The sequence below is a fragment of the Nostoc sp. UIC 10890 genome, from assembly GCF_054786515.1.
In genome coordinates this window covers 6,356,044-6,471,386 of sequence record NZ_JBSGKF010000001.1, presented here as the reverse complement: position 1 = coordinate 6,471,386, position 115,343 = coordinate 6,356,044, and the positions used below count along the sequence as shown (strand labels likewise).

Annotated in this window: 93 protein-coding genes, 2 pseudogenes and 1 CRISPR repeat array (2 of these 96 only partly in view); of the genes and pseudogenes, 53 read left to right on the top strand and 42 right to left on the bottom strand. The window is 41.0% G+C overall.

Annotated features, from left to right (window positions below; genetic code table 11):
- Nucleotides 1–1,106 carry the 5' portion of a hypothetical protein gene (locus tag ACWATR_RS26695; protein ID WP_460338942.1) on the bottom strand. The gene continues 664 nt to the left of window position 1, outside the view, so 1,106 of the gene's 1,770 nt are visible here — the first part of the coding sequence; it begins with the start codon at nt 1,104–1,106; its stop codon lies beyond the left edge, outside the window.
- A gap of 814 nt (nt 1,107–1,920) precedes the next feature.
- Here ACWATR_RS26695 and ACWATR_RS26690 point away from each other — a divergent pair.
- The 3 genes from ACWATR_RS26690 to ACWATR_RS26680 all read left to right on the top strand — a co-directional run bounded on the left by ACWATR_RS26690 (nt 1,921) and on the right by ACWATR_RS26680 (nt 4,694).
- The gene (locus ACWATR_RS26690) at nt 1,921–3,147 is read left to right on the top strand and encodes an ATP-grasp domain-containing protein (protein ID WP_460338940.1); all 1,227 of its coding nucleotides are present in this window, start codon (nt 1,921–1,923) and stop codon (nt 3,145–3,147) included.
- Nucleotides 3,148–3,445: 298 nt separating this feature from the next.
- Entirely contained in the window at nt 3,446–4,327 is an 882-nt protein-coding gene (locus ACWATR_RS26685; protein ID WP_460338938.1) for a succinate--CoA ligase subunit alpha, read from the top strand.
- A 244-nt stretch (nt 4,328–4,571) separates the two neighbouring features.
- Complete coding sequence (locus ACWATR_RS26680) at nt 4,572–4,694, top strand: hypothetical protein (protein WP_460338936.1); 123 nt, start codon at nt 4,572–4,574, stop codon at nt 4,692–4,694.
- A gap of 5 nt (nt 4,695–4,699) precedes the next feature.
- On the opposite strand, the gene ACWATR_RS26675 is transcribed toward ACWATR_RS26680, so the two are convergent.
- The 4 genes from ACWATR_RS26675 to ACWATR_RS26660 form a co-directional block, all read right to left on the bottom strand.
- Complete coding sequence (locus ACWATR_RS26675; protein ID WP_460338934.1) at nt 4,700–5,788, bottom strand: sensor histidine kinase; 1,089 nt, start codon at nt 5,786–5,788, stop codon at nt 4,700–4,702.
- Between the two features lie 5 nt (nt 5,789–5,793).
- The gene (locus ACWATR_RS26670; RefSeq protein WP_460338932.1) at nt 5,794–6,504 is read right to left on the bottom strand and encodes a response regulator; all 711 of its coding nucleotides are present in this window, start codon (nt 6,502–6,504) and stop codon (nt 5,794–5,796) included.
- 95 nt (nt 6,505–6,599) lie between these two features.
- A complete protein-coding gene (locus ACWATR_RS26665) occupies nt 6,600–7,295 on the bottom strand; it encodes a LabA-like NYN domain-containing protein (protein ID WP_460338930.1) in 696 nt (231 codons plus the stop codon).
- A 556-nt stretch (nt 7,296–7,851) separates the two neighbouring features.
- Nucleotides 7,852–8,931 (bottom strand): fatty acid desaturase, encoded by a 1,080-nt coding sequence (locus tag ACWATR_RS26660; protein ID WP_460338928.1) that lies wholly within the window; start codon nt 8,929–8,931, stop codon nt 7,852–7,854.
- On the opposite strand from ACWATR_RS26660, the gene ACWATR_RS26655 reads away from it, so the two are divergent.
- Complete coding sequence (locus tag ACWATR_RS26655; protein ID WP_257798020.1) at nt 8,925–9,053, top strand: hypothetical protein; 129 nt, start codon at nt 8,925–8,927, stop codon at nt 9,051–9,053. The two genes, ACWATR_RS26660 and ACWATR_RS26655, sit on opposite strands and share 7 nt — an antisense overlap.
- Before the next feature lie 96 nt (nt 9,054–9,149).
- Here the strand turns inward: ACWATR_RS26655 and ACWATR_RS26650 are convergent, their stop codons facing one another.
- Together ACWATR_RS26650 and ACWATR_RS26645 are read right to left on the bottom strand one after the other, a co-directional pair.
- Nucleotides 9,150–10,202, bottom strand: a complete 1,053-nt coding sequence (locus tag ACWATR_RS26650) for a fatty acid desaturase (protein ID WP_460338925.1) — start codon at nt 10,200–10,202, stop codon at nt 9,150–9,152.
- Nucleotides 10,203–10,493: 291 nt separating this feature from the next.
- Nucleotides 10,494–11,315: an acyl-CoA desaturase gene (locus ACWATR_RS26645; RefSeq protein ID WP_460338923.1), complete on the bottom strand. Its 822-nt coding sequence runs from the start codon at nt 11,313–11,315 to the stop codon at nt 10,494–10,496.
- A 90-nt stretch (nt 11,316–11,405) separates the two neighbouring features.
- On the opposite strand from ACWATR_RS26645, the gene ACWATR_RS26640 reads away from it, so the two are divergent.
- Nucleotides 11,406–12,659 carry a methionine gamma-lyase family protein gene (locus ACWATR_RS26640; RefSeq protein WP_460338921.1) on the top strand — a complete coding sequence of 418 codons (1,254 nt, stop codon included), beginning with the start codon at nt 11,406–11,408 and terminating at the stop codon, nt 12,657–12,659.
- Nucleotides 12,656–13,507: an alpha/beta fold hydrolase gene (locus ACWATR_RS26635; protein ID WP_460338919.1), complete on the top strand. Its 852-nt coding sequence runs from the start codon at nt 12,656–12,658 to the stop codon at nt 13,505–13,507. Before ACWATR_RS26640 ends, ACWATR_RS26635 begins: the two co-directional genes overlap by 4 nt.
- 315 nt (nt 13,508–13,822) lie before the next feature.
- On the opposite strand, the gene ACWATR_RS26630 is transcribed toward ACWATR_RS26635, so the two are convergent.
- The 5 genes from ACWATR_RS26630 to carA all read right to left on the bottom strand — a co-directional run bounded on the left by ACWATR_RS26630 (nt 13,823) and on the right by carA (nt 18,206).
- Complete coding sequence (locus ACWATR_RS26630) at nt 13,823–14,125, bottom strand: DUF1816 domain-containing protein (RefSeq protein ID WP_460338917.1); 303 nt, start codon at nt 14,123–14,125, stop codon at nt 13,823–13,825.
- A gap of 87 nt (nt 14,126–14,212) precedes the next feature.
- Nucleotides 14,213–15,340: a 23S rRNA (guanosine(2251)-2'-O)-methyltransferase RlmB gene (gene rlmB, locus ACWATR_RS26625; RefSeq protein ID WP_460338915.1), complete on the bottom strand. Its 1,128-nt coding sequence runs from the start codon at nt 15,338–15,340 to the stop codon at nt 14,213–14,215.
- 92 nt (nt 15,341–15,432) lie between these two features.
- Nucleotides 15,433–15,912 (bottom strand): Mini-ribonuclease 3, encoded by a 480-nt coding sequence (locus ACWATR_RS26620; protein ID WP_069071246.1) that lies wholly within the window; start codon nt 15,910–15,912, stop codon nt 15,433–15,435.
- A 579-nt stretch (nt 15,913–16,491) separates the two neighbouring features.
- Nucleotides 16,492–16,857, bottom strand: a complete 366-nt coding sequence (locus ACWATR_RS26615) for an STAS domain-containing protein (protein WP_084227153.1) — start codon at nt 16,855–16,857, stop codon at nt 16,492–16,494.
- A 185-nt stretch (nt 16,858–17,042) separates the two neighbouring features.
- Nucleotides 17,043–18,206, bottom strand: coding sequence for a glutamine-hydrolyzing carbamoyl-phosphate synthase small subunit (gene carA / locus ACWATR_RS26610; protein WP_460338913.1), 1,164 nt, complete (start codon nt 18,204–18,206; stop codon nt 17,043–17,045).
- A 311-nt stretch (nt 18,207–18,517) separates the two neighbouring features.
- On the opposite strand from carA, the gene ACWATR_RS26605 reads away from it, so the two are divergent.
- Nucleotides 18,518–19,564: a retropepsin-like aspartic protease family protein gene (locus ACWATR_RS26605; RefSeq protein WP_460338911.1), complete on the top strand. Its 1,047-nt coding sequence runs from the start codon at nt 18,518–18,520 to the stop codon at nt 19,562–19,564.
- On the opposite strand, the gene trpD is transcribed toward ACWATR_RS26605, so the two are convergent.
- The 3 genes from trpD to ACWATR_RS26590 form a co-directional block, all read right to left on the bottom strand.
- Nucleotides 19,494–20,609, bottom strand: a complete 1,116-nt coding sequence (gene trpD, locus ACWATR_RS26600) for an anthranilate phosphoribosyltransferase (protein WP_460338909.1) — start codon at nt 20,607–20,609, stop codon at nt 19,494–19,496. The two genes, ACWATR_RS26605 and trpD, sit on opposite strands and share 71 nt — an antisense overlap.
- Nucleotides 20,610–20,712: 103 nt before the next feature.
- Entirely contained in the window at nt 20,713–21,576 is an 864-nt protein-coding gene (locus ACWATR_RS26595; protein WP_460338906.1) for a DNA adenine methylase, read from the bottom strand.
- A 49-nt stretch (nt 21,577–21,625) separates the two neighbouring features.
- Nucleotides 21,626–21,907, bottom strand: coding sequence for a hypothetical protein (locus ACWATR_RS26590; protein ID WP_460338904.1), 282 nt, complete (start codon nt 21,905–21,907; stop codon nt 21,626–21,628).
- A gap of 238 nt (nt 21,908–22,145) precedes the next feature.
- On the opposite strand from ACWATR_RS26590, the gene ACWATR_RS26585 reads away from it, so the two are divergent.
- Nucleotides 22,146–22,874, top strand: coding sequence for a cytochrome b/b6 domain-containing protein (locus ACWATR_RS26585; protein ID WP_460338902.1), 729 nt, complete (start codon nt 22,146–22,148; stop codon nt 22,872–22,874).
- A gap of 296 nt (nt 22,875–23,170) precedes the next feature.
- Nucleotides 23,171–23,350, top strand: a complete 180-nt coding sequence (locus ACWATR_RS26580; protein ID WP_069071239.1) for a high light inducible protein — start codon at nt 23,171–23,173, stop codon at nt 23,348–23,350.
- 102 nt (nt 23,351–23,452) lie between these two features.
- Here ACWATR_RS26580 and ACWATR_RS26575 read toward each other — a convergent pair whose 3' ends face one another.
- The 5 genes from ACWATR_RS26575 to ACWATR_RS26555 form a co-directional block, all read right to left on the bottom strand.
- Nucleotides 23,453–24,544, bottom strand: coding sequence for a hypothetical protein (locus ACWATR_RS26575; protein ID WP_460338900.1), 1,092 nt, complete (start codon nt 24,542–24,544; stop codon nt 23,453–23,455).
- 155 nt (nt 24,545–24,699) lie between these two features.
- Nucleotides 24,700–27,675 carry a molecular chaperone gene (locus ACWATR_RS26570; RefSeq protein WP_460338898.1) on the bottom strand — a complete coding sequence of 992 codons (2,976 nt, stop codon included), beginning with the start codon at nt 27,673–27,675 and terminating at the stop codon, nt 24,700–24,702.
- Nucleotides 27,676–27,967: 292 nt separating this feature from the next.
- Nucleotides 27,968–28,099, bottom strand: a complete 132-nt coding sequence (locus ACWATR_RS26565; RefSeq protein ID WP_460338896.1) for a hypothetical protein — start codon at nt 28,097–28,099, stop codon at nt 27,968–27,970.
- Nucleotides 28,100–28,155: 56 nt separating this feature from the next.
- Entirely contained in the window at nt 28,156–28,980 is an 825-nt protein-coding gene (locus tag ACWATR_RS26560) for an Rpn family recombination-promoting nuclease/putative transposase (protein ID WP_460338894.1), read from the bottom strand.
- Nucleotides 28,981–29,033: 53 nt separating this feature from the next.
- Complete coding sequence (locus tag ACWATR_RS26555; RefSeq protein ID WP_460338892.1) at nt 29,034–31,577, bottom strand: proteasome protein; 2,544 nt, start codon at nt 31,575–31,577, stop codon at nt 29,034–29,036.
- Nucleotides 31,578–32,640: 1,063 nt separating this feature from the next.
- Here ACWATR_RS26555 and ACWATR_RS26550 point away from each other — a divergent pair.
- From ACWATR_RS26550 to thiS, 5 genes are all read left to right on the top strand, one after another.
- Nucleotides 32,641–35,958 (top strand): PAS domain S-box protein, encoded by a 3,318-nt coding sequence (locus tag ACWATR_RS26550; RefSeq protein ID WP_460338890.1) that lies wholly within the window; start codon nt 32,641–32,643, stop codon nt 35,956–35,958.
- Nucleotides 35,959–36,346: 388 nt separating this feature from the next.
- Nucleotides 36,347–37,069: a cyclase family protein gene (locus ACWATR_RS26545; protein ID WP_460338888.1), complete on the top strand. Its 723-nt coding sequence runs from the start codon at nt 36,347–36,349 to the stop codon at nt 37,067–37,069.
- A 113-nt stretch (nt 37,070–37,182) separates the two neighbouring features.
- The gene (locus ACWATR_RS26540) at nt 37,183–38,679 is read left to right on the top strand and encodes an aldehyde dehydrogenase family protein (protein WP_460338886.1); all 1,497 of its coding nucleotides are present in this window, start codon (nt 37,183–37,185) and stop codon (nt 38,677–38,679) included.
- A gap of 426 nt (nt 38,680–39,105) precedes the next feature.
- Entirely contained in the window at nt 39,106–40,221 is a 1,116-nt protein-coding gene (locus tag ACWATR_RS26535) for a thiamine phosphate synthase (protein WP_460338884.1), read from the top strand.
- An 87-nt stretch (nt 40,222–40,308) separates the two neighbouring features.
- Nucleotides 40,309–40,521 carry a sulfur carrier protein ThiS gene (thiS, locus tag ACWATR_RS26530; protein ID WP_435026698.1) on the top strand — a complete coding sequence of 71 codons (213 nt, stop codon included), beginning with the start codon at nt 40,309–40,311 and terminating at the stop codon, nt 40,519–40,521.
- Here thiS and blaOXA read toward each other — a convergent pair.
- The 6 genes and pseudogenes from blaOXA to ACWATR_RS26500 form a co-directional block, all read right to left on the bottom strand.
- Nucleotides 40,518–41,426, bottom strand: coding sequence for a class D beta-lactamase (gene blaOXA, locus ACWATR_RS26525; protein WP_460338882.1), 909 nt, complete (start codon nt 41,424–41,426; stop codon nt 40,518–40,520). The two genes, thiS and blaOXA, sit on opposite strands and share 4 nt — an antisense overlap.
- 96 nt (nt 41,427–41,522) lie before the next feature.
- The gene (locus ACWATR_RS26520) at nt 41,523–42,755 is read right to left on the bottom strand and encodes a glycosyltransferase family 4 protein (protein ID WP_460338880.1); all 1,233 of its coding nucleotides are present in this window, start codon (nt 42,753–42,755) and stop codon (nt 41,523–41,525) included.
- 493 nt (nt 42,756–43,248) lie between these two features.
- Complete coding sequence (locus ACWATR_RS26515) at nt 43,249–43,428, bottom strand: allophanate hydrolase-related protein (RefSeq protein WP_460340696.1); 180 nt, start codon at nt 43,426–43,428, stop codon at nt 43,249–43,251.
- 23 nt (nt 43,429–43,451) lie between these two features.
- Nucleotides 43,452–43,829 carry an amidase family protein gene (locus ACWATR_RS26510; RefSeq protein WP_460338878.1) on the bottom strand — a complete coding sequence of 126 codons (378 nt, stop codon included), beginning with the start codon at nt 43,827–43,829 and terminating at the stop codon, nt 43,452–43,454.
- Between the two features lie 184 nt (nt 43,830–44,013).
- A pseudogene (locus ACWATR_RS26505) lies at nt 44,014–44,229 on the bottom strand (IS4 family transposase); the annotation flags it as partial.
- A 41-nt stretch (nt 44,230–44,270) separates the two neighbouring features.
- A complete protein-coding gene (locus ACWATR_RS26500) occupies nt 44,271–44,858 on the bottom strand; it encodes a PEP-CTERM sorting domain-containing protein (RefSeq protein WP_460338876.1) in 588 nt (195 codons plus the stop codon).
- An 89-nt stretch (nt 44,859–44,947) separates the two neighbouring features.
- On the opposite strand from ACWATR_RS26500, the gene ACWATR_RS26495 reads away from it, so the two are divergent.
- Complete coding sequence (locus tag ACWATR_RS26495; RefSeq protein WP_460338874.1) at nt 44,948–45,130, top strand: hypothetical protein; 183 nt, start codon at nt 44,948–44,950, stop codon at nt 45,128–45,130.
- Nucleotides 45,131–45,250: 120 nt separating this feature from the next.
- On the opposite strand, the gene ACWATR_RS26490 is transcribed toward ACWATR_RS26495, so the two are convergent.
- Nucleotides 45,251–49,168, bottom strand: a complete 3,918-nt coding sequence (locus tag ACWATR_RS26490; RefSeq protein ID WP_460338872.1) for a beta strand repeat-containing protein — start codon at nt 49,166–49,168, stop codon at nt 45,251–45,253.
- Between the two features lie 855 nt (nt 49,169–50,023).
- On the bottom strand, nt 50,024–50,281 hold the full coding sequence (locus tag ACWATR_RS26485; RefSeq protein WP_460338870.1) for an SWIM zinc finger family protein: 258 nt from the start codon (nt 50,279–50,281) through the stop codon (nt 50,024–50,026).
- A 345-nt stretch (nt 50,282–50,626) separates the two neighbouring features.
- Between ACWATR_RS26485 and ACWATR_RS26480 the strand changes: the two are divergent.
- The 3 genes and pseudogenes from ACWATR_RS26480 to ACWATR_RS26470 form a co-directional block, all read left to right on the top strand.
- Nucleotides 50,627–50,731, top strand: a pseudogene (locus ACWATR_RS26480) (transposase); the annotation flags it as partial.
- Nucleotides 50,732–50,876: 145 nt separating this feature from the next.
- Nucleotides 50,877–51,599: a carbonic anhydrase gene (locus ACWATR_RS26475; protein WP_460338868.1), complete on the top strand. Its 723-nt coding sequence runs from the start codon at nt 50,877–50,879 to the stop codon at nt 51,597–51,599.
- 673 nt (nt 51,600–52,272) lie between these two features.
- The gene (locus tag ACWATR_RS26470) at nt 52,273–53,781 is read left to right on the top strand and encodes a UbiD family decarboxylase (RefSeq protein WP_460338866.1); all 1,509 of its coding nucleotides are present in this window, start codon (nt 52,273–52,275) and stop codon (nt 53,779–53,781) included.
- Nucleotides 53,782–53,869: 88 nt separating this feature from the next.
- On the opposite strand, the gene ACWATR_RS26465 is transcribed toward ACWATR_RS26470, so the two are convergent.
- On the bottom strand, nt 53,870–54,751 hold the full coding sequence (locus ACWATR_RS26465) for a TauD/TfdA family dioxygenase (RefSeq protein ID WP_460338864.1): 882 nt from the start codon (nt 54,749–54,751) through the stop codon (nt 53,870–53,872).
- Nucleotides 54,752–55,018: 267 nt separating this feature from the next.
- Here ACWATR_RS26465 and ACWATR_RS26460 point away from each other — a divergent pair, with 267 nt between their 5' ends.
- Nucleotides 55,019–55,558, top strand: coding sequence for an SH3 domain-containing protein (locus tag ACWATR_RS26460; RefSeq protein ID WP_460338862.1), 540 nt, complete (start codon nt 55,019–55,021; stop codon nt 55,556–55,558).
- A 69-nt stretch (nt 55,559–55,627) separates the two neighbouring features.
- Here ACWATR_RS26460 and ACWATR_RS26455 read toward each other — a convergent pair whose 3' ends face one another.
- Complete coding sequence (locus ACWATR_RS26455; RefSeq protein WP_460338860.1) at nt 55,628–57,205, bottom strand: aminotransferase-like domain-containing protein; 1,578 nt, start codon at nt 57,203–57,205, stop codon at nt 55,628–55,630.
- 153 nt (nt 57,206–57,358) lie between these two features.
- Between ACWATR_RS26455 and ACWATR_RS26450 the strand changes: the two genes are divergently transcribed.
- A complete protein-coding gene (locus tag ACWATR_RS26450; protein WP_460338858.1) occupies nt 57,359–57,574 on the top strand; it encodes a hypothetical protein in 216 nt (71 codons plus the stop codon).
- 383 nt (nt 57,575–57,957) lie between these two features.
- Here the strand turns inward: ACWATR_RS26450 and ACWATR_RS26445 are convergent, their stop codons facing one another.
- The gene (locus tag ACWATR_RS26445; protein ID WP_460338856.1) at nt 57,958–58,305 is read right to left on the bottom strand and encodes a hypothetical protein; all 348 of its coding nucleotides are present in this window, start codon (nt 58,303–58,305) and stop codon (nt 57,958–57,960) included.
- 80 nt (nt 58,306–58,385) lie between these two features.
- A complete protein-coding gene (locus ACWATR_RS26440) occupies nt 58,386–59,873 on the bottom strand; it encodes a CIA30 family protein (protein ID WP_460338854.1) in 1,488 nt (495 codons plus the stop codon).
- Nucleotides 59,874–60,186: 313 nt separating this feature from the next.
- On the opposite strand from ACWATR_RS26440, the gene ACWATR_RS26435 reads away from it, so the two are divergent.
- The 4 genes from ACWATR_RS26435 to ACWATR_RS26420 all read left to right on the top strand — a co-directional run bounded on the left by ACWATR_RS26435 (nt 60,187) and on the right by ACWATR_RS26420 (nt 64,739).
- Complete coding sequence (locus tag ACWATR_RS26435; protein WP_460338852.1) at nt 60,187–60,783, top strand: peroxiredoxin-like family protein; 597 nt, start codon at nt 60,187–60,189, stop codon at nt 60,781–60,783.
- Nucleotides 60,784–61,100: 317 nt separating this feature from the next.
- The gene (msrA, locus tag ACWATR_RS26430) at nt 61,101–61,592 is read left to right on the top strand and encodes a peptide-methionine (S)-S-oxide reductase MsrA (RefSeq protein WP_460338850.1); all 492 of its coding nucleotides are present in this window, start codon (nt 61,101–61,103) and stop codon (nt 61,590–61,592) included.
- Nucleotides 61,593–62,313: 721 nt separating this feature from the next.
- On the top strand, nt 62,314–63,114 hold the full coding sequence (locus tag ACWATR_RS26425; RefSeq protein ID WP_460338848.1) for an RMD1 family protein: 801 nt from the start codon (nt 62,314–62,316) through the stop codon (nt 63,112–63,114).
- Nucleotides 63,115–63,617: 503 nt separating this feature from the next.
- Nucleotides 63,618–64,739 (top strand): IS630 family transposase, encoded by a 1,122-nt coding sequence (locus ACWATR_RS26420; protein WP_460329681.1) that lies wholly within the window; start codon nt 63,618–63,620, stop codon nt 64,737–64,739.
- A 10-nt stretch (nt 64,740–64,749) separates the two neighbouring features.
- Nucleotides 64,750–65,073: direct repeats of the CRISPR family, unit length 36 nt; unit sequence GTTTACATCCCCGTTAGGGGAAGTGGTTATGTAAAG.
- Between the two features lie 492 nt (nt 65,074–65,565).
- Here the strand turns inward: ACWATR_RS26420 and tmk are convergent.
- From tmk to ACWATR_RS26395, 5 genes are all read right to left on the bottom strand, one after another.
- Nucleotides 65,566–66,216 (bottom strand): dTMP kinase, encoded by a 651-nt coding sequence (gene tmk, locus ACWATR_RS26415; RefSeq protein WP_460338846.1) that lies wholly within the window; start codon nt 66,214–66,216, stop codon nt 65,566–65,568.
- Nucleotides 66,217–66,597: 381 nt separating this feature from the next.
- Complete coding sequence (locus ACWATR_RS26410; protein WP_460338844.1) at nt 66,598–67,866, bottom strand: lactate racemase domain-containing protein; 1,269 nt, start codon at nt 67,864–67,866, stop codon at nt 66,598–66,600.
- Between the two features lie 2 nt (nt 67,867–67,868).
- Nucleotides 67,869–68,696, bottom strand: coding sequence for an SDR family oxidoreductase (locus tag ACWATR_RS26405; RefSeq protein ID WP_460338842.1), 828 nt, complete (start codon nt 68,694–68,696; stop codon nt 67,869–67,871).
- A gap of 77 nt (nt 68,697–68,773) precedes the next feature.
- Complete coding sequence (gene uxaC / locus ACWATR_RS26400) at nt 68,774–70,201, bottom strand: glucuronate isomerase (RefSeq protein ID WP_460338840.1); 1,428 nt, start codon at nt 70,199–70,201, stop codon at nt 68,774–68,776.
- 43 nt (nt 70,202–70,244) lie between these two features.
- Complete coding sequence (locus tag ACWATR_RS26395) at nt 70,245–71,276, bottom strand: LacI family DNA-binding transcriptional regulator (protein WP_460338838.1); 1,032 nt, start codon at nt 71,274–71,276, stop codon at nt 70,245–70,247.
- 210 nt (nt 71,277–71,486) lie between these two features.
- Here ACWATR_RS26395 and ACWATR_RS26390 point away from each other — a divergent pair, with 210 nt between their 5' ends.
- From ACWATR_RS26390 to ACWATR_RS26345, 10 genes are all read left to right on the top strand, one after another.
- Nucleotides 71,487–71,972 (top strand): gluconokinase, encoded by a 486-nt coding sequence (locus tag ACWATR_RS26390; RefSeq protein ID WP_460340693.1) that lies wholly within the window; start codon nt 71,487–71,489, stop codon nt 71,970–71,972.
- 139 nt (nt 71,973–72,111) lie between these two features.
- Complete coding sequence (locus ACWATR_RS26385; RefSeq protein WP_069069321.1) at nt 72,112–72,435, top strand: DUF1815 family protein; 324 nt, start codon at nt 72,112–72,114, stop codon at nt 72,433–72,435.
- A gap of 323 nt (nt 72,436–72,758) precedes the next feature.
- Nucleotides 72,759–73,655, top strand: coding sequence for an inositol oxygenase family protein (locus tag ACWATR_RS26380; RefSeq protein ID WP_460338835.1), 897 nt, complete (start codon nt 72,759–72,761; stop codon nt 73,653–73,655).
- An 836-nt stretch (nt 73,656–74,491) separates the two neighbouring features.
- Complete coding sequence (locus ACWATR_RS26375; RefSeq protein ID WP_460338833.1) at nt 74,492–75,493, top strand: ABC transporter substrate-binding protein; 1,002 nt, start codon at nt 74,492–74,494, stop codon at nt 75,491–75,493.
- Nucleotides 75,494–75,638: 145 nt separating this feature from the next.
- On the top strand, nt 75,639–76,694 hold the full coding sequence (locus tag ACWATR_RS26370) for an ABC transporter substrate-binding protein (RefSeq protein WP_460338830.1): 1,056 nt from the start codon (nt 75,639–75,641) through the stop codon (nt 76,692–76,694).
- A gap of 419 nt (nt 76,695–77,113) precedes the next feature.
- Complete coding sequence (locus ACWATR_RS26365) at nt 77,114–78,670, top strand: sugar ABC transporter ATP-binding protein (protein WP_460338828.1); 1,557 nt, start codon at nt 77,114–77,116, stop codon at nt 78,668–78,670.
- Nucleotides 78,667–79,665: an ABC transporter permease subunit gene (locus ACWATR_RS26360; RefSeq protein WP_460338826.1), complete on the top strand. Its 999-nt coding sequence runs from the start codon at nt 78,667–78,669 to the stop codon at nt 79,663–79,665. Before ACWATR_RS26365 ends, ACWATR_RS26360 begins: the two co-directional genes overlap by 4 nt.
- 135 nt (nt 79,666–79,800) lie before the next feature.
- Nucleotides 79,801–81,201, top strand: coding sequence for a sugar porter family MFS transporter (locus tag ACWATR_RS26355; RefSeq protein ID WP_460338824.1), 1,401 nt, complete (start codon nt 79,801–79,803; stop codon nt 81,199–81,201).
- Between the two features lie 155 nt (nt 81,202–81,356).
- Nucleotides 81,357–82,403 carry a Gfo/Idh/MocA family oxidoreductase gene (locus ACWATR_RS26350; protein ID WP_460338822.1) on the top strand — a complete coding sequence of 349 codons (1,047 nt, stop codon included), beginning with the start codon at nt 81,357–81,359 and terminating at the stop codon, nt 82,401–82,403.
- A 127-nt stretch (nt 82,404–82,530) separates the two neighbouring features.
- On the top strand, nt 82,531–84,129 hold the full coding sequence (locus ACWATR_RS26345; protein ID WP_460338820.1) for an iron uptake porin: 1,599 nt from the start codon (nt 82,531–82,533) through the stop codon (nt 84,127–84,129).
- Between the two features lie 81 nt (nt 84,130–84,210).
- On the opposite strand, the gene ACWATR_RS26340 is transcribed toward ACWATR_RS26345, so the two are convergent.
- Complete coding sequence (locus ACWATR_RS26340; RefSeq protein WP_460338818.1) at nt 84,211–87,705, bottom strand: HEAT repeat domain-containing protein; 3,495 nt, start codon at nt 87,703–87,705, stop codon at nt 84,211–84,213.
- Nucleotides 87,706–88,081: 376 nt separating this feature from the next.
- Nucleotides 88,082–88,657 carry a TIGR04376 family protein gene (locus tag ACWATR_RS26335; RefSeq protein ID WP_460338816.1) on the bottom strand — a complete coding sequence of 192 codons (576 nt, stop codon included), beginning with the start codon at nt 88,655–88,657 and terminating at the stop codon, nt 88,082–88,084.
- A 149-nt stretch (nt 88,658–88,806) separates the two neighbouring features.
- Between ACWATR_RS26335 and ACWATR_RS26330 the strand changes: the two genes are divergently transcribed.
- Nucleotides 88,807–90,300, top strand: coding sequence for a DUF3131 domain-containing protein (locus ACWATR_RS26330; RefSeq protein ID WP_460338814.1), 1,494 nt, complete (start codon nt 88,807–88,809; stop codon nt 90,298–90,300).
- A gap of 261 nt (nt 90,301–90,561) precedes the next feature.
- Here ACWATR_RS26330 and ACWATR_RS26325 read toward each other — a convergent pair whose 3' ends face one another.
- From ACWATR_RS26325 to ACWATR_RS26315, 3 genes are all read right to left on the bottom strand, one after another.
- Nucleotides 90,562–91,200, bottom strand: a complete 639-nt coding sequence (locus ACWATR_RS26325) for a peroxiredoxin (RefSeq protein WP_069069333.1) — start codon at nt 91,198–91,200, stop codon at nt 90,562–90,564.
- 207 nt (nt 91,201–91,407) lie between these two features.
- Nucleotides 91,408–93,531 (bottom strand): ATP-binding protein, encoded by a 2,124-nt coding sequence (locus tag ACWATR_RS26320; RefSeq protein WP_460338811.1) that lies wholly within the window; start codon nt 93,529–93,531, stop codon nt 91,408–91,410.
- A gap of 188 nt (nt 93,532–93,719) precedes the next feature.
- The gene (locus ACWATR_RS26315) at nt 93,720–96,065 is read right to left on the bottom strand and encodes an eCIS core domain-containing protein (RefSeq protein ID WP_460338809.1); all 2,346 of its coding nucleotides are present in this window, start codon (nt 96,063–96,065) and stop codon (nt 93,720–93,722) included.
- A 411-nt stretch (nt 96,066–96,476) separates the two neighbouring features.
- Between ACWATR_RS26315 and ACWATR_RS26310 the strand changes: the two genes are divergently transcribed.
- The 18 genes from ACWATR_RS26310 to ACWATR_RS26225 form a co-directional block, all read left to right on the top strand.
- Nucleotides 96,477–97,061 (top strand): Pvc16 family protein, encoded by a 585-nt coding sequence (locus ACWATR_RS26310; protein WP_460338807.1) that lies wholly within the window; start codon nt 96,477–96,479, stop codon nt 97,059–97,061.
- Between the two features lie 14 nt (nt 97,062–97,075).
- Entirely contained in the window at nt 97,076–97,714 is a 639-nt protein-coding gene (locus ACWATR_RS26305; protein WP_460338805.1) for a carboxypeptidase regulatory-like domain-containing protein, read from the top strand.
- A gap of 155 nt (nt 97,715–97,869) precedes the next feature.
- Nucleotides 97,870–99,318, top strand: coding sequence for a phage tail sheath family protein (locus ACWATR_RS26300; RefSeq protein WP_460338803.1), 1,449 nt, complete (start codon nt 97,870–97,872; stop codon nt 99,316–99,318).
- Nucleotides 99,319–99,530: 212 nt separating this feature from the next.
- A complete protein-coding gene (locus tag ACWATR_RS26295; protein ID WP_460338801.1) occupies nt 99,531–100,637 on the top strand; it encodes a phage tail sheath family protein in 1,107 nt (368 codons plus the stop codon).
- A gap of 460 nt (nt 100,638–101,097) precedes the next feature.
- The gene (locus tag ACWATR_RS26290) at nt 101,098–101,538 is read left to right on the top strand and encodes a phage tail protein (RefSeq protein ID WP_069069339.1); all 441 of its coding nucleotides are present in this window, start codon (nt 101,098–101,100) and stop codon (nt 101,536–101,538) included.
- Between the two features lie 20 nt (nt 101,539–101,558).
- On the top strand, nt 101,559–101,921 hold the full coding sequence (locus ACWATR_RS26285; RefSeq protein WP_460338798.1) for a phage tail assembly protein: 363 nt from the start codon (nt 101,559–101,561) through the stop codon (nt 101,919–101,921).
- Entirely contained in the window at nt 101,921–102,073 is a 153-nt protein-coding gene (locus ACWATR_RS26280; RefSeq protein ID WP_460340690.1) for a DUF6760 family protein, read from the top strand. The genes ACWATR_RS26285 and ACWATR_RS26280 overlap by 1 nt, the downstream gene beginning before the upstream one ends.
- A gap of 11 nt (nt 102,074–102,084) precedes the next feature.
- A complete protein-coding gene (locus ACWATR_RS26275) occupies nt 102,085–102,567 on the top strand; it encodes a phage tail protein (RefSeq protein ID WP_460338796.1) in 483 nt (160 codons plus the stop codon).
- A gap of 106 nt (nt 102,568–102,673) precedes the next feature.
- Nucleotides 102,674–104,068, top strand: a complete 1,395-nt coding sequence (locus tag ACWATR_RS26270) for a hypothetical protein (RefSeq protein WP_460338794.1) — start codon at nt 102,674–102,676, stop codon at nt 104,066–104,068.
- A complete protein-coding gene (locus ACWATR_RS26265) occupies nt 104,059–104,721 on the top strand; it encodes a CIS tube protein (RefSeq protein ID WP_435024716.1) in 663 nt (220 codons plus the stop codon). The genes ACWATR_RS26270 and ACWATR_RS26265 overlap by 10 nt, the downstream gene beginning before the upstream one ends.
- 3 nt (nt 104,722–104,724) lie before the next feature.
- Nucleotides 104,725–105,789 carry a phage late control D family protein gene (locus ACWATR_RS26260; RefSeq protein WP_460338792.1) on the top strand — a complete coding sequence of 355 codons (1,065 nt, stop codon included), beginning with the start codon at nt 104,725–104,727 and terminating at the stop codon, nt 105,787–105,789.
- Complete coding sequence (locus ACWATR_RS26255) at nt 105,786–106,493, top strand: phage baseplate assembly protein V (RefSeq protein WP_460338790.1); 708 nt, start codon at nt 105,786–105,788, stop codon at nt 106,491–106,493. Before ACWATR_RS26260 ends, ACWATR_RS26255 begins: the two co-directional genes overlap by 4 nt.
- The gene (locus tag ACWATR_RS26250; RefSeq protein ID WP_460338788.1) at nt 106,493–106,879 is read left to right on the top strand and encodes a GPW/gp25 family protein; all 387 of its coding nucleotides are present in this window, start codon (nt 106,493–106,495) and stop codon (nt 106,877–106,879) included. Before ACWATR_RS26255 ends, ACWATR_RS26250 begins: the two co-directional genes overlap by 1 nt.
- Before the next feature lie 5 nt (nt 106,880–106,884).
- Nucleotides 106,885–110,562 (top strand): baseplate J/gp47 family protein, encoded by a 3,678-nt coding sequence (locus ACWATR_RS26245; RefSeq protein ID WP_460338786.1) that lies wholly within the window; start codon nt 106,885–106,887, stop codon nt 110,560–110,562.
- 52 nt (nt 110,563–110,614) lie between these two features.
- Nucleotides 110,615–110,977 (top strand): four helix bundle protein, encoded by a 363-nt coding sequence (locus tag ACWATR_RS26240; RefSeq protein ID WP_460338784.1) that lies wholly within the window; start codon nt 110,615–110,617, stop codon nt 110,975–110,977.
- Between the two features lie 63 nt (nt 110,978–111,040).
- Entirely contained in the window at nt 111,041–111,985 is a 945-nt protein-coding gene (locus ACWATR_RS26235) for a baseplate protein J (protein ID WP_460338782.1), read from the top strand.
- Nucleotides 111,966–113,549 (top strand): phage tail protein, encoded by a 1,584-nt coding sequence (locus ACWATR_RS26230; RefSeq protein ID WP_460338780.1) that lies wholly within the window; start codon nt 111,966–111,968, stop codon nt 113,547–113,549. Before ACWATR_RS26235 ends, ACWATR_RS26230 begins: the two co-directional genes overlap by 20 nt.
- A 14-nt stretch (nt 113,550–113,563) precedes the next feature.
- A protein-coding gene (locus ACWATR_RS26225) for a hypothetical protein (protein ID WP_460338778.1) crosses the window boundary here: on the top strand, nt 113,564–115,343 show its 5' portion. 182 nt of this gene lie beyond the right edge of the window; the window shows 1,780 of its 1,962 coding nt (coding positions 1–1,780); its start codon is at nt 113,564–113,566; the stop codon falls past the right edge of the window.

The following is a 115,343-nucleotide window of genomic DNA, read 5'->3' as shown; positions in this document are numbered from 1 at the left end:
TGCCAGTCATTCAAAGATTTAGCAGTAGCTTCCCGCTTTTCGGCTGCAACAGCAACAGCTTTTGCTGCTGTTATTTTTTTCAGCCATTTTTCCTCAGTAGCTATCTGCTGATTTACAGCGTGCAAACGGACACGATAATTAAGTAATTTACCTTGCACCAGTCCATAGAGTTCACTACTGGAACTTACAGCTTCTAGTGGGGCTATAGCCTGTCGCCATAAGTGTTGTCTAGCCTGTAATTCCTCTAGACTAGATGCAGGAGTTTGAACTTTTTGTATCGCCAAAGATGCTGTCTGCAAAGCCTTGACCACCTGGTTGATTTTTTCTGACCGCCCAGACAAACTTACTTTTAGTTCTTCTGACATCTGGTAACGAGGTGACCAACTAGGAATTACATTCAGGGCTGCACTGGCTGCTGCAAGTTTCTGTTGTACAGCAACTAATTCTTTTTCAGACTTGGCGCGGCGCATCAGTTGCGGAGATTTTGTTTTTAATTGTGCGGCATTTTGTATTTCTTGACACTCGGACATCACACAAGGGCGAGTCAAGAAGTAAGTACCACTACCTAAAACGACAATTCCCACCAACACTGCACCCAGCAGAATCGGTTTGACTTGGAATCCTGGCCTTGAAGCCGACAAATTCGGCACATCTGCAAACGGATCAAACAGTTCTTCTTCATCAGTCTCATCAATTGATGGAAAATATGTCAGAGCCGATGAGGATGAATAAGATATTGCTTCCTCATCTTCTCCTGCTCCCCCATCTCCCCATCTCCCCATCTCTCTATCCCCCCATTCCTCCGTCTGCTTCAGAGCCACAAAACATTTGGCATAAGGGAGTTGTTCACCAAAAACTCTGAGGAAACATTGCACTCGCTGTTCTTTGCGGGGTGCTAGAGACTGAAGTACTTCTTCAATGACTGCAAAAATTAGTTGAGCATCAACTATTACATCTGATGCGTGTTGCGTTAAAATCATTAACTCGTCTTTATTGACGGCACACTTAACCTCGAAGACTTCAGCCGTTGAGACTTCTGCAAGTAATTGTTCCTGCAAAGTTTTGGCTAAAAGCTGTAAATCTTCCTGCTGGACTGCTACTTTCATAGAGCTTTCCCGCTGAATTTCTATATTGTTTTGATTATTTTTAAGAGGATGAAACGAACTTTCTCGGTTTGTTGAATGCAAATGCACAGTTTAACCAACCACAGCCTGAAAATCTGAACGACCAACTTTCTAACACAAATTCTGACTTTTCACCAAAAATAAAAAAAGCAGTTATTGTTTGCGTCGCTACATTTTAATAGCGCTAGATGCAAAATTAAATAATCTGTCTTCAGATATAAATTACAAATAAAAAATGGGAATAATAGAATTTTTGAGTATTCTCACTGCATTATTTCGCGATAATAAAATTCACAGAAGCTACTGCTTTGCAAAATTCTAGTTGCAGAGCAGTTGTGACCAAATTATCCAGAGGTTAAGGAAATGATGCTATGTCATAGGGTTTTGACAGAAATGCTAGTTATCTTCTATGCTGGGAAACCTACTGAAGAGATTAATTAAGTGTTGTGGCTCTGGCACAAACAGGTTGGCTATCGAAATTAATGTACCTCATTTGCTGAATTCGATAAAGTTGATCCGTGAAAAATAAGTTTTTATAGCTGCCAAAAGCTTAATTATGTAATATAGCCATTTTTAATCCAGTGAGGTACAGGTATGCAAATAGACCTAACCCCCTAACCCCCAACTCGTCGCGGGAAGGGGGAACAATTCAAACTCTCTCTCCTTTTAGGAGAGAGGAATGGAAGTAAGGTCAAAATTGTACTTCCCGCTTGTCGAGAACCGCCATAAAGGTGCTGCAAAATATTAAGACAGCAATAACCAAAAGCTTGGAAAGTGTCAATACTAAGGTGTATCAATGGATTTATTAGAGTACCAAGTTAAAGAATGGTTTGGGAAGATAGGCATTCCGGTATTGCCTTCCCAACGAATTGACCATCCTACAGATTTGAAACGTTTAAAAATTCGCTTTCCAATTGTACTGAAATCTCAAGTACATGGCGCAGAACGGGCAAAAGCAGGTGGAGTTAGGTTTGCCCAAACGACTATCGATGCGATCGCAGCTGCTCAAAATATCTTTAGTTTACCAATATGGGGCGAATTGCCGGAAGTTGTGCTGGCAGAATCTAAATACGACGCCAACCAGGAATTTTATCTCGCAGTAGTTTTAGATACCGCTGTCTGCCGACCAGTACTTTTAGGTTGCAAAGAAGCAGACATCGATTGGGAATCCGCTGGGGAAAGAATGCACCATGTTGTCGTAGAACAAGAATTCTCGCCATTTTATGCCCGAAGATTGGCTTTAAAAATGGGTTTGCAAGGAACCCTGATGCAGTCGGTAAGCAGCGTTGTGGAGAAGATGTACCAGTTATTTATCCAAAAAGACCTGGATTTAGTCGAAATTAATCCCTTGGCAGTCAGCGCTACTAGTCAAGTTATGGCTCTTAATGGTAAAGTCAGGGTCAACGAACGGGCGATCAAGCGTCATCCCGATCTCGCCGAGATGGCGGCAAAAATTATCAGTCGTCATAGCAGTACTGAAATCAACAGTATTTTAGGCAACTGGAATGGTGTAAAGATGCACGGAAAAATCGGTATTTTAGGTAATGGTACTGGTTCAGTGATGGCAACTTTAGATTTAGTCGCTAATGCTGGTGGCAATCCAGGCGTTTGTTTGAATCTACGTCATGCTTTCCTTACAGATACTACACCAACTACCTTCCGCGATCGCTTAGAGACAAGTCTAAAAATCCTGGAGGCTGACAAGAGTATTCAAGTAATACTAATTAACTTTCTGGGTAGCATTCCTCAAATTGAGGAAGTGACTGAAGTTATAGCCAGATTTGTGCAGCAGGAAAATAGCGAACTTCAATCACAGGTTGTACATTCTAATGGCAGTAAAAATAGCCGAGAGCGAAATTTTACACCCTTGCTTGTCCGTCTTGCTGGTTCTGAATTTAAGGCTGCTAGAAAATACTTAGCAACACTAAAAACCCCCACTGATGCGCTCCTCGTGGTAGAAAATTTAGATGAGGCAGTAGCGGCAGCAGTTCTTCTTGCTAAACCAACGGTTAATAAGAAGTAGTGAATGTCATTTTTTTCCAATTCGAAAATCAAAAATTAATAATTTTGACCGCAGGGCATAAGTTTTTGAATTTGATGCTGAAACTAAGTACAGCTTTGCTTCCTGGGACTAAATTATATAGTACATTCAAACTGAATAATTCATAGCTAGAGGCGGATTTTACCACTTTTGGAATACTCAACCTCAAGAATGGTTTTTGGAATTTCAGTAAAAATTGAATCAATACGACACCGTAAAAGTGTCGTTTCTATGCCCAGTGCTTTTAGGCCCTGGGTTGCCAAACTTACGGTAATTTTTTATGAACCTAACGCCAGAAAGTAAAGTCTTAATTCAAGGCTTTTGTGAATTTATATCAAGCACTCATGTTGCTCAAATGAAAGCTTATGGCACAAATTTAGTAGCTGGTGTCAATCCTGGATGCGGCGGACAGGAATTGCATGGACTGCCAGTATTTGATTTAGTAGAGGAAGTAATAGAACAATTTGGGGCAATTGACACGACAATTATTTGTGTAGATCCTTACGATGTCTTAGATGCGGCATTAGAAGCGATCGCATCTAATATTCGCCAGATCATTATTATCACTGCTGGCGTGCCGCCTTTGGATATGGTGCAATTACTTCGCAAAGCCGAAGCCTGTGAAACTTTGGTAATCGGGCCAAATAGTCCGGGGATCATTGTACCGGGAAAAATTCTTTTAGGGACTCAACCTAGTGAATTTTATACCCCTGGTTCTGTGGGGATCGTGAGTCGTAGCAGTACTCTTACTTACGAAATCGCCTACGAATTAACAAAAGCAGGTTTAGGACAATCGATTAGTGTCAGTATTGGTAGTGATGCGATCGTTGGTTCCTCATTTCTGCAATGGCTGCAAATTCTCGATGAGGATGAAACCACACAAGCGATCGTTTTAGTCGGTCAACCTGGTGGTGGTAGTGAAGAAGCAGCAGCCCGATATATTACTGAAGCAATTGATAAACCAGTAATTGCCTACATTGCCGGCCGACAAGCACCACCAGGAAAAACTTGGCGTCAAACCGGGACTTTAGCAACGGTTATCGGACGCGATTCTAACTTTGGCACAGCCCAAAGTAAATTAGCTGCTTTAAAAGAAGCGGAAGTTCCGGTAGCTGAACGCCCTTCTCAAATTCCAGAATTATTGAGAAAGGAAATTAACTAATTACTAATACAACTCTTGGAGAGGCTGCGCCAACGGCGACGCTCAGTACAAGTTCGTAATTCAATTCTTAACTACGAATTACGAATTACGTTAGCGAAGCGGTAGCGACGCAGGAGCGTCATTACGAATTATTTTAATGAGCGATTTTGAGGGAACAGGTAGGCGATCGCAGCATAACCCGAAACACTGAGTAAACTAACCAAAAAAGCAGCCAGAACAAAAGTAGACATAATTATTACACTCTATGCACTTCCAAAATCTCGGCATTCATCAACAAACCAAGATTTTGGATAGTTTCAAATTAGCAATTGGGTATGACACAGCCATGACTACCTTATGTCAATCCCTTGTATCTCAAGGGTTTTAACTCACTCAAGCCAAAGGCAGAAAAAACCGAAACGTACTGCCAACTCCCAATTCGCTTTCTACCTGAATTTGACCGCCTTGTAGTTCAATTAAACGACGGGAAATAGTTAAACCAATACCAGTACCTCCCGAATGGCGATCGCGCGATTGGTCGGCTCGCCAGAAGCGTTCAAACACATGAGGCAAATTTTCTGGAGCAATACCAATGCCTGTATCCACAACCGCAATCCAGAGTTGAGATGCTTCAGTCCCAACACTAATGGTAATTGAACCTTCGTTAGTGTAACGCACTGCATTACCTAGCAAATTAACCAACACCTGTTCTGTACGGTCAACATCTGCCAATACGAAAGGTAGGATAGATGGACATTTTAAGAGCAGAACTGGCCCATCTTCTAGCAGTTGGTCGGTAAATTTCTCCACTAATGACTCTAACAACGGACGCAGATTTACCCGTTGGATATTAATTGGCAGATAACCCGCTTCTGCCTTAGATAGTTCTTGTAAATCGTTCACCAACCGCTCTAAACGTCTAGTTTCTTTAGCTAAACGCCGATAGATTTCAGGAGACGCTTCAATTTCCCCATCAGCTAGTTCTTCCAAGTAACCGCGCATTACAGTTAACGGTGTTCGTAGTTCATGGGTCATATCTCCAATCACTTCTCGCCGCCGCGCTTCAACCCCTTCTAAACTAGCTGCCATCCGGTTGAAACTAGCACTCAGTCCACTGAGTTCAGGAATGTCAGATACAGGTAGTCGTGCATCCATCTGACCAGCAGCAAATTTTTGGGTGATTTGTTCCATCTCGGTCAACCGCCGCATAATCCGTCTGGATACCCAGTAACTCAATCCTCCGGCGGCGGTGGTGCCGACTAAGACTGACCAAATAGTGCTTCGTTGCCAAGCAAATTCAAATCCTGTAACCAATTCAGTGCGGATATTGATTAAGTCGAACCCCCGGTTTTCTAATCGTTCCAAATGCAAGACAAACAAATGGGGGGAAGAGATTTTGCTGATGCTCACCAGACTTGCTACTCCCACGATCATTACTACTAAGTGGGAGAAAAATAGGCGTCCTCTCAGCCCCATCTTCATAAGATTTATGCTACCAGAGGATCTTCAAATTTGTAGCCCACCCCAACAACAGTTTTAATAAAAGTGGGATTTGCCGGATCAGGCTCAATCTTTTTTCGCAACCGAGCTACATGAGTATCCACCACTCGTTCATCGCCAAAAAAGTTATCTCCCCAAAGTTTATCAATTAGTTGGGTGCGATTCCAAACTCGACCAGGATTGCTGACAAAGGTAGTTAGCAAATTAAATTCTAGGGTAGTTAAGTCCAAAATTTCAACGTCCTGAGAATTCATCTGGCGACTGGCAGTGCGCTGGTCTACATCGACAATAAAATGTTGGGTACGATTGACTTGATGTTGTCCCCCTTGGCGGAGACTACGCCGTAATAGTGCTCGTACCCTAGCGACTAGTTCTCTGGGGCTAAAGGGTTTGACCATGTAATCATCAGCACCAGTAGACAAACCAATGACGCGATCGATTTCTTCACCCTTAGCCGTGAGCATCAAAATGTAAGGATCTTTTGCACCTGCTTTCTGGCGAATTCTGGCACAAACTTCCAACCCATCTAAACCCGGAATCATTAAATCTAGAATGATTAAATCAGGTGGTTGCTCCTGAAACATCTGCAAAGCATTCAGACCATCGCGGCTAGTGCGACAAAAAAATCCTTCTTTTTGTAAAGAGAGTTCGATTAAATGAGCAATTTCTGGTTCATCTTCAACTATTAAAATATCCATTTAAATTCAGGTTGAGCAAAATGGAAAGACTGAAGAAGACACAAAGACGCATCTTCTTTGACTGCGTCTTTGTATCACTACATCTTCTTTATTAATTAAAGGTTTGAATTTGACGCTGTTCGATAACTATAGCCAAGATTAGAATCTTTTTGAATGTGTGTTTTAATACTATCGAGGTCAATAAAGCAGTCGGCAACATCAATCAAACTTTCACTAGTCGTTGTTTGCAGACTCACCACTTCCACTCGAACACCCATTCTGCTGACAGCGTTTACAGCATAAGCTAAATCTCCATCCCCACTGACTAAAACCGCGGTATCATAATAAGGAGCTAAAGTTATCATATCTACAGCAATTTCTACATTCAGATTTGATTTTTTGAAATTCTCTGCTGCCAGGACAAGCTCTTTTGCCACTACACGATAGCCATTACGACGCATCCACAACAAAAAACCCTGTTGCTTTTCATTGCTGAGATCAACCCCAGTATAGAAAAAAGCACGCAACAGTCTTGAACCGTTGGTTAAATGACAAAGCAATTTAACATAGTCAATTTCTATGCCCAGTTGCAAAGCTGTATGAAACAGACTTAAGCCATCAATAAAAATAGCAACTCGACCACGATTTAAGCTATTAAAAATCGAACTATCAGGTGCAGGATCTCGCATCTTGGTATCTTTCCCTTTGACAGCATTATCGTTCAAATTCTGCCCTTGCCAATGGGGTTTAGCTTTGAGTACTTTAGATTCCTTAAATTCATTTCTTTGTTTGCTAAAATTAGTTATAATCATTGATACCTCTTATTTTAAAGCTAGAAAAATTTTTCGGTAAATTCTCTATAGTATAGTCTGTGCTGATTTACAAACCCAGCAGATAATGATCTTAAGTCACTACATGCAGATAAACTTAACTGACGCTCAATAAAATTCAAAGTAGACAGCCCAAGAGTTTGTCACTTTTCCCAGGGATAGTTTAACGAGATGTTGCCTCTGTCCACAAATATGTTAGTCTTTACCCACCAAGACAGCAAGAGTCTGGGGAGAAAATAAATTCTTTTTGTCAGGATAGGGGGAAAGCTCCGCAAACGTCATCTATCTATATTTTATTTTACCTCTGCATTTTAATAACCTTGGAGTCAGTAAGTTTAGATTTAACACAGGCTAAAGACGCTCAAATACTTACAAAGTTAGAAGCACTAATAATGCAATATGTGATGCCTACGGCGGGCTACGCCAACGCACCTCAAAAGTTAAGTTGTACCCAGGTATTTAAGTAATCTTTAATGTGATCAGCACTGACGAAAATACCAGAATCCCGACTTCTTTAAAGAAGTCGGGATTCTAAATCTTAGTCTTTAGCTAACTTGTTGTTAGATGTGTAGTAAACCTTACTACCAGTATCAGGTACAAAATGGCAGCTGACACATGAGTGCCATAATGACTTCCAAATGGGTTCTTCCGATTTGTGGAAATACTCACCCATTACTGGTTTTATTGCCTCAGTTGCCTTCAGCAAATTGTAGTGAGGGATGTTAAGGAATATGTGGTGAGCAACATGAGTACCAATATCGTGATGGATATGATTAACCAAACCATAATCACGGTCAATACTAGAAATCGCACCTTTCAAGAAAGTCCAATCTTCTCCACGATACCAGGGAAGCTCTGGCTCAGTGTGGTGCAAGAATGTCACCAAATCGAGCCAAATTATAAACACAAGGTAGGGTACAGCATAATATTTCAGCAACCACATCCAACCCCATTGGTAGGTGAGGAAACCGAGCAAACCTATCATGCCAATCAAAAGTACAGTACTAGTGAGGACATCCCATTTTTCCGATGGCTTGAAAAGAGAACTACTGGGCAAAAAGTGGGAGCCTTCTTTATTAGGAGAACGCTTAAACAAATACACAGGATAAGCCAATAGAAAAACATAATATCTGCCGATCTTTTGGGCTAAAGGCATCTCCTTATATTGTGATTCTGTCACAGGATACCAGCTTTCATCGTTATCGATGTTGCCAGTATTTTTGTGATGTGTTCTGTGGCTGATCCGCCAACCATGATAAGGAACAAGTATTGGTGTGTGAGAAAGATGTCCAATCAAATCATTGAGCCATTTCTGCTTAGAAAAAGATTGGTGTCCGCAGTCATGTCCGACTACAAACAAAGCCCAAAACATCGTTCCTTGCATTAGCCAGAAAATCGGGAAGAAAAGCCAAGAATCCAGGTAAGAAGCAACTGCATAAAGCAGACCAATAATCAGGATGTCACGAAAGAAGTAAAAAAGTGATTTTGTCACATTGGGCTGAAAGCATTCAGCAGGGATTGCAGCTTTTAAATCTTGAAGAGTAAAAGGCAATTTAGTCGCATCCTCAGACGTTTCACCGCCAGGAGGATTATTGAATGTGATGGTATCTAATGGCACTGGATTCTTTTGTTAGATATAAATCGGAACTTGATTTGAGACAAAATAATCTCACCTCTAGGATGCCCACGAAACTAGCGATCGCTAACACAAAAGAGGATAATTTCTGGCAATTTACCTAACAATTTTAGTCATTAAACAATTGCCAGATTCTATTTAAACACAGCATGATAAACGCTCTCGTTGCTTCAAGAGCGTGAGTGTAATCACAGCGCTATTTATTGCTCTGTATAATGCTCGTCAAAAGTCTTATAACCAACATCAGTTGTGTACAGTTGACACTGGTCTGTAATCTGCTTCATTAAAGGCCAAGAAAACTGACACTCATCATGGAGATAAGGCTCCCAATTCTCTTTGATGCTGCTGTAAGCTAACCGCAAATTATAAGAAGGAATAGCTGTGGAAATATGATGAGGGACATGAACATTGATATCGTGACACAAAACTTCTACCCAACGCGGATAATCGCAATGAATAGTGCCAGATAGTTGTGCTAGAGCCTCGTTCCACTTGTTCGCTGTCGCAAAAGGAACATCTGCGGCAGTATGGTGAACAATGGTAAAAGTACTCATCCAAAAATGGTAAATCATCCAGGGCACTAGCCAAAACTTGACAAATCCCCAGATACCAGTTGTGGCGATAAGAAGCGGGAAAGCGATCGCAGCAAACACAACTACTACAGCTACAGAAAGCTTGATACTCGATTGGTCTTTAGTTTTGAAGTTCCGCCAATCAAAATGCACCACAGCCCAATGTCCAATGGAACCTACCCACCAGAGGCGTTTACGCATGAACAACTTAAAAGCAGACTGCCGGGTTGTATCCCAGTTTTCAAACACTTCTGGTCTGATTGGATGCCAAGCATTGTCCTCATCCAGCTTGTTGGTATGAGTATGGTGATAATTATGCTTAATGCGCCAACTGTGAAAGGGGTAAATTAACGGCATCATGAAGAAGTGCCCCACCAAATCATTTACCCAACGACGTTTGGCAAAAGACCTGTGACCACAATCATGTCCAATTACAAAAAAGCCTGTTAAAGCAGTGCCCGTAAAAATCCAAGCTAGGGGCAAAAGAAACCAAGGAGTGATAATCAAGCTGTAATAACCCAAGGCAACTGCCAAGACACTGAGCAATGCTTGTGTCCACGCTTTGCGACGGCTCTGCTGAAAACATTCCCGTGGCAGGGTTTTGACAATATCTTTGAGCCGGAAGTCGGAATTACCAGGCTCGTCACTTAGTTTCTGGCTATTAATTATTGATGTAGTCATGAACACCTGAAAAACAACAAACTCCTACACCAAGTCACTAAAAAAGTGGCTCGCCGCAAAATTTCTTAATATTAGCGCTTCGGATTATAGCAACCTAACCGACACAAGCGCACCCGTAAATAAACTTTTGAAAAGTTAGGAGTTAGGAGTGATGAGTTAGGAGTTTAGATTCTTAACTCACGCCTGATGTGAACTAGAAACGCTCCTTGTCTCATAAAAATCGACGGCAACAAAACATTTCAACGTCTGATTCACACCCTCACGTAACTCCAAACTCCAAACTCCTAGCTCCTAACTAGTTTTTGTTGGGGCCAACTTCACATTAGTAGCTAAACCAACTGCTTGTAGCAATTGAACTGTCATCCAGGTTAAATCTATTTCCCACCATTCCAGCCCATGACGAGCTGAGTATTGAAAAGCATGATGGTTATTATGCCAGCCTTCACCGAAAACTAGTACGGCTACCCACCAGCAATTAGTCGATTTATCACCAGAATCATAGCTTTGATAGCCAAATTTATGAGTAGCGCTGTTCACCAACCAAGTGCAGTGGTAAACCCAAACAATGCGAACAAAAATTCCCCAAATAACAAACGGCCAGCCACCCAGAGCCAAAAGCAATACACCCAGAGCAACCTGGATCAAAATGAAATATTTTTCTAAAAACTGATAAACTGGGTCTTCGGCAATGTCTTTGGTGAAACGAGGAACATCAGCGTGAGCGGGACAATAATGAGTCAGCCAACCCATGTGGCTCCACCAGAAGCCTTTATTGGAATCATGGGGATCTGTGTCAGTATCAGAGTTTAAATGATGAATGCGATGTGTCCCTACCCACTCAATTGGGCCTCCTTGACACGAGAGTGTGCCGAAGAAAACCAGGAGATACTCTAGCCACTTGGGAGTTTGAAAACTGCGGTGGGTGACAAGGCGGTGAAATCCTAGAGTAACTCCTAAACCACCTGTTACCCAGTACAGCAATAAACCCACACCAACTGCCGTCCAGCTGAAGTTACCAGGAACAAAGGCAAATAAAGCGCCGATGTGCAGTCCAATGAAAAACAGGGTATTAACCCAGTTAATTTGAGGTTTGGTTGAAGTAGCAATTGTCATGCAGTAACCTGAATTTGAATTTTCCAGCCTAGTATGTGGGATCTTAAAATCCGCATATCTATAATTTAATTTTTTTTGAACGAGGAACTGATGAACAGCTTAGAACAGCTGCGGCAAGCAGAACAGGCACTATTAGAAATTTTTTCTGGAATTGACACTCAGGTCAAGCATAATCTAAAACGAGTGCTGGATGCTTTTCGTAATCACCGTGTAGGCGCACACCACTTTGCTGGTGTAAGTGGCTATGGTCACGATGATTTAGGACGAGAAACTTTAGATAAAGTTTTTGCCGAAGTTATGGGTGCTGAAGCTGCGGCGGTGCGAGTGCAGTTCGTTTCGGGAACTCATGCGATCGCTTGTGCTTTGTTTGGTGTTCTCCGTCCCGGAGATGAAATGTTAGCAGTGGTCGGTTCTCCCTACGATACGCTTGAAGAAGTCATTGGTTTACGGGGTCAAGGTCAAGGCTCCCTTATCGAGTTTGGCATAAATTACCGCCAATTGGAGCTAACCCCCGAAGGAACGATCGATTGGCAAGCAATAAGAACGAGTGTGGCTGAAAACACTCGTTTAGTCTTAATTCAGCGTTCTTGTGGCTATTCTTGGCGTCCTAGTTTATCAATTGCCGATATAGAAAAAATCGTTCACTTAGTCAAACAGCAAAACCCGAACACCGTTTGCTTTGTGGATAACTGCTACGGCGAATTTATTGAAACAAAGGAACCTACAGCCGTAGGTGCTGATTTAATGGCGGGGTCATTGATTAAAAATCCTGGTGGTACTATTGTCAGCGCTGGCGGTTATGTTGCCGGTCGCGCCGACTTAGTAGAAGCATCTGCCTGTCGCCTCACTGCTCCTGGTATCGGGAGTTATGGCGGTGCTACTTTTGACCAAAATCGCCTGTTGTTCCAAGGTTTATTTCTAGCGCCGCAAATGGTGGGAGAGGCGATGAAAGGGACTTATCTGACTGGTTATGTATTTGATCAACTCGGTTATCCAGTAAATCCCGCTCCCTTGGCTCCCCGTGGAGATGTAATTCAGGCAATTAAACTTGGTTCTGCTGAAAAGCTAATTGCTTTCTGTAAAGCAATACAACAGCATTCTCCCATCGGTTCCTACTTAGACCCTATTCCAGATGAAATGCCGGGTTATGAGAGCAAGGTAGTCATGGCTGGGGGGACATTTATTGAAGGGAGTACTTTGGAATTATCAGCCGATGGGCCTTTGCGTGAACCGTATGTGGTTTATTGCCAAGGGGGGACTCATTGGACTCATGTGGCGATCGCACTGGAGGCTGCGATCGATGCAGTTGGCAGTATTGATAGACAGGAGAATCGTAAGGAATGAGCGATCGCTATAATCGTACTACTGCTACACGCCTGAATGTCTACATCCAAGGTCAAGGATTTCCAATTTTGGGCTTACACGGTCATCCTGGTTCTGGTCGTAGTCTTTCTGTCTTTACCAATCATTTATCAAAACGCTACAAAACTTTTGCCCCTGATTTACGTGGATACGGCAAAAGTCGCTGCAATAGCAATTTTGAGATGAATGATCATTTGACTGATTTAGAAGCGCTGCTAGACCGCTTGGAGATTGAAAAGTGCCTAGTATTGGGATGGTCACTTGGTGGCATTCTAGCAATGGAGTTGGCATTACGTTTACCAGAGCGGATTACTGGGCTGATTTTGGTGGCGACAGCCGCAAAACCCCGTGGCAGTCATCCTCCTATAACTTGGCAGGATAATTTATATACTGGTGTTGCTGCCTTATTGAACTATATAAAACCGAGTTGGCAATGGAATATTGAAACTTTTGGTAAGCGATCGCTTTTCCGGTACTTAATCCAACAACATACATCTACTACTTACAACTACATCGCCAAGGAAGCAGTACCAGCTTATTTGCAAACCTCTCCTGCTGCTACTCGCGCTCTCTATAGTGCAATTCAATCGGGATACAACCGACTTTTAGATTTGCAGCAAATTCAATGTCCTAGTTTAGTACTTGCTGGTGAGCAAGACCGCCACATCACATCTGATTCCAGCTTACAAACTGCTCAACATCTCCAAAATTCTCAGTGGCAGTGCTATGCCAACACCGCCCATCTTTTCCCGTGGGAAGTTCCCCAACTGATGCTCAGGGACATTGACCATTGGCTGGAAGAACATCCGCAGGTAATTGGTAGTCAATAATAATTACTAATTCGTAATTCGTAATTACGCTCCTATGGACGCTCTTTCCTCTCTACGAGACGCTGCGCGAACGCTACCGCTAACGTAATTAAGTTTTGTAACGGGGATTTAGAAAGAGCCACAAAACTTGTAGATAAAAAAGCAGGGGAATTAAACCCCCAGAATTAGTTAAAAATTTTGACTATTGACGAAGAAGAAATGGAGAGGGAAGATGTGGTGACGCGGTGAGTTAAAAAGACTTGGTAACCCAGTCAAAGAATTATCTGTGTCTCCATGTCTTTACATCTTTGCGTCCTATTCATTCTCTGGCCTAAATTAAATTTGACCGCCAAAGGCAGGCTGTACTTTGCGGTCAAATCTTTCCCCCAAGTCTTCAGCGATGGTTAAGGTATTAGGTTTGCAGCGTTTGATATGCACAACAATTCCCTGTGCTCCTTCTATCTCCAAATCTTCTATATATCCAATGCTTGACAATTTGGCATCAGAAGAATTCAGAAATGGCCCGAAGTAGTACGTGCAGCGGGGATTCTGCGTCACAATCTCTACCCACCAAGCCAAGCCGATGTAGTCGAATGTGTTAATTAACACTTCCTTGAGGTTACGCCAAATGGTTTTCATGGTTTTTGCTGATTTATAAACGTGCTACAGGGTGTTAAACGATATGGTGCTTTATTATCTTTTACATTTCTTTATACTCTGTTACTGTTATTTTTTCAAAGAGATTTTTTGTAATCTATCTAAGTGCAGCGTATTTTGCGATCGCTGACGATAAATTTCATAAAGCGCCATACCCGCTGCTACCGAGGCATTGAGGCTGGGAGTCTTACCTTGTAGAGGAATCGATACTAAGAAATCACAAGAGCGTTGAGTCAACATACCCAGACCTTCGCCTTCTGAGCCGATTACCAAAACGATTGGGCCAGTAAAATTGACTGTATGCACGGGTTCGCTCCCACTTGCAGCGGTGCCGTAAATCCAAAAGCCAGCTTCTTTTAATTCTTCTAAGGCGCGGCTGAGGTTGACAACTCTAGCTACAGCAAAATTTTCTAAAGCACCTGCTGCCACTTTCATGACAGTAGAAGTGATCCCAGATGCCCTTCTTTGGGGAATCACCAATCCTTGAGCGCCTATTGCTTCGGCGGTACGAATAATTGCTCCCAAGTTGTGAGGATCAGTAATTCCATCAGCCACGACAATTACGGGATCGGTTACAGATTTGGCTTGTTCCAGTAGATCCGGTAATTCGATGTAGGCGTAGGGAGCAATTTGTGCCGCCACACCTTGGTGATTAGCGCCGTTGGTGAGATGGTCTAAACGCTTGGGTTCAACCTCATCAATCACTGTGCCATTTTCCTTTGCTTGCAAGAGAAAATGGTGAAAACTGGGATCGTAGCGCAGACGGGTAGTAATCCAGAGACGATTCAGATTGCGCTGATTTTGCAACGCACTCAATACTGGATGGCGACCGTAGATGAGATCGCTATCTTCTGTCGATTCTGTAGATACAGACGCCTGGGAGAAGTTGTTATTTCGTTGTCGGGAGTTGCCATAACTAGGGTTGCTATCTATTTTCCTAGGATTGCGACTCGGATTAACAACAGAGATGGTGTTGCCATCTACTTTCCGGGGATTGTGAGTCGGATTAGCAACAGAAATGGGTTTGCCATCTACTTTCCGGGGATTGTGAGTCGGATTAGCAACAGAGGTGGGTTTGCTATCTATTTTCCGAGGATTACGAGTGGGATTAGTAACAACACGCTTACCTTTAAGTTTTACGGGTTGTCCACGATTTGGCTCGCTAGAAGTATTAACTTTTCTTGGTTTATTCTGCATTTTAGTTATGGATATAGCGTATGGTCGACAATGTCGATTACCTCAATTTCTTGAACCTAATCTACTGCTGTAGCTACTGTGAAATTGAGTTTTCACTCTTTTTCTATATGAAGTATTTGCAACAGTTCGGTTAGACGCTGGTAATCGGTGAGATATAAGTAGCCAACTAAGGTTTCTAAACTAGTTGCCTGTTGATAAATTTCGGGATTAAGTCGCTTAGGGCGTCCTGTAGCGGCGTTTCTACCCCGTCGGACAATTTCTAATTCGGTATCCCTGAGATGAGGAATCAGCGATCGCAAATGTAGCGCTTGTGTTTCCGCTCTTACCTGCTCCACTACCAGACGATGGTAAATTCCTGACCGCTGCAATGGCAGCAGATAGAAAATTCTAACATACAACTCATAAATTGCATCCCCCAAATATGCTAAAGCACTAGGAGAAATTTGTTGCACTTGTGAGAGGGAAATCTGTTGGAATGGCGCTGTGGTTGCCAAGAGTGCTTGATTCCAAGATAAACTCTGTTTGGGAGTTTTATCTTGTCCATCTAATAGCTCTTCCTCCTGTGACTTCACAAATAAATCATTCCTTCACTGGCTCTATTTGGCAGGCATTCTTCGCAAAGACTGATTTTTCTGAAGTATGCCGTGATAGTATACTTAGCATAATCAATACTATCAAAATTACTTCCTAATTTCATCTTTTTGATTGAGAGTTGGCACTTTAAATCACCCTAATGTCAACACCTGTAAACCAAATTTCGCCTACTTATTGTGGTAATTGCTTAATATAGGGTAAAATTCTGACATCAAATTCACCCTTCTACTCAATGGCATTGCCATACTTACTTAGTAAGCGACAATTTCCCACTATACAGTATTAAGTCAAGTCTACCTATAGAAAAATCTGTTAGCTTTGTATTTCTTACAAATTTCTCACACTTGATTGCTTATCCAATATTCTAGCCAACGATTACATACCCAATAACTGGGTGTTTATATCTTTAGTTATTGCTTAACTTTAAACATAATAGCTCAACTGGCTTTCTCCCTCTCCCACAAGGAGAGAGGTTTTTTGCCAGAAGTTTTAAAAATTAAGCTATCCGATGTTGAATCTGGATAGCTAAATTGAACTCTCAGGTCGAGCAATCAAGACTACTTGACGTTTTCTAGAGCGTCTTCAACTGATTTTTGCAGGGAGAGAAACTTCTCTAGGCGAACAAGCTTGACCGTTTGAGTTACGCGGGCATTCGTGACAATTTGCAAAGTGCCATCAGCAGTTTGAGCTTGCTTGGCGAGCTGCACCAGAGCACCCAAGCCAGAGCTATCAACAAAGTCAATTTGTGAGAGATCCAAAATAATATGCTTAGGGCCCTCGTCAATCTTGCTGCCAAGTGTCTTGCGAAATGTCGGCTCAGAAAAAGCATCTAACAAACCTGTGAGGCGGAATAGCTGACAGTTATCCCGGACTTCACGAGTGCCTCTCAGGCTAACGGTTAGATTTAGTGGCTCAGCAATAATTCCCTCCTCATGAGTTAAAGTGAACGCTCAAGTATAGATGGTTTTTGAGCAAATTGTCTACAATCTGTTGGAATAGGGGATTGGGGATTGGGGATTGGGGATTGGGTACTGGGTACTGGGGATTGGAAAATAGTTTCTTATTCCCTATTCCCTATTCCCCATTCCCCATCCCCTATTCCCCATTTTTACCTCACCTCAGCCACAGCTTGACGTGCTGTTCGCATGGATTGAACAAATTGCTCAAATAAGTAATCAGCATCGTGGGGGCCAGGACTGGCTTCTGGGTGATACTGTACGGAGAATACAGGTAGAGATTTGTGACGTACCCCGGCAATGGTGCGATCGTTTAAGTTCAGGTGGCTGATTTCTACAACTGCCGTAGGTAAAGAATCTGGGTCAATAGCAAAACTATGGTTTTGGCTGGTAATTTCTACCCGTTGTTGTAAGCCTGCCGGCTGATTTAAACCACGATGACCAAATTTTAGTTTATAGGTTTCTGCCCCTAGTGCATGACCTAAAATTTGGTGTCCCATACAAATACCAAAGATAGGTTTTTGACTTAACAGAAGTGCTTTGGCAGTTGCAATCCCTTCGGTGACAGCAGCAGGGTCACCAGGCCCATTAGAAAGAAACACACCATCTGGATTGTATTTGAGAATTTCCTCTGGTGGTGTATCAGCAGGTACAACAATCACCCGACAACCGTAACTTACTAGGCGACGCAAAATATTACGTTTTACGCCAAAATCAAGGGCAACAACGGTAAAGGGTTCCCCAAGATTTTCCGCAGCCTCAGAGTTAAATTGCCAAGCTGGAATGGTGGGATCTGACCATTCATAAGCCGTCGGGGTGGTGACTTCACGAACCAGATTTAATCCTGCCATGTTGGGAGCCGCTAGTACCTGCTCTAGCAATTCCGCTTCATCAAGAATGGTTGTAGAAATGCCACCATTCATAGCTCCGAACATCCGAATTTTGCGGGTGAGGGCGCGGGTATCGATGCCGTAAATTCCTGGTATTTGGTTTTGTTTGAGGTAGTCAGGTAAAGATTGTGTCGATCGCCAGTTACTCGGTCGTTGACAAATGTTCCTAGCGATCGCACCCCGCACTTGGGGTTCATCTGATTCTTCATCTTCAGGATTGACACCTGTATTGCCTAATTCCGGATAGGTAAAAATGACTATTTGACCACAGTAACTAGGATCAGTCAGGACTTCTTGATAGCCGGTCATACCAGTGTTGAACACCACTTCTCCGATCGCGGTTCCCGTTGCACCGAAAGACCAACCGCGATAAGTGGTTCCATCTGCCAAGACTAGTAAAGCAGGTATTGCGTCAGACAGGGGCATAGTAAATTGGGGAGTGGGGAGTGGGGATCGGGGATTGGGTACTGGGGATTGGGTACTGGGGATTGGGGATTGGATGGAGAGGTACAGGGCGGGTAAAACTCTACTCCCTTGCTCCCTACTCCTTGCTTCTTCCCCAGTCTCTAATTCCTAGTACCCAACCTTCAGTCACCAGTCACCAGTACCCAATACTGCGATTGCTAATTATCCCATGAGTTGGGCAATTGGGAGTTTTGAAAATGGTTAATTAAAATTAAAAGAGAATTAAAGTAGCTGGATTGGATTTGGCAAAGCTTGGGCAGTTAAAATTAATTATGCTTCAGTCCTTTTTATCCCGTGCAACCCTAATTTTTGTCTCAAGCGCTCTAGCGGTTTTGTGTGTTGCCTGTAGTGAAGACAAACGGAACACCGCAACTGGTAGCAATGAGCAACCCACGCCAATTGGGGATCTGGCATCAGTACAGCCTGCCATCGAACCAACAACACCAGCAGCCACCCCAGCACAGCCACTAGATACTTCTGAAAGTGAACCCAGTGTTTTTGAGATGGGGCTAGATAAAGCCGTTGGCGCTTGGAGTATCAGCCAATCGGCTCAATCTTCAGATGATTGGAAATTGGTGGCGAGTCAATACCAGGATGCGATCGCGCTGATGCAAAAAGTCCGGCGACAAACCCCAGAATTTGCCTTTGCTCAATCTAAAATCACAGAATATCAGCGCCAAATCAAATATGCCAAACAGAAAGCTACTCCTCGCCCTGTCGCGTCGCCAATTGCCGAACCTCAGAAGAGAATAGTTGTTACCGTTCCCCAGATAGCAACCGCACCAAAGTTTACCTCACCTCGTGTAGCCACAAAACCTTTACCACCAGACTCAGGTTTCCCTTCATCAGTAATGCTGATTCCAGATCAAGCAGTATTTACAGCCCCAATTAAAAGGCGGGCTGGTGGGACGCCAATTGTGGAAGTTACTTTCAATGGCCAGGATAAATTTGAGATGATTGTGGATACGGGAGCCAGTGGCACTGTAATCACCCAAGAGATGGCAAATACTTTGGGAATAGTGCCAGTGGGGAAAGCGAAGGCAAATACCGCTAGTGCTAGAGCTGTAGAATTTCCCGTGGGTTATGTCAATTCGATGGCAGTTGCTGGGGTGATAGTGAATAAAGTACCAGTAGCGATCGCAGGTGCGGAACTAGAAATTGGACTTCTAGGACATGACTTTTTTGGCAATTACGATGTCACCATCAAACGCAATATCGTAGAATTTCGCCCGCAACTGCGATCGCAATTCAATTCCCCAGAAACTCAACTAACTGCTCCAACTTCGTCCAAGCAGCCCCACTTTGTAGGATATCCTTAGCGATTTTAATCCCCTCAGCGTGATCTAGCAGTGCGATCGTACCCGCTACTTGCAGCGCCAACGATGCATTCAACGCTACTGCATCCTGTTGTGCCTGAGTTCCCTTACCTTGGAGTACAGCCTTGAGAATCACCGCATTCTCTTGGACATCGCCACCCCGAAGCATACCGATGGGAGCAGGCGTTAAATCCAAATCTAAGGGATTAATGGTAGTTAACTGCACTTCTCCATCTGATAACACCGCCAAGTCTGTTAAATCTCCTAACCCAGCCTCATCAAGTTTTTCTCGTCCGTGCAGCACAATCGCCTTTTCTTTGCCCAAATTCTGTAAAGCTTCGGCAACTGTTGCCAAAAGTTTGGGAGTAAATAACCCCACCACCTGCCCAGTGGGACGCAAAGGATTTACTAACGGCCCGAGCAAATTAAAAATTGTTCGCACTTTCAAAGTCCGCCGTAATGAGGCAACCGCCTTGAGTGCTGGATGCCAACCAGGGGCAAACAAGAAAGTGATCCCGACTTCTTGTAGTGCTGCTTGTACTTTTTCACTAGAAGCACTCAAATTTACACCCAAGGCTTCCAATACATCTGCACTTCCCGTGAGACTTGAGGCTGAACGATTGCCGTGTTTGGCCACAAGTACACCAGATGCAGCGGCGACAAAAGCAACGGCTGTAGAAATATTAAAGGTTGAAGAACCATCTCCACCAGTGCCACAGGTATCTATTAGAGGAATTGGTGATTGGGGATTAGGGATTGGGGATTGGGTAGATTCTTGCCCAGTCCTCAGTCCCCAGTCCCCAGTTCCTAGTTTTGATTGAGATTGTAATACTTCAGCCATGCCGGTTAACTCGTCGGCAGAAATGCCTCTAAAGTTCAGCGCGGTTAAAATAGCTCCTGATAACTCTGGGGGAACCGCTTCACTGAGCCAACCTTGCATCAATTCAGCAGCTTGAGTACGAGACAAGGATTGACCATCTATTAATTGTTGCAGCAGGATATACCAGCTAGCAGAGGATTCTTGAGCAGGGATTGGGGAAGTTGTCATAGCTAAGCTAAGGTTTGTATGTTGTAGCTATATTGAGAGCTATGGGGTTATCCTACCGGAAAATTGAAAGCTATCAAAGTTAGGTTTAAATCTCAAGGCTAAATTACAAAGCTGGATTAGCAAGATTCTGAACTTGTAATTTTTTCTCCAAATAAAGTTGAACTTCGTAATTAGTAATGAATAATTCTTTACCTTTAGCGGCACCATTCTGCTTATAGTTATTCATGCCGTACTGCAATTCCCACTCTGAAATATTAGCCCATTGAAAATTTTCTCGAATTTGCGTTGAGTTGTCGTAGGTAATTAGCCAGCGATGATGACATTGTTGCAATAGTTCAGAAAATCTCTGATGTTCAAAAGAAGTGTGCAAGTCACCATCTTTACCATAGAGTTTTGATTTAGTAGCACTAAAATATGGTGGGTCTAAAAATAAAAATATGTCTTCTCCTTCTGCTTTTAATAGGTGACTGTAATCCAAATTAGTAATTTGGATATTTTCTGATAGGATATTTTCTAGCTTTTCTAGTCGTTCTATTGAAGAATTAGTAAATCTCTTATGAAAAGCTTCTTGCGAAAAACCACCTGATTCTACAGTTCCTGAAAAAGTAATTCTATTGAGTACGAAAAACCTAACCGCTCTTTCTAAATCAGATAAATTATTGACATCTACACTAGTTAATTCTGTAAAGAGTAATTTGCCATCTGTATATTTGACTTTAATATGTCGAATTTCTTGAACTAATTCAGGTAGCTCAGATTGGGCAAATTTCCAGAATAAGAATAGTTCGCGGTTTAAATCGTTAATCCAGATTTTGATATGAGGAAACTTTTGTCTTAAATAAATAAATACAGAACCACCACCCACAAAAGGCTCTCGAAATTCCGAAAAGCTCTCTGGCAAGTATTGAACTATTTGATTTATTGCTTTCGACTTACCACCAGGATATCGTAGAGGACTTTTGAGCATAATTTAGAAATCGTCACATTTGGGGTAATACAAACATTCAATTTGTTTACTAAAAAGTATTGATGTATGCTCTAGCTAAATCAGCATCAATACTTTCATTATCTGCTCCTGTAGGGTAACCGAGGTTAATGTTTCCAACATGACTTTGGAAGCGTTGACGAACTGCTTCTTTCTCTGTTTCAGGTTGCGAATTTTCACGTATTATAGAAGCATATTGCTGTTCTATGGAAGTAGCTACGAATTCTGCAAGAGATATGCCTGCGTCCTCGGCTTTTTGCTGCAATGCCGCGTAAACTTCATCACTTAATTCAAAGCTTAAAACCTGACTCACGGCACTACACCTCAGCTACTATATGTAAGCATGAATGTCATATTAACTTAGTTTATCAACAACAGATAGCTTTTTCTTTATGGTATAAATATTGAGCTACCAGCCAGTGGGGATTAAGCACTCTTATTAGAAATAATTGTAATTATTATGTGAAATATTCAGGACAATTTTCTTGTCTCACCAAAAGCTTAAATTATCTATTCAATACTCCTACAATCATCTACTCAGGATTATTTTTATGCCCCGTTCTGCACCCTATCAACCTTTGTTGTTGCGAATTCTTCACGGCTTAAGTGGAATTTTAGTTATCGCAGCAATTATTACCGGATTTCTAGTTTACAATACATACGATCGCAGATTTGGTAAAATATCATTTCCTCAAATTGTTGATATTCAAGGCATTCACGGCACTTTTGCATTATTTTTCTTGCTTATTCTCCCTGCTTTTGCCCTCTATAGTTTTCATGCTGGACAAAAGCGCCTTGTTCAATCTGATTCTTGGCGGCAACTAACCCAGGTTGGCAAGCCCATTTGGTGGGTTAGCTTGCAACGTCTGGCAAATACTCTCATGCTTATCGCCGCTGTTTTGGCTGTGAACTCTGGCAGGATGATGAAGGAAGAGTGGCTTCCAGCAGGGCAGCTAGATCATATTTGGTACTCCCTTCACCTTAGTGCCTGGGTTGTGATGGTTTGCTGTGTGGCGATTCATGTTTTGATGTCTACCAAGGTGGGTGGTGCGCCTTTGTTACTCTCTATGTTTTCGCGGAAGTTTCGCCCAGAAGATAGCCCTGCTCAATGGTCTAGTCGTTTCCGTGCTTGGTTGACTAGCTCACAAACTAACTTGGGTGCGGGAATGAATAATTTTATGCAAAACAATTTTTACCTCAGAATTATTGAGGTGATTGTACTGGGTGGAATTCTGACAGCGTTTGTCTTACCTGTATTTTTTCCCGGTAGTGAGTCATAGGTCAATACGCTTGGGTTAAGGGCTAATTGTACAAAGTTGTGGGTTTTCGAGACGCGATAAATCGCCGCCTCTACGAGTGTTTTGGTCTTATCTGAACTGTATTGAGTCATAGGTAATTTGCTGTTGCTGCGTAGCTTACCGCCGTAGGGATCGCAAACCTGTTAAAATAAAGCTACGTACCCGTAATATATACTGCTGAATTTTAACTTGATTTCATGTTGCATTCTCGTAAAAATCTGTTACATTACTTTACATGCAGTTATAACTGTTACAACATAAAGCTCGGAGTATTATTTATGGCAGATGTTAAGAAGACTACGCCTTCAGTTTCAGAAGATCCTAATGCTTTGCGCTGGGGCTTCACTCCTCAGAGCGAAAACTGGAACGGTCGTTTTGCAATGATTGGTTTTTTATCTGCTGTTGCACTTGAAGTATTTTCTGGTCAAGGGATTTTACACTTCTGGGGCATCCTTTAGATTTAAACGTTTTTACCTTCATTAGATTATGAGGCAAGGCGGAAATTAGTAAAATTGTCTGCCTTGCCTGATAATCTCAAGAATTAGAAAACTCGCCAGCAACTATCGTGATGAGCGAAATATTACACGACCAGGAGATTCTTCTTGATTAATTCGCGTATATACTCGAAGACAAGTTAAGACTTCGCCTGGAATACCACCACAGTCTAGTTGTAAGTCATCCTTAGAAGAAGCACAAATATCTGCATAAAGTCCCGATAATTGGCGGATTCGTACTTCATTACCAGCATTAATAGCTTCATCAGCGACTTTCTTCAAAATGCGTCGTGATTCTTGTTGTATCTTTCCCCACCAAGAATAGCGTTCAGCTGGTGGTACGAATACTAGGGAATGTATGGCTTCGTCCATGTCAATCCAAGCACGGAGAATTGACAGGGGATCAGTGTTTTTTTCAGCTTTTTGGGTGCGTTGGTAGCGATCGCTTAAAGCATCAATATATTGATGACGCTGTTCTGGTTTGGAGTGTAAGGAAACGACATCGAAGCCAAAAACGCTCTTTAAAGCATGATGTAAATCTGGGTCTATTTCGATAAAATTCATATATAAAAATAGGAATGCTGCTGGTAAATCGGACGCATTTCCTTGGGTATTTTGATTATTTGAAAGTGCTTCTTGATACAATCTTAACCCCTGAGTTTGAACAGTACCACTAAGGCCAGGGTAGATAATTTCATCACGGATAAAGGGAAGCTGAAAGAGATTAGAATTATCTGCGATCGCACCAACTTCTTGAGCTAAATCCAAGGTGCGCGATCGCCAAGTTGTAGCCAAATCCTCTGGGACTCGCAGCAGTTTACGTTGAATTTCATTCCACAAATCAGAATCCGTTGTGCTTTGCAGTTGAGAATTACCTAGATAATAATTAAGTTCTGAGTCAGAATTAAAAGCTTCCCGCAGGTGACTGAGTTTTAAATCATCTGGCGCATCTTCCCAACCAATATTTTGCTGTGGCGGTTCAGGTTGCAACAAGTTATGAATTTCTTGCAGCACCTCATCGCATATTTTAGATCCAGGATCTAGTGGAAATTCTGTGCGAGCCTGATGTAAAGTAGCCTCTAGTCCATACAAACTAAACCGTAGTAACCGGGCTAACTCTGAGTTTTCTACCTCTAATAATTGACGCAAGTGCTGCATGAATCTCACCTCCAAATATTACCTGTATGTGAAGCGAATTAACTTGGCAAACCTCTGCGTCCCTTTGCGTTTACTCCGCGCCCCTTTGCGTTTAAAAATCTTAATTTTTTTCAACGCAGAGGAACGCAAAGGTTAGCGCAGAGGAACACAGAGGTTTAATGTATACCGCAAAATGGATCGCGTTCTTTATCAACTTCATTGGGCTGCAATTCTAATTCAGCAAGATAAACGCATCCCTCTTCTTTTAGGCATTCCTGACTGTTTGATGTCCAGTAAGGTACTTCACCAGCGTGCATCCGCAGAATGCCTTGATCATCAAGAGTTACCCGATATTGGCAAGGGTAATCTGTTGTCACATCTGGTTTGCTGAGTGCGCCAATTCGTATCCATTTTTTGCTGTTAGTTTCTGAATCTGTTTGATAAACATAGAAAGTGTGCTGGCCAGTTTGCGGGAAAGGAGGTAAGGGATTACTAATTAACCCAATTCCTGGTTCAGTCACACCATCACGCAGATAGTGAAATTTTTGGAACAACTTACTACCATCATTTCCTACTTCAAATACAAGATGATAAGCATCTGGTTGATCAACAGTTGCGGACTCAATAACATTGACGGCAATATCACCATCATTTAAGTCTTTATTGAAGCCTTCCACGGCAATATTCCAGTTCAATTTACCATCAGTAAATAGCGCTGAATATTCTGAAACTACCGATTCCAAATCAATACCAGGAATATCAATTAAATAATGGGGATTTCCTTGACAAAGCAACACATTAAACTCAAGGGTTTGGTCAATTTCAAACTGGACTTTAATTTTTTTTAGAAACTCCGCTTCTTGCATTCCCAGTTTATTCATGAGGTTTTTGCCGTCAAAGCTACCCCATAGTCGTAAATCTCCATCCTCGTAGTCTTGACGGTAAATAATATTAGTTAATTGTATACCCTGCCATGCAGTCCGAACTTTGGCGACAGTTTCCCAAGGTGCGAGTTGATAGAGTTCTTGTCCGGCTTTAAATATGGTGAGTAAATCGTTACTTTGAGTTTTACGTTTGAAGTTACAAGGCAAATAATAAAACAGATTTTTGACATCAATTTCTAGCTGGTTAGCTCCTTTACGCAGCAAGCTTTTGGACTCTTCTGGATCGAATCTTAATCTTCGTAACTTCTCAGCATAGCAAGCACCAGCAGAGGTGGCTAATTTGGTAAATTCCAAGACAAAGGTAATTCGTTCTGGATTCCAGACAAAATATGGAGACTTACTGAATTCTTGGTAGATTTGGCGCTGCACTATGTCTAAATTACAAGTTTTTCCAGACAGAATTAACCAATCAACTTTTTGGGAATTCCAAGAATCTTTGGTGAGATCATCGGGACGCAAGCGACTTTCCATCAATCCTTTAGCAATACCGATCGCTTCTTTTATTCCTGCAACGGCGGCTCGTTCAAATTGATGGTTGTCTAGGGTGACGCAGATGTTATTTGGATCTTTGACTTGCAATTTAATAGCGCTTTGGGTGAGCAGTTCGGAAACTTGTTGTTCAGTAAGTGTGAAGGTTAATAGAGAATTATCTGATGGCGCTTTTTGCCCAAGTTTAAGTTTAGCGGCTTCTGCATAATCCCAAAGGATATAAAATGATTGCAGGCGTTGGGGTGCTTGTTGCCAACGGGTGGGTAATACTTTCTCGGCAGTATCTAGGGCATCTTTGTAAGCAATATCACCTTCTGGATTTTCTTTATCTAGACATTTTAAAAGACTGCCAGTTTTGAATTTGCCTTGTTCTAAAAAGCGCTCGTTTAATTCAGAACTAATTAAATCTTCTAGCTTTTCACTTTCGATATCACCTATTGTTACTGCCGTCAATAAAAAGTCTGCGATCGCAACTTTTAATAATCTAAAAATTCGCAGTGTAATTAATTCACCACCTAACTGTAAATGACCGGAAGAGCCTAATAGTTTGGGAGTAAGTTTATAGTAACGTCCTCCTAAACCTCGGTCTTCATAATCGGCAAAAGTAGGGGTTTTATCTTCTAAAGTTAGTTCAATTAAAGCTAAGTCGGTGGTTCCGCCGCCGATATCTAAAACGAGGACATTTTGTGACCATTTATTTCCTACTTGACGGCAACGAGTTTTGAATGACTCGATGCCAATATTCAGATTACCGCCAAATTCTCGCCACAAAAAGAATATTGCCACAGAAACGGCTTCATCATAAGCAGTTTGGACATCATCGATCCCCAATTGCTCAACAAATTCTTTAACTTCCTTGCGAACAACTGGTGGGGCGACAGTTGGGTAAGTGACAACTGCTGTTAAAAAAGTCCCTTCTGAAAATCTGCGTTGGGCGCGTTGGCGGTAATCTTCAGTTAACTCAATTAAATGCGCCCAAGCAGATTGGATTAGTTGATTAGCAGTAATTATTTCTTCTTCACCATCCAAAATAACTGAAAACGATCGCTCCTGACCAAAATAGCGCTTGGGTGAATGGTGAAATCTGCTGATAATTTCCTTTAAAGAACTGCTTGTACCTTGAGCGATCGCTTTTTTGCGGTTATCTCTAGCTTCCCTACCCATCCGCAGTTTTAAGTCCCCTAACTGCGAAATTTCCAATTCGCTGGGAATTTCCGTATCGCGGCGATCGATATCCAGCACAACTGGGATCAGATTTTGCGACTCTAGGGTAGGGACGCGGAATACCTCATGATAGATTTGGTAAAGTTTTTTGCTGACAGCACGGCGAAACCTCTCGCTGTTTCCTAAAGAAAGCTCAATTTGGCGAATTGCTTCCAAAAATCGCTCTTTATTGTCACTTTCAAACACTTCACTCAATTTTGTTGGCTCTATCTCCAGATTTTTGCTAATTTCGATGATAAACTTTTCCCAATCATCAGCACTGACATCTGGTAAAGCCACGGAGGCGGGAGAACTCAGCCATTGTGATAAGCGATCGCGCAACCGCATCTCTTGTTCTTTTGGGAGAATTTCTGCGATCGGTACTTCAATGGGATCGAAGAGTGTAACTGTGGAGTTTGACGTACCAAAATCTAAAGCAAACCATCCCGGAAATCTTTTTTGTGGTTTCTCGCTTGGTTCTTGTTCGCTATATTTGTTGAGTTGAAAAGGGTTCATTATAGTATCACTTTCTGTTGTTTGTTTTATAGCTGGCTAAAACTGTAATGTCTCATCATAAAATTACAAATTTCGAGAATATTTGGCCTTGTACCACTGATTCTCTTTAGCACTGGCTTTTTTATTTGGCGCGATATTTAGATTGGGCTACGCTTTTATATAGAAAGGCCGTAGGCGTAACCCAAATTAGGCATTGCTATGAAAATTGCAGCAGTTATTAAGTTGATGTTGAAGATTCTTGCTCAGTTGCAAGTCTTACTTGTTCGATAGTTAAACTAAGTAACTGGGCAACCTATTCTATAGAAATACCATAAGCTAAGAACCGAGGTATAAGTTCAAGTTTTGCTTCTTCTCGCCCTTGTTTTAGTCCTTCTTCTTTAGCTTCTCGATAAACCCTAGTTTCTTGTAACTTAATTTCAAACATCGCCTTTACCTCTTCACTACTTAAGTTTGCAAATTTATAATCAGTAATTGTTGTGATTACTCAGCTGCAAGCCTTACTTGTTCGATGGTTAAATTAAGTAATTTGGCAACCTCTTCCATCGACATACCAAGAGCTAAGAACTGAGGGACAACTTCAAGTTTTGCTTGTTCTCGTCCTTGTTGTATTCCTCGCTGTAGTCCTAGTTCTAGTCCTTGTTCTAGTCCTTCTTGTTTCGCTTCTTGATAAACTCTAGTTTCTTCTAACTTAACTCCTAACATTGCCTCTACCTCTTCACGACTTAAGTTGGCAAACTTATAAACTGCGATTGTTGTGATTACATCTATTATCTCCTTCTTAGCTAAAACAGTTATCTGTTCTTGTTGCACCCGCTCAATTAAACGTTTTGCTTCTTGCACCATTTGATTGTCTGAAGCAATAGTCAACTGCATCAAACTGATACCTACTTTTTGCTCATCAGGATTACCTAACTCATCCAAATAAATCCGTTGTACTTGAGAACTGTTCAGTAGCGATCTGTGAATAGTCGTGTTTTCCGGTTCCAAGCTGCGAGACTGTAAAATAATTACTCCGTACCAGTCATCGTAAAGCGACGGGTTGCGATACATATACAGCATGGATTCGGTGAAAAAGCGATGATACAGTAACTCATCTCTTTGGAATTGCACCTCAGCAAAAAATATCATCTGAGATGTTGCATCAGGTGGAGGTAAAAATACCCCATCAATCCGAAATGTTGGTTCTTTAACTTCAACTGATTCAAAGCGATAGCTACTAGCTTCGGCTGGTGGCTGTTCTACTAACTCGAAAAACAATCCTGGGACACGCTTGAAAATTGTATAAAAAATCGCATCACGTCTCACAAATATATCCTCATCTCCGTAGCCGATCGCAATCAGTCATTTTTTCAGTTAGCTCATCTCAAATCATCTAAATAAGAAACAGCAGCAAGTTCTGAAATAATCTGCAACCAAGTAGGAATTGCGATCTCAGGTGCTAATTCCCCAGCCGCTAGATATCTGAGCAAAGTTTCTTTTTTTGAAAGGTTTTGCAAACTAGGAATAATTTGATCCAAAATACCTTCTAATTCGGAATTAATTTGCTGATTAACTTCGCTAACATACTGCACAAGATGAAGGCTAGCGCTAGCGGTGATTTCATCGCGCAGCCGCAGTACTAAAAGTTGATGATTGCTCGATCTGGGTAAGCCTTGGCTTTTTTCTGGCGCCCAGTCAAAGATTTGACCAACATTGTGTTTCTCGTCTTGACGCGCTAGAGGAAAGATGGTTTCAGGTGCAACTGTTTTATCTTTACTACTGATTTCCGAAATGATTGCTTCTTTCCATTCATTCGGATCGCATCCCAGTAATAATTTGTAAAAGAGATCGGCATCTTCAAAACCAAATTTATCTTCAATTTCTTGCTCCATTTCTGGATGAAAAAATATCTGCAATTGTTCGCGTTCTGGAGCGACATAATTTGACAGTTGGTTCAACAAATCTACGACTGCTTGATGAATGCGATCGCGGGCAAAATCTTCTACTTCCTTAACGGTTTTCTCAAATACTGGATAAAAATCATCGCTTTTAGTTGGAAGGGAAGTATTTACACGGTTTCCTCGATCAAATAATTTCCCGGCTGCACCTTTAGATTCTGCCAGAGCGATCGCTCCATTGTTGGCTTTGTTGAAGAGTAAAGTCCACTGGTTCCAATTGAGGATTCTAAAAGTGAGTTCGTCTTTAACTACATCGCTGACGACAACACCGCGCCGGTCTTTCAGTGGTTCTGTCCCTAAATCTTTTTGAAAATTTCTGTAGATTTTATCCAAGCTTTCGACCACAGAGCGCAACTCGATAAATGCGGGACTGTCTCCTGTCGGAATGCCTTGCTCGTGAATTTCATCTATGATGTCTTTCAAGTGATCTTGTTGCTGACTGACCACATCAGCAGCTCTGCGAGTATCTTCATACAGTTGCTTCAGACCATGAGTCGCTACGTGGGTTTGAATCAATTCCCGCAGCTTACTAAGACCCCCATCTTGACCAAAGTAACCTACCTGTTTGCCCAAAGAGCTACGGGGATCAGTGTCTAGTAGCCGTTCACTTAATCGCCCCCATTTATCTTGTAGCCGTTTAGACCGATCTAGATAATCAGGATAATCCAAGTTAGCCAAAAAATCTGGTGAGCCTGCTTTGACTGTAGTAGAACGTTTTGCTAATTCGGCCAGTCCCAACAGTGGCGACAGTAAAACGATCCGGTCTTTTTGGGTTGTAAACGCCTCTGCACCGTCAATGGTAGTTTGCAGAACTTTGAGTTTTTGGAAAACCGTTTCTTCGTACAAACGTGGGCTATCTTCAATCAGTTGGTCAAGTTCTCTTTCGCCACCTTCGCTATCTAGGGGTAGTTGATCAAAGCGACCCACACCGACGAGAATTAAATCTTTCAGGTCTTGTCCCGGTCGCTGCTGCTGCATCATGGTAAAAATTTTATTGGCGCGATCGCTCCCTGGCGATTTACCATTTAGCAATACCAAAATTGTCTGCACTTCTGCCAATTCTCGCAGTGACAAAAAGGTATCCCTAGCCCCTGAATTAGCAGCCCCCAATCCCGGAAAGTCGATGAGAATAAATTTAGCTGCACCTGCAAAATCCCAAATCTCCCGTGAGATTTTCACATCAATATCTACGCGGCGGATGAGTGGGAAACTGTTTTGCAATAACTTTGTTGGTAGCCTCTGGGGTGGACTCGGTAATCGGATATGCGCTGGGGGTAGATCCTCAAATTTCAGAGTTTGGATTGCCATTGGCTGTTCGACTAGCTGTAGCCCCTCGCGGGCGGTGATAGCGTCAATCTGGTAGTGCCCACCACACATAACTTCCCCATAAGCTTGATAAGCCCGCAGGAATAATACCAACTCCCGAAGTAAATAACGTAGCTCCAAATTATTACTGCTATTCCATGCTTCTTCACACCAGCCAATAATATCGTTGCCAGAGTTGAGTTTTGATACTGGTATCGGAGGAAGCCCTGCTGCTGTTGTTCGTTTATTGGCTTCCCCTAACATGAAGCGCAGACACTCATGTACTCCTTCATGAGAAAGATACTCTACCGTAAAGTTACTTAATTGTGTTGTTGCGAAATCGTCTTGCGGGATAATATGTATGGCGGTAACATTACCTGTAGTAGGATTTTCACTGACTGGCAAAGCATCAGCATATCCAATTAGACTTCCTAAAAGTAGAGTTTTTCCACTACTGAATTCCCCCATCACACCAATTTTCACAGGCGAAGTTGCCAGGTCTACAGTTTTCTGGGCAGCTGACCGCAGATGCAGGAGACACTCATCAAGACTAGCTGGAACCCAATCTTCTTGTTTAGAAGGGTACTGGGGCACAGAATCTATCTTTCGGAGGATGAATTCGCCGTACTCCTTAAAACGGCCCAGTTTATCTGGTTCCATAGAGTAGTTTCCGCCTAACATTAATTTCTGTGAGCTTTATAACATATAAAATGTGATTTCTAGTCATTGTTGCAATGTGTTGATATTACATTTAGCATTTCTCTCATTTAAGTTGCGATTGTGGGATGAAGCATTTTCAAAGGTCAAGACAATTTTGAAACATTGGGTTTTGTTATGAACAATAAAAAAGAATACATTCCTCAGAATCCAGGTTTACGAATCAGCAAAGTGGGGTTTTATACCACCAAATGATTGAAGACTGCCTAGTAAAGATGTGGGTATTAAACCCTTTGATACAACTGATTTAAGGAATAAGAGTTTTAGACAATTTTTGCATAAGTCCTTAAGATACAAGGTTTTTGGCGCTAACCCAAGGGTATTAGAATATAATTCGCTACTACACAAGCCAAATCCGCCTAAGCAAAAAGTTTTAAACCTACAGAGGTGGGTTTTGCCTGTTTAGCTGCGGCTTTTAGTCGTCATGACTCTCATGCTCGGATAAGCATTTTGAACTCGGAATTGGGTTTGGGGAAAAGGTTAAAGGGTAAAGGTTAAAGGTTAAAGGTTTTTTCTTTCCCCTTACTCCTTACCCTTTTCCCCAAAACCCGACAAGTATTGCCATGACTCTAATTCATGCTGAATTCTTCTCGATAAAAAATCAATATTTATTTTGTATGAAATTCTTGAGTATTGTGAATTTCTTGTAAAGACATAAACGCCTGACAGAGAATCATGTAGTTTTAGTGAAGCTCAATTGGGTTTTTCAGCAACAAAATTGCATAGCTAAGATGAATTTATCGGTGATTTTAAGAAGAAACAAAGTCAAACAACCTTCCTGACATATAGAGTTTAAAATTCACAAAAAATGCTCAACTTAATCTTAATGATAACTTCAGCATTTTTTAAATTTATTTACAGTAAAAGAGGAATTGCTGCACATATAAAAATAAATAAAGTATTAAGATCGTTAGCAGGTTGGCATGAAAAAGATTATATCCATGTATTAAGAAATCATATTTTCAGACTATTACCTTCATAATTTAGGCAGAGCAGGCAGGCAAAAGTGTTTTCTAAAAAGGTGCAGAGCTACATTAACCAAATCATCATTGCCCCATCAGAAATACAACAGGATGAAAAAGTATTTTACCAGCAGGCGGATACCGCTCCTCTGATGATTTGGATGTCTGGATACAATGCACTTTACTGTTACTTCAATTCCAATTGGCTGGAATTTACTGGCACAACAACAGCTACATCTGCATTTGGGCAAGGAGAGGAGATAGGCAATATCTGGACTTCTAGTGTCCATCCAGAAGATAGGCAACGATGTGAAGATATATACCTAAAAGCATTTGCTGTACATGATTCCTTCCAGAGGCAATATCGCTTGCGTCGGGCTGATGGCGAATATCACTGGATTTTAGATACAGCCGCGCCAAGATTTTCAGCAGATGGTAGCTTTGTAGGTTATATCGGTTATTGTATTGACCTAACAGAAGTGCCGAGAGTGGTATGCCAACCTTCCCTAACAGAAAGCTGTTCGCCATGTACGAATTCCTCTCGCCGCTTACGTAAAATTACAGGAAATAAACAGGCAACCGAATTAGCGAAAGCACTAGAACAACTGGAAGCTGAAACTACAAAACGCCAAGCAGTTGAAGCACAGTTAAGCCAAAAAACATCAGAGTTGGCAGCAATTTTGCAAGTGCTTCCTGATTTGTACTTTCGTCTCAATGCTGATGGGACTATCCTAGATTACAAGCCAGGAAAGGATCAGAGTCTGTATATTTCACTAGGAGATTGTCAGGGCAAGAGTTTGCGAGAATGTTTAGCTACTGGTGTAGGCGATCGCTTCCAGCAAGCAATAACTCAAGTACTTGAAACTCAATATGAAGTCAGCTTTGAATATACCTTACCGTTACCAGAAAAAAACAATACTTTTGAAGCTAGGTTATTACCATTACCAGACCAGCAAATTATAGTTCTTGTCCGCGACATCTGCGACAAAACTCAAGCAGCATTAATAGAAAGCGATGCCAAGTTTCGCAGCATTGTCGAAAACGCCCATGATATTATTTTTGCGCTGACCATTGAGGGGATATTTTCCTACGTTTCTCCTAACTGGACTGATATTTTAGGGCATGAGGTTGGAGAGGTTGAAGGTAAATCCTTTATTCCTCTTGTACATCCTGATGATCTGCCAATTTGTGCGGATTATTTACAAAGACTTTTGACAACAAGCGAAAAACAAGACGCAATTGAATATCGAGTAAAACACAAAAATGGTAGTTGGCGATGGCATACAAGTAACTTATCTGCTATAAAAGACGCCAATGGTAATGTTGTCAATTTCGTTGGTATTTGCTATGACACCACTGACCGCAAACAAGCAGAGGAAGCTCTAGCAGAACGGGCGCGTTTAGCAAATTTTCGTGCCGATGTAGATGCGGCCCTTACCCAGAGTGACAGCTTACAGAACATGATGCGCCGCTGCACCGATGCTTTAGTTGAACATCTTGATGCAGCCTTTGCTCGCATCTGGATACTGAACAAACAAGATAATGTATTAGAGTTGCAAGTCAGTTCGGAGATGTACACCCACATCAATGGGCCCCATCAATGTGTTTCAGTCGGTCAATTCATAATTGGTTTGATTGCCGAAGAGGGTAAACCCCACCTGACTAACTCTGTACAGACAGATCCCCGCGTGGATAACAAAGAGTGGGCGCAGCGAGAGGGTATGGTTGCCTTTGCTGGCTATCCCTTAATTGTTGAAGATGAAACTGTAGGGGTGATAGCCATGTTTTCCCGCCAAACAGTGACAGAATCAACTTTCATAGCATTAGAATTTGCCGCCCAGGAGATTGCCATTGGCATTAAGCGCAAACAAGCAGAAATTGCACTCAAAGAAAGCGCCCAACGGGAAGCACTACTTAATCGTCTTTCTAATCAGATTCGAGCTTCCTTGGATCTCAATTACATTGTAGAAACAGCAGTCCAGGAGATTCACAACTTATTCCAGATCGATCGCTGCGCCTTCTTTTGGTATCGCCAAGATGCTGATGTACCATACTGGGATAAAGTATATGAGGTGAAAAGTTCCTTTTTACCCTGTCTGCTTAACGACCAAGAAGCAACTAATGCAGAAATCGAACTAATCGCAGCTAAAACTTTGAACGGAGAAATCATCCGTATTAATGATGTAGAGACTGTGGGTGATTCCATAGCAAGACATTTTTTGCAGGATTTTGGTTTCACTGCCTTTATGTCACTGCCCGTACACACTCAATCTGGTGAAATTGGCACATTTAGCTGTGGTTATTGCAGCGGCTTGCGACCTTGGCTGGACAACGAAGTAGAATTATTACAAGCAGTTACAGTTCAACTAGCGATCGCCATTGACCAAGCTAAACTTTACACCCAAAGTCGTATCGCCGCCCAAACTGCCCAAGATAAAGCCCAGCAATTAGAAGCGGCGCTGCTAAAACTTCAACAAACTCAAGCGCAACTGATTCAAACTGAAAAAATGTCCAGTTTGGGACAATTGGTTGCAGGTATTGCTCATGAAATCAATAATCCCGTCAATTTTATTTACGGCAATATTACCCACGCCCGTGAATATACTAAGGATTTGCTGTACTTAGTAGACCTTTATCAACAGAGTTACTGCCCACCAACACCAGAAATTCACCAACAAATCCACACCATTGATTTAGACTTTCTCAAGCAAGATTTGCCCAAAATCCTGGATTCTATGAACATGGGAGCCGAACGCATTCGGCAGATTGTCCTGTCTTTACGCAATTTTTCTCGCCATGATGAAGACGGCACAAAGGCAGTGAATATTCATGAAGGTATTGATAGCACCTTGCTGCTATTGCAAAATCGCCTGAAAGCCAAACCAGGAAATCCCGAAATCCAGGTAATCCGAGAGTACGGCAACCTGCCACCAATAGTCTGTCACGCTGGACAGATGAATCAGGTGTTTATGAATCTGTTGACAAATGCGATCGATGTTTTGGAAGAGGGACTGGGGATTGGGGACTGGGGACTAGGGACTGGGGAATGGGGAAAAGTTTTCCAAATACCCAATGTCCAATGCCCAATGCCCACAATTCGCATTCGCAGCTTTATTCAAGAAGACCGTGTAATCATTAGCATTGCTGACAATGGTCCAGGCATGACTGAGGAAGTACGCAAACGCCTATTTGACCCCTTCTTCACTACAAAACCTGTGGGTAAAGGTACGGGCATGGGTTTGTCAATTAGCTACCAGATTGTTGTCAACAAACATGGTGGTCAAATCCAGTGTATTTCAGCACCAGGACAAGGTTCTGAGTTTGTGGTTATGATTCCACTACAGGAGCAACCCTCAACGTAGATATCACAAAGCCTTAACCTAAATTTAATTAAAAGTTAACCTATTGGTTGTTAACTAAGATTAATTCACTTTTTGCTGCAACATTTGAACCCCCCAAAAAAACCTGAAAATTTCAGGGATTGGGGGGATTATTTCTCTTAATATAACGCCGTGTGCGACTTTCTCTCAGACCAAGAATCAAAGCCTCTCTCCGTTTCGGGGAGAGTTTTGGAGAGGGGTTTCAAGAATAAGTCGCACATCGCGTAATATAGGGAATTAAGAGTAAAGTGTTGCAGTGAAATTGATTTAAAAACTTTGTAATAGTAGTACTATCTTTGCGTAGGCGTAGCCCAACCCAGGCATCGCACCTTTGAAAAAAATCCCTGAGTACAAATAATAGAAGGCTGGGATGATACAACCCCAAAGTCAAAATAGTATCACCTACACACAGGTTATCCACCTAAGTCATGTAATTGACATAGACATTCCCCAATGGTCTGGAGATCCCATAGTAGAATTTGAAACTGTAGCTGAACTAAATAATGATGGCTATTACCTGCGGCGTTTCTCCTTGGGGGAACACAGTGCTACCCATATCAACGCCCCTAACAGTTTTCATAGTTCTGCGGTGGGAATTGACCAATACCCAGCCCAATCTTTAGTTGTACCTGCGGTGGTCATCAATATTTGCCAAGCCACAGCGGTTAATCCTGATTATGCCCTGACTATTGCTGATGTTTTGGCTTGGGAAGAAGAATACGGTGAAATTTCTCCTGGTTGCGTAGTTATACTGAATACTGGTTGGCAAAAAAAGTGGTTGGATAAAAGTGCATTCCTCAATCACGATTCTCAAGGAATTGCCCACTTTCCAGGCTTTGGCAGCGATGCGGCTCAATTTTTACTGGATGAACGGCAAATCGCTGGGGTAGGAATTGATACTCATGGTGTAGACCCTGGACAGGATAACAGTTTTGCGATTAATCGCCTAGTTTTAGAACAACCGCGCATTGTCTTGGAAAATCTGACAAATTTGGATCAACTACCAGCTAAAGGTACTACTCTAGCGATCGCACCTCTAAGATTGCGTGGTGGTTCTGGTTCTCCTGTAGGGGTGTTGGCGTTCGTCCCTTAATTTTTATATCGATATTTGGTGATCATACCAATTTCCTAAACTTGAGGATAACCTAGAAAGCAAGCAAACTTAATACATAAGTTTCAGTAGATCATCAGCCGGAGATTTTCAAAATGACAACTCCGCTATCTTGCCGCAATTATATAGACGGCCAATGGTTGAGTGCTGGCGAGGAAGCAACCCTAGAAAGTCGCAACCCTGCCGACAAAACCGAAGTGGTTGCCACATTTCCCCGTTCTCAAATTAAAGATGTAGATACAGCAGTAGCCGCCGCCCGTAAAGCCTACCGCAGTTGGCGCACAGTCCCCGCCCCAGCTAGGGCAGAATACATCTTTCGTGTCGGGGAAATATTACTCCAGCATAAGGAAGAACTTGCCCAGTTAATCAGTCGGGAAATGGGTAAACCCTTGACGGAAGCCAGGGGAGATGTCCAAGAAGGTATTGATTGTGCATTTTACAGTGCTGGCGAAGGAAGGCGACTATTTGGGCAAACCACACCCTCGGAAATGTCCAATAAATTCGCCATGACTGTGCGGATGCCCATAGGAGTTTGTGCCTTAATTACTCCCTGGAATTTCCCTGTGGCAATTCCTTGCTGGAAAGCTATGCCAGCCTTGGTTTGTGGCAATACAGTCATCCTCAAACCTGCTGAAGATACTTCCGCCTGTGCAACTAAATTAATTGAAATTTTTCAACAAGCAGGTTTACCACCAGGAGTAATTAACTTGGTGCATGGTGTGGGAGAAGAGGCGGGGAAAGCTTTAGTTGAGCATCCCAATGTCGATTTAGTCTCGTTTACTGGTTCTTCAGAAACGGGTGCTTTTGTCGGCGCTACTTGCGGCCGCACTCACAAGCGTGTCTGTTTGGAAATGGGTGGTAAAAACGCTCAAGTGGTGATGGAAGATGCCGATTTGGAACTTGCTCTCGATGGTGCAGTGTGGGGAGCATTTGGGACAACCGGTCAACGATGTACGGCTACCAGTCGCTTGATTTTGCATCATGATATCAAAGAAAAATTTACCGCCATGCTTTATGAGCGTACCAGTAAATTACGCTTGGGTGCTGGCACTGACCCAAATGCAGATATTGGCCCGATAGTCAATGAAAAACAACTCCAACAGGTGAGCAAATATTTGGATATTGCTCGTGAAGAAGGAGCAAAAGTTTTAATTGGTGGAGAAATTGCCAGTGAAGGCTCACTGAAAAACGGTTACTTCTTTCAACCAACTATTTTGGATGATGTAACTCCTGATATGCGTGTCGCCCGTGAAGAGATATTTGGACCAGTAGTGGCATTAATTGAGGTTAGCTCCTTTGAGGATGCGATCGCAATTCTCAACGATAGCAATTATGGTCTTTCTTCTTCAGTTTATACCCGCGATATCAACCGAGCTTTTACTGCCATGCGTGATATCGAAGCAGGTATCACTTATATTAATGGCCCTACTATTGGTGCAGAGGTACATTTGCCCTTTGGTGGTGTGAAACAAACTGGTAACGGACACCGCGAAGCTGGAACTACTGCTTTGGATGTTTTCACAGAGTGGAAAAGTGTTTATGTTGACTTTTCTGGAAGTTTGCAACGCGCTCAGATAGATAATCGCAGCTAGTACCGCAAGGCGTAATTCGTAATTCGTAATTCGTAATTCGTAATTAATTCTGTCTGGCTACTTATCAATGTCCGCATAATAATTAGTTATTATTCTACCCGACAGTCATTGCACCCCACCCCTTAATCCCTTGGAGACAAAGCGTAGCTTTGGCGGGGTGGGGTTCTTCGGGTTTAATAAATATCAAGCGGACATGATATAAGTCCTACCACTATCGATTTTCTGGTGTATCCTCTCTTGCCAGTACTTTGTAAGCTTGTCATTTACCGTAAAATACTTGACTAACCTTAGTGCGAAACTGTAGCCTCAAACTACACTTATCACTGCCTATAGGAACATGGGATAATTTACCGTAACCCTCACTAATACGTTGTTTTGCGTAGATTCCGCAAAAATTGAGTAAAAAAAAAGCAAATCAATTAACTTATGGTTACTAGAGCATATGATAATTCACACTTCGATGAAAGCACTAACGGGGTTGTTGTAATGGTCGAGCCATACAGCCAAAAAGAGCAAATACAGCAAGTTGTTTACCGCATTTTAGATGCCAATTTAGACCGTGCTCGTGAGGGTTTGCGAATTATTGAAGAATGGTGTCGGTTTGGGTTGAATAATGCCCAGTTAGCTCTTGAATGCAAGCGCTTGCGACAAGAAGTAGCCAAGTGGCATACCTCAGAATTGCGGGCAGCGCGAGATACACCAGGCGATCCTGGGACTGAATTAACTCATCCTCAAGAAGAAGAACGAGCTAGTATAAAATCGGTGTTGCAAGCTAACTTTTGCCGTATAGAAGAAGCGTTACGGGTGTTAGAAGAATACAGCAAGCTTTACCAACCGAATATGGCTAAAGCTTGTAAGCAGATGCGTTATCAAGTTTATACCCTAGAAAGTAGTTTAATGGGCCATCAGCGCCATCAATTATTGTGGCGATCGCGTTTATATCTTGTTACTTCTCCTAGTGAAACTTTGTTGAACAATGTCGAAGCTGCACTCAAAGGAGGATTAACGATTCTACAATACCGTGATAAAACCGCTGATGATTCTTTGCGTTTGGAACAAGCTAGAAAATTACGCCAGTTATGCCATATCTACGGTGCTTTGTTCATCGTTAACGATCGCGTGGATGTAGCTTTAGCTGTGGATGCAGATGGAGTGCATCTAGGACAACAAGATATGCCCATTACCATTGCTCGGCAATTACTTGGTTCCCAGCGTTTGATAGGTCTGTCTACCACAAATAAAGAAGAAATGCAAGCAGCAATTGCTGAAGGTGTAGATTATATTGGCGTGGGGCCAGTTTATGAAACTCCGACGAAAGTAGGTAAAGCAGCAACAGGTTTAGAATATGTCAGCTATGCTGCCAAAAATTGCTCAATCCCCTGGTTTGCGATTGGGGGAATAGATGCCAATAATATCAATGATGTGATCGATGCCGGAGCCGAACGTGTAGCGGTGGTGCGATCGCTCATGCAAGCTGAACAGCCTACCCTCGTAACACAATATTTACTTTCCCAACTCAATCGCATTAAACCAGAATCTTAAAAGAGTCATTTGTCATTGGTCATTTGTCATTGGTCATTAGAAAAATTCCCCATTCCCCATTCCCCATTCCCCACACCCCACATATTTATGTCTAATGAGATTACGATTCAGGTAAATGGGGAAACCCATAGCTGTTCGTTTGAAATTTCTTTACCCGACTTACTCCAACAATTGGGTTTTAATCCCCGTTTGGTGGCTGTGGAATATAACGGCGAAATTTTACACCGCCAGTTTTGGCCGGAAAAAAAAGTGCAGCCAGGCGATCGCTTAGAAGTAGTAACTATTGTCGGGGGTGGTTAGTTGATTTGAGTCAGCAAACCCAAATCCTTGAGGCTGCGTCGTGTAATCTCGATGCGGACTGGTGCATCTTCTGGTTTTTGCATATCAAGGATTGTGGCGAAAAAGTAAACGTTTTTGTTTTGCTCTAAATAACCCACGAACCAACCAACGTTTGGTTTAGTACTTGTTAACCATCCCGTTTTTCCTCTCAGTATGTAGTCTGGAGTTTGTTCACGTACCATAATGTCTTTGACAAGATTTATTGTCCGTTGCGAGAAAGGTAAATCGCCTTGATACAACCGTTGCAAAAACTTAATTTGCTCTTTGGGTGTAATTTGCAATGGCTGTTGTAACCAAAAACGATCAATGTCTGCGGCGGTGCCAATTTGACGGTTCCCGTAGCCTACTTTGTTAATAAATTGCTGCATCCGTTCATATCCAATTCTACGTGCCAGAACTTGATAGAACCAAACAGTTGAATCCTTAAAGGCTTGACGCAAATTCGTATCATAATTCCAGGCATCAATTTCTCGGTGAATTCCATCCCAAGTGAGAACCGCCACATCATCAGGAACTACACCTGTTTCTAGCGCCACCAATGCGTTAAAAATTTTGAATGTCGAAGCTGGAGCGATGGCAGTTGCATTACGTTGAGGATTGTGTTCATAGGTGCGGTTATTTTTTGAGTCGTAAATCAAGATTGAGCCTTCACGCCCAAATTCTTGAAAATGTCGCCCCAAATTTGGCGTTTTTACAGCGGGACGTTCAGATGAAGTGGAAGCAGGTTGAGCTAGAACATGCATTGTCCCAAAGGTAATCACACTCGATACAGCAAGACATCCAATGATTGTAAACACAAGAAATTGCTTTCGCCGCTCCACGTAGTGCCGAAGGAATTGTTCTATGCCAAACAAGATATTTTTCATTGCACATTTAGTAGAATCACAAGCGAGATTCTACACTGCAATCTTGCTCCTTTGCGGAGCTATTAGCTTTTGGTGATTGCTCAATCTGCATTCATCTCATAAAATTGCGTTTCTTCCCTCTGATTTATACAGCGATCGATGAAGGGTTCTACGCTTGGCTAATTCTTTACCTTTGCGGCCGAGTTGCTCACGTAGTTGCTGGTCTTTGCATAACCGATTGAAAGCTTGAAACACTTCATAACCAGAATTGGGATTAACCAGAATGCCATTTTCCTCATGCTGAACTGTATCTAAAACACCGCCTAAACGAGGAGCAATTACAGGCTTACCGAAGTAACTTGCTTCTAAATAAACGACACCAAAACCTTCCATATTATTAGGTTTAGTATCCAACAAAGTTAGCATGGCAAAGATGTCGCAAGCTGCATAATACCCTGCTAATTCTGGCTCTGGAACATATCCGGCAAAGTGGACGAACTTATCTACCCGCAAACGATGCACCAGAGATTTCAGTTCAGATTCACTTGGCCCTTGACCGCAGATTATATAGTGGACATCGACCCCAAAAGTTAGCAATAGTGGAATGTTATCAATTACTCGGTCGAAACCTTTATGTTTTATTAGTCTTCCGATGGAGAGAATAACTATTGCTGATTCGGGAATGTTGTACGTTTGACGCACGCGAACACGTAAATCATCAAGGCTACTGGGATTCGCTACATTATTACCAAATTTTTCTGGTCTAATTATTGGGTTGATAACATGGGTAGGAGTATTTAATCGTAAAGCAGTTCTGAGGTAGTCTCGTGTATAAGAACTGTTACAAACAATACCTTCGGCACGTTTGAGTGTTAATTTAAATAGCGATCGCAGCACGGGATTGTGTAAAGTACAAAGAAAATCATTGCCGTGCAGATAGATAAAAAAGCGAATAGGTAACAAATAGCTCAATAGCAACAGTGAAGGAAAATCATAGCCGTGGCCCCACTCTATATAACGGTAGTGATAGCGAAAATAGAGTTTAATTGCTAGGACAAATGAGCAAACTATATTGAGGAAAGGCTTTAGGATATTTCCCACACAGCCACTACGCCAGGATCTCGGATAAGACCAACGATATACAGGAAATTGCTGATTTTCATCAAATACTTTGTCTCCTGAGCAACTAGCCGCCAGCACAATAACTCGTTCTGGATCTTGGAGACAGCGATTGTAGATATATTCCCCAATTACAGCTTCTTTCGGCAGAAATAACCGGGATATGACTAGGATATCTGGGTATGCAGCTTTGTCTCTGATTTCGGCTGTTAGTTGAGAAATATGTTCCATAATAAAGTTGATGACTGTATTTCAAATAATTTTTAATTTATTTGCAATTAGGATTACTTTCAAAGCCATTATTATTATTTTATTTCTTTTAAAACGAATGTGTAGACAAATTTGAAGCCTATTTTAGAAGATTAGCCAGGAAGATTGTTTTTTTATTGTGTTGATCTTATTTTTGCTGCAAATTTCTCACTAGTTGAGAATTTCTGTGCATGATGAACAATAAATAAAAGCAAGCACTTATAGTCAAGTTACTCAGTGAACAACTGTTACGAAAATTACGAAATTTAGCTACGTTCAATACAATATCCTAAATACTATCTACTGTTGTGCCAAAATGCCAAAAACTTGAATAAGTAGTTGATAGGAATCTGGTGTCTATCTCCCTTTACTGATAAGCATCATGGACACTTCTTGTTATTCTGTGTATACGTAATTATAAAACTAAAAAATGTAGTAAATATTGCCTTCTGCTCCTGCCTCTCTTGTTAATTTGTTACAGTACAGCAAGATAATTGCGCCAACCGCCATACTGGGAAATATCCTGTGCATCGGGAATGATATATGGTTCACACAAAAATCCCTTGACTGAGGAACCATCTTCTAAGTCTAAAGTGCCAATTACTAGGGGTGGCGGTACTGCGGCGACAAAAGTACCAAAACCTTCTGCACTCAGACGCCAAAGTTCTACTTCAATGCCTACCCCAGAACCATCGAGATGCCGATCAAAACTGCCCCAGCTTGGAGTAAGCGATCAACTACCGTTGCCGTTTTTTCTGGGATGTAGCTGTAGGCTGGACAGGCTGCGGTTGTAGGTATTTTTGCCACATCTATATTAATATTATCTTTCACAGCGAAAGGGATGCCGTAAAGAGGCAAATTATCGAAATTCCTGCCAGCGAGGGATTGAGCTTGAGCGATCGCTTTTGCTTGTGGTAATAGATGAATCCAGACGGCATCGTTTCCCCGTGCGGCAATCCGGCGATAAACTGACTCAATGACATCTGTTGGTTGCAATTGAGCCGTTCGATAAGCTGTAAGCAGCGATGCAATATCCAGGCTGAACAAGTCGGTCATAATCCAATACGGTTCAGTTAAGGCTATGCAGTGCTTGAAACAACAAATACAGGAGGATTGGTTCTTGTTCCAGTACCTCTGTGTTTAACCTTTTTCGAGCGAAATTTTGATACAGGCTTTTTCACAACCCTTGGGTTGTTTCTATGAACCCTTTTAGGTAAAAGTTGGTCAAGAATTTCTACAGTTAACCAACTAAAAAAAAGGGAAGTTCTTGTGGTTGTAAGCGCTGGAATTTGGGAAGGGCACGACGAACAACTCGTAATGTTCCTGTGAAACTTAGACGTAAGGGTGAAACATTCGCGTTACTTGCAGCTTGAAAAATTAATAACCGGATAGCCCAATGTCCTAATAACAAACCGTAAACTTCTTGCACCACTTCACGTGGTTTTTGAGAACGAATATAAGAAAGCTTTGGTAAAGAGTTCAGTAATTCATGCTAATTCATGCTTCAGATTTAGTCTCCCCAGCTTTTTTAGAGGCAGCAATTGCACCAACTCCAAACAATAGACCTAGTAGGGAAGTGGGTTCAGGTATTGATGTAGATGAAGAACTCAGGGTAATATTGGCAGCAGAATCTTGATAGATGTATGTTCCTGCCCGTCCCACTTCACCCGTCAAGCTAATTTCAGAGCTTGAAGTTTTTTCTAAGGTATATCTAGGAGCATCAAAAGCAATGCCAAAATCAACTACTAAATTCCAATTCGACCTAGAATCAAGCTCAAAATCAACATCTGGGGTTAAGTTACCGCCATTAGCAGAGCCTCTCTTCAAATTCAGGTCTAGATTGTTGACGGATAGCTCCCAATCGCTCAAAGTCCCGGACTCTGAGTAAACCACGAATCCCGAATATTCGCTCTCTTCTGGCAAAGAGTTCGTAAGGAATGGGCTAGTAGCATCGACTAAGGTAAAATCACCCGAAAATTCTTGTCTAGTTAGAATAGCTCCCAGCACGGGAGTAGCATGAAATACGCTTGCAACTACCAAACCAATCACAACGACGCTAACTTTGGGGAGTCGAACTTGATTCATGGAAAGGTTATGGTATTTAAATTTGTTGAAGGTATGCTATCACATCCTTGGCAACTTAAGATACACTCAGTACACCAAAAAGTTCTGCGATGCCTGCGCTGTTCTCGAAGAATCGCTCAAGCACAGAAATGGGCAATACTATTAAAGAATTACTCAGTACCCTGAAGATTGATGAGCCTTGCGGCGTGATTCTGGAGTTTGAGGATGTTAACCCAGACAAATTTGCTCAACTGGTGACAGATGCGCCGCAATGGACTGAATGGATAGCGTGAGAAAGTTGCTCCCCATGATCGCTTATCCATTAGGACTTGCATTCAGCAATGGAATACGAGATGCTAAAAATAGCACTTCACAAGCCGTAGCGGTTGATGACAAGAGAGCGCCAATTTTGATTAACCAACAACAAAATTGTTGTTGGTTAGTGACAATCCACTCAAAAGTTGGGCAAATTTTACCTGACTAAACCCAGCAGCACTACCATCTTGGTCAAAGTACAATCCACCTGTAGTAAAGTCATAGATAAATCGTTGAGCGCTGGTCGTTGCAGATGTTCCGATGGTAAACTGATTAGCTGAAAGTGAACCTATTGATAACCCGCCAGCAAAAGAAAAAGTTGATATCTGAATCAAGTCATTAGTGGCGTTGAAGTCATAAAGATCGTCAACACCTTCATTGTAATTATAGAAAACAAAGGTATCAGTCCCATTCCCTCCAATTAGGCTGTCATTACCCTTTCCACCTCTCAGGGTATCATTGCCGTTACTCCCCACAATCAAGTCATTGTAATCTGTACCTGAGATATTTAATCTTTCGATATTGTTGTAATTAATTAGATACGTATCTGCCCTAACCGATCCAGTGTTAGTAGTAGCATCAAAAGTCGAAGAGATCCCTTTTGTAGTGCCATTGTAATATACGGACAATAAATCGTTACCATTACCCCCATTTACCCTTTGAGTCGCTAAATCAGAAGGGACATCACCTGAGGATGCGATGCCTAAAAAGAAGGAATCATTGCCATCATCCCCAGAAAGCAGGTTATTACCTTTTGTACTGACAGCAGACAAGGTATCGTCACCAGCGCCACCGTTGAGGGTGTTATTAACTATGGAAAGAGTAGGGTCGCTCTCAGAGATGTCAAGATAATCATTGCCATCGCCCCCAGAGAGCAGATTATTGCCTGTTGAACGGCTACCATTCAAGATATCGTTACCTGCACCTCCTTCTAGGGTGTTATTACCTGTGGAGCGAGAATCTTCGGAGTAGTCAAAGGAGGAGGAGTAGTAGTAGCCGCCAGAGATGTTAAGATAATCATTGCCATCGCCCCCAGAGAGCAGATTATCGCCTCTTGAACCGCTACCATTCAAGGTATCGTTACCTGCACTTCCTTCTAGGGTGTTATTACCTGTGGAGCGAGAGTCGGAGGAATCGTTAGATCTGTTAATGTAGCTGCCAGAGATGTCAAGAGAATCATTGCCATCACCCCCAGAGAGCAGATTATCGCCTCTTGAACCGCTACCATTCAAGCGATCGTCACCGACACCTCCTTGTAGGGTATTATTACCTATTGAACCGCTAACATTCAATATATCGTCATCGGCATCTCCGTCAAGGATATTATTGCCTGCACCGCCAATCAGAGAATCATTGCCTGCACCGCCAACCAGAGAATCATTGCCTGCACCACCTCTAATGATGTCATTACCACTCAATCCGTCGATGATATCATTACCCCCTTGACCATTGATGACATCATTAGAGTTGTCAAAACCTGTAATATTGTTATTGAGGTCATTTAGGAAAGTAACAGTGTTCTTATTGAACAGGTTCGTTTGAGTGGAATTTGCATCAAACACATCAAAACTGTCAGTGACACTAGTTTCTCCATAAAAGAGGATATTGCCAATAGCAGGTCGTGAAGAAGTTGCTGACAAATTATCCAGGTTTTCTAATTTGAAATTTTGCAGAATGACTTTGCTATTAGCGAGATTTTCAAAAGTGATTTCTAAGTTGTTGCCATTTTGAGTTAATTGCAGATTTTGAGCAGTGAATCCATTACTTGGAAATTGCAAGGTGTCTAAAGAGGCAATCACTGTTGCTGAGGGATTTGAGCCTTTACCCACACCACCGAAATCGGTAATAGTATCAGTATCTTTGTTGTAGGAAATGTCGCTGTTGTAAACAAATACATCCTTACCAGCGCCACCAGTTAGAGTATCATTACCAACGCCCCCAGAGAGCGTATCGTTTCCACTGTTCCCCACAATCCGGTCATTGTAACTTGTACCTAAGACATTTAATCGTTCGATATTCTTGTAATTAACCTGATTCGTACCCGACCTAATTGAGCCAGTGTTAGTAGTGGCATTGTAAGTTGTTGCAATCGCCGCACTACCGTTGTAATTGACGGACAACACATCGTCACCCTCACCCCCATCAATGGTATCATTGCCACCATTGCCCGTGGAGAGCGTATCGTTTCCACTGTTCCCCACAATTCGGTCATTGTAGTCTGTACCTAAGATATTTAATCGTTCGATATTCTTGTAATTAACCTGATTCGTACCTGACCTAATTGAGCCAGTGTTAGTAGTGGCATTGTAAGTTGTTGCGATCGCCCCAGCACTACTGTTGTAATTGACGGACAACACATCGTCACCTTCACCCCCATCTATGGTATCAATGCCACCATTGCCCGTGGAGAGCGTATCGTTTCCACTGTTCCCCACAATGTTGTCATTGTAGTCTGTACCTGAGATATTTAATCGTTCGATATCCTTGTAATTAACCCGATAGGCGCCAACCGTAATTGAGCCAATGTTAGTAGTAGGATTGAATGTCGTTGTAATCCCTCCTGTAGCAGCGCCGTAATAACTGTAATTAATGGACAATAAATCGTCACCCTTACCCCCATCTACCGTTTGATTCTCTAATTTTAGATAGAAGGAATCATTACCATCGTCCCCAAAGAGGAAGTTATTTCCTGTTGAATCCTCAACCCTCAAGGTATCGTCACCAGCACCACCGTTGAGAGTATTATTGCCTGAAGACAAGAATCTATCATCGTAGTAAGTGGGAATACCAGAGATATCAAGATAATCATTGCCATCGCCACCAGATAGTAGATTATTGCCGGATGTTCCTTGAGCTATCAAGTAATCGCTACCAGCGCCACCGTTGAGGGTGTTATTCCCTGCTGAGATAAAATTAGGGTCTCCTCTATAAGTTGCAATTCCAGAGGTGGAGAGAGAATCATTGCCATCGCCCCCAATAAGTAAGTTATTGCCTGATGGAGACTGAGCATTCAGGGTATCGTCGCCAGCGCCTCCTTCTAGGGTGTTATTACCTGAGGAGGGATAATAGATGTTAGGACTTACACTGCTATAAACGTTAGAAGTGGAGAGAGAATCATTGCCATCGCCCCCAATAAGTAAGTTATTGCCTGATGTTGCCCCAGCGTTCAAGGTATCGTTACCAACGCCACCCTTGAGGGTGTTATCGCCTATTGAAAATTCAACATTTAAGTAATCATTACCAGTATCACCAACGAGGAAGTCATTGCCTGTGGAGGAGTCATTGCCGGTACCGCCAACGAGAGAATCATTGCCAGCACCACCAATGAGGGTATCATTCCCTGCGCCGCCTCTCAAAAGGTCATTCCCACTCAAGCCGTCAATGATGTCATCGCCCCCCTGACCATTGATGACATCATCTGAGTTGTTAAAGCCGCTAACATTATTGTTGAGGTCGTTAAGAAATGTGACTGTGTTTTTGTTGAAGATAGTACTTTCGGTGGAGTTGGCATTGAAAACATCAAAGTTATCCGTGATGCTAATTTGGCCAGAAAACAGTATATTGCCTAACTCTACAGTGGCTCCTGTCGATTTGTTCAGGTTTTCCAGGTTTTCCAAAGCAAAATTTTGCAGGATAACTGGGGCACCAAAAACCCTTGTTGTATAAGCATCCCCTTCAAAGTTGATTTCCAGATTGTTGCCTTTCTGGGTCAACAGCAAATTTCGGGCAGTGGAGCCATCGCCCTGGAATTCTAGGGTGTCCACTTCGGTAATAACTGATGCTGTCGGGTTTTTCCCTTTACCTACGCCACCAAAATCGGTGATGATAGCAGTCGTATTGCTGTAGCCGTAATAGTAAACGAATTTATCATTGCCACCTCCACCAGTTAAGGTGTCGTTCCCACCGTAATAATCAATATATATAGTATCGTTGCCTGCTCTACCATCAATCGTATCTGGTTGATCAGAACTACCTTGTAGGGTATCGTTACCGTTGGTTCCAATGATGTTTGCCATAAATTTCTACCTACCCTAAGCGATTTTTTCAGTAACTTCAGTTCTTAAGCCCTTGCTTGTGTGGGTTAACCACACAAACAACTCACCGAAATTCGACGTTTTCGGCATACTTTATCCGTCAAACTTGAGAATCAGTAATTTTGTCGACAATTCACCTATTCACTGGCTTTTATGTCAGACTTATTTAACTATTCTCTTACTATCTAAGCCTTAAGCACTGTACAAAATTATAAGCATCTGCATTCAGGATAATCGCTCATTTCAGGCTTTGTTAATCATGTTTATTCAGTAGAAATTATTAAACAATAATCAAAAAATCTGGCAATTAAATGCCTAAAACACAGCCTTAATATTTGTTTTTTGCCAGTGCCTAAGCCCTACTAGAAGAGAAAGATTTTTATGCCCACCTTGTAGATTATTTTGTCTAAATGTCTAGCTTGAAAATAGAGAACTTTTGAATGACCTCAAAATAACTGCATAGTCAATATCTTACTTAAGTATCTGTGCCTAAAAAGGCATCTTTGTATATTCTTCATATTCTTTGCCGAAAAATGTATATACAAATACTCAGCTTTATATACTCTTCATCTTCTTCTAGTTTCTAAGCAATGTTTTTTGAAACCAGTAGGCAACTGCTTTAATATATAATCCTTGTGGTAGGGTGTTAAACCAATCTGCATCAAATGGATTATTGTATATCTGCTCAAAGATATTTTCTATTACTATTTTTTCTTCGCTATCACTGTACTTCTGGTAATCTTCAATTTGCTGATTAATAAAACTAAGGTCTTGACGATAAATACCAATGCGGATTTCTCTGATACACTGGCGTAAGCTGTAGAATATATGTTTGCATCAACCATCATAATCATAAGGAAAGGTACAACAAGCTGAGGTAATTCCACCTGCATCAAAACGAATACTGACTTGATATGGTGTAATTTCGCTACATTCTACCTCTGCTGGAATCAGATTACCTCGTTTTTTTAGATCAGCGTTAGCGAAGCTCACCGAAGGTATCGCATCCCTGCGGTAATATTCTTCACCACGACTGTAGGATGAAGCGTTGGAGTTATGACGTATTATTGCTTCAGAAATTTCTGGAATCGACATAGCACCCAAGTCTTTTATTTTTAGCTTAAGTAAGTGGGCGTAAATAATTAAAGGTTTGTAGTGGGGACTTTAGTCTTCTCTTAAGGACTAAAGCCCTTACTACGAGCTAATTCAATTGAATTTTACATTACTTAATATAGTTTGATTTATTCTTACCCACTTACTTACGCTTAAACTGTCTTTATTTCCTCTTGGGTCTGTATCCCACTTAAATTTAATATCCATAAATGAAATTACCTGAAGCCGGAGGAGGTTCTGGAGTGTGAGAAATTCCGCATACAGGACACTTATGGAATGAGCATAACCTCTGAACTGGTTGAGCAAGATGACGGGGGGTTAATTAATTACACAGGATACTGCTATGCTCCACTTTATATTTTTTGTGGCAAACACTTATTGCCAGCGAAACTCCGCCCTTCTAATGTAGACCCAGCAGCCGGGGTATTAGAATAGTAAATCTGTACAACATATAAATTATAAATTCTGCTTTAATGTGAAGATTAAATGACTCTTAAATCGTGTAAAAGGGTACTCTTATATCTTGCTTGAATCTGATATCTTCTTGGACACAGCTTTGTTGTTGTCAGGTAGATTAATGAGTCGAATTAATGGATTTGTAGGGCGACGTGATTTCTTAAAATTTGCAAGTGTAGTAGGTATTGCGGCTACTGCTTTTGGTGATAGCTTTTGGAATTCAGAGCAAACTGCTGTTGCTGATATTCACCCAGTCAACCCTAATCCAATCAGTGCGAATGAAGCCATCAGACGTTTACTGGATGGTAATCAAAGATTTATCCAGCAAAAACGTCAATATCCCGCTCAATCACTAGAACGTCTACGATTAGTTGCTAAAACTCAGTATCCTTTTGCCGCTATATTAGGCTGTGCAGATTCTAGAGTACCTGCGGAAATCGTTTTTGATCAAGGACTTGGAGATTTATTTGTTGTGCGAGTTGCTGGTAATGTTGTCAGTGACACGGTTATAGGTAGTCTGGAATACTCTACAACTGTATTGGGTTCGCAGTTAATTGTAGTTTTGGGTCATAAAAGATGTGGTGCAGTCGCAGAAGCAATCAAAAACGAACCAATTCCTGGCAGAATTGGTTTGATTATTGAGGGCATCAAACCATCTATAGAAAGGATAAAGTTAAGAACGGGTGATAATATGCAGGATGCAGTTATAGCTAATATTCAATATCAAGCTGAAAAATTGCAGGAAAGCTCAACTATTTTAGCTAAATTACTTCGTGAAGATAAACTCAAAATTGTTGGCGCTTGTTACGATATTGACACTGGTAAAGTCAACATTATTACTTGAACAAAACTAACAAAAATTCAGAAAAACCTAAAAACAATGCACAGCCTAAGCTTGTAACAAATAATCCTAGCAGGAACCACATAACAGGGACACCTGCCAGGAAGGTATAGTATATTCTGGCCATGTTTGATTAGGTTAGCGCTTATTTATAAAAATAATTGCGTATCCCTAGATACAATAACTAAATACTTTGGGAAACACAGTTAAGAAAAGTTACTAAATAGGTTAATTTCCAATTAAAATCAATAATTTACCCACTGAGTGCTGAATAAATTTAAGAAGTACTCAGTACTTCTGCACTACAGTAAAAGCCCCACGCCTTGTGGGCGGTCTTTCAACTCAGCACTTGGAACTCAGCACTCAGCACTCTTCATAGAATGAAGACACGGGGGGCACGGAAAAATATTTCCCAATGTACCATGCCTGTACCAATACTGCTTGGGTAAAGCATTTTGAACTCGGAATTGGGTTTTGGGTAAAGGTTAAAGGGTAAAGGTTAAAGGTTTTTTCTTACCCCTTACCCCAAACCCAATTCCCCAAAACCCGACAAGTATTGATGCCTATACTTCTCTATGAGAGGCTGTGCTAACGGCAAAGCTCAGTACAAGTGCCTCATGCCCCATAATATAAGAAAGCGCTTCACACTTCTTAAATAATCAGCTTTATTAGAACAATGGCGAGAGACTTGCGGGGATTCATTAAAATTTTGGAAGAAAGAGGACAATTACGGCGAATTTCTGCTTTAGTTGACCCAAATCTGGAAATTGCTGAGATTTCCAACCGGATGCTGCAAAAAGGTGGGCCAGGGTTGTTGTTTGAAAACGTCAAAGGCGCTTCCTTCCCGGTGGCGGTGAATTTGATGGGAACTGTGGAAAGGATTTGCTGGGCGATGAATATGCAGCATCCAGAGGAGTTGGAAACTCTGGGGAAAAAACTCAGTATGCTGCAACAGCCAAAACCGCCGAAGAAGATTTCCCAGGCGATAGATTTTGGGAAAGTATTGTTTGACGTGGTGAAGGCGAAACCAGGACGAGACTTTTTCCCTGCTTGTCAGCAAGTTGTGCTTCAAGGTAATGATTTAGATTTAAACAAGTTACCTTTGATACGTCCTTATATTGGTGATGCTGGCAAGATTATCACGCTAGGACTGGTAATTACCAAAGATTGTGAGACGGGGACACCAAATGTGGGTGTGTATCGTTTACAACTGCAATCCAAGAATACGATGACGGTTCACTGGTTATCGGTGCGGGGTGGGGCCAGGCATTTGCGAAAAGCGGCCGAACGTGGGAAGAAATTAGAAGTTGCGATCGCACTTGGTGTAGATCCTCTAATTATTATGGCAGCAGCTACACCCATCCCTGTAGATTTATCAGAATGGCTGTTCGCTGGACTCTACGGCGGTTCTGGTGTGCAGTTGGCGAAGTGTAAAACCGTCGATTTAGAAGTTCCCGCAGATTCCGAATTTGTCTTGGAAGGGACGATTACACCAGGAGAAGTTTTACCCGATGGGCCTTTTGGCGACCACATGGGTTATTACGGTGGCGTGGAAGATTCGCCGTTGGTACGCTTTGAGTGTATGACACATCGGAAAAATCCGATTTACTTAACAACATTTAGCGGTCGCCCACCTAAAGAAGAAGCGATGATGGCGATCGCACTAAATCGCATTTATACCCCCATACTGCGGCAACAAGTATCAGAAATTGTCGATTTCTTCCTCCCAATGGAAGCTTTGAGTTACAAAGCGGCGATTATTTCCATTGATAAAGCATATCCAGGACAAGCGCGACGGGCGGCTTTAGCGTTTTGGAGTGCTTTACCACAATTTACATACACAAAATTTGTAATTGTGGTGGATAAAGACATAAATATTCGTGATCCGCGTCAAGTTGTGTGGGCAATTAGTTCCAAAGTTGACCCAGTGCGGGATGTCTTTATTCTGCCAAATACACCTTTTGATACCTTGGATTTTGCCAGTGAAAAGATTGGCTTAGGTGGACGGATGGGAATTGATGCAACTACAAAGATTCCACCGGAAACAGACCATGAATGGGGTTCACCTTTGGAATCTGATCCAGAGGTGGCGGCGATGGTAGAGAGACGATGGGCGGAGTATGGTTTAGCAGAGTTGCAATTAGGAGAAGTAGACCCGAATTTGTTTGGCTATGATATGAGGTAATGTATTAGATAGAAACTGGTAAAAATCTATACTGGCTATCAGCTTAACTGATTTTTATCAGTCAAACTTTCCCAAAAGTAACAACATATCAGAATGAAAAGGCTGGAGAACATAGCCTGATATAAATATCTCTTTGCTCATCGGCAAAACTTCTTCTCCCATGAAGTATTCTTGTATTATCAATCATTAAAACATCCCCTTTTTGCCACGAAATTTCCGTGGTTATTTTTTCAGCAATTTCATTCAGTTCAGACACAACCTCATCAGAAATCTCTGAATCATCCTCAAAGTTAAGGATTTTTGGACTTAATTGCTTTGTGGGCAATAGACTATTAATAAACACTTGATACTTTCCACATCTGCTAGGGATAATAGCTGGACAAATGTATTCAAGCATAATCGATTGATCATCATTTACTGTCAGATGCATTTTATTCTTCTGACACATTTCTTCTAGCTTATTCAAATCATCTGTTTGGTATTTTTTCTGCCAGTCTTGTTGAGACATCCGAACAGTAAACTTTAACTTCTTTTTGCTGAACAACTCTTTGGTTGAACTACTAATTTCATTAAAAAATTGTCTGCCATCACATACCGTAGTTTCACCATTTTGTAATGGTGGATTAGCACAGAAAAACCACAGCATAAGTGGGATATTCTGCTGATAATACATTTCTCCGTGCAATTTAATCTCAGACTTAAAATCATTGACGCTTAAAAGAGTCTCATCTCCATTAATTACCCTTCTACTGAATGCACCACCATAATAATTTATAAAATCAGTACTCAAGAGATTGGTAAATTCTTTAAAAATGTCAGTATTAACATCAAATCCTCTAAAAAGTAAGATTCCATTAGATTTAAACAAGCTAATAATTTCTTCTTTGTCTAATTCTAAAATACTGACATGATCGAGATTAATAATCTCTTGAACTATGCTATCTGATATGCTCTGGATCTTGGTATTCATATAACTTCATAAATCTTTGTCGAAACCTCAACACACTGTTGGTGCTAACTACATTATATACTGGCATCTTAATACTCAATCATGTCGTCGTGTTTCATCCATGAGCAATCGCAGGACTAAATTTTGTCAAATTAAAAGTGTTATTACAGTACTAAAATATCTTTTAGAGAACTACCTTACAAAGTTAACCCTAACTTTGTAAGGTAGTTTATGAGACATAAATAAGACTTCAGCCTTGGATACTGATGCCAGATAATTGAAGAAAAGATGACAAAAAAAGTGAAAAATCCAGCATTAAAGTTAGTAACAAGATTGGCATTCAGTTGTATTAGCGTGATGTTCAATACAGGTATAGCTCATCAAATAGCTTTAGCGAAATCAACTAATGTACAAAAGTGCGATATTCTTGCCTATGTAACTGACACAGATCCACAAGGTTTAAATGTGCGGAGTGGTGCAAGTAGAAATAAGACAATTCTAGGGCAAATCCCGATCAACGAAACAGTTCAGGTTATTGGTGCTGCTGGAGATTGGGTACAGATTACTAATGCTAGTGATGGTTTTCAAGGAACTGGATGGGTATTCGTGCCAAAGTTAGGCTTAACAACACAGGGTTACGGTACTAATGGTGTGGATTTATATAGTAGTATCAGTCAAGAAAGCCGAAAATTGAGAATAATTCCTGCTAATACGGCTGTCAAATTACTCGGTTGTCAAGGAGATTGGGCACAGGTGGAATATCAGGGTGTTAAGGGGTGGTTAACAAGGGAAGATCAATGTGGTGCAGCCCTTACTAGTTGTTCTTAGAACCCCACCCCCAAATCCCTCCTCGCAAGCCTATCCATGCTTGCGACTTGGACAGATGCGGCATCTTTTCTATTTTCTCCCTAACGCTGCGCTAACTGAGCGCTGGCTTTCGGTATTCAGACAACTCTCGGCGTCTCTTCTGGAAATATACTTTTTCAGCAACTTACCCACAATCGAAATACCTTGCTCAATCTCCTCTTGCGGAAGGCAGAAAGTCAGACGCATCGCTGGATAACCCTGCTTATCGGGGAAAAATGCCGAACCGCACGCTAGATAGACATTTTGCGCGAAGGCTTCCTTGCGAATTGTCCCAATCGGAAGATCATCTGGTAACTGTACCCAAAGAAATAATCCTCCCGTGGGAACTGTCCAGCGAATCTCTTCAGGAAAGTAACGTTCCAAAGCTTGCAGCATCGTATTACGACTTTGCAGATTATCTGTGCGAAGTCGGCTGAGATGACGGCGGTAATGTCCGGAAGCAAGATATTCGCTAACTATTGTTTGCGAAATACTGGATGTATGCAAGTCATGAAGCAACTTCTGCTCAATAATTGCTTGATAATGCTTACCTGTAACTACCATATAACCGACTCTTAAACCAGGCATTAAAGTTTTAGAAAAGGTGCTTAAGTAAGTCACCAAATTATTTTTATCTAAAGCTTTAATTGGCGCTGGCACTGCATCAAAATTTATTCCTTCATAAGCATTATCTTCCAAAATTGGACACTCATACTTTTCGGCTAATGCTAATAATTGTTGACGATGATTTTGTGTTGTCGTTAATCCGGTTGGATTGTGAAAGGTACTAATGGTATAAATTAATTTCGGGCGGTGACTGTATAGATATTGCTCTAATAAATCTAAATTCATTCCCTCGGCAGTCATGGGAATACCAATAATCTTGGCTCCTAAGTTTTCTAAGATAGAAATTGCGCCATAATATGTGGGAGCTTCCACAATCACCCAATCACCAGGTTGTACATAATAATTCATCGCTAATGACAACCCTTGCTGAGAGCCATTAGTAATAATTAAATCCTCTGGAAAAACCTCTAATCCTTGATGTACTAGCATCTGGGCAATTTGTCTGCACAGAGTTAGTTGTCCTTGAGGCATCTCATGAGGAAAGAAAATATCAGTATCTTCTTGTCTTAGCGCTCGTCTGGCAATGAGGTTGATATCTTTTGGTGGACGAGGATAACCGTAGCCAAAATTAATTATTCCTGGCTCAGTTTGTGCTTGCACCAGTGGAGTATACATTTCATAAAAAGAACACTTTCCTGGTTTTGTAATTATGACATTTTGGGCTGGGGCAAATGTAGATTCTAGGTTGGTAATGTTCAGAGAAACACTGCTGACAAAATATCCTGAACCCTGACGGGCAGAAACAATTCCATCTGCTTCTAAAACGTTATAGGCTTCAATAATAGTGAGTTTGTTAACTTGTAAACTATCTGCTAGAGAACGGATAGAAGGCAGGCGATCGCCATTTTTGAGTGCGCCAGATTTAATCAGACGACTGATGCGATCGCGAATCTGCAAATAAATCGGTTTGTGTGATTGCCGTTCTAACAAAATCTTCATTTTGGCGCACTCGTCAATGACTGAATAATCATCAATACTGGCAATATAAGCTATTTGTACCAACTTTACCTAGTACAGTTGAGAGTTTTTTTACTATACCAGTTGAATCGAAGCTGAACTGTACTAGATCAAATCTGCCAAAACTGTACCTTCTCAGTTTAAAACTCTTACGTGAAAGTAAAAGTAATAGTTCACTATTTATCAGGTGCTTTCACTATGAATAAATTTAATTTTTTGTTAAGTTTACAAAAATATTGGCAACATTTTGTTATCTGGATGGCTAGTGGTTCTGACCTCCAAGTGTGGCACGAATCAGACCGTCGTGGTCACACTTCTTGTTGGCACGCCTACGATCCAATCACAGGACGTTCTGCCTGTTTTGGATCTGAAGAAGAAATGCGAATTTGGATTGATAAGTGTTACTACAGATAGCATTTATTAACCAACAAATATAGGAATCTGTTTTGATTTCTGAACTAATTTGCGTGGGCAGGTAACAGGAAATAGGCAATAGGAAATAGGCAATAGGCAATAGGCAATAAGAAATAGGAAAGAAGGCGTCTTAGTTGTACTGAGTTTTTTCAGAAATCAAATATGAGTACTATTGTAGGCAATACGGTTCGGTTAAGGTAAAAGACGCGATGAATCGCCGTCTCTACAAAAGACCGATTATTGTAGAGACGGCGATTTATCGCGTCTTTGTGATAAATTATCGAATCTTTGTGATCTAAAATTTTCATCAAAAAGCCTTAACTGAACCGTATTGCTATATATCTGTCCCTACCAAAAACCTGTATTATAGACAATTGAAATATTCAGCGTGGTTCTAATTTAGCAACTCGCTCCTCTAATTTGTTGACTTGTTGCTTTAATTCAATCACCAAAGTTGCAAGCCGATCAAACATCCGATCTTGCTGTGATAAATTTCCTCTAGAACCAGTTGGCTGTCGTGGGGTAAGTGTTGTTCTTGGGGATGGAGATTGGCCGGTTCGACCTAGTTGAGACTCTATCTGATTTAACCGCGACTCGACACGATTAAAGTCAGCTTCCAGATTATTGATGCGGGATTCTACTTGCTGCGATGAGGCAGTTTTAGGAAAAAAACTGCCCCAGATAATTGTTACTAAAATCCCGGCGATTACTAGCACCTTGATTTTTTTCATATCAATAGCTGACTTCTGACAACAGCTTAACTAACCAGAGTTTGCTGGTATGCTTTACAGACTAAAAATCTGTGGATATTTCATTTTTTATCTGGTTGTAAGTTAGAAAATAAACTCTGCCAATCGATAGAGTTGACAGTATTTTCTCCCTGTTTAACCTCAAAGGTGACATTACACGCTTTTTCTAGTTTTAGCGCTTGTACACAAAGTTTTGCCGCATCTTCACGGCTGATTTTCCCCTTAATATTATCACCTTGCTCGAATATTAATTCCTTACCTCCTGCGTCTTCAGTTAAAGCACAAGGTCTAATAATCGTATAAGGAATTCCGCTTTCTCTTAAACTATCTTCTCCCTTCAATTTCCAAGTTAAAATTCCTCCCAATTGGTCATTTAACTTCACCGCTGGGGGTTCTTCATCTAAATTAATGCCAGGGCGTCCGGGACGGGTTACACCTGCTGAACTGACGAGGATAAATTGTGGTAAAGTTGTCCCGCCATAAGCTTTAATTGATTCCAACTGAAAAGCAAAACCACCAGCAGTAAATTTGGGATTTAAAGCGCCATCATATTCAAATTTGCTCAACATCAGTTGGAATGAACAAATTCTACTTTGCTCAATTGGCGGCGCATCTTTGACAACTTTTGCCCGAAATACGGGAACCAAATCTGCAAAAGGAATATGAATATCGATCCAGGTATTAGCTACCGTGTCAAAGGAATAGCTGTAGCCAATACCATCCCATTTTGTATCTGTTCGCAGAAAGATTTTATAACGCTGACCGTCACCTTTGACGCGCAATTTCACACCTAGGTAACCAGATAAGTTGAAGGGTGGATCAAAATTCTTAGTTCTGACAGAAGCAAATCCGCCAGAGTTAGCGGTGGAGACATTACCAGCAAATATAGCTGTATTTTCTACTAGTTGAATATTACTGGCACTCACGCCACCCATAACAACATCATCTAACGCTCCCCAGTTATCTTTTAATTCTGCTGATGGCTTGGTGAAATCAAATATTAGTTTTTCGTTTGCTTGGGGTAAATATTTGGCCGCAGCTTGGACTAAGTTTTTGACACCTTGATATTCTACATTTTCTGGGGTGTCACCAACGATTTCTGGTTGGTAAAATTTAACACCTTGATAATATTTGGCTCTATCTGCTGTGTCTCCCTCAACTGGTTGTACGCGCACTGCTGTACAACAAACTACAGCTTGGATATTAGCCATAACTAAAGGAGTTAAAGTTTCTGGTTGAGTAATATCCGCAACTACTAAATCTATATCGTTACCAAGAATTGACCGCGCTTTGTCAATATCTCGTACTAGTGCGCGAACTTTATAACCTTGCTCAAGCGATCGCAGCACTACTCGTTTACCTACACCACCTGTTGCACCTGCTACTAATATTACACCCACGTTTCTTCCTCCATTGGGTCTATATTGATTATCCTTAGGACGACCTTGGATTAACTGCTGTACCCAGTTAAGGAAAGGAATTACCTCAAAGTAGGTCAGGGTTTCGATAAACCTGCCTAAGTCCCATTGAGAACGATTTTTGTCAGTCATATTTGCGTCCTCATAACTTTCTTAAGTCTAGCCCAATCAGCCGATGAAGAAGTAGTTCAAGTATTATTTATTTTACACTTGATTAAGTACGGTATTGGTATTATTTTTATCGAATGGCTTAACGTGTATAAAAACAACCAAAATCGTAGATGATAATCATCCCTTGGCACTTAAAGCAATTATCCCGGCAATGCAAATTCAAGGGTCTAGTTTTATTAAAAAATGTATTTTATTACTTTTCAGTAAATTCACTGCAACAGTATTTCTCTAGAAAGGTACATAAAAGTATAAGTTAACTTTCAGGGAAATTACGATGAATTTTACAGAGTCTCTTAAAAATGAGCTAATTTCTTCTAGTATGATTGACCAAACTTTAAAGGTAGGTGATATTATTCCTAATTTCATTCTACCTAATTCTTTCGGTCAATCAGTAGAAATAGAAAAACTACTGACTAGTGGGGCTGTAGTTATTTCCTTTTTTCGAGGTTCTTGGTGTCCTTTCTGTAACTTGGAACTAGCAGGACTCCAGCAAGCATTACCTGCAATTCAAACATTAGGAGCATCACTAATTGCTATTTCACCTCAAACTGTTCGCCATACTATCTCAACTATAGAAAAACATGAACTAACTTATGAAGTATTGAGCGATCACAGCAATATGATTGCTCGTCAATTTGGGATTGTGTTTCAAATTCCAGAGTCTCTAAGACATATATTACACGAGAAAGGCCATGTGTTACCTAGATACAATGGAGATGAGTCTTTTGAATTACCTATCCCAGCTACATTTGTAGTTTCTCAAGATGGAAAAATTGTTTATGCTTTTGTTGATCCAGATTATACTAAACGGTTAGACCCAATTGAAATTGTGAGTATTCTACGAAATATTTCTATAGTTAGCAAAAGCTAGAATGTTAATTCTATATTTCCACTATTTTTTCCAATTCTTAGATAATACTCAGCTTTATATAGTAACCCGCTTTGATTTCTGAACGAATTTGCGTAGACAGGCAATAGGCAATAGGCAACAGGGAACAGTCAAGAAGGCTTCTTAGTTGTACTGAGTTTTTTCAGAAATCAAATATGAATCCTATATCAGACTCATATCAGGATTATCTGTCATCATAGTAGTTAGTAGAAATCAGGCAATTTCAAGAAAAATTTTTCAATAGTATGTCTGATTTGATGAATTTTCTTTAAAATTATCACAAAAAAGTTGTCAAAGATATGCAAAATACTACTCTACAAAAAGCGACATTTGGAGCAGGCTGTTTCTGGGGAGTTGAAGCAGCATTTCGTCAACTAAAAGGCGTAACTTCTACGGCTGTTGGTTACAGTGGCGGACACTTTGAGAATCCAACTTATGAAGATGTCTGTAGAGGCAAAACTGGACACGCTGAGGTAGTGGAAGTGGAATATGATCCGGCAATAGTATCTTATGATGAACTGCTAGATGTGTTTTGGAATAAGCACAATCCCACAACATCAAGCTATCAGGAGCCAGATGTTGATTCTCAATATCGGTCAGTTATATTTTTTCACACTACAGAGCAGGAATTGCTAGCAAGAGCTTCCAAGGAACTGCTTGAGAATGGTTTTCGTTACGGCAAAAAGGCAATTGTGACTGAGATTGTACCTGCACCGCAGTTCTACAGAGCAGAAGAATATCATCAACAATATCTGGAGAAGCGTGGACGAGCGTCTTACAGGATAGGCTAATCTTTCACTGGATTGAGGGAATCTTAAAAGCCGAATGTTGCAAATCCCCTTAGAGGTTGTTTTATATAAAAGTGGTTAGCTGTGACTTTCAGCACCTATTGATCCCCCCTAGCCCCCCTTAAAAACTACGGTGTACACACAAGTCGAAAAAAGCTTGATTTTCCATTCATTGTTTTCTTGTTGATCTCGTTCCCATGCAGAGCATGGGAATGCCTGATTTAGAGGCTCTGCCTCTAGTCAGATATTGAGTCAGAGACTCAATGAATGCATTCCCAGTCTCCGACTGGGAACGAGGAAATGCTTATCAAGCTGGGTTTTTAGGACTTGTGTGTACACCGTAGCTTTTTAAGGGGGGAAACTTCTTAAAGTCCCCCTTTTTAAGGGGGATTTAGGGGGATCTAAAACTTCTCGCTACCAACAACAGGACTTTTAAAACAACCTCTTAGAGGTTGTTTTAAAAGTGTTTCGCTGTGACTTTAGGCACTTTTAGATCCCCCCTAACCCACGCCAGTCGCTCCACTTGGGGAAACCGCAGACGCTCGCAGACTCGCTAACGCTGCGTTATCGCCCTTGGCGTCTCCCCTTGGGAGAAAACCTACATATAAAGCAATTTTGCGTAAGTCATTCATTACTAACATAGCGATCGCTCGGATGACGTACTATGTAATTTAGTATCGCTACCAAAGCAGTAAAGCAGGCAAAATATAGCTTCCGGGCAACAATGCAAAAACTCCTTTTTCATGATAAAGAAAGATTTAAAGCACAGGCCCTATTCCTTGGTAAAGGTATTAACTTACAGACCCTAGATAATTACGTTTCCTTGGCGAGTATGCCACTAATGGTTAGAGCAGGTGAAGCAGGCTACGCAGTATTGCTGGCCTATGGTGTGGTTGTCCTGTTTAACCTTGAGCCTGTAGAAAAAGTAGCCTTTTTGAGCAAACTATCCTCTCAAATTAGTGGTTCTTTTGCCAATCCGGAAACAGAAGAGGTGGAAGTTCAACTCAGTATTACGGACAGTGAACGAGCTAAGGAAGGAAAAATTTTACTGCATGAATTGAGTATAGAACGCTTGCAGATAGTGGCTGATATTCTCGCCAAGAGTGTTGTGCTGTCTCACTATGAAACCAGCCTAGCGACTGTATTCGATCAAATTGAACCGTTTGCAGCTAGTCTCCAGCGTGAAAACAGAAGTAGACACCAGAGCCGGGAATTACTGCGTCAACTAGGGACTACCTTATTAGTTCAACATAAAATTGTCGGTCAAGTAGAGATTATCGATAAGCCGGAGTTGCTCTGGGAATCCCCACAGCTAGAAAACTTATATCTGCGCTTGGAAGATGAATACGAAATCCGTGAGCGTCACCACGCCCTGGAACGTAAACTAGATTTAATTGCTCAAACTGCCCAAACAGTGCTGGAGTTTATGCAGCATAGCAGTAGTCAGCGTGTAGAGTGGTATGTCGTGATTCTGATTGTGGTAGAAATTCTACTGTCACTGTACGACATCATTTTCAAAGGCTAAATTTAGGGTTGTGATACCAATTCGCAATTCGCAATGGGCTAACGCTCCGCTCCGCTAACGCAATTCGCAATTAAAAAACTTAGATACAGCGTTAGGGGAAGTCCCTCATGTAAAGGTCACACATGAAATACACATAACCAGACTTATGGTCTACATCCCCGTTAGGGGAAGTGGTTATGTAAAGTATGAACGGTTTAATAACACCGCAATTTGCGGCACAATGTTCGTTTACATCCCCGTTAGGGGAAGTGGTTATGTAAAGTTGCTTTGAAACACTTGGTGTGGAAAAGCACGTAAAGTTTACATCCCCGTTAGGGGAAGTGGTTATGTAAAGCTCTACTCAACTATGGAGTTGGTGGGGCAGCAATATTGTTTACATCCCCGTTAGGGGAAGTGGTTATGTAAAGATTTTGAGGAAAAGTCAATGAATTCGACAATTGTTTTGTTTAGCTAATCGTCACTTAAGTTGCATAATAAGAAGATGAAGCCGTTTAAAAGCGACGATGCCGCCCCCAGCCAAGAACTTTTTAACGCCAGAACAAGTTAGCTCCTTACAGCAAGCTCTAAAAGAGAGCGACAAACCACACGTCAGGGAAAGAATTTTAATTATTCTGCTACAGAATGATGGGAAACCGCAACATGAAATTGCTAAATTTTTAGGCTGTTCGCACAGAACAGTGGCATATTGGTGTATGCATGGTGATCCAGATGAGCTAGAAACTCTACATAATAAAAGAGAGTATGAACATTATCGAAAAGCGACTCCTGAATATATTGAACTGTTATTAAAAACTGTTGACCAAGAACCATCAGATTTAGGCTACGACTTCGGCAGATGGACGGCAGAAAGATTAGCCACATATTTAACAAAAGAAACAGGAATTGATTTAAGTAGCTCTCAGGTTAGGAGGATATTAAAGAGAAAAAAGTATAGTTATATCTGGGCTAAATATGACCTAGAAGATAAACAAAATCCTATTGAAAGAGCGAAGTTTAAAGAGAAACTTACTCAATATTTATCAATAGCGCGAGAGCAACCAGAGCGTTTACAGGTATGGTTTTGGGACGAGAGCGGTTTTAGTTTACGCGTGATTCGTCGCAAGGGTTGGGGTAAAAAAGGAAAACGCAAGAATGTTCCAGGTCAACGGCGTTGTGGTCGAGTAAATGTAATGGGGGCAATCAGAGAACTAGACCGAAAACGAGTATGCTTTTTTGTTAAAAAAGGGAACGCAGATATTTTTTATGAGCAATTACAACAATTAAATGAATTAATTAAGCAAGAATGGGTAAGCAAAGGAAACCTTGGTGAGGATTTTGCGAAATATGGGCCAAAGATTATTTTAATTTTAGATAATGCTAGTTTTCATAAACGCAAAGATGTTCTAGCTAAAATATCTGAAGAATTCCCAAATTTTGTTCTAGAGTTCTTGCCCGCTTACAGCCCTGATTACAACATTATCGAGTTAGTCTGGCATTCATGTAAAGAATATATTGCTCATCGGTTATTTAAATCAGTAGATGAATTAAAATCACTGCTAGATAAGCTGTTGAATCAAGGCGAGTTAGTGATTAGGTGGCATCGGAATATAAAACATAAAGGTAATTTCAGCTATGTTGCAGCTTAAATGCTGATTAGCTTTACATCCCCGTTAGGGGAAGTGGTTATGTAAAGGTTTGCTTGTTGCAGCAGGAGGGGTAATAGTTTTTAGTTTACATCCCCGTTAGGGGAAGTGGTTATGTAAAGATTGAAATGTTCAACTTGCTTTCAAAGCTAGGAATTGTTTACATCCCCGTTAGGGGAAGTGGTTATGTAAAGGATTGCATTTTCAGGATTAGCTGGAGTAGGAGCTGTCACGTTTACATCCCCGTTAGGGGAAGTGGTTATGTAAAGGTTACGCATGGAATGCGCGTGTCAAGAACAGAGTTTACATCCCCGTTAGGGGAAGTGGTTATGTAAAGAGTTACCTTTTGGAAACCTTACTGGGAGAGGGTTTCAGATACCCCAATCGACACACCTCTTGAAAAGTACAAAAAATTTTTAAAAAAGTATCAATTTTGCAGTCTGAAAAGCTTACTGCGTAAGGCATCGACACACCTCAACGGAATTATGCGGTTTTCAAGGTTCGGGCGAGGTGTGTAGATGAGCATCAACACATTCTAAAAAAGGTATAGCACGTTACCTATGATTGTCAAGTATTAGGTTATAAGAAGAATTCAGAACTCAGGAGTCAGAATTCAGTATTTAGTATTCAGTATGAATTCTGTACGAGTGGGTGACGAATATTGGTTAAAACCGTACAACTCTTAGAGACGCTACCGCGAACGTCCCGCTAGGCTAACGCCCGAAGTCAAGCGAAAAAAATTAAAATATTCTCACCTTAAAACTCTATCCCTTTATGGGCAGAGTGTTCACCAATTCTGAATTCTGAATTCTGAATTCTGACTCCTGTTTTATTTTTGCCCTACCTCGCCAAGTGCAGTTAGTTGTACGCGCAAAATTCCTTGAATTACCTGTTGGACAGCTTCTTTACTCAAACTGCCATCTACCCGTACAATTCGTGAGGGATGGGATGCTGCTAAATGTGCGTATCCTTGCTGAACGCGACGATGAAAAGCGATTGTCTCTTGTTCAATGCGGTCTAATCCTAGTTGGTCTGAGAGTTTGCGGGACAGTCCAACTTCGACATCGACATCTAGCCAAATAGTTAGGTCACTTTCTAAACCAGCAGTAGCAATATGGTTAAGCTGATTGATTAAACTCATATTCAGACCGCGACCATATCCTTGGTAGGCAATGGTAGAGTCAGTGTAGCGATCGCATAAAATATATTTCCCAGCTTGCAGTTGCGGTTTAAGTTCTTGTTCAACGTGTTGCGATCGGTCAGCAGCATACAATAAGAGTTCTGTCACCTCTGCAACTGGTTTATCTTCTGACTTTTCTAGTAGCAAGCGGCGAAGATGTACACCTAACTCTGTTCCCCCTGGTTCGCGAGTTACCAGCACAGAAACACCGAGACTTTCCAACCACTCAGAACAAAGCTGCATTTGGCTGGTTTTGCCACAGCCTTCCACCCCTTCAAATACAATTAATTTCCCACCCATGCTTTTTTGTTCGCTGCTATAAACTGATTCGCTGACGTTTGATCAAGAATAGCGCGAAGTAAAAAATCTTAGATTGCGATCGCGATCGCAATCTAAGATTTAATGGCACTCAGATAAGCCCAAAGTCTTGTATTTCCTCGTTCCCAGCCTGGAGGCTAGGCTAACTTTTCACGTTATGTGGAAAAGGTAACGATTAACCTAACCCCCTAACCCCCTTCCCGCATCGGGAAGGGGGAAATTCAAAGTCTCTCTCCTAGAAGGAGAGAGATTTAGAGAGAGGTTTTCTAGATGCCGTGAAAAGTCAGGGAGGCTAGGAACCAGCCAGATAAAACCAAAACACTTGTAGAGACGGCGATTTATCGCGTCTCTATGATTGAGTCACTAAAATTTGCTGGAACTTAAACGGTACAGTATCTCGCCAGCTTTCGGTACAACCAATATACCTTCATCCTCTCGATTAGCCCATTCTGCTAGTCTAATAGTATCCGGGTCACGATAGCTCAAGTTATGAGCAGCACAGCGTTCAGCAGAAATGCCAGTAGCTAAAGTGACACGAATCCGTGCTTGTTCCCCTTCTGTCGGATCAAAAGTACCCATCCCTTTTAAATGAGTACTATGAGCCAGCACTCCAGCAGGATACTCTTGGAATTTATGCCACTGTTTGAGAAAGTAATCCCGCACATGATAGCCAACTTGAGATAAAATTTCGCCGTGTGTATAGCTAAATTCGGTAATGTGAGGAGCATATATAATGACCTCACCTCCATCAGCTACTACTGGCTCTAGTTTGTACATTCCTTTAGCTGCTGTCCAAATGTCATCGTACATTTGGGGCATGACTGAAAGCACTTGTTTAAAAGGCTGATCTACATATTTAATATGCAGTTTAGCTGATAATTGTGCAGCAGCTTCCCAGGCTGACTCTGGTTGATCTATATAAAGTCCAGCTAGCTGATTTGTTTTCGGTGCGACCACCATCGCCAAACAAAGCTTTGGGGTAGAAATCAGGCTAGCGGCTCGGTTAATCAAACGCCGGACTGGTGTTATTCCGAGTGTACCAATAATTTCGTAACAAGTGATTAAAGCACCTAACCAGTGTGAGAGATTAATTACTTCCTGACCACCAATACCGGGAAAAAAATATTTATTTCCACCAGAGAAACCGACAACTTCGTGGGGAAAAACTGGGCCGCAAATCATGATTAAATCGTATTCGGTGACAAGCTTATTAACACGCACATCAACTTCTTGATGCAGCATTCCACTACTAATTTCTGCTATCTCATCTGCCGAAATTACTCCACAAGAAATAAAGGTATCTGGCTCATTCCAAAGATGGTTAAATATGCGAACTTTTTTAAAAGTTGTCTCTCGCTCCTCCGGTGTCACTCCCACCAAGTGATTAATCTGTTCTTCACTCATAGGATTATGTGTACCCAGAGCAATTAAAAAATCCAGAGCCGCTACTCTTTTACCCAACTCCTGATGCAGCAATCGAAACATTTGCGGGATGGGAGCAGTGCGGGTACTATCTGGAATTAACACTAAGATGCGCTGTCCATCTAACTTAGGGTCTTTTAAAGCTTGATGAATTAGCGCAGAAAGTTGCTCATCTGAAAGTGTGCCGTTATTTACAGCCAGTGAATACATTATTAAACTCCACTGTAGATACTAAATCCACCATCTACTGGCACAACTACCCCGTTAACGAAACTAGAGCCTGAACTACATAACCAGATCAAAGTGCTGAGTAATTCATCTGGTTTTCCGAAACGTCCGGCGGGGGTATGCTCAATGATTTTTTGCCCGCGAACGGTCAAACTACCATCAGAATTTAAGAGTAAATCTCGATTTTGTTCGCCAATAAAGAAACCTGGTGCGATCGCATTTACTCGCATTCCATCACCATACTTTTGGGCGAGTTCTACCGCTAACCAGCGAGTAAAGTTATCTATCCCGGCTTTAGCGGCTGAGTAACCAACCACCCGACTAATCACTCGGATAGCAGACATAGAAGAAATATTGACAATACAACCGTGGGGCTGATTTTTTTCCACCATTGCTTGACCAAAAACCTGACAAGGTAGTAGAGTGCCAAGTAAGTTGAGGCTAACTACTTCCTCAAAGGCTGGATGTGGCATATCAAAAATAGTCGCATCAGGGGTAATTGTGGCAGCCGGAATATTCCCGCCAGCCATGTTTACCAAGATATCTATTTCACCCCAACACTGTATAATATAATCCCTGGCAATTTCTAATTGGGAGCGATCGCTAACATCTGCCACCACAGCGATACTTTCTCCACCATTAGCAGTAATCTCAGCCACCACAGCCCCCGCCCGTGCTTCATTACGACCCAAAACCACAACTCGCGCTCCCGCCAGAGCCAAACCCTTTGCCATAGCCCCACCAAGCACACCAGAACCACCAGTAACTACCGCTACCTGCTCCTTCAAACTAAAAAGTTTACTTAAAATCAAAATGATTCCCCCACTTAGTAAAACTCTCTGCGTACCTCCGCGCTTCCCTCCGCGCTCCTCTGCGTTTAAATTCCCCCTCAATTCCCCTCAAACTTATAAGCAACCTTAGCGAGGTCATAAGCCAAAGCACGAGCCATACCATACCCCTCCTCCTCCTCAACCAATCCCCGCGCAACCAATCCAGCCAACCAATTACAAGCTACCCGCCGCCAGACATTATGACGAGCCGGAATTGAAACGAAAGCCCGTGTATCATCATTAAATCCAGCAGTATTATAAATTCCAGCAGTTTCCATTACCTGATTGAAATAACGCTCCATACCATTTACGCTGTCGTGAAACCACCAAGGCGGCCCCAGCAATACAGTAGGATAATGACCAGCTAACGGAGCCATCTCACGGCTATAAGTGCTTTCATCCATACCAAAAATGATTAAATGGAAGCGCGGATCATTACCGTAAGCTGACAACAACGGACGCAGATTTTGAGTCCATTCTATTTTTACGGGAATATCAGCGCCTTTATCAGATCCAAATCTCTCAAATAAAGTCGGGTTATGGTTACGCATCACACCACAATGCATTTGCATCACCAAGCCATCTTCCACACTCATCCGCGCCATTTCCATGAAGATATGACCGGTAAAATTTTCTACATCACCTGGATTCAGCTTGTCGGCTAATGCTCTCGCAAAGATAGCTTCAGCTTCTTGGTCAGAAAGGCGTGTGGTATAAGGTGTAGCTGCACCTTGATCGGTAGCTGTCGCACCCATTTTTTTAAAGAAAGCTCGACGTTCTTCGAGAGCTTGCACAAAAGTGGCGTAAGTATTAATTTCTCTACCGATACTGCTTTCCAATTTAGTAAGATTTTCCCGCCAACCAGGAGCATCTAGGTTAACTACTGCATCTGGGCGAAAAGTTGGTCTAATTTGAGTGAAACCTTCTTCGTGGAGCGATCGCTGATTCTCTAGGTTATCACTGGCGGCGTCGGTAGTACAAAGCACTTCGATGTTAAAGCGTTTGAATAAAGCACGAGGGGAAAATTTAGATGAAGCTAACAAACCTTCTAGATAATCATAGATATGTCCAGCATTGTGAGAATTTAAAGGTTCATCTACACCAAAGACGTTAGTTAGTTCCTCTTTCAGCCACAACCCAGAGGGAGTACCCTGGAATAGATAAAAATGGTCTGCGAACAATTGCCAGATTTTGCGGTGGTTGGTTTCTACTGGTGAACCATCATTAGTATGTATACCCAAAGCTTGCAGAGGTACACCCCGACTGTAGAGCATCCGCAAAAGGTAGTGGTCAGGAATAATCAGTAATTCCGTCGGTGAACCAAAACGGGCTGCGGGATTAGCTAACAAAGCTGGATCTACGTGTCCATGTGGGCAAACTAGAGGTAACGCAGATATACTGTCAAAAAATTGATGTGCAAGTCGTCTTTGAACTGGTTCTGGAGAAAAACAGCGATCAGGAGATAAACTCGGTTTTTTAGTTAACATACTTTTTATTTGGTTAAAAGTTTCAAATAAATTGTCTTCAATCTTAAATTGTTAATAATGCTGCACTACTACCACGCTCTACTAAAAAAGGAGATAAAACGCGGTTTTCTACAGTTTTTTCTTCTAATAAATCGAGTAACATTTGCATAGCATAGCCACCAATTTCTAACATTGGCTGGCTAACTGTGGTCAGTGCTGGTGTAACATAACAGCCTAGAGCAATACCATCAAATCCGACGAGACTTAAATTTCGCGGTACTAAAATACCTAATTCTTGACAAGCTAACAGAGCGCCAATCGCCACCATATCGTTGTAACAAAATATGCCTGTAACTTCCGCAGATAATAGTTTAGACAGCATATTTTTTCCGGTGTTCACATCGCTGGTTCTGGTATCGTATTCATCACTAATTGAAACCCAATCTGTATTTGGTGGAATACCAGCTTCCGCAAGGGCCATTTGATACCCTTCTAGGCGCTGCTGGTTCGACCTGCTGCGATCGCCTACCCCAAGATAACCAATAGCGGTGTGTCCCAAACTTATTAGATGCTCTGTGGCTAATTTAGCACCTAAGCGATCGTCTATTGCTACTGAGTGTAATATTTCGGATTGATCTTCGGTCTGACTATTAATCAGAACTGTTGGCACAGCAATTTGCGTAAGTTGTTTGATATGCTGCTTACTAATTCGTGAATCAGCTACTAAGATCCCATCCACTCTCCGGCGATGAAAAGTATCAATAGCTGCCATTTCCTGCTCAAAATCTCGGTGTGAAGCACTCAACAAAACACTCAAACCTGCTGGTCTGGCTATCTTCTCGATTCCCTCTACTACCTCAGCAAAAAAAGGATCTGCGATTGAAGTTACTACTACACCAATAGTATTTGTACGCTTATTTTGTAAACTTTGAGCAATAGCATTTGGCACATAGCTCATCTCCTGCGCCAGTCGCTTAATTTCTTCTCGCACTTTTGGGCTAATTAGAGCGTTATCTCGCAAAGCGCGTGAAACTGTAGAATGAGAAACCCCTGCTCTGCGGGCAATATCTTCAATTGAAATTCTTCGTTTATTCATTTTTTATCTTAGTAATTAACTATTGCACACGTGTGCATTTGTATGTATTATAGAAAATAATCGTTATTTGTCAAGAGATTTATACAACTCACATTTTGCATAAAAAGGAGTTAGAAGTCCTGACTTTTACCTCCACCCATAACTACAACTACGAATTAGGAATTACGAATTAGCTTAACTTTTCTTAATAAAAAGATGATTCAGCAGTCAATGATTATTATCGTCATGGGTGTATCTGGTTCCGGCAAAACTACCATCGGAAAACTGTTAGCAGATTCGTTAGAATGGGAGTTTAGCGACGCGGATACTTTCCACTCGCCAGAAAATGTTGAGAAAATGCGATGTGGTATCCCCCTGAGTGAAGCAGACAGAATGCCTTGGTTACAAGATTTGCAAACAGCTATTAAACACTGGCTGCAAGAAAATAAAAGTGTGGTGCTGGCGTGTTCGGCTTTAAAAGATAGCTATCGGCAATTTTTGCTACTGGATAGCGATCGCATTAAGCTAGTTTACCTGAAAGGATCTTATGAGTTAATTCAAGCACGGTTACAAGAGCGTAGCAATCATTACATGAATGAAAAACTCCTCGGTAGTCAGTTCAATACTCTTGAAGAACCGTTAGATACCATATCTATGGATATTGCACAGCCACCGCAGATAATTGTCCAAAACATTAGAACAGCTTTGGAAATTTAGGTTATTGATGACAACCGTAATATTAAGATTAATCACGTCTCTACGAAAACACGAACTTTTGGCAACTAAATTACATCAGATGTAAGTCTAAATAAATTATAAAAGCAACCACATAAATTGGAGTGGTAGGAGAAAACTAGTGTTTCTAAGATTAGCGCAACAACATCAACAATTCGTCCAAGACTTGGTAATGAACCTGCAAGCCTTGACAATTATACTTGAGCGACGTGGTTATACTGCCTCTTGTTATACATGCGGCGACCAAATGAAGAGTGCTTCATTTATAGTTAGCCTCAGAGAAAAACACCTAATTCGGTTTTTAGTCTCTGATTACGGGATTACTTGGATGGAATTGTGGGACGATCGCGAATTAATGAAGTTAGAGGGTGCAGAAGCAATAAATCAGCTAGAAGAGTTGGCTAATCTTGTTAAGTATTCTACTGCTGTGCAATTAGCAATTTGATACCCCCTAGCTGAGTCCGACAACAAAAAAACATAAATATAGGTTTTGCACAGGTGTGTAATACAAAAGATTAGCTTATATTAGTCAATTCATACACAAGTGTGCAAAAAGCAAAAGTACGATTTTTCTTCGGAACCCAAAAGATCGAAGAAAAGCGGGTGAAGTAAATCATCATAGCTGTAAAAATACGAAATGAAACTTAACACCCGCTTTTGCACACGTGTGCAAAAATAAAAAATAAGTTTAAAACAGGCTTTGCACACCTGTGCATAAGGGAGCGCAAAAGTACCATTTAACAAATCAATATCGACAAGTAGGAAGATATGTCTCAAACTCTAAATAATGTGATTGCTCAAGCTCAAAACAATCCCTTATATTCTCTAGAAGAATGGGAAGAAGACTTACTTAATCGCTATCCCGATCCAGAAAGCATAGTTAAAGAAGGTAAAACAACTGAAGAGTACAGAAATTACGAAACGACTATTAGAGATACGGTAAAAGAGTTTTATCGATTAAACCATATTAATCAAACATACGATTTTGTACTTCAAAAAGAAAAAGAATTTTTAAAGTTTGACAAGAAAGAAATGTCTGTTTGGGATGCAGTCGAATTTTTGAATCAATTGGTTGATGATTCCGATCCTGATACAGACATGGATCAATTACAACATTTATTGCAAACATCAGAAGCTATTCGCGCTGATGGTCATCCTGATTGGATGGTACTTACCGGCTTCTTTCACGATATGGGGAAGGTACTTTGTCTATTTGGTGAGCCTCAATGGGCTACTGTAGGCGATACTTATCCTGTAGGTTGTGCATTTTCTGATAAAATTGTTTTCTCAGAATTTTTCAAAGAAAATCCTGATTATAATAACCCCGATTACAACACTAAATATGGAATTTATGAGCCAAAGTGTGGATTGAGTAATGTACATATTTCATGGGGGCATGATGAGTATTTTTATCAGATGATGAAAAACTATTTGCCCGAACCTGCATTGTATATGCTTCGCTATCACTCATTTTATCCTCAACATCGTGAAAATGCGTATGAACATTTGATGGATAAACACGATCAAGAAATGTTTAAATGGGTGAAGTTATTCAATCCATACGATTTGTATTCCAAAAACCCTATTCCTCCTGATTGGCAGAAATTAAAACCATACTATGAAGACTTAGTTGCTAAATATTTGCCTGCAACATTAAAGTTTTAAACTGCTTGAAAAAGAATTCAGAATCCTTGAACAATGAAGGGATAGAGCAATAACAAAATATTACATCTGTAAGAGAATAAAACAGATATGTAAATTTTATTTATCCCTAATTAGGTTTAAAAGTATTATATTGTTTACTCCTTTATTGCCTTTAAGTCATGGACGAGCAATAACAAATAAATACTCTTGACAAGCAGATTTGAGTCAACTTAGAAAACTTAACTAAAGGATGTTTACATTTCTCAAAACATAGCATTCACAATCCAAGAGTTCTCTACTATAACAGTATCTTTTCTGAAGGAGTTTGATTGAGAAATGTTAACGTTTTTAACATTAGCCAAAATATTGAATCGGCTGATTTATGCGAAGGCTTTTAAATGAATAACTTGGGTTATATCGAAAGATTTAAAAATCTTTTAAATTTGTAAAGTTCGGTAAACAAAATTAATTTTTGCACTGGAGCGAGATAAAATAAAAAAGTCAAAACCAATAAAGATTTACAAGTTTAATAAAATCAGTTTTTAGAAGTTTCACTTAAAAGCTGTTTTCAGGTTACGCACTAATACCGAAGTAATTTCACCAAAAAATAATGTGATTATTTGAAGTAGTGTAATGTTCAATGATTTTGCTTTAAAAACAAAACATCTAGTCTCGTGAAACTAATAGCACTAACTGCAATTGCGTCAAAGCAGAAGACCTTTGGAGTTGAAATTCCAAAAGCTAGTAGTATTACTAAGTTAGGTCTAAAATTTCAGACCTAGTTCATATTTTGATGAATGTGCAGATTTATATTCTGCTGATCTTTCTCAAATTTAAATCCGTTGTTAGAAATAAATATGAAAAGAATTTCGCTCATAGTTGGCATATTAGGTTTTGCGGTTGTTGGTTGCACGAATGGCGCTCAAAATGGCAACGCTGCAACTAATACTACTAACACTGCTACCAATATAAGTGCAGAGAGTCTTGGTACTCCCAATAGAAAATTGCAAACAATCGGCGTTGCGTTGGGTGACTTGGGTAATCCCTTCTATAATGCAGTGCAGAAGGGGGCTGAGACAGAAGCCCAGAAACTTGGGGGTAATATCAGAGTTAATGCGGTTTCCAGTGGCTTTGACTTGAACCAACAAAGCAACCAAATCGAAAATTTCACGGCTGCGAATACTGACCTAATTATCCTCAGCGCTGTTGACAAAAAAGGAGTTAAACCAGTTATTGATCAAGCAAGGCTTGCAGGTAGGGTTGTGATTGCAGTAGATTCAGCCGTTGATGCAGATGTGGATGCAATGATTAGCTCCAACAATACCCAAGCTGGAGAAGTTGCTTGCCAATATATTGCTGATCGCCTCAAAGGTCAAGGTAGTGTAGTCATCCTCAACGGAACTCCGATGGACTCAATCAATCAGCGAGTCAGTGGCTGTGAGAAGTCATTATCCAAATATCCTGATATCAAACTCATCTCTAAAGACCAAAACGCCGAAGGGACAAGGGATGGAGGGCTAAGAGTTATGAGCGATGTGCTTACAACCTTTCCCAAAATTGATGCCGTTTTTGCTACTAACGACCAAAGTGGTGTCGGCGCAGATTTAGCAGCTAGACAAGCAAGACGTAAAGAATTTTTTATTGTTGGGGTTGATGGATCACCAGATGCAACCAAAGCAATGGAAGATAAAGATGGTTTATTTGCTGCAACTGCGGCTCAAAATCCCGCAGGGATGGCTCAAAAAGCGGTTCAGATTGGCAACGATATCATTCAGGGTAAAAAACCTGAGTCATCTGAGATTCTAATTCCAGTCAAGTTGGTTACTAGAGAGAACCTCAGCAGCTATCAAGGCTGGTAATTTATAATTCGTAATTCGTAATTCGTAATTCGTAATTATAAAACACAGAAAAAGGCTTGATACAGGAGGGTTAAAACATTTTACCCTGTTCTTTTAATACATCGTTTTCAAATTTGTGTGAGTAAGAATGACTTGTAGGAGATATATGAATGTGAAAAAGATTGCGTTCACCTCTGGTGTTACGCGAAGCGTAATCGCAGCTAGTCTACTAGGTATCATCAGTGGCAGTCTTATAGGCTGTACAAATAGTTCTCCCGATGACAACACAGCTACTAACACTGATACTAAATCGGCTACGAATATTAGTGCAGAAACTAAAACCGCCACTGGGAATAGAAAGTTGCGATCGGTTGCCTTCACCGTTGGCGATCTAAGTAATCCTTTCTTCGTTGTTATGGGACAAGCAGTTGAGGCAGAAGCTAAGAGAATTGGCGGAAAAGATGTCAATGTTATTATAGCTTCCAGTGCCTATGACCTCAACCAACAAGCCAACCAAATTGAAAATTTTACTGCTGCGAATACTGATATCATTGTTTTGAATGCTGCTGATAAAAGTGGAATTAAGCCGATAGTTGAAAGAGCAAAAAAAGCAGGTGAAATTGTTATTGCCGTAGACACAGGTGCAGAGGGAGGCGTGGATGCCACCATCACAACTAATAATGTCCAAGCTGGAGAAGTTAGTTGCAAATATATTGCTGACCGCCTTAAAGGTAAAGGCAATGTAGTAATAGTTAACGGGCCACCAGTGGACTCAGTAATTCAGCGAGTTAGTGGCTGCGAAAATGTATTATCCAAATATCCCAATATCAAAATCCTCTCTAAAAACCAGAATGCAGATGGTAGCCGAGATGGAGGACTGAGAGTTATGACTGATTTGCTCACAACCTTTCCGAAGATTGATGCTGTTTTTGCCATTAACGATCCGAGTGGACTTGGCGCAGAACTAGCGGCTAACCAAGCACAACGTAAAGATTTCTTTATTGTAGGGGTTGATGGTGCGCCAGAAGCAATAACTGCGATCGCCAATAAAAATGGTTTATATGCAGCAACTGCTACTCAAAATCCGCGAGGGATGGCCCAAAAAGCAGTTCAAGTTGGGAATGACATTTTAAATGGTAAGAAACCTGCTAATCCAACCATTCTGATTCCAGTTAAGTTAATCACAAAAGATAACGTCAGCACAGAAAAAGGCTGGGAGTAATAAAAATTGTGAATTTGCAATTGAAAATTATGTCTTTTGATATAACTCCTTTGGCGAATTTGTAAAGTTTTTGCACACACCTAGAATGTCCGACAGTTTTCATTTAAATTAATACCAAACCTCATCTTTATGCCTGTCTTTTATTTAATAGAAAAATGGGTTTAGAAAGAGGTTAAAACTCTGCTGCACCGAATCGAGAACCGCTATGTATGTGCATCAGCGGAAAGTCTGAGTGTGCATTTATAGCACTTAGACTTTCCCAACAATCTTTATAAACTAACGTTAACAACAAAGGATGAAAATATCTCTTTTCCACTCCTAGTCAGCTTTTAGAACATGATTTTGCGATCAATCAAATATGAATTTATTAATTTCTAATTGAGGTTCGCGAATTTTAAATTTTTTTACAGGTTTTGCTCATGACCACCAATATTGAAACCTCACGTTCTGATACACCAACTAGCACCCCAGTGTTAGAAATGCAAGGGATTACAAAACGATTTCATGGTGTATCTGCGCTCCAGAATGTTAATCTCACCATTTATCCCGGAGAAGTTCACGCCCTGATGGGTGAAAACGGAGCAGGTAAAAGCACATTGATGAAAATCCTGGCTGGGGCTTACATTGCCGATGAAGGAGAAATTCGCATCAATGGTCAACCCCTGAAAATTACCGATCCGGCGACAGCACGCAAGGCGGGTATTAACCTCATTTATCAAGAACTGAACGTTGCACCGAATTTAACCGTTACCGAAAATATGTTTATGGGTAGCGAGTTGCGGCGAGGTCAGCTTTTAGACCGCAAAGCGATGCAACTGGAAGCAGAGGAAGTGTTGGAAAGCCTTGGAGCTAATTTTACCGGGCAGACTATAGTTGGTACTTTGTCCATTGCCGAACAGCAGCAAGTGGAAATTGCCAGGGCGCTGAAAGATAAAAGCCGCGTTTTGGTGATGGATGAACCAACAGCAGCCCTATCTGACCGCGAGAGCGACCATTTATTTGAGGTAATTCGCAAACTACGGCGTGATGGCATTGCCATTATTTACATCAGCCATCGCATGGAAGAAATTTATGCCTTAGCTGACCGAATTAGTGTGTTGCGTGATGGTCAATATATTGGCAGTCTGACACGCAGTGAAATTTCTCCCCAGCGATTAGTGCAGATGATGGTCGGTCGCTCCATGCAAGACTTTTACGAACATCAACGGCAAATGCATCCTGGCCCAGTGGTGCTGTCAGTCAGAAATATGAGCGACGCCCGCAAGAAGATTGAGCCGGCTAGTTTTGAACTTCATGCTGGAGAAATACTGGGTTTAGCGGGGTTGGTTGGCGCAGGACGTACAGAACTATCCCGGCTGATTTTTGGTGCTGACCGCAAAGCCAGTGGTGAAGTATTCTTGAATGGCAAAAAACTGGAAATTAATAGCCCCAGTGATGCGATCGCGGCGGGAATTGGCTACGTCCCAGAAGACCGCAAAGACCAAGGTTTATTTCTGGAGATGAGCGCCCGCAAGAATATTGCCATCAACACACTCAAGCAGGATGCAAAGGCTGGAATTGTTAACTGGCCTTCAGTGAATCGCCTGTCAACAGACGCAGTGGAAAACTTTAATATCCGCCTAGCCAATTTGGAAATTAGAGCATTGGATCTTTCTGGTGGTAATCAACAGAAGCTACTGTTAGCGCGTTGGTTAGCCATTAAACCGAGAGTGTTGATGTTAGATGAGCCAACACGCGGCGTAGATATCGGTGCTAAAAGTGAAATTTACCGAATTATGAGCGAATTAGCAGCACAAGGTGTTGCTATTTTAATGGTTTCCAGCGAACTAGCGGAGATTGTCGGCATGAGCGATCGCGTCTTGGTGATGCGAGAAGGACAGCTCGTAGGTGAACTGGATGGCAGTCTTGGCAAAGAAATCACCCAAGAAAAGATTATGCACTACGCAACTGGAGCATCGGAGGTATTAGCATCATGAGTCAAACAGTCAGACCACCTATTAATAAATCAGCCAATAATTCCGCAGCTCGCAACCGGAAATCAATCAGCACTCTGTTAGAAGTTGCGGGTATTCTGCCAATCCTAGTAATTATCTGCATCTTATTTGCATTCCTTTCTCCCAACTTCCTCACCGGCGGTAACATCATTAATATCTTGCGTCAGTCATCAATTAATATTGTGCTGGCGACAGGAATGACCTTTGTAATTCTCACCGGCGGTATTGACCTTTCGGTTGGGTCAATATTGGCTGTTTCTGCGGTAGTTGCCCTGCTGGTATCGCTACTACCGGCTTTAAGTTGGGCGGCTGTACCTGCTGCGTTGTTGGCAGGATTGCTCTTAGGCTTACTCAACGGCGCTCTCATCACCTTTTTGGATGTGCCACCTTTTATTGTCACCTTGGGTTCACTTACAGCCTTGCGGGGTGTGGGTTTCTTGATTGCCAAGGGGACAACGTTAATTAACCGGGACATAAATTTTGCTTGGGTGGGTAATAGTTATGTCGGCCCCCTGCCGTGGCTAGTGATAATTGCGTTACTGACTGTGATAGCTAGCTGGTTTATCCTGCGGCAAACTGTTTTAGGAGTGCAGATATATGCCGTTGGTGGTAACGAGCGGGCAGCCAGATTAACAGGGATTAAAGTTAATCGGGTGTTGCTATTCGTCTATGGTATTAGCGGATTACTGGCAGGCTTAGGAGGAATCATGAGCGCCAGCCGTCTTTATAGTGCCAGTGGCGTATTGGGTCAGGGTTATGAATTAGATGCGATCGCAGCTGTTATTCTAGGTGGAACCAGCTTTACAGGTGGTATTGGTACTATTGGCGGCACACTTCTAGGTGCATTAATCATTGCGATTCTCAACAACGGTTTAACCTTGTTGAACCTATCTTACTTCTGGCAACTAGTCGTCAAAGGACTAGTAATTATTTTGGCAGTAACGATCGATCGGTTACGCAGACGTTCTAGACGTTGAAAAAGAGGCAGGGGAGCATGGGAGCAGAGGAGCAGGGGAGCCGTTGCAGTAAGTCTTTCCCCTCTGCCCCTCTGCCCCTCTTCCCCTCTGCCCCTCCGCCCCCATGCCCCATGCCCCATGCCCAATATATAAACTATGTCATCCACTACTATTCGTCGTAAATCCAGCACATTTTATGTAATTTTAATTGCTGGTGCTGCTGCCCTCGGCGGTTTTCTGTTCGGTTTTGATACTGCCGTAATTAACGGTGCAGTTGGAGCTATTGCTAAAGACTTTAACGCCAACAGCGTACAGATTGGTCTTGCCGTATCCCTGGCATTGTTGGGTTCTGCGATAGGAGCCATTTATGCAGGCAAGATTGCAGACCGTTATGGTCGAGTCAAGGCAATGGTAGCATCTTCAGTGTTGTTTACCGTCAGTGCCATTGGTTCCGGGCTGCCCTTTGGAATTTGGGACTTTACCTTTTGGCGCGTAGTCGGTGGCATTGCAGTCGGTGCTGCTAGCGTTATTGCCCCAGCTTACATTGCAGAATGTTCTCCCACTCATTTACGCGGAAGACTAGGATCTCTGCAACAATTAGCGATCGTAGTTGGGATTTTCATTGCATTGATATGCGACTACTTTATTGCTGTGTCCGCAGGTTCAGCCGAATCGCCGTTTTTGTTTGGTATTGCGGCTTGGCGCTGGATGTTTTGGACAGAAATTCCTCCAGCCGTGCTTTACGGAATGTCTGCTTTAATGATTCCTGAATCTCCTCGATACTTGGTTGCTCAAGGACGAGAACCAGAAGCTGCTAACGTTCTGACCAAGATTTTGGGGGGTGACGTGCTGCCAAAAATCGAAGAAATTCGGCAGACAGTGCTTCGAGAACGTCAGCCTAAGTTTTCTGACCTCTTAAGCAGAAGTGGTGGACTCCTCCCAATTGTTTGGATAGGAATAGGCTTATCTGTATTACAGCAATTTGTTGGGATTAATGTAATCTTCTACTACAGCAGTGTTTTGTGGCGGGCCGTTGGGTTTTCCGAAAAAGATTCCCTATCAATTACGGTGATTACAGGAGCCGTCAACATTATTACAACATTGATTGCGATCGCCTTCGTAGATAAATTTGGTCGCAAGCCCTTACTTATAGTAGGGTCGATTGGCATGACCTTTACTTTGGGGACGATGGCTTATCTTTTTGGCAATGCTCCCCTAGATGCTGCTGGAAACCCCAATCTCACCGGAAGCGCCGGGACTATGGCTCTCATCGCAGCCAACCTCTATGTATTTTGCTTCGGCTTCTCCTGGGGGCCAGTAGTTTGGGTGCTGTTGGGAGAAATGTTTAATAACAAAATTCGAGGCGCTGCACTTTCAGTTGCTGCTGCCATGCAATGGGTTGCAAATTTCGTGATTTCCACAACATTTCCTCCCATACTGCAATATTTCGGTCTAGGTTCTGCCTATGGACTTTATACAATTGCAGCAGCTACCTCATTCTTTTTCATTCTCTTTTTTATCAAAGAAACCAAAGGAATTGAGTTAGAACACATGTAATTTGTAGCCTCATCAAGTCTGATTTTGTCAGTTTAAGAAAGTTCGTAGTAAGCACTTTAGTGCTTCGATAATAGCTTGAGCCAGCCACTACGAACTTATCAAAATTAGTTTGGTGAACTAAATACAAACCCTCGCTTCAGCCAATCAATAAAAAGATGGAAACTATCAATACGGCTCTTTGTTCTTCTGGTTTATCTGGCATGGTATTTCATGCGCCGTTTATTGATTTGCATCCCGGATTTAAATTAGCCGGTTCTTGGGAAAGAAGCAAAAAGCTGATACAACAAGATTATCCTCATGTCAAAAGCTATCCTTCTTTGGAAGCATTGCTAGCAGATGATCAAGTAATCTTGGTGGTGGTAAATACACCCACTTATACCCATTACGATTATACTAAACAGGCATTGCTTGCAGACAAACATGTAGTGGTAGAAAAAGCATTCACCACAACGGTAGCAGAAGCCAAACACCTGAACGAATTGGCACAAAAACAGGGAAAACAATTATCTGTATATCACAATCGGAGGTGGGATAGTGATTTTAAAACAGTTAAAAAAATTGTCCAAGAAGGCTTATTAGGTGATATTGTTGAAGCAGAATTTCAACTTCAAAAATATAAACCAACCCTGAGCCATAAACAACATGTAGAAGTTCCAAGTCCGGGGGCAGGAACATTAAACAACTTAGGGCCGCACTTAATAGACCAAGCTTTGCATTTATTTGGGATGCCTGATGCTGTTTTTGCAGACATCCGTATAACTAGGCTGCGATCGCAGGTAGATGATTATTTCGAGTTAATACTATACTACGACAAACTGCGCGTCAAATTAAAAGCAAGTTTCCTTGTGCGTGAGCCTGCACCTGGTTATATCATACATGGCACTAAAGGTTCTTTTCTCAAAAGCAGAGCCGATAAACAAGAAGAGTATTTAGTAGCGGGTATGAAGCCTAATACACTTGATTGGTATACAGAGCCGGAAAGTGAAGATGGCTTGCTTCATACAGAAAAAGACACAAAAGTAATTCGGGAAAAAGTTAAAAGCTCACAGGGCAGTTATTTAGGTTATTACGATGCAGTGTATAAATCCATTGTTAATAATCAGCCAATTGCTGTTACCGCCGAAGATGGAATTAATGTAATGCAAATTATAGAAGCGGCTATTAAAAGCAGCAATGAGCAGAAAGTCATAGCGTTGCTTTAAGCGACCTAAAACTAAACTCAAAATATGTAACTTTAATGCTGATTAGCTCATAACCTCGAACCAAAGCTTCGAGTGTAATCTCTTTGGTTACAAAGTCAGAATTCAACCATCTTCAACTAATAAGTCAATGATCAAAACTCTTTTTTATAGCTTTTTTCTTCTATTTTTGGCAATTCCAGCAGTTTGGGCAGCACCTCCAGAAGATGATTCTAATAGAAATTTGCAGGGACAAGTCACCTCAGTTTCCCAGTTTTCTGATGTACAACCAACCGATTGGGCATTTGGTGCATTGCAATCATTGGTGGAACGCTACGGTTGTATTGCAGGTTATCCCAATTCCACCTATCGCGGTAATCGTGCCTTAAGCCGTTATGAGTTTGCCGCAGGTTTAAATGCTTGTTTAGATCGGGTTAATGAGTTAATTGCCACAGCTACTAGCGATTTAGTTAATAAGCAAGACTTGGCAGTGCTACAAAAGTTGCAGTCAGACTTTGCGGCAGAATTGGCAACTCTGCGTGGGCGAGTGGATACCCTAGAAGCACGGACAGCAACACTGGAGGCGCAGCAGTTTTCTACCACTACTAGGTTGAATGCTCAAATTATTACCGCCATTAGTGATACCTTTGGTAATAGAGTCGGTGGCGAAGATGATGAATCCAATCTCTATTTTGCAAATCGGGGTCGTCTCAACTTAGAAAGTAGCTTCACCGGCAAAGATTTATTGCGAGTCAGGCTGGAGTTTGGCAACTTTGCAAGTTCCAATGGTGCAAGCCAAATTGCCGCAGCTACAGGTACGGGAATGACACGCCTGAATTTCGACAATGACAGCAACAATACACTGATAATTCCCCACATTCGTTACTACTTCCCAGTTAGCGATTCCCTTTCCTTCGTCGTCGGCCCTACAGGCATTGGCTACAACGACATCACAGATAACGTGACTCCTGCCACAATCGCCGATGATGGTAACGGAATTCCCTCACTATTTGGCAAAAACAGTCCCCTCTTCGAGCGGGGTGGCGGTGGTGCAGCCGCTAACTTGAATATCAGCAAAAACTTAGTTCTCACCTTGGGCTATTTAGCGAATAATCCCAACGTTCCATCAGCGCAAAATGGGTTATTTGATGGCGGCTACAACGCCCTTGCACATTTGGTATATTACGGCAAGCAAGGATCTATTGGTGTCGCTTACTCTCATGGCTATACCCCTGCTGGTTCTGTAGATATCACCGCCGGTAGGGGCAGTGCTTTATCAGGCGCTCCCTTTGGAAACACCATTGCTACTTCCAATAGCATTGTTGGCGCACAGGGATACTATCGCTTTTCCCCAAATTTCCAGATTCACTCTTGGGGTGGATATATCTGGTCAACTGCCAAAAACTCAGGTTTGAGTGATATTTCCAATGGCAGAGGTGGAACAGATTCTCTCTTCGTGAACAATGGTGACAATGCCAATGCCTGGTTTGGGGCAATTGGTATGTCGTTTCCTGATGTGGGCGGTAAGGGAAACTTGCCGGGAATTCTCTTTGGTATACCGCCGCGTGTCTCTAACAGTGATGTTCGTCAAGATAGAGACAACGCTTATCATATCGAAGCATTCTATCGTTACCGACTAAATGACAACATCTCAGTAACTCCTGGTTTTTGGGTGATTTTCAACCCGGAAAACGACAGCAGAAATGATACGCAGTATGTGGGTGTGCTTCGCACAACCTTCGATTTTTAACTGGATGTGAATGGTTTGCTTGAGTAACAGAGTGCTGAATACTCAGCACTCTTTAGGGACTTCCAGTGAAAAAACAAATAATTATTCTTCTATCACTACCAAATTCCACAGCGCATCAATTCCACTGCCTACATATTTTGAATCCTGGTGTTGTGAAATCCATTCGGCAACAGTAGCAGTAACATTGCTGGAGTTTTTGCCCAATTTGCCTAATGCTTGAGCAGCAGAGATACGCACAATCTCACTCTCATCTTTGAGTAAACCCAGCAGTGCTTCAACTACCTGTGGTGAGGTGTTGTCCAACTTGCCCAATGCAGAAGCAGCAGAGATACGCACAATCTCACTCTCATCTTTGAGTAAACCCAGCAGTGCTTCAACTACCTGTGGCGAGGCGTTGCCCAACTTGCCCAATGCATCAACAGCAGAGTAACGCACTATCTCACTCTCATCTTTGAGTAAACCCAGCAGTGCTTCAACTACCTGTGGCGAGGCGTTGCCCAACTTGCCCAATGCATCAACAGCAGAGTAACGCACTATCTCACTCTCATCTTTGAGTAAACCCAGCAGTGCTTCAACTACCTGTGGCGAGGCGTTGCCCAACTTGCCCAATGCAGAAGCAGCAGAGTTATGCACATCATCAGTCTCATCTTTGAGTAAAGCCAGCAGTGCTTCAACTACCTGTGGCGAGGCGTTGCCCAACTTGCCCAATGCAGAAGCAGCAGAGTTACGCACATCATCAGTCTCATCTTTGAGTAAAGCCAGCAGTGCTTCAACTACCTGTGGCGAGGCGTTGCCCAACCTGCCCAATGCAGAAGCAGCAGAGTTACGCACATCATCAGTCTCATCTTTGAGTAAAGCCAGCAGTGCTTCAACTACCTGTGGCGAGGCGTTGCCCAACTGGCCCAATGCAGAAGCAGCAGAGTTACGCACATCATCAGTCTCATCTTTGAGTAAAGCTAGCAGTGCTTCAACTACCTGTGGCAAGGCGTTGCCCAAGTTAGGCAATGCTTCAGCAGCAGAGTAACGCACTATCTGATTCTTATCTTTGAGTAAAGCTAGCAGTGCTTCAACTACCTGTGGTGAGGCGTTGCCCAACTTGCCCAATACTTGAGCAGCAAAGTAACGCACAATATGACTCTTATCTTTGAGTAAAGCCAGCAGTGCTTCAACTACCTGTGGCGGAGCGTTGCCCAACTTGCCCAATACTTCAGCAGCAAAGTAACGCATATTCTCATTCTCATCTTTGAGTAAAGCCAGCAGTGCTTCAACTACCTGTGGCGAGGCATTGCCCAACTTGCCCAATACTTGAGCAGCAGAGCTACGCACACTCTGACTCTCATCTTTGAGTAAAACCAGCAGTTCTGCCAATACTTCCTGTTGTTCACCTAAAGCTGCCCGATATTCTCGCAGTCGCTCTTTATCTATCAAATCTGCTGATGCTTTCAACAGTTGTAGTGCTTGAGCTTGAAACTGGGTTTCATTTAAATTGCAAAGAATTTGAAAAACTTGTGATTTAACTTTCTTACCTACTAAGCGATAATTGCTAACTTCAAGCTCAACTAATTTCTGCAAAATATCTGTAATCAATTTGCCATCAGATAATTTTAAATCTTCTGCTAAACAAGTCCCTGCAAATAAAAGATTGCGGTGCAGCCATTCTTCATAAAGAGCCTCTTGTTGCAGAATTGCTTCAATAATTCTTTTCGAGTTATTTTGATTTTGTTGAGCTATTAACAGCAACAACACCTCTCGCCAGTGGGAATTGTGTAGATAATCTCGAATGTGATCTAGTACTTCGTTAAAGTCTCCTGATTGGCGATCGCGTATTTCTTCACCTGCCAAATATTCCTGAAATGTCTTATGCACAAACCCATATCTATCTTGACCTTGTTCGTTTAATAAACCACAGCGTTCTGTAATATGGTCAACTAAGCGTTTTGCTTCCTCTTGAGCTTGATGTTTTTGAACTTGATAAGTACAATCACTAATATATTGGCTTAATTGCGTAATTAACTCATCTCTATCAATCAGCGTACCGCCTTCTTTATCGCCACTTTCCCCTTGAGAATGAATCCAGTAAGCTAGGCGTTGCATCAATGTTTTGATATCGTCCAATTGAATATAATTCAGCTTCCAAGACTCAATACCCTTGTTTACATCCCAGTTAATCAATAGTGTATCAACTGCCTGTTCATAGAGTTTATGTCGCTGTCTAGGCAAATGTGCATCATAGCGATGAATCAAAGCAATAATTGTCAGCAATAAAGGATTGCGTGCTAATAATTTGATGCGTTCTTGTGTTGCTAATGCTTTTTTTAAGCTTTCTTGACGCTCTTGTGCTTTTTCTGGGTTGTTTGGCAGTCTGCTGTTGTACCACTGCTGAATAAATAAATCAATTTGACTATCATCAAATTTTTCTAGCTGATAATGAGGGAATTCATCTGTACCAAAAAATCCTCGATTATAACCTGCTGGACGCGAAGTTATAATTGCCCGATTTTGAGAATATTGTCCGAGAAAACTCTGAATTATCTTTACGAATTCATGGCGATCGCTTGGTTTAGCGATTTCATCTAAGCCATCAAGTAAAATTAACGCTCTCCCATCGTCTAACCAATGTTCAAAGAAACCTTTGGGCAATTCTTTAACATGAATACTATTGGCAAAATTGCGTACATATTCTAAAAGATTTTTCGTTGAAGCTTTGCCTAAGTCTCTAATTCTAATCAAAATTGGCAGTAACTCTAAGTCTGCTGATAAACCGAGTTTTTCAGTCTGCTGTTCAGCCAGCATCACAGCAAAGTAACTCATCAAAGTTGTTTTACCAATTCCTGGTTCTCCCAACACAACAAATTTATTGCGTGTATTTTCTTTCAGCAGTTCTTTGGCTGAGAATTTCTTGCCACTACTTTGTTGTTTCCAAAGTAAATTTTGCTGGAGTTGCTGGTTGGCTGTCTCTTCTAAAGCCAAATCTCGATTCAATTTTAAACCGATGCTTTCTCTAACTTCCAACTGCTCAACTACATTAGGCATCACAAAAATTTGTGGTAGTTTAGCAAATTTTTCTTCTTCTTTTGTTTTTACCTTTATCCCGACAAATTCAACACCATCAAAATAGCCTAATAGTTGTTTAAGATAATCTGATTTAGCAATTTGAAACTTTAAATATGTATTGGTGTGTTCAAAATAAGCATCTACAAACTTTTTCAGCCAATGTTCAATACTTTTATCGCTAAACTCTAAGTTTGGCTTTTCTGATTTGATTTTGTGGAATGTTTTAATTAAAACTTGTAGATTTGGGGTTGTTTTCTCTGTAAAAGGCTTTTGTAATTCTTCTTGAACTCCTGTATCTTTGAAAAATTGCTCTAGAAGTTCTCTAGTTTGTTTGTCGTCACAATGATAGAACAAATGCTGTTGATAAGATTGCTCACTATCCCATTCCTCAGCAGATTTGGCACCTGCTTTTAAAGCTTTTTCTAAGTCTGTAGGATTTAATGCACTATTAATTTTTTTAGCAATTTCTGGAGCTACTATTTTTAGTCCTGGGGCAACAATAGCTAATAAATCTACACTCATATTGCTTGGTATATATAGTTTACATACATACTACACGTTTATTAGCTTTGTAAAAAATCTTGTTCCCTCCCCTTGGAAAGGTACGGTGTACACACATCTTTCTAGATAACCAAAATCGTCGTAGATCCCCCTAAATCCCCCTTAAGAAGGGGGACTTTGAGAGCTTTTTGCCTCCCAATTTATCGGGGGTTGGGGGGATCAAAAGTCTGTGGCACAACTCTAGAAGAGTTGTGTGTACACCGTAGCCTTGGAAAGGGGAGGGTTAGGGTGGGGTAAAACTGACGCGAAAAACCAAGTGAGTAAGCTATTCCTGGCGATGCCTACGGCTGGCTGCGCGTACTCATTTGTTATTTCGGCGTATTTTAGCTAATAGGCGCTACTTCTGCATATTCCGTTTCATTTGCTCTAACTCATCCTGAGTTTCCCAGCTACGGAACTTCTCTTCTAAGTCATCAAAACCACCAGAAGAACTACTAGTTTTATTCGACCAGCCAATGGTTTCAAAACGCTGCTGGGTTTGCGCTTTTGCACGGGCTGTCTGTGCTTCGGCCGCTTTAGCTTGCACTTCTTGTCGCCGCAACTGAATTTTTTGCAGTAGTTCCTGAGATTGGTTAATGCGTTCTTTCAGCCCTTGCATGTGTCCCCAGCGCTGATTTCCTTCGCGCAACAGGGCTGCTTCTCGCTCACCCGCCGCCGCCGCCAAATCCTCTCTATTGGCGTTTTTGGCTTTTTGAATGCGGATATGCCAACGCTGAATTTCTTGAGCGGTGGAGAGAATTTCTTCTTCTGATCGCTTCTCTTGTAATTTTAAATCTGCGATCAGCTTTAATGTATCTTCTTCTTGCTCACGCAGCTGTTCTAGCAGCGCCTCTAACTCCAAATGTGGATTGTTACGCAAGAATTCTTCTAAACGGTTTTCTAGAAACCGACTCAAATCATCAAATAAGCCCACTGCTAGAACTCCAGAGATCGGGTGCGTGACTATTTTATTGTAGTAGTCAGGTGGACTTCTGGGTGTTAGTTAGATTTCAAAGTTGGGAAGAATGTATTTGGTGAAACTACGCAAATAACCCTGACTTACAAAATAAGGCTTTAATCAGTATGAGTTCTGATTTTCAACCGCCACCTAAGAGCTTGTCCATACTAGCTTCTGTAGGAGGAGTGCTTACCGCTGCGATCGCGATCGCAATTTTAACTGTTTGGTCTAAGCAACTTCCTAAAACTTCTGTAGACCAAACTGCCTCACAGCAGTTGGTACAACCAGATAAAATCCAAAGCCCTATCTCTACTCAAGAAGTTGAAATAATTGCCAGCCTTGATGCTAAATCTGTAGTGTTGCCAGGTCAACCCATTCCTAAAAATCAACTCACGATCGCCATAATTCCATACATTGCTCCTGGAGTTGGAAAGCTGACTCCAGGGGAAACGACAACTGCTCGTCAGGCTTGGTCATACTTCCAGCGTAACTGGAACGATGAAACTGGCTTGGTCAATTCCGTTGATGGCTTTGCCTCTGTCAGTATGTGGGATCAGACAGCAGCGATCGCAGCCTTGGTCAGTGCTAGAGAACTCAATATCGTGCCTGCGGCTGAATTTGAAGCCAAAATGACCAAAATGTTGAAAACTCTGGCATCAATGCCTTTATACAAAGGGGAACTACCCAACAAGGTTTACAATGCTAAAACTCTCGTCCCTGTTAACTATGGTCAACTAGAAAAACGGGAAGAAATTGGTTGGTCAGCCATCGATTTGGGCAGGATGGCAATTTGGCTGAAGATTGTTGGGGCAAAGTATCCAGAAATGCGATCGCAAACAGAAGAAGTTTGGAAACATTGGCAAGTCAAGCGTCTGACCAAAAGAGGACAAATGTATGGTACTGCCGTTATCAAAGGTAAAGAACAGTACAACCAAGAAGGTCGCTTGGGTTATGAGAATTATGCTGCTTATGGTCTGAAGCTTTGGGGCTTGGATGTTAATAAAGCCTTAGATTATCAGTCCAATGCTGCCTTTGTCGATCTTTACGGACAGGGAATTCCTTACGATCAACGTGACTATAAAAACTCTGGTGCTAATAACTACGTTCTTAGCGAGCCTTATATCTTAGATGGTATTGAAACTGGATTTCAAGCTTTGCCTAAAGCTTATGCCGATCGGATTTTAGCTGCTCAAGCCGCGCGTTATGAAGCCACAAAACAATTAACCGCCGTCACCGAAGATAACTTAGATCGCCCGCCATACTTCGTTTACAGCAGCCTATTTGTCAACGGAAAACCTTGGGCAACTATTACAGATACCAGAGAACAGCATAACAATTTGCGATTCCTTAGTGCCAAAGCTGCGATCGGCTGGCATGTACTTTATAACACTGATTATACTCGCCAGCTATTTGATTTCGTTCAAGGCAACCTTCAGTCTAAAGAAGGTTGGTACAACGGTTTTTATGAGTCTCTGCGTCAGCCAAATAAAACTCTTACCGCCAATAATAACGGTGTTATTTTGGAGAGTCTACTGTATAAGAAAGTTGGGCAACCACTTACCGTTTGGGCAGGAGTCAAGAGTCATAAGTCAACAGAGAAGGCTATCAGAAAACCGTAAGTTATACCATTTCACGAAAATCTTGATACATATAGATTTTTCGTAGGGGTAAAGCACTGCTCATTGGTGTCAACTTAACGCGAAACCTCACGTCCGCCAGGGATTGTAAATCCCTGTCTCATAGTTAAAGTCCTCTGAAGAGGACTAAAGAGCGCGAAAATTTTCGCAATTAGTCAGGGAATTATATTCTCACGCAAAAAAGCAAAGACGCAAAGTTATGTCTTGGCGTCTTTGCTTTTTTATCAAAAATTATTCTCAGATTTACTTGTTAGGCTGAGGAGTCATCCGCAGATAGGGTTTGATTTCCTCGTAGCCTTTGGGGAATTTCTCTTTGAGTACTTCTGGATCTTTGAGTGAAGGGACAATTACACAATCGTCTCCATCTTTCCAGTCAGCTGGTGTCGCCACGCTGTAATTATCAGTCAATTGCAGAGAATCAATCACCCGCAAAATTTCATCAAAGTTGCGTCCTGTACTGGGGGGATATGTAAAACTCAGGCGGAGTTTCTTATTAGGGTCAATCACGAAAACCGATCGCACTGTCACCGCCGCATTCGCATTCGGGTGGATCATGTCGTAAAGGTCAGAAACCTTGCGATCGGCATCTGCCAAAATTGGGTAGTTAAGGGTGGTGCTTTGAGTTTCTTCAATGTCTCCCACCCAGCCTTTGTGGGATTCAACGTCATCAACGCTGAGTGCGATCGCTTTGACATTGCGCTTGTCAAATTCTGGTTTGAGCTTGGCAACTGTGCCGAGTTCTGTTGTACAAACAGGTGTAAAATCAGCAGGGTGAGAGAACAGCACAACCCAGCTGTCACCTGCCCATTGGTAAAAATCGATGTCGCCGTGTGTTGAGGCTTGCGTAAAGTTGGGTACTGTGTCACCTAGACGGAGAGCCATGTGAGATTCCCTGTAGTTAAGAAAGGCATATATATTCTAGTATGCCATCATGACATAAAACCCCGATTTCCCAATCGGACTATAGCAGTTTGAAACAAAATTTTAGGTTGTCAGCACTCTTGGATAAAGGACGAAACAGAGGTAAAGTTTATTGACTAAAGTACATATATATGCTTTAGTTAGTGTGTTTTCCCTACAAGTTTTTCTTTACCGCAAATCTACATATTGACCTAAATCCTTATCCCTGATAATTTGTCCCATTTTCTGATACTCTCGACGCAGCGCTCGAATTAAATGTACCATCTCAATTACTCCCCCATCATCTGCTGCTAGAAAAGCTGCTGTCAGCGCAATATAGCGAATATTAGCCCCTGTAATCTCAAAATTTTGTGCCAATAATTCTAAATCAAGATTGTGGCTACAGGGGGCGTTTTTTGGGAAAATTCTCTGCCAAATTAGGTGACGATTCTTTGTATCTGGTAATGTAAACTCGATAATAAATCGGAGTCGCCGCTCAAAAGCTTCGTCAATATTGCTACGGAGATTTGTAGTTAAAATTGCAATACCTTCATACTCTTCCATTTTTTGCAACAGATAACCTACTTCGATATTGGCGTAGCGATCGCGGGCATCTTGCACCTCAGAACGTTTGCCAAATAAGGCATCAGCTTCATCGAAAAAAAGAATGGCATTAGAATTGGTTGCAGCAGTAAAAATGCGATTGAGATTTTTTTCTGTCTCGCCGATGTATTTACTAACTATTTGAGACAAATCAATTTTGTAAAGGTCTAGTTGCAGTTGATGGGCAATCACCTCTGCTGCCATAGTTTTACCTGTACCGGAAGAACCAGAAAACAGAACATTTAGACCTTTTCCTAAAGATAATTTATCTGCAAAACCCCATTTTTGATGTACTAAATCTCGGTATTCTGCTTCTTTGCAAATATCTTGTAGTTGTGTGATTTGGTTGGGGTGCAATACAATATCATCCCAAGTATATTTTGGTTCGATTTTACGGGCGAGGCTAGCTAAATCGTGACCTGATTGAGCGCGAGCTGCACTACATAAGTTTAAAAATGACGGTAGTGATTTTTCTTTAGTTGAGTCAATTTGTTGCCAACGGGCGGTATTATGGGCAGTAGCGACAGCATCGGCAATTTGGTCTGGGGTTAGCAAAAAGCGATCGCACAATACATCTAACTCTCTATCTTCAAGAGTTATATGGGCTGCTTTGAGGTGAATTTGCCAACATTCTCGGCGTTGACTAGGCTCAAGAACTTTAAAAGGAACTGTAATTAACCCGGTTGCACCCATAGCTGTGGGTATCCAATTTTGTACCCCTGCGAGGATGGTAATACCCCAATTGTTCTCTTCTAGTTCTCTGAGGAAGGATTGATAGAGAATTTGATTTTCCGGTAGGTAAAGAATATCAAGGTTATCCAGATACAGCAAACGGTGAAAAAACCAGGCTTCTCGCCATAAAAGTTGCAGTTTTTCCTCAAAGGTAGCTTTATCCTCTACCATTCGTGCTAAGTCGGCGATTAACAAGGGAACATCAAGGCTTTTGGCGAGGATTTGGGCGGTGCGGCGTTTACCCGTGCTATCAGTTCCTTGAAAATAGAGCAGTAGGGGTTGTTGTTTTTGCCAGTCTTCTCTCAACAAGGCTTCTAATGCTGTTTGTACATCTGCCTTGAGATATAAAGTATCGAAATATATTGTTGGTTCTAGTAGTTGACAACAAGAAGTGAGTCGAGAATCTAACCCCGATTGATGCAATAGCAACCTCACCACTTGGGAGTCGAGTATTAGACGATGAGAAAGAAGTGTAGATTGCTGCTGATGAGATTCTGGGCAGAGATGGAGCAGACGGTGGTAAATTAGGGGTGAGTTAGTAGTGAAATGCTTACGTCGTGATAGCTTTTCAGAAACGCTAGAACAGAGCAAGTTTAAGACCATATCTACTGTAGGTCTTTTGTTGCTCATATCATCTTGGAGATAAGTATAAACCTTTTCATATTGACGATCTAATTCTGGTGCTAGGGAAATAGCTAATATATCTAGGTCAAAATCAGATAAACTAAAAGTCTTTTGCAACCATGCTAAAAGCGAATCTGATCGAATTTTAATAGACAGTTGCTCTAATGATATTTCGGTTTTTTGCAACCATGACACTTCTATTTCTTCCTCCGCTTTCTCATGAGAAATAGCTTGTTTGATAAGCCAATCTAATCGTTCTAGGAGAGGTTGTAAGCCATTTAAATCTGCACTTATCTCTAGTTCTTGGGTGATGGGTTTGGTAAATATATGCGCTCCTGCTATTGTTGAATTCACTGGATATTCCTTGGGTGATATATGACAATAGACCAGAGTTTCTTAGCTATGGCTACGTCCGCCGCAGGCATCGCACTTTTTCTATTTTACAAATCAGGCGATCGCATATAGGGTGTATTCGCGTTAGTATATTGTACGAAATATCAGACTTGGCAGTGCGTTACCCTAACGCTACAAGAGTGATCGCATTATGGTATGTAGTTGAGTGCATCTTCTGGCTGGTTAAATGCTGGAATTGTATTGTGTGGGAAGAGACGACTTAACTGGTTGTTAATTGTTGTATTCCGCATTCCACCATACGCCAAATAGACAGCTGCTAGACCCCTTGGAACATTGCGACCGTGCATCAATGCAGTCCAAACTTCTGCTACTACTTCTGCCGGATTGGCTTGAGCATAGTTCCACTTCCCTTTATAATTCTGCGCTGCTAAGGCATTGAGTATCTGTTGATTGACATTGGCAATTTTGAACATTTCTGGCTGGATGTTTGCTGCTGCCGCTGTTGCTGCCGCATTATCTACTGTTGCTGCCTGAAACTTACTCATATCATTAAAAGCGTGCAGCATATGTCCCATTTCATGAATCACTGTTGCTTTTTGCCAACGCTCGTTTCTGTTCACCGCATTTCTGTTACCCCTGCCGCCACGTTTTGATTCACGTCCTGCCATTGATGTATCTCGGTCATTCGGGTCGACTTGGGCAAACTTTCCAAAACGGAAAAGAATTCGCAGGGTAGGGCCACCAACACCATTGGCGATGTAGCAAGCTTGCTGACGGACACCACCTGTTGCCTTTGATATAATTATTATTACGCGTGCTGGCATAGCTGCGAGTCCGCCCATATACTTCTCTATTATGGTGTCTAATCCTGCGTTTATATTGGCTATCAAAGGATTATACTCATCGGGAGTAAGGGTTTCATACGGTGCAAATAAAGCTCGATTTGGTGCTTGATTGGGTGCTGGTTGAGTAACTTGATATGTTATTGGAAGATTCATACCATTAACGAGTTTAAGCGATCCACCTACCGTTTCATATATATGCTCCTGATTCTGAGTAATTTCATTATCTAGAGCATTCCAAAGTGGTGTCTGGTCAGGGCGAGCTGCGCCCAATACTTGCATAGCTTCTGTAGTTTGCATTTCAATTGGTGTAGTTACAGCTGCCGTGCAATTTGGTCCAGTTTTTGAAAAGCTTAATTCATATTGATGTGTTGTAGGATTCACACTCATTGTGCGGTCAATAGTAAACTCATCATCATGTAGCGGTTGCCATGCTCCAGCAGCACCACGATCTCGATATTCATATACCTGAGTTCCGATCAGTTGCCACACTCCCTTCGTTAAATTTTGAATTCCTCCATAGGTGAAGGATGGGGCATATCCTGCACCACTATGTGTATCTGTTCCACTACCACTTTGCATTGAACCTGCTACCTTGGTGAGGAGATTCCCTGTTAGCACCATACCAGGAACCGTTGGGGCAACAATTGGATAGCTCGGTATATCTATTGCTGGATTATGATCAAAGGTAACGTGTTCCCGCATTTCAACATCATCTAAATCAGTCAGGTCGCCCGTACTACTTTGCCAAGTTTTGGTTGTGCTAATTTTGCACGCATTATTATCTTCCTGGACTCCTGTTACACCGAAGTTTTGTGGGATCGCTTCGTTTTTCCTCTGTATGATGTTGTTCTGGGAACCCAAATCTAAGTATCGCTGCACCGCACCCCCATTCTGCTGCACCACATGAGTCAACTCATGGGCAATCAATTCCTGTCCCCCTCTACTCCCTGGCTGATATTCTCCCTGGCGAAAGAACAAATCCTTTCCTGTGGTAAACGCCTTCGCCTGAATTGATTGATTTAACTGGTCAGCCTGAACATCCGTATGCACCCTAACTCCACTAAAATCTGTTCCCATCGCTTGCCCCATTGACTGTTGCAGGCTGGCATCCAAAGGCTGTCCACTTCCCCTAGTACTATTAATCGCAGATTCCAAATCCCTTGATGCTTCACCCTCAGCAATAGCTTCTCGGCGCTGCACCATCTCTGGTAACTGCTTTAGTTGCAATTCTTCTTCATCTGTTTGCTGACGTTGTAAAGTATTAGGTTGTATTTGCGCTGAATCTTCCTTTGGCAGTGCATTCGTTTGTGGTGTGTTAATCTGCTGCACTACATCCTTGGCTACCCGATCCGCTTCTTGCTCATACTTATCCCCCGCTTCCCCTATTGTCAGCTTCGCCTGTATCGGTGCAGCTACTTGCCCAGAATTACCCCAAAGCTGCGCGGATATCCCTTGAAATTCAGGAACCCACGAGGTTTGCTTACCCGCTAAAATCTCTCGCGTTGACCTTGAACCGATCGCACTCTCTAACTCCTGTCTCTCATCCCCACTCACACTATTTGGGTCTTGTTGTACTCTCTGCACAACTGAAGACAATGATCCATAACTAGGACTAGAGGCAATCTCTTTATTTATTGGCGTTGATGGCAGTGAGGGTGCAACTTTTTGAAATATTGGTTTTCGGTACATAGTTAATCTCCGGCATTCGATTAGGGATTGCAATAAAAAATACTGCTGATATATACTTAAGTGTTTATGTAACTTATAAATTTTGCGTATTTATTGTATATGGTATTAATAGCCTAAATTATTACATTCTTATTTCACAACACTGAGAAAATTCCAACTCAATTATTATCGTCGCAGAAACATTTTGCAACGTCAAATTCCTTATTTTAAATTGAATCAATCGATTTTAGCAGATTTTTCTGAAATTACAGTTTTTGCAAATATTACTAATAGTTACAATATTCTTGACAATGTTTCATGTATATTTTATTCATAAAGCTAGTAACTGGTTGTATTATTTTGAACTAGCAGTTATTTTCTTCCATAAGCTTTCAAAATGAGCAGTGTCATAAAACAAACATTGTTTAGATTATGTTAGATGGTCTAGACACTACTTTAGAATTGCTACTGAAGCGAGAACTTCCACCTGATGTTCCTTCTGGAGACACGGAAGTTTTTATCAGTTTTGTTACGCCTTATCAAGGAGCAATTAAACAAAAGCCAGCGATTAATTTATTTCTTTATGATGTGCAGGAGAATCTGGAGTTACGGAGTAGTGCTTGGTCAGTGGAACGCCAAACTAATGGCAAAGCAATTAGAAAACGTCCCCCAGCTAGGGTAGATTGTTCATATCTAATTACTGCTTGGCCACAAAATGAAGAGGATGTCCAGACAGAACATCAACTTTTAGGAGCAGTGATGAAAGTGTTGCTGCGACATCGAAAACTTCCTGAACCCTTGATTGCAGATAACTTGGAAGGACAAGAACTTCCTTTAAGACTAATTAGTTTACGTCCCAGTAACTTACAAAGTTTTGGGGAATTTTGGCAAGCAATGGGGGGGAAAGAAGGAACTAGACCCAAGGTTGTTTTGCATTGTACTGTCACCATCTCCGTTCCTGTGGATGAAGCAGGAGAAGAAGCGGGACTGGTGGGAGTTCATCAACCAAACTCTTAGTTTCAGGAGTAGCGATGCTCGAACTATCTATAGTTAACCAACAAATAGCGATCGCAGGTAAAGTTTTGCAAGGAGAAACGCAAAAGAATATTTCTGGTGCAATAGTTACAATTATTGAGATGCCAGAAAAATTCCGGGCTATTTTATCTCTAAAAGCACTGCAATTCGGTTCGCAATGGGAAAAAATGTCCGAGCGACCTGACCGCAAAATTACCAGCAATGATGGTTATTTTTACTTTACTAATTTACCCCCCGGCGAATATCTTTTAGAAGCATCGTTACCTACCAGCCCAACTCGATACAACAAAGCTAGGAAAGAAGTTCAAGTATCTTCCCCTATCAATGGCAAAATTACCGCGACGATGGTAGATATTGTGCTTTCACCCACGGGAATTAAAGGAAAAATTACTGATGCAGACGATTCAAAAAAGTTGATTACAAATGCCAAAGTACAGATTCAAAATAGTGGAGATAGTACCATTAGTGACCAACAAGGTAATTATCGCTTAATCGGATTAGAATCGCCAAAATCAGGTCAGCGTAACATCACCATGATTGTCTCTGCGACAGGTTATCAACAAGTTTCTCAGTCACTCAATATTCAGCGTGGGCAAGTAATTGCAGAGCAGAATTTTGCTCTAAAACCCAAATAAATACTCAATTTTTTTTAGGATAAGTAAATAGGCAAAATAATCAACTATATGAGGAAAAACAAACTAAGCTAAAACTCTTATACCTATTGCCTATTCCCTATTGCCTATTGCCTATTCCCTATTTGCCTTCTTACTTATATCAAGGAATTAATAAAATGCCAACCTATCTTTCTCCAGGTGTTTACGTTGAAGAAATAGCTTCCGGTTCTGCCCCAATTGTAGGAGTTGGAACCAGTATTGCCGCTTTTATTGGCACGATTAAAGCCAATGCTTGGTCATCAACTAATACTACTAACAACACCTCAATTAAATCTGTGGGTAGCCCTACAAGTCCAGTTGAGATTGGTGAAGGTAAAGGTGGAAACCAAAAAAATTATTCCCTATTGTCAGGAGATTATCCACTAGTTACCACAGTGGGGACTTATGGCTTCTTCGTTGGTGGGAGTCCTGTTAATTTAGATGATACAAACCCTATTACCAATAGCGATGCAGACAAATCTGCAACCGTAAAATTTAAAGATGCGATTCCTTCCGGGGAAAAAATTACCGGATATTACCAAGTTCAACTACCTGTAACAGTAATTCCCAGCGACTCCAACATCGCTCAAGAAGGGGAAATTAAATTAATCACAAACTTTAGTGAATTTAAAAAATTCTTTGGTGACTTTTTACCGCCTAGTGGTGATACCCAAGGACAAAACACCTTAGCTCATGCAGTTTATGGCTTTTTCAGAAATGGTGGAACTCGTTGTTATGTCACCTGGATATCTGGAGAAAATCAACTTGCGGGTGTTTTAGATGCCTTTGAAGCTATTGATGAAATCACTATCGTCGCTGCACCAGGAAATTTAGCCCTCAGAGATGATATCAAAGACCATGCGGAAAAACTAGGCGATCGCATTGCGATTCTGGATAGTCTAGATACCATCGACCTTAGCAGCACAGGAGTGGTGAATACTCTTAAACCCTTCAACTCTGCCTATGCAGCTTTATATTTCCCGTGGATTCAAGTTTTCGATCCTGCAAGCAATAGCAATATTTATATTCCCCCAAGCGGTCATATTGCAGGAATTTATGCACGGGTTGATGGGCAAAGGGGAGTACACAAAGCCCCTGCCAATGAAACTATTTTGGGAGCCTTAGATTTAAAATATAATCTCAGCAAAGCCAAACAAGATGGGCTTAATCCCGATGGCATTAACGTTATTCGCAAGTTAAACGGGAACATCCGCGTTTGGGGTGCGCGTACCTTGGGCGGAGATGCAAATACAGAGTTTAAATACGTCAATATTCGCCGTCATTTTAGTTACCTGCGAGACTCCATTGATAAAGGGACTCAATGGACAGTTTTTGAACCCAATACCCCCGAACTATGGGCAAAAATCCGCCGCAATATCAGTGCTTTTTTATTGATAGAGTGGCGCAAAGGTGCATTATTTGGCACAACACCCCAAGAAGCTTTTTATGTCAAATGTGATGCCGAAACCAACCCCCCAGAAGTGCGGGATTTGGGTCAAGTTGTCACAGAGATTGGTCTAGCAGTGGTGAAGCCAGCAGAATTCGTGATTTTCCGTCTGAGTCAATGGACTGGGACGGGAACGTAGGGGATAGGGGATAGGGGATAGGGAATAGGGGATAGGGGATAGGGGATAGGCAAATAGGCAATAGGCAATAGGCAATAGGCAAGTAGGCAATAGGTAGGAGGTGATCTCAATGGAAACAAGTTTCACAGGAAAGTATGAAAGTGGTTTTTCCCTACTCCTCACTGAAAATAATGACAAATGACCAATGACAAATGACAAATGACAAATGACCAATGACAACTTTAGAGCCAAAAATACCAGGTATCTCTTTAAACTATGTCGTTCCTACTCCACAACCTGAGTTACTGACAGGTGTTCCGGTATTCTTTGGCTTGACATCGCTTAGAGAGGGAGTGAACGAACCAAAAAAGCTAACCTTGGCGACGCATTTTCAGCAATATTTTGGTCAAGCTAAGGGATATTTAGCAGATGTAATCAAAGGATTTTTTGAAAACGGAGGTCGTCTTTGTTATGTTATAGCCTTATCTGACAATACTCTTAAGGCTCTCCAACAAGGTTTAGAGACGAGCGAAGTCTTAGAAAATGTTGATTTGGTTTGTGTTCCCGACATCATGCTTGGTTCAGATGCGGAAGTTATGCAGATGCAGCAAGCTATTTTAAAACATTGCGAGCAGATGGGCGATCGCTTTGCCATTCTTGATGCTTTGAATGATCTAGGAAAACTAAATGAGCAACGCAAACGACTTTCTAGCCAAAACGGGGCATTATATGCACCTTGGCTAAAAGTAGAATTTCGCGTCGATCCTATTCCTCCCTGTGGTCATATTGCCGGAATATATGCAAGTTGCGATCGCACAGTCGGAGTACATGGCGCACCTGCCAATATTCCACTTGCAGGGGTATTGGATCTCAGTTTTCCCCTAACTCCCAAAGACCAAGAACAGCTTAATCCAAAAAACGCAGCGGGAGTCAATTGTATTCGTAGCTTCCAAGGACGAGGTATGCGAGTCTGGGGAGTGCGTACCCTCAGCCCCATCGCTGAATGGCAATATGTCAACGTGCGTCGCTTATTTCTCACCTTTGGACGCTGGGTAAATCGTAACTTAGCCGATACAGTGTTTGAACCCAATGCTTTTCCTTTATGGGTGCGGCTGCAAAGGGAATTAAGCATTTATTGTGAATCTTTATGGCGACAAGGTGCTATCCAAGGTGCTTTGCCCCAAGAGGCATTTTATGTCAAATGTGATGCCGAAACTAATCCTCCTGAAAATCGAGAAATGGGACAAGTAATAGCAGAAGTTGGTTTAGCTCCCACTATTCCAGGGGAATTTATTCAACTTTTAGTTGTTCAAAGTAGTAGCGGAATTACATTTATATGAAGGCAATAGGTAATAGGGAATGGGCAATAGTAAAAAAGGGGAAAAAGGAGGTAGATATGTGTTGAGTGTTTCAAAAATTAAATGGGAATTATATAGCACAATACAGTTCAGATAAGACGAAAACACTTGTAGAGACGGCGATTTATCGCGTCTTCAAAGACCAATTACCTACACCAATAACCCTTATACCAATTTTGTATGAAGCTGCATAGAATTAGATCCCCCCTAGCCCCCCTTAAAAAGGGGGGAACTGGAAAAACATCTATCAAAGTCCCCCTTTTTAAGGGGGATTTAGGGGGATCGAGATATGTGCAACTTCACATTAAATTGGTATTAACCCAAGCGTATTGTTATATAGCAATACAGTTCAGATAAGACCAAAACACTTGTAGAAACGGCAATTTATCGCGTCTCAAAAACTGATAATTGTTAATTCAAATTTATTGCAGGAGATTCTATTATGCCAACAATTTCTAATCCCCACGACCCATACAGTGGTTATAATTTCTGGGTGGAATGGGATGGTATTGTCCATGCTGGTTTTCGTGAATGTAGCGGTTTGACAGCAACTCGCAATGCAGGAACTTACCGAGAAGGAACAGATAAGGCATTAAGCCAACGTCAAATTCCCGGTCTTAATACTTATGGCAACATTACCCTAAAACGGGGAATTACTGACAATAAAGAACTGTGGGAATGGCACAAAAAATTACAAAATGGCGAAACAGATCGGCGGAATCTTTCCATTATTTTAGCTGATGATAAAGGAGAAGAAAAAATTCGTTGGAATTTAGAAAATAGTTGGCCTACTACTTGGAATGCTCCAGATTTTAATGCTACCTCAGACGAAGTAGCGATAGAAACTCTCGAACTAGTTCATGAAGGTATCACCATTGGTTAATATTTTCTTTTAGTAAAATCATGCAGCAAACTGAATTTCCTTTTATCTTGCCTCAAGGATATCTAGACTCGGAAAGTAACACTCACCGTGAAGGCATAATGCGCCTTTCAACTGCCTATGATGAAATTGCCCCCATCCGAGATCCAAGGGTGCAAAAAAATCCTGGTTATTTGGTGATTATTCTCTTAGCAAGGACGATAGTCCAACTAGGAACATTAGACCAAATTAATACCAAAATAATTGAGGGTTTATTTTCAGGAGATTTAGTCTATTTACAGGATTTTTATCAAAGGATTAACCAAAATGGTCATAGTCGTCTACGGGTAGCTTGTCCCCACTGTGACGGAGAGTTTGAAGTGGAAACTATTCCCGCGGGGGAGTAATTTGCTACCCCACAGAACGACTGCTGGAGGAGGTAGCTTATCTCGCCTACCATTTTCATTGGTCTTACGAACAGATTATGACAATGGAACACCGAGAACGTCAGCAGTGGGTGACGCAGGTAGCACAAATTAATCAGCGACTTAGCGATTGAACAGGAAAAAAATGAATCCCAAACTTATCGCACTCAATGCAGCTTTAGCCGCAGGTTCAACAGCCAGTTTACTGGGACATGACCCCTACATGGCTTATAATTTTGCCGTGGAAATTGGAGGAGTTGTTATTGGTGGTTTTAGCGAAGTTAGCGGTTTAAGTAGCGAAATTGAGTTGGAATCTTATCAGGAAGGAGGCTTAAACGATTTCATTCATCAATTTCCCAAACATACTACCTATCCAAATTTGGTTTTGAGTCGAGGATTGGTGAATATTGATTTGTTTTATATTTGGTATAAAGCAACTAGTCAAGGGTGGATTCAGCAGTTAAACGGTACGATTCTCTTGCTTAATAATCAGCAAATCCCGGTGATGTGGTGGACATTTAAAAAAGCATATCCCGTCAAGTGGGAAGGCCCAAGCTTTAACGCTAGTAGCGATGAAATTGCTGTAGAAAAAATTGAATTGGTGCATCAAGGAATTTCTAAGTTATAGGGAATAGGGAATAGGGAATAGGGAATAGGGAGTAGGTGATAGGTAAGGAGGTTTTTATAGTTGTATTCAGCTTCGTAAAAATCGCATAGGAGTTTTATGTTGCATCATGGCAAACTTATCTAATTGGCAAGATTCACTTGATGAGGGGTTGGTAAATCGCCTCCATCGTCCCTTACGTCAACCGGGAATGATGAAAATGGCGATGAGTCAGCGCATTATTAATCGTTGCGATCGCTTTTTAAATCGTTTACCTCTTTTGAATCAACAAATGCAACGTTGGGGTAATACTAATACCCTATCATCTGAGCCTATGCCGATTGTTTATGCACAGCCTGTTTCATTAGCAAAAGAACAAGAAGTAGAGAATAGGGTACATAATTTTCTGCCAACTGTCTCCCAAGTTGAGCCTTCGCCTAATATAATTCAAAGAAAAATAGATTCTTCTCAATCTTTACCAATTAGAACAGTTAGTAATACTACCCCTACACAAAATATTACAGATTTATCAATTTCTAATTTTACAGATGACACAACCCAATCTTTCACTTTAGAAACGCCAATTCATAAAACCTCTATATCTTCATCTGAAGTTTCAGTAGTTTCGCCACAACCCATTGGTGAACAATTACCAAAAATAGCAGAAATGGCGTTAGTAGATTTGACAAACTCGCAAACATCTTTGCCTAATAGCGCTGAATCAAATCTCAATCACCCATCTCAAACAATTGTAGATAGCATTTCTTTCTCTTCATCAGAAATTCCCATAGTTTCGCCACAATTCATAGCTGAACAATTGTCACAAACAGCAGAAATGTTGTCATCACAAGAATTTACCAGCATTCCTGATGTGACACTACCTATTATTCAAGCAAAACTCCAGATTGATTCCAGATCACAGCCATCTCTTCCTATTGTTAATGATTTAAATAATTTAGCTGACCAACAAGAAACACAAGCAGATAATTTAAGCTCAGTTAAGCACGAAAACTTAATATATCAAATCTCCTCAAAACAACTTCCCATCGTCACTGCACAACCTCTAACTCCTCAAGTTAATTTGAATAAGCAAAAAATATCATTTTCTCAAAATCAACCTGCAACGATCTTCAACACACAGCCTGTTACTATTTCTACCTCACAAATTAATCAAAGTAATCACAAGCAAAACATATCTCCTCTTCCTGTTGTTTCTGTAACTTCTCCAAGTAACCCATCCTTAAAACCTGAATCTTTGCCTTTACCCATAGCTAAAACTAATCCATCATCAAAGAGTAATAGCCAGCAATCGAACCTATCGAACCGCAATTCAATATCAAATACGGATTCTTCATCACCTCCTAGAAGTTTTGCCAGTCCTGTATCACCAACAGAAACCTCAGTTTCGCCAATAGCAACTCAATCCAATATTGATGTTGATGCTATCGCTAGTCAAGTTGAACGAAAACTAATGCGACGGTTAGTAATTGAAAGTGAACGCAGAGGAAAAAATCGATGGCACTAGAGAAGTTAACTATCAAAGCTGAAAAAAATAACCCAGGAGACTTTGCTGATAAATTTAAAGTTCTTTTTAACCCTAATCAAGTGGAAATTGTCAAAACAGGCTGGTCAATGGGAAATTATGGCCCAGTTGCATCTAAAGAATTAACTCAACTTAGTCTTGATTTGTTCTTTGACACCACGCTGATAGGATTTCCCCCAGAAAATGTCCAAAACTATACCCGCAAAATTTTTAGTTTGACTCAGCCTCGCATTGGCAAAAATCCCAAACGTCCCCCTCGTTGTCAACTAATTTGGGGAACTATATCGGGTAAAGATAGCTTGTTATTACCTGATGGTTTTTTAGAAAGTGTTACTAAAAAACTGACTCATTTTCTTGAAGATGGTACGCCTGTCAGAGCCACCTTAACCTGTAAATTTAAAGAATGGAAAGAACCGAAAAAAAAGGCAAAGATTGCTAATCCCATTGATGATCCTGTGAGAATAGTTAAACGAGGAGAAACTTTAAGTAGTATCGCCACTGAAGAATATGGAGATCCGGCTTTATGGCGTGTAATTGCCGCAGAAAATCGTTTAAACAATCCTCGTATCTTAAATCCTGGAACTGTGCTGACAATTCCTCCTTTGCGAATTACTAGCCTGACTCAGAGGAGTTAAATCATGCCAAATGATGCTTCCTTATTAAATCCTAATGTCAAAATTTTGGTTCAAAGCAAACCCTTAGCCACAGAAATAGAAGCTGATTTGGTATCAGCTTTAGTCTCTGAGGATTTGGAAGCGCCTGGTATGTTCGAGCTGCGATTAGTTACTTGGGACTTATTAAAACAAGAAATGACATGGGTAGATAACAAAGTATTTGATGTTGGTAATGAAGTAGAAATTCAAATGGGATATGAACAAGAACTCAAAACTATCATGGTGGGGGAAATTACGGGATTAGAACCAGAATATACCCAGGATGTAGCACCTGTATTAGTAGTGCGTGGTCATGATTTACGCCATCGTTTGTTGCGAGGAAGTCACACAAAATCTTTCCTCAAAATTAAGGATAGTGAAATTGTCAGTCAAATTGCTAGAACTAGAGGACTTACAGCAAAAGTTACCGATACTAAAGTGAAGCTAGAATATATTTTGCAACATAATCAAACAGATTGGGAGTTTTTAAAAGAGAGAGCTAAACGCATTGGTTATGAAGTTGCAATAGATCAAAAAACTCTCCATTTCCGTCCCCATGAGAACGCTACAGAGAAAGTTTTGACTCTAACTTATGGAGAAGATTTACAAGAGTTTTTACCACGCTTAAGTACGATGAATCAGGTACAACAGTTAGAGGTCAAAGGTTGGATTGCTCAAGAAAAAAAAGAGGTGTCGGGCAAAGCAACAGTAGGAAAAGAAGGTGGCACAATGGGAGGTTTAACTTCTGGGTCAAAAGCGGTCAAAAAAGCCTTTGGTGAATCGAGTTATACGATAGTCAATCAACCTTTATCAAGTAAAGAAGAAGCCGATAATATGGCATTAGGGCAGTTTCAGGATATGGCGATCGCCTACATTACTGGTGAAGGAACTTGTCAAGGCAATCCTAATTTACGCGCCGGAAAAGTGATTGAAATTCTTGGACTTGGTAAAAGATTTAGCGGTCTTTATTATATTAAAAGCGCGGAACATAGTTATTCACAAAATCAAGGTTATAAAACTTCATTTACTGTGGGGAGAAATGCTACATGAATGGAATAGAATTTTTATTATCAAATAACCAAAACCATCATTTTTACGGCGTCACTGTTGGCATAGTTACTAATAACAAAGACCCAGAGAGATTAGGAAGAATTAAAGTGAAATTTCCTTGGCTATCTTCAGAAGAAGAAAGTTACTGGGCTAGAATTGTAACTCTCATGGCAGGAAATGACCGGGGTATTTATTTTTTGCCGGAAGTTAATGATGAAGTTTTGGTTGCTTTTGAACAAGGTGATATGAATTTCCCTTACATTCTTGGTGCTTTGTGGAATGGGAAAGATAAACCACCAATAACAAATGAAGATGGGGAAAATAATCAACGAGTCATTAAATCTCGAAGTGGTCATAAGATTGTTTTAGATGATACTGAGGAGAATGAACAGATTATTATTCAAGATAAGACTGGTAAAAATAAAATTGTGATTAATTCTCAAGAAAATAAGATGAATATTCAAGTTGAAAAAGATTTAACTATTGAAACTAAAGGGAAAATTATCTTAAAGAGTAGTGATGATGATATATCGATTGAATGTAAAAATCTGCAAATAACAACTCAACAAAATTATCAGTTAGAAGTAGGTGCAAATTGTACTATTAAAGCTAAAGCTAAATATGATTTGGAAGCACAATCGGGTTTAGGGATTAAATGTGCAAACGGAGTGAAAATAAATGATGGTTCATTAGAGGTGATGTAATGGATATTGATTTTCTGGGTGTGGGATGGACTTTACCAATTCAACTTGATGAAAAGGGTCAAATTAAAGTCGCAAAATATGAAGATGTTGTACGTCAATCGATTTGGATGATTCTCAGTACTGCCAAAGGAGAACGGGTAATGCGTCCTGACTTTGGCTGTGATATTCACGAAAAGGTGTTCTCTCCTAATAGTTTAGGAACGGTTGGGCAAATTGTTAGTGATGTGCGCGATGCGTTAATTGAATGGGAACCTCGCATTGATGTTTTAGATGTTGATACAATTCCCGATCGCAACCAACCAAATGTGATTTTAATTCAGGTAAATTATCAAGTTCGGACAACAAATAATATTTTTAATTTAGTTTATCCTTTTTACTTGCAGTAATTTTTATGGCTTATTTACCGCCCAAAATTGACCAACGCACCTATGAAGAAATTGTTCAGCAAACTGAGAAGTTAGTAGAGCAATATACCGACTGGAAACCTGCACCTGAAGATAAAACTGATGCTGGTAGGGCATTAATTCGCATTTTTGGGCGGATGGTAAAATTAGTCAGCGATCGCCTCAACCAAGTTCCAGAGAAAAATTTTCTGGCTTTCCTTGATTTAATTGGCGGAGAACTCAAACCTCCCCAACCTGCTAAAGTTCCTTTAACCTTTTATTTGGCACAAGGAAGTCCAGCAGATGGGTTAGTTCCTGCTCATACTCAAGTTTCTGCACCACCAGCAGAGGGTACAGACGAAGAAATTGTGTTTGAAACGGATCGAGAATTAGTTGTCACAACGACGCAATTACAAGCAGTATTTGTGCGCGAGCCAAGTCAGGATAAGTACGCAGAGCGCACTTTGGAAGCAACAGGAGAAGATGATGCAGCTTATTTCGCCTTTGCTGGCGATCGCTCTATTCCCCATTCTCTCTACATAACTTGTCCCGAAATTTTTGCTTTATCAGAGTTAAAAGAAATAAAACTAATTATTACTACGGATAGTGCTAGTCAATTCCAAAATTTACCGCTGAATTGGTCTTATTGGGATGGTTTTCAATGGCAAGAAAGTCCAACTCCTAGCCTGAGTCAAAAAAATAACCAGTGTACGATTACTTTTACCAATTTACCTATTCCAACTCCTTCTGAAATTCAGGGAAAAGTAGGGAGATGGTTACAAGCACAGTTAACTAATATATCTTTAAATTTACCTCAAGTTACTAAGATTCAAGGTAGTTTAAATGTTAAACAATCTAGTTTGATTCCTGAAAATTGCTTATTTAATTCTACTTCTATAGACCTGAGCAAAGATTTTTATCCCTTTGGAGAACAACCAGAAACTAACGATACATTTTATATTACCTTACATGATACATTTATTAAACCAAATACAATTATTACTATTGATATACAGTTAAGTTATAAACCTGTAAATATCAATAATTTAAAAATTAGCTGGGAAATTGGTAACGGTCAAATATGGCAAGAAATAACAAATGAAAATAATCAACTAAGATGGATAGAGAATTCCTCATCTATTCAATTTAGTGAACGAAATATTATCCAAGCAAAGTTACAATTTCCCAACGCAGAAAATATCCCTTCTCCTAGTACTGTGAATGGCGAAACTCGTTATTGGATTCGCGCTCGAATTACTCAAGGTCATTATGGCAAAGCCGCAGATGAGCGCAAATATCCTATCTATGATGACTTGGCAGTTTTGAGAGAGGAAATCAAAAAAGGAACAAGCGAAATTAAAGTTGATGGTCTCGATTTATTCAAAGTTGGGGATACCATTCGTCTTCTTCCTAATACCGGGGGATTTCCAGAAGAAAATCAAATTACCAAAATTACTCAGACAGATAATAAGCTGACGCTAAAAAGTGGAATTTTGAATACAATTTTAGATGTTGGCACTCGGATTATGCGTAAGTTGATTATCACTGAAACAATTCTTCCAACTTACGATCCACCTATAATTAAATCATTAAAATTAACCTACGATTTTACCATTACAGAAAACGCTGTTTATTTTGCTGCTAATGATTTTACTTATTCTCAGCCAACAAGCTTTAGCACAAAATTAAAACGCAAGGCTGTTAGTGGAGATAAATTACTATTTTTGGGTGAAGTTAAAGGATTAACTGTTGGTGAGTTTTTAACAATTAATTCTGAAAATTATCAAATAGAAACGATAAACTCCGAAAGTAATCAAGTTATACTCACCTCAATAATTCAGCAGGATGTAGCTAGCAATACTGACGTTAATCGTTATTTTACGCCCTTTATTCCTACCGTTGATAGAGAATCAACTCTTTATCTGGGATTTGATAAATCTTTTGAGAATAAAACGGTTACTCTTTATGCACAACTTGAGCCGCCATTACCAGATGAATTATCAGCTAATATTACAACAGAAACTTTCATTACAGAAACGGCAAATGCCGGAGATACAACACTAAATCTTGCTGATGTAACTGGCTGGAAAAATGGCGATCGCCTAGAAATTCAAAACCCTCTCAACGCTAAACAATACAATAACTATACGATTAGCGATATTAACAACAATCAAGTCACCATCAATCAATCTCTGCAACAAAGTTATCACTCTGGTAACTTAGTTATTCATCCCAAACAACCGGAATTAGTTTGGGAATATTCTAGCAATTTAGGTTGGCAACCATTAGGGGTATACGATGAAACTCAATCATTTTACCAACGAGGTTTAATTAAATTTATTGCACCAGCAGATTTCAGCAAAAGAGAAACCTTTGGTAAACAACTTTATTGGTTACGAGTTCGTTGGCAAGGAGGTAATTTTTGGGTTAAACCTCGTCTGCGTCGCTTATTAACTAATACAATTTGGGCAGTTCAGGCAATTAGTTTACGAGAAGAAATCTTAGGTTCAAGTAACCACGATCCAAATCAAATTTTTGTTGCCAATAATACCCCCATTTTGATGGGACAACAATTAGAAGTCCAAGAAGGAGAAATTCCCGAAGTAGAATCCGATCGCCTCAAAGTAATTCGAGATGATTTAGGAGAAATTGAGTCAGTTTGGGTGCTTTGGCAAGAAGTACCAGATTTTTATGCTTCGAGTGCTAGCGATCGCCATTATATTTTGGATCGACAAACAGGCGAAATTCGCTTTGGCAATGGACAAGCCGGGATGATCCCCCCCAGTGGACGGAATAATATTCGCCTGTCTTTTTATCGCACTGGAGGCGGTAAACAGGGAAACGTCACCTCACAAACTATCAGTCAACTGAAAACTACTATTCCCTACATCGATCGAGTAATTAACCTCGAAGCAGCCGCAGGTGGGGCGCAACAGGAGACTTTAGATCGTCTCAAAGAACGAGTACCCAAGCAACTACGTCACCGCGATCGCGCTGTCACCTTTGAGGATATTGCAGATTTAGCTTACGAAGCTTCTACAGATGTCGCCAGAGTCAAAGTAGTTCCACCAGATTTGCTGACAGCTAATTTTAGTCCATTGAATCAAAAACTTTGGCTCGATCCTACCAAAGCAGATGTGTCATTTGAAGATACTCTCAATGAGAAATTGCTGACAATCAACAATGAGAGTGAAAGAACTAGCTTTGCAAACATGATGTGGGAAATCAACCGTCGTGCAGGGCAAGTTAAATTGATTGTTTTGCCCCATAGTAGCGATCGCCAACCAATCCCTAGTTTAGCTTTACTGGAGCGAGTCGAAACCTATATTCGTTCCCGTTGTCAGCCAACAATGGATTTAATAGTTACCGCCCCCAAATGGCAAGAAGTCACCATGAACGCAACCATAACTCCTGTGTTCCTCGAAAACGCAGACATTGTAAGAAACAGTGTTAATCAACGCTTAGAAGCCTTCCTCCATCCCCTAACCGGAGGTAAAGGAGAGGGGTGGCAATTTGGCCGCTATCCCCAAAAATCCGATCTTTACGCCATTATTCAATCCATTGCGGGAGTCGATTATGTGAACTCTTTAGAAGTATTACTTACAACAACAAACTCATCCCTCAGCGCTGATACTTTAATTTATTCTGGTCTTCATAGTATTCAAATTCAAGGCAAGAGGCAATAGGCAAGAGGCAATAGGCAATAGGCAATAGATTGGTGAATATAAGGAATAAAACATGTCAGAAATTCATGATTTTAAAGATTTAATAATTTGGCAAAAAGGCATCGAAATTGCAGAGAAGTGTTATTTATTAACTAAAAATTTTCCTAGAGATGAACTCTTTGGGATGACTCAACAGATAAGAAGATCATCTGCTTCTATTCCAGCCAATATTGCGGAAGGATATGGAAGAAGAACACCTGGTGATTATGGAAGATTTTTAAACATCAGCCAAGGCTCAATTAATGAATTGCAAACTCATCTTATCTTATCCTCTAGAGTAGGACTATGCACTGTCAAAGATATAGAATTGATTATTCAGCATCTTCAAGAAGAAACAAAAATGATTATTTCCCTTCTCAAAAAGTTAAATAATTAAAAACTATTGCCTATTGCCTCTTGCCTCTTGCCTATTCCCCATTCCCCATTCCCCATTCCCCTTATGACTCTACCCTTACCCAATCTCGACGATCGCACCTACGCCAACTTAGTAGAAGAAGCCATTTCTCAAATTCCCGTTGAATATCCCGAATGGACAGATCATAATCCCACAGATACCGGAATTATCCTGATTGAATTGTTGGCATGGTTAACAGAAATGACTCTCTATCGAGTTAATCAAATTCCTGATGATAATTATGCCAGTTTTATGAGTTTACTTAAAGGAGAACAATGGAATTTACCAATTAACCTTTCTGCCCAAGAACGACAAAAGACTTTGCAATCAGAAATTAAAAATACTTTATTGGAATTGCGGAAAACTTATCGGGCAATTACTCCAGATGATTTTGAAAAATTGGTACTTATCGATTGGAATCAATCGCCAGATTATGGCGACTTAAAAATTGCCAGAGTTAAATGTTTAGCACAACGTAATTTATCTCATTTAGATGCCAATACTGTTAAAAAAGGACATATTAGCTTAGTAGTTGTTCCTGAAAATAATCAAGGAGAAAATCAATATAAAAACTTATTTAAATTTCTCGACAACAGAAGACTTTTAACTACTCGCCTACATATTGTAGAACCTGAGTATGTATCTATAGCCGTAGAAGCAGAATTAGTGCTTGAAGATGGCGCACAAGCAGAAGCAGTTAAAACACAGGCGAAAAAAGAAGTTGAAATGTTTTTTGATCCGCTGCGATCGCAAAAATATTGGCAGGGAAAAGGATGGCCTTTTGGTCGGAGTGTTTATATATCCGAATTATATAAGCTATTAGATGATTTGGAGGGAGTAGATTACGTTGAAAATCTGCAAATTAAAGATAAAAATAATACTTCCAAAACAGAAATTAATTTAGCAGATAATCAGTTAGTTAAACTCAATATCGAAAATACTAAATTTACAATACTAGTAGAAGTTGACAATGAACGCAAAAAACTCTGAATTAATTAGTAGCTATCAACAATATTTACCGCCAATTCTCCAGCAAGATGCCTTTATCGGTCAATTACTGCTAGCATTTGAAACAATTCTCAGCGGAATAAATGAAACTTCTAATCAAGAGCAAATTATTACTCCACCAGCATTAGAAGAAATTATAGATAATATTCATATTTATTTCAATCCTCAACAAACTCCAGAGGAATTTTTACCTTGGTTAGCAGGATGGGTAGCCTTAAGTTTACGGAATGATTGGCAGGTAGAAGTTAAAAAAGCATTTATTCAGCAAATTGTCCGACTGTATCGTTTGCGAGGAACAAAACAAGGATTAATCGAAATTTTAGGTATTTATTTAAAAAACTCAGGATTTGGTGAAAAGGTTGAAGTCTTCGATGAATTTGATAATTTTCCTAATTATTTTCAAGTTCAATTAACTTTAAAAGACCGAGATCCTGATAAGTATTGGCGACAGGCTAAAATTGCCAAAGCCATTATCGATCGCGAAAAGCCAGCACAGACATTTTATACCCTAAAAATTCTTGTGCCAACGATGCAGCTAACCAAGCGATCGCACGTTGCTTATCCTTTCAAATTATTTGAACCTCTACAAAATCAAAAATTTGCAATAGAAGTCATAATTACTCCCAACGCAAGTAATAGCAGTACTATTAATCAATTGGCTAAACAGTTATTAGTTCAACTCCAAGGTAATTCAAAATTAATTACTCCTGATTCGTCGAAGATAATTATAAACAATAAATATTTTACCATTCAACAAGATTTAAATTATCAGCATTTTCAGGAAAATTTGACAGGTTTCAATGTTGCCTTGTCAAATCGGACTGATAAAGATTTTGTTGGAAATTTAGCAATCAAACTTTATTTTTATATGAATGGTAAAGAATATAGCAATACACTATTAGAGCAATCTATAAATTTATCGCCTGTCCTTAAAATTTATAATAAAAACAACACAGGAGAAATTATTGAAGGAAATACAATTTTTAAACAAGCTAGTCAACCGCAAAAATCAGGAATGAAGATAACAGAATCTATATGGAGTCAACCCTACACTTTTCAGACATTTGAACCACCCAAAATTCAAGAATTGCAGTTATCTGAGGCTGCAATTCTTGAAAAACTCGAACTAGAAGCAATTGTAGAAATTATTCAACCTAACACCATCACCTCAGATATACTCAATAAAATTACAGTTCGCCTTCAAGATGATGTTTCAGAATTTCATTTATTCACACCAGAAACTATCAGAGAAAATAATAAGATCACAATCAAGCGTACCCTTTACTACCAACAATTTACCCAAACTATAGATAGATTAGATGTGGCAATCAAAAATCTCAATAATATTGATATTGTTGGTAAAGTCACTGTTCAAGCTTCCTTGAAGATTAATCAGCGTTTATCGACTTATCAATTACTAGAACAAACCTTTAACCTCACAGCCGTTTCTCCTTATAATATTCTAGAAATTTGCCGTAAAAACGAAGAAGGTCAAATTATTTCTGGTAACACAATTCTCGGAACAACTAGTCAATCATTGAACTAAATATCAGGATAAAAATGGCTAAAACTACTGATTTCACTAACTTTGCGAACGAACGTCCTAACTATTTCCCAGGGCAATATTTGCTAGAAGATGATTTTGAACTCGAACACAAATATCTTAGCGATCGCCAACGCTATTATAATCAGAGTCTTCATATTTCTGGAATTATTGAAGGACTGGAAGTTGAAGTTATTCAAGATAAAAAAGCTGTCTTAATTAAATCTGGCTCGGCTATAAATATTAACGGAGAACTAATTGTTTTAAAACAAGACATTACATTTTCCGATTTCAAAAATATTACTAACGGTGAATTATACATCCAATATTCTCAAAAACAACAAGTTAAACAGCAAGAAGATGTAACTGATAGCTACACTCGTTGGATTGAAAATCCTATTTTGGGATTTACAGCTACAACTCCTGAAAATAGCGTTAAGCTAGCAAAACTGACAATTTCTCAAGATACTATTACTCTTGATGCTAACGTTCGAGAATATTCAGGTTTATCGTTACCAAACTCTAATAGTAAAGCTTTGACTCTGCGTTCTGGGGGAAATGCAAATTCAAACTTAGCCGTTTTGACAGGTAGTTTAAAGATTGATGGCAATTTAGAGGTTAACAACAATATTTTAGTCAAAGGTACAACTTCTAGTTTGTTAGGAATTGGGGATGAATTTTCAGAAGGAAATACTGGTGGTAATCGTGAATGGATGAAACGAGGAGTGAGGATTTTTTGGAATTCAGATAATCTGTTTATTGGTCTAAAAGACGAAGGTAGTAATCGTAAAGATGCTGTAGTTGCTTGGGGAGACGATCCACAAGAGGACTTACGATTTATTAATATCCAATCTGGAGGAGCCATTGAGGGAAATGAAGTTATTAGAGTCAAAGCAAATGGCAATGTTGGTATTGGTACGAATAATCCAGGCAACTATAAATTAAATGTACAAGGTAATCAGTTACTTAACGGTAGTCTGAATATTTCTGAGACATCATCACCATTAAATCCAGTTGCTAAGTTAGATATATCAACTGCTTCTCGCACAGGTAATCATCCGAATGCTGTTAAAGGTTTATATGTGACAGGCGATTTTAATGCTGATAGTGATGGGATAGAGTTTCGGCATACTAACGGAACTCAAGGAATAGGCTTTGGTTTCAACACAATTTATGCAGCAGGAAGCAATAACGATCAAGACTTGAACTTAAAGCCAAAAGGGACAGGAAAAGTTATTACCAAAGGTAGTTTAACCATTCAGGAAGGTAAAATTAATCTCAATGGCAATCAACAAATTGTTTTTACAGATATAGATGCAACAAACAATCTAAAAATACAACTTTGGACAGGATATGGACTCGGTATTAATGGTTCTACTTTATTCTATACAGCTAACGGCAATCATTCTTGGCGAGATCATCAAAATAATGAAAGAATGTTATTAGCCACAGGTGCAAATGCTGGTTTAACAGTAAAAGGAACAGGAACATCTTCTTTTGCTGGTAATTTAACTGTAACTGGCTCTTTGTCGGTGGGTGTATCTGTTGGCAGTACGACAAATATCGACCTATCAGGTCATATTCAACTCAAAGAATATGGACAACAAAAAATTGCCTTTCTTCAAGCCAGAGACGACTCTTCCAATCGAGATATTGGCTTGAGAATTAGAACCCAAACGCAAGGTAGTACACAAAGAACTCTTGTAGACGCATTAACCATTACTCCTAGTGGAGAAATACAGGGAAAGATATGGTATTCTAACGAATACGTATGGAGCAACGGTCAACCGGAAGTCA

What these genes read in the sequence shown, in the direction of transcription:
- ACWATR_RS26465 (WP_460338864.1), bottom strand. Translation starts at nt 54,751, where the DNA reads ATGAATACCAAGATCCAGAGCATATCAGATAGCATAGTTCAAGAGATT.
- ACWATR_RS26275 (WP_460338796.1), top strand. Translation starts at nt 102,085, where the DNA reads ATGAATCCCAAACTTATCGCACTCAATGCAGCTTTAGCCGCAGGTTCA.
- ACWATR_RS26520 (WP_460338880.1), bottom strand. Translation starts at nt 42,755, where the DNA reads ATGGAACATATTTCTCAACTAACAGCCGAAATCAGAGACAAAGCTGCA.
- ACWATR_RS26245 (WP_460338786.1), top strand. Translation starts at nt 106,885, where the DNA reads ATGGCTTATTTACCGCCCAAAATTGACCAACGCACCTATGAAGAAATT.
- tmk (WP_460338846.1), bottom strand. Translation starts at nt 66,216, where the DNA reads ATGGGTGGGAAATTAATTGTATTTGAAGGGGTGGAAGGCTGTGGCAAA.
- ACWATR_RS26380 (WP_460338835.1), top strand. Translation starts at nt 72,759, where the DNA reads ATGTCTCAAACTCTAAATAATGTGATTGCTCAAGCTCAAAACAATCCC.
- ACWATR_RS26580 (WP_069071239.1), top strand. Translation starts at nt 23,171, where the DNA reads ATGGCAGATGTTAAGAAGACTACGCCTTCAGTTTCAGAAGATCCTAAT.
- ACWATR_RS26235 (WP_460338782.1), top strand. Translation starts at nt 111,041, where the DNA reads ATGACTCTACCCTTACCCAATCTCGACGATCGCACCTACGCCAACTTA.
- ACWATR_RS26295 (WP_460338801.1), top strand. Translation starts at nt 99,531, where the DNA reads ATGACAACTTTAGAGCCAAAAATACCAGGTATCTCTTTAAACTATGTC.
- rlmB (WP_460338915.1), bottom strand. Translation starts at nt 15,340, where the DNA reads ATGCAGAATAAACCAAGAAAAGTTAATACTTCTAGCGAGCCAAATCGT.
- ACWATR_RS26440 (WP_460338854.1), bottom strand. Translation starts at nt 59,873, where the DNA reads ATGACTGACAAAAATCGTTCTCAATGGGACTTAGGCAGGTTTATCGAA.
- ACWATR_RS26670 (WP_460338932.1), bottom strand. Translation starts at nt 6,504, where the DNA reads ATGGATATTTTAATAGTTGAAGATGAACCAGAAATTGCTCATTTAATC.
- ACWATR_RS26410 (WP_460338844.1), bottom strand. Translation starts at nt 67,866, where the DNA reads ATGTATTCACTGGCTGTAAATAACGGCACACTTTCAGATGAGCAACTT.
- ACWATR_RS26605 (WP_460338911.1), top strand. Translation starts at nt 18,518, where the DNA reads ATGCTTCAGTCCTTTTTATCCCGTGCAACCCTAATTTTTGTCTCAAGC.
- ACWATR_RS26650 (WP_460338925.1), bottom strand. Translation starts at nt 10,202, where the DNA reads ATGACTACATCAATAATTAATAGCCAGAAACTAAGTGACGAGCCTGGT.
- ACWATR_RS26370 (WP_460338830.1), top strand. Translation starts at nt 75,639, where the DNA reads ATGAATGTGAAAAAGATTGCGTTCACCTCTGGTGTTACGCGAAGCGTA.
- ACWATR_RS26345 (WP_460338820.1), top strand. Translation starts at nt 82,531, where the DNA reads ATGATCAAAACTCTTTTTTATAGCTTTTTTCTTCTATTTTTGGCAATT.
- ACWATR_RS26360 (WP_460338826.1), top strand. Translation starts at nt 78,667, where the DNA reads ATGAGTCAAACAGTCAGACCACCTATTAATAAATCAGCCAATAATTCC.
- ACWATR_RS26350 (WP_460338822.1), top strand. Translation starts at nt 81,357, where the DNA reads ATGGAAACTATCAATACGGCTCTTTGTTCTTCTGGTTTATCTGGCATG.
- ACWATR_RS26265 (WP_435024716.1), top strand. Translation starts at nt 104,059, where the DNA reads ATGGCACTAGAGAAGTTAACTATCAAAGCTGAAAAAAATAACCCAGGA.
- ACWATR_RS26325 (WP_069069333.1), bottom strand. Translation starts at nt 91,200, where the DNA reads ATGGCTCTCCGTCTAGGTGACACAGTACCCAACTTTACGCAAGCCTCA.
- thiS (WP_435026698.1), top strand. Translation starts at nt 40,309, where the DNA reads ATGTCTAATGAGATTACGATTCAGGTAAATGGGGAAACCCATAGCTGT.
- ACWATR_RS26535 (WP_460338884.1), top strand. Translation starts at nt 39,106, where the DNA reads ATGGTTACTAGAGCATATGATAATTCACACTTCGATGAAAGCACTAAC.
- ACWATR_RS26290 (WP_069069339.1), top strand. Translation starts at nt 101,098, where the DNA reads ATGCCAACAATTTCTAATCCCCACGACCCATACAGTGGTTATAATTTC.
- ACWATR_RS26390 (WP_460340693.1), top strand. Translation starts at nt 71,487, where the DNA reads ATGATTATTATCGTCATGGGTGTATCTGGTTCCGGCAAAACTACCATC.
- ACWATR_RS26250 (WP_460338788.1), top strand. Translation starts at nt 106,493, where the DNA reads ATGGATATTGATTTTCTGGGTGTGGGATGGACTTTACCAATTCAACTT.
- ACWATR_RS26420 (WP_460329681.1), top strand. Translation starts at nt 63,618, where the DNA reads ATGCCGCCCCCAGCCAAGAACTTTTTAACGCCAGAACAAGTTAGCTCC.
- ACWATR_RS26510 (WP_460338878.1), bottom strand. Translation starts at nt 43,829, where the DNA reads ATGACCGACTTGTTCAGCCTGGATATTGCATCGCTGCTTACAGCTTAT.
- ACWATR_RS26665 (WP_460338930.1), bottom strand. Translation starts at nt 7,295, where the DNA reads ATGATTATAACTAATTTTAGCAAACAAAGAAATGAATTTAAGGAATCT.
- ACWATR_RS26545 (WP_460338888.1), top strand. Translation starts at nt 36,347, where the DNA reads ATGATACAACCCCAAAGTCAAAATAGTATCACCTACACACAGGTTATC.
- trpD (WP_460338909.1), bottom strand. Translation starts at nt 20,609, where the DNA reads ATGACAACTTCCCCAATCCCTGCTCAAGAATCCTCTGCTAGCTGGTAT.
- ACWATR_RS26330 (WP_460338814.1), top strand. Translation starts at nt 88,807, where the DNA reads ATGAGTTCTGATTTTCAACCGCCACCTAAGAGCTTGTCCATACTAGCT.
- ACWATR_RS26300 (WP_460338803.1), top strand. Translation starts at nt 97,870, where the DNA reads ATGCCAACCTATCTTTCTCCAGGTGTTTACGTTGAAGAAATAGCTTCC.
- blaOXA (WP_460338882.1), bottom strand. Translation starts at nt 41,426, where the DNA reads ATGAAAAATATCTTGTTTGGCATAGAACAATTCCTTCGGCACTACGTG.
- ACWATR_RS26470 (WP_460338866.1), top strand. Translation starts at nt 52,273, where the DNA reads ATGGCGAGAGACTTGCGGGGATTCATTAAAATTTTGGAAGAAAGAGGA.
- ACWATR_RS26450 (WP_460338858.1), top strand. Translation starts at nt 57,359, where the DNA reads ATGAATAAATTTAATTTTTTGTTAAGTTTACAAAAATATTGGCAACAT.
- ACWATR_RS26240 (WP_460338784.1), top strand. Translation starts at nt 110,615, where the DNA reads ATGTCAGAAATTCATGATTTTAAAGATTTAATAATTTGGCAAAAAGGC.
- ACWATR_RS26285 (WP_460338798.1), top strand. Translation starts at nt 101,559, where the DNA reads ATGCAGCAAACTGAATTTCCTTTTATCTTGCCTCAAGGATATCTAGAC.
- ACWATR_RS26485 (WP_460338870.1), bottom strand. Translation starts at nt 50,281, where the DNA reads ATGTCGATTCCAGAAATTTCTGAAGCAATAATACGTCATAACTCCAAC.
- ACWATR_RS26375 (WP_460338833.1), top strand. Translation starts at nt 74,492, where the DNA reads ATGAAAAGAATTTCGCTCATAGTTGGCATATTAGGTTTTGCGGTTGTT.
- ACWATR_RS26475 (WP_460338868.1), top strand. Translation starts at nt 50,877, where the DNA reads ATGAGTCGAATTAATGGATTTGTAGGGCGACGTGATTTCTTAAAATTT.
- ACWATR_RS26585 (WP_460338902.1), top strand. Translation starts at nt 22,146, where the DNA reads ATGCCCCGTTCTGCACCCTATCAACCTTTGTTGTTGCGAATTCTTCAC.
- ACWATR_RS26355 (WP_460338824.1), top strand. Translation starts at nt 79,801, where the DNA reads ATGTCATCCACTACTATTCGTCGTAAATCCAGCACATTTTATGTAATT.
- ACWATR_RS26630 (WP_460338917.1), bottom strand. Translation starts at nt 14,125, where the DNA reads ATGAAAACCATTTGGCGTAACCTCAAGGAAGTGTTAATTAACACATTC.
- ACWATR_RS26655 (WP_257798020.1), top strand. Translation starts at nt 8,925, where the DNA reads ATGGCACTGGATTCTTTTGTTAGATATAAATCGGAACTTGATTTGAGA.
- ACWATR_RS26425 (WP_460338848.1), top strand. Translation starts at nt 62,314, where the DNA reads ATGCAAAAACTCCTTTTTCATGATAAAGAAAGATTTAAAGCACAGGCC.
- ACWATR_RS26460 (WP_460338862.1), top strand. Translation starts at nt 55,019, where the DNA reads ATGACAAAAAAAGTGAAAAATCCAGCATTAAAGTTAGTAACAAGATTG.
- ACWATR_RS26645 (WP_460338923.1), bottom strand. Translation starts at nt 11,315, where the DNA reads ATGACAATTGCTACTTCAACCAAACCTCAAATTAACTGGGTTAATACC.
- ACWATR_RS26315 (WP_460338809.1), bottom strand. Translation starts at nt 96,065, where the DNA reads ATGTACCGAAAACCAATATTTCAAAAAGTTGCACCCTCACTGCCATCA.
- ACWATR_RS26445 (WP_460338856.1), bottom strand. Translation starts at nt 58,305, where the DNA reads ATGAAAAAAATCAAGGTGCTAGTAATCGCCGGGATTTTAGTAACAATT.
- ACWATR_RS26490 (WP_460338872.1), bottom strand. Translation starts at nt 49,168, where the DNA reads ATGGCAAACATCATTGGAACCAACGGTAACGATACCCTACAAGGTAGT.
- uxaC (WP_460338840.1), bottom strand. Translation starts at nt 70,201, where the DNA reads ATGTTAACTAAAAAACCGAGTTTATCTCCTGATCGCTGTTTTTCTCCA.
- ACWATR_RS26230 (WP_460338780.1), top strand. Translation starts at nt 111,966, where the DNA reads ATGAACGCAAAAAACTCTGAATTAATTAGTAGCTATCAACAATATTTA.
- ACWATR_RS26635 (WP_460338919.1), top strand. Translation starts at nt 12,656, where the DNA reads ATGAGCGATCGCTATAATCGTACTACTGCTACACGCCTGAATGTCTAC.
- ACWATR_RS26555 (WP_460338892.1), bottom strand. Translation starts at nt 31,577, where the DNA reads ATGGAACCAGATAAACTGGGCCGTTTTAAGGAGTACGGCGAATTCATC.
- ACWATR_RS26500 (WP_460338876.1), bottom strand. Translation starts at nt 44,858, where the DNA reads ATGAATCAAGTTCGACTCCCCAAAGTTAGCGTCGTTGTGATTGGTTTG.
- ACWATR_RS26270 (WP_460338794.1), top strand. Translation starts at nt 102,674, where the DNA reads ATGGCAAACTTATCTAATTGGCAAGATTCACTTGATGAGGGGTTGGTA.
- ACWATR_RS26395 (WP_460338838.1), bottom strand. Translation starts at nt 71,276, where the DNA reads ATGAATAAACGAAGAATTTCAATTGAAGATATTGCCCGCAGAGCAGGG.
- ACWATR_RS26310 (WP_460338807.1), top strand. Translation starts at nt 96,477, where the DNA reads ATGTTAGATGGTCTAGACACTACTTTAGAATTGCTACTGAAGCGAGAA.
- ACWATR_RS26575 (WP_460338900.1), bottom strand. Translation starts at nt 24,544, where the DNA reads ATGCAGCACTTGCGTCAATTATTAGAGGTAGAAAACTCAGAGTTAGCC.
- ACWATR_RS26305 (WP_460338805.1), top strand. Translation starts at nt 97,076, where the DNA reads ATGCTCGAACTATCTATAGTTAACCAACAAATAGCGATCGCAGGTAAA.
- ACWATR_RS26260 (WP_460338792.1), top strand. Translation starts at nt 104,725, where the DNA reads ATGCCAAATGATGCTTCCTTATTAAATCCTAATGTCAAAATTTTGGTT.
- ACWATR_RS26570 (WP_460338898.1), bottom strand. Translation starts at nt 27,675, where the DNA reads ATGAACCCTTTTCAACTCAACAAATATAGCGAACAAGAACCAAGCGAG.
- ACWATR_RS26540 (WP_460338886.1), top strand. Translation starts at nt 37,183, where the DNA reads ATGACAACTCCGCTATCTTGCCGCAATTATATAGACGGCCAATGGTTG.
- ACWATR_RS26565 (WP_460338896.1), bottom strand. Translation starts at nt 28,099, where the DNA reads ATGTTTGAAATTAAGTTACAAGAAACTAGGGTTTATCGAGAAGCTAAA.
- ACWATR_RS26495 (WP_460338874.1), top strand. Translation starts at nt 44,948, where the DNA reads ATGCCTGCGCTGTTCTCGAAGAATCGCTCAAGCACAGAAATGGGCAAT.
- ACWATR_RS26595 (WP_460338906.1), bottom strand. Translation starts at nt 21,576, where the DNA reads ATGCTCAAAAGTCCTCTACGATATCCTGGTGGTAAGTCGAAAGCAATA.
- ACWATR_RS26435 (WP_460338852.1), top strand. Translation starts at nt 60,187, where the DNA reads ATGAATTTTACAGAGTCTCTTAAAAATGAGCTAATTTCTTCTAGTATG.
- ACWATR_RS26685 (WP_460338938.1), top strand. Translation starts at nt 3,446, where the DNA reads ATGAACCTAACGCCAGAAAGTAAAGTCTTAATTCAAGGCTTTTGTGAA.
- ACWATR_RS26640 (WP_460338921.1), top strand. Translation starts at nt 11,406, where the DNA reads ATGAACAGCTTAGAACAGCTGCGGCAAGCAGAACAGGCACTATTAGAA.
- msrA (WP_460338850.1), top strand. Translation starts at nt 61,101, where the DNA reads ATGCAAAATACTACTCTACAAAAAGCGACATTTGGAGCAGGCTGTTTC.
- carA (WP_460338913.1), bottom strand. Translation starts at nt 18,206, where the DNA reads ATGCCCCTGTCTGACGCAATACCTGCTTTACTAGTCTTGGCAGATGGA.
- ACWATR_RS26365 (WP_460338828.1), top strand. Translation starts at nt 77,114, where the DNA reads ATGACCACCAATATTGAAACCTCACGTTCTGATACACCAACTAGCACC.
- ACWATR_RS26675 (WP_460338934.1), bottom strand. Translation starts at nt 5,788, where the DNA reads ATGAAGATGGGGCTGAGAGGACGCCTATTTTTCTCCCACTTAGTAGTA.
- ACWATR_RS26340 (WP_460338818.1), bottom strand. Translation starts at nt 87,705, where the DNA reads ATGAGTGTAGATTTATTAGCTATTGTTGCCCCAGGACTAAAAATAGTA.
- ACWATR_RS26680 (WP_460338936.1), top strand. Translation starts at nt 4,572, where the DNA reads ATGCACTTCCAAAATCTCGGCATTCATCAACAAACCAAGATTTTGGAT.
- ACWATR_RS26690 (WP_460338940.1), top strand. Translation starts at nt 1,921, where the DNA reads ATGGATTTATTAGAGTACCAAGTTAAAGAATGGTTTGGGAAGATAGGC.
- ACWATR_RS26255 (WP_460338790.1), top strand. Translation starts at nt 105,786, where the DNA reads ATGAATGGAATAGAATTTTTATTATCAAATAACCAAAACCATCATTTT.